Source organism: Flexivirga caeni (assembly GCF_003724155.1).
GTDB lineage: Bacteria > Actinomycetota > Actinomycetes > Actinomycetales > Dermatophilaceae > Flexivirga > Flexivirga caeni.
On the sequence record NZ_RJJQ01000001.1, the window covers coordinates 113,595 to 227,271 of the forward strand.

111 protein-coding genes and 3 tRNA genes (2 of these 114 only partly in view) are annotated in these 113,677 nt (G+C 68.5%); 49 read left to right on the forward strand and 65 right to left on the reverse strand.

What is annotated here, in order from left to right; genetic code table 11:
* The 7 genes from EFY87_RS00560 to EFY87_RS00590 form a co-directional block, all read right to left on the reverse strand.
* Window positions 1-726: the 5' portion of an acetoin utilization protein AcuC gene (locus tag EFY87_RS00560; RefSeq protein ID WP_123269810.1), read on the reverse strand. Its footprint begins 408 nt before the window's first position; the window shows 726 of its 1,134 coding nt (coding positions 1-726); the start codon lies at window positions 724-726; its stop codon lies beyond the left edge, outside the window.
* Window positions 727-819: 93 nt separating this feature from the next.
* The gene (locus tag EFY87_RS00565; protein WP_123269364.1) at window positions 820-1,347 is read right to left on the reverse strand and encodes a GNAT family N-acetyltransferase; all 528 of its coding nucleotides are present in this window, start codon (window positions 1,345-1,347) and stop codon (window positions 820-822) included.
* An 81-nt stretch (window positions 1,348-1,428) separates the two neighbouring features.
* Window positions 1,429-2,247 carry a pyrroline-5-carboxylate reductase gene (proC, locus tag EFY87_RS00570; protein WP_123269365.1) on the reverse strand — a complete coding sequence of 273 codons (819 nt, stop codon included), beginning with the start codon at window positions 2,245-2,247 and terminating at the stop codon, window positions 1,429-1,431.
* A gap of 5 nt (window positions 2,248-2,252) precedes the next feature.
* Complete coding sequence (locus EFY87_RS00575; protein ID WP_123269366.1) at window positions 2,253-3,206, reverse strand: proline dehydrogenase family protein; 954 nt, start codon at window positions 3,204-3,206, stop codon at window positions 2,253-2,255.
* A gap of 180 nt (window positions 3,207-3,386) precedes the next feature.
* Window positions 3,387-4,253, reverse strand: a complete 867-nt coding sequence (locus EFY87_RS00580) for an ABC transporter transmembrane domain-containing protein (RefSeq protein ID WP_158607445.1) — start codon at window positions 4,251-4,253, stop codon at window positions 3,387-3,389.
* 35 nt (window positions 4,254-4,288) lie between these two features.
* Window positions 4,289-5,101 carry a sugar phosphate isomerase/epimerase family protein gene (locus EFY87_RS00585; protein WP_123269368.1) on the reverse strand — a complete coding sequence of 271 codons (813 nt, stop codon included), beginning with the start codon at window positions 5,099-5,101 and terminating at the stop codon, window positions 4,289-4,291.
* Window positions 5,101-6,027 (reverse strand): Ppx/GppA family phosphatase, encoded by a 927-nt coding sequence (locus EFY87_RS00590; protein WP_123269369.1) that lies wholly within the window; start codon window positions 6,025-6,027, stop codon window positions 5,101-5,103. Before EFY87_RS00590 ends, EFY87_RS00585 begins: the two co-directional genes overlap by 1 nt.
* A 74-nt stretch (window positions 6,028-6,101) precedes the next feature.
* Here EFY87_RS00590 and EFY87_RS00595 point away from each other — a divergent pair, with 74 nt between their 5' ends.
* The 8 genes from EFY87_RS00595 (at window position 6,102) to EFY87_RS00630 (ending at window position 13,809) form a co-directional block, all read left to right on the forward strand.
* Window positions 6,102-6,920: a DUF3109 family protein gene (locus EFY87_RS00595; RefSeq protein WP_425459337.1), complete on the forward strand. Its 819-nt coding sequence runs from the start codon at window positions 6,102-6,104 to the stop codon at window positions 6,918-6,920.
* Window positions 6,921-7,059: 139 nt separating this feature from the next.
* Entirely contained in the window at window positions 7,060-8,445 is a 1,386-nt protein-coding gene (gene radA / locus EFY87_RS00600) for a DNA repair protein RadA (protein WP_123269370.1), read from the forward strand.
* 78 nt (window positions 8,446-8,523) lie between these two features.
* Window positions 8,524-9,600, forward strand: a complete 1,077-nt coding sequence (disA, locus tag EFY87_RS00605; protein ID WP_123269371.1) for a DNA integrity scanning diadenylate cyclase DisA — start codon at window positions 8,524-8,526, stop codon at window positions 9,598-9,600.
* 8 nt (window positions 9,601-9,608) lie between these two features.
* Window positions 9,609-10,529: an HhH-GPD family protein gene (locus EFY87_RS00610; protein WP_123269372.1), complete on the forward strand. Its 921-nt coding sequence runs from the start codon at window positions 9,609-9,611 to the stop codon at window positions 10,527-10,529.
* A gap of 41 nt (window positions 10,530-10,570) precedes the next feature.
* Window positions 10,571-11,095: a gluconokinase gene (locus tag EFY87_RS00615; protein WP_123269373.1), complete on the forward strand. Its 525-nt coding sequence runs from the start codon at window positions 10,571-10,573 to the stop codon at window positions 11,093-11,095.
* A gap of 95 nt (window positions 11,096-11,190) precedes the next feature.
* Window positions 11,191-12,000, forward strand: a complete 810-nt coding sequence (locus EFY87_RS00620) for an ABC transporter permease (RefSeq protein ID WP_245988268.1) — start codon at window positions 11,191-11,193, stop codon at window positions 11,998-12,000.
* Window positions 12,001-12,080: 80 nt separating this feature from the next.
* Window positions 12,081-12,839, forward strand: a complete 759-nt coding sequence (locus tag EFY87_RS00625) for an ABC transporter permease (RefSeq protein ID WP_245988270.1) — start codon at window positions 12,081-12,083, stop codon at window positions 12,837-12,839.
* Window position 12,840: 1 nt separating this feature from the next.
* On the forward strand, window positions 12,841-13,809 hold the full coding sequence (locus EFY87_RS00630) for an ABC transporter ATP-binding protein (RefSeq protein ID WP_123269375.1): 969 nt from the start codon (window positions 12,841-12,843) through the stop codon (window positions 13,807-13,809).
* 77 nt (window positions 13,810-13,886) lie between these two features.
* On the opposite strand, the gene EFY87_RS00635 is transcribed toward EFY87_RS00630, so the two are convergent.
* A complete protein-coding gene (locus EFY87_RS00635; protein ID WP_158607446.1) occupies window positions 13,887-15,506 on the reverse strand; it encodes a glycosyltransferase family 39 protein in 1,620 nt (539 codons plus the stop codon).
* A 125-nt stretch (window positions 15,507-15,631) separates the two neighbouring features.
* On the opposite strand from EFY87_RS00635, the gene EFY87_RS00640 reads away from it, so the two are divergent.
* Window positions 15,632-16,099, forward strand: coding sequence for a GNAT family N-acetyltransferase (locus EFY87_RS00640; RefSeq protein ID WP_123269377.1), 468 nt, complete (start codon window positions 15,632-15,634; stop codon window positions 16,097-16,099).
* On the opposite strand, the gene EFY87_RS00645 is transcribed toward EFY87_RS00640, so the two are convergent.
* Both EFY87_RS00645 and EFY87_RS00650 read right to left on the reverse strand, forming a co-directional pair.
* Window positions 16,096-16,608: an amino-acid N-acetyltransferase gene (locus EFY87_RS00645; RefSeq protein WP_123269378.1), complete on the reverse strand. Its 513-nt coding sequence runs from the start codon at window positions 16,606-16,608 to the stop codon at window positions 16,096-16,098. The two genes, EFY87_RS00640 and EFY87_RS00645, sit on opposite strands and share 4 nt — an antisense overlap.
* 400 nt (window positions 16,609-17,008) lie before the next feature.
* Window positions 17,009-19,543: an ATP-dependent Clp protease ATP-binding subunit gene (locus EFY87_RS00650; RefSeq protein ID WP_123269379.1), complete on the reverse strand. Its 2,535-nt coding sequence runs from the start codon at window positions 19,541-19,543 to the stop codon at window positions 17,009-17,011.
* Between the two features lie 211 nt (window positions 19,544-19,754).
* Between EFY87_RS00650 and EFY87_RS00655 the strand changes: the two genes are divergently transcribed.
* On the forward strand, window positions 19,755-20,867 hold the full coding sequence (locus EFY87_RS00655; protein ID WP_148043193.1) for a hypothetical protein: 1,113 nt from the start codon (window positions 19,755-19,757) through the stop codon (window positions 20,865-20,867).
* A gap of 7 nt (window positions 20,868-20,874) precedes the next feature.
* Here EFY87_RS00655 and EFY87_RS00660 read toward each other — a convergent pair whose 3' ends face one another.
* Window positions 20,875-21,399, reverse strand: coding sequence for an arsenate reductase/protein-tyrosine-phosphatase family protein (locus EFY87_RS00660; protein ID WP_158607447.1), 525 nt, complete (start codon window positions 21,397-21,399; stop codon window positions 20,875-20,877).
* Between the two features lie 191 nt (window positions 21,400-21,590).
* Between EFY87_RS00660 and EFY87_RS00665 the strand changes: the two genes are divergently transcribed.
* Complete coding sequence (locus EFY87_RS00665; protein WP_123269382.1) at window positions 21,591-23,135, forward strand: tyrosine-protein kinase domain-containing protein; 1,545 nt, start codon at window positions 21,591-21,593, stop codon at window positions 23,133-23,135.
* 303 nt (window positions 23,136-23,438) lie between these two features.
* On the opposite strand, the gene ku is transcribed toward EFY87_RS00665, so the two are convergent.
* Entirely contained in the window at window positions 23,439-24,392 is a 954-nt protein-coding gene (gene ku / locus EFY87_RS00670; RefSeq protein WP_123269383.1) for a non-homologous end joining protein Ku, read from the reverse strand.
* A gap of 46 nt (window positions 24,393-24,438) precedes the next feature.
* On the opposite strand from ku, the gene ligD (EFY87_RS00675) reads away from it, so the two are divergent.
* Entirely contained in the window at window positions 24,439-25,401 is a 963-nt protein-coding gene (gene ligD, locus EFY87_RS00675; RefSeq protein WP_123269384.1) for a non-homologous end-joining DNA ligase, read from the forward strand.
* Window positions 25,394-26,299, forward strand: a complete 906-nt coding sequence (gene ligD / locus EFY87_RS00680; protein WP_123269385.1) for a non-homologous end-joining DNA ligase — start codon at window positions 25,394-25,396, stop codon at window positions 26,297-26,299. Before ligD (EFY87_RS00675) ends, ligD (EFY87_RS00680) begins: the two co-directional genes overlap by 8 nt.
* A gap of 130 nt (window positions 26,300-26,429) precedes the next feature.
* Here ligD (EFY87_RS00680) and EFY87_RS00685 read toward each other — a convergent pair whose 3' ends face one another.
* The 8 genes from EFY87_RS00685 to EFY87_RS00720 all read right to left on the reverse strand — a co-directional run bounded on the left by EFY87_RS00685 (window position 26,430) and on the right by EFY87_RS00720 (window position 33,825).
* Entirely contained in the window at window positions 26,430-26,759 is a 330-nt protein-coding gene (locus EFY87_RS00685; RefSeq protein ID WP_123269386.1) for a histone-like nucleoid-structuring protein Lsr2, read from the reverse strand.
* 126 nt (window positions 26,760-26,885) lie between these two features.
* Entirely contained in the window at window positions 26,886-27,068 is a 183-nt protein-coding gene (locus EFY87_RS00690) for a hypothetical protein (protein WP_123269387.1), read from the reverse strand.
* Window positions 27,069-27,144: 76 nt separating this feature from the next.
* A complete protein-coding gene (locus EFY87_RS00695; protein WP_123269388.1) occupies window positions 27,145-28,464 on the reverse strand; it encodes a glycosyltransferase family 2 protein in 1,320 nt (439 codons plus the stop codon).
* The gene (wecB, locus tag EFY87_RS00700; protein ID WP_123269389.1) at window positions 28,461-29,819 is read right to left on the reverse strand and encodes a non-hydrolyzing UDP-N-acetylglucosamine 2-epimerase; all 1,359 of its coding nucleotides are present in this window, start codon (window positions 29,817-29,819) and stop codon (window positions 28,461-28,463) included. The genes EFY87_RS00695 and wecB overlap by 4 nt, the downstream gene beginning before the upstream one ends.
* A gap of 133 nt (window positions 29,820-29,952) precedes the next feature.
* The gene (locus tag EFY87_RS00705) at window positions 29,953-30,486 is read right to left on the reverse strand and encodes a methylated-DNA--[protein]-cysteine S-methyltransferase (protein ID WP_123269390.1); all 534 of its coding nucleotides are present in this window, start codon (window positions 30,484-30,486) and stop codon (window positions 29,953-29,955) included.
* Window positions 30,486-32,000 carry an AlkA N-terminal domain-containing protein gene (locus EFY87_RS00710; RefSeq protein ID WP_123269391.1) on the reverse strand — a complete coding sequence of 505 codons (1,515 nt, stop codon included), beginning with the start codon at window positions 31,998-32,000 and terminating at the stop codon, window positions 30,486-30,488. Before EFY87_RS00710 ends, EFY87_RS00705 begins: the two co-directional genes overlap by 1 nt.
* A gap of 77 nt (window positions 32,001-32,077) precedes the next feature.
* Window positions 32,078-32,938, reverse strand: a complete 861-nt coding sequence (gene panC, locus EFY87_RS00715; protein WP_123269392.1) for a pantoate--beta-alanine ligase — start codon at window positions 32,936-32,938, stop codon at window positions 32,078-32,080.
* Window positions 32,935-33,825: a Rossmann-like and DUF2520 domain-containing protein gene (locus EFY87_RS00720; protein ID WP_123269393.1), complete on the reverse strand. Its 891-nt coding sequence runs from the start codon at window positions 33,823-33,825 to the stop codon at window positions 32,935-32,937. The genes panC and EFY87_RS00720 overlap by 4 nt, the downstream gene beginning before the upstream one ends.
* A 125-nt stretch (window positions 33,826-33,950) precedes the next feature.
* Between EFY87_RS00720 and EFY87_RS00725 the strand changes: the two genes are divergently transcribed.
* Window positions 33,951-34,892, forward strand: a complete 942-nt coding sequence (locus EFY87_RS00725; protein WP_123269394.1) for an SAM-dependent methyltransferase — start codon at window positions 33,951-33,953, stop codon at window positions 34,890-34,892.
* Window positions 34,893-34,950: 58 nt separating this feature from the next.
* Here EFY87_RS00725 and EFY87_RS00730 read toward each other — a convergent pair whose 3' ends face one another.
* The 3 genes from EFY87_RS00730 to EFY87_RS00740 all read right to left on the reverse strand — a co-directional run bounded on the left by EFY87_RS00730 (window position 34,951) and on the right by EFY87_RS00740 (window position 37,782).
* Window positions 34,951-36,174 (reverse strand): DUF8017 domain-containing protein, encoded by a 1,224-nt coding sequence (locus tag EFY87_RS00730; protein WP_148043194.1) that lies wholly within the window; start codon window positions 36,172-36,174, stop codon window positions 34,951-34,953.
* Window positions 36,175-36,238: 64 nt separating this feature from the next.
* Entirely contained in the window at window positions 36,239-37,240 is a 1,002-nt protein-coding gene (locus tag EFY87_RS00735; protein ID WP_123269396.1) for a DUF8017 domain-containing protein, read from the reverse strand.
* The gene (locus EFY87_RS00740) at window positions 37,237-37,782 is read right to left on the reverse strand and encodes a CGNR zinc finger domain-containing protein (RefSeq protein ID WP_425459338.1); all 546 of its coding nucleotides are present in this window, start codon (window positions 37,780-37,782) and stop codon (window positions 37,237-37,239) included. Before EFY87_RS00740 ends, EFY87_RS00735 begins: the two co-directional genes overlap by 4 nt.
* A 123-nt stretch (window positions 37,783-37,905) precedes the next feature.
* On the opposite strand from EFY87_RS00740, the gene EFY87_RS00745 reads away from it, so the two are divergent.
* Complete coding sequence (locus tag EFY87_RS00745; protein ID WP_123269398.1) at window positions 37,906-38,883, forward strand: EamA family transporter; 978 nt, start codon at window positions 37,906-37,908, stop codon at window positions 38,881-38,883.
* A gap of 104 nt (window positions 38,884-38,987) precedes the next feature.
* Window positions 38,988-40,154, forward strand: coding sequence for an NADH-quinone oxidoreductase subunit D (locus tag EFY87_RS00750; protein ID WP_123269399.1), 1,167 nt, complete (start codon window positions 38,988-38,990; stop codon window positions 40,152-40,154).
* 133 nt (window positions 40,155-40,287) lie between these two features.
* Here EFY87_RS00750 and EFY87_RS00755 read toward each other — a convergent pair whose 3' ends face one another.
* Entirely contained in the window at window positions 40,288-41,034 is a 747-nt protein-coding gene (locus EFY87_RS00755; RefSeq protein ID WP_123269400.1) for a sugar isomerase domain-containing protein, read from the reverse strand.
* Window positions 41,035-41,264: 230 nt separating this feature from the next.
* On the opposite strand from EFY87_RS00755, the gene EFY87_RS00760 reads away from it, so the two are divergent.
* Window positions 41,265-42,440, forward strand: a complete 1,176-nt coding sequence (locus EFY87_RS00760; RefSeq protein WP_245988272.1) for an acyl-CoA dehydrogenase family protein — start codon at window positions 41,265-41,267, stop codon at window positions 42,438-42,440.
* Window positions 42,441-42,446: 6 nt separating this feature from the next.
* Here the strand turns inward: EFY87_RS00760 and EFY87_RS00765 are convergent, their stop codons facing one another.
* The 20 genes from EFY87_RS00765 to EFY87_RS00860 form a co-directional block, all read right to left on the reverse strand.
* Window positions 42,447-43,820: a D-arabinono-1,4-lactone oxidase gene (locus EFY87_RS00765; RefSeq protein WP_220093448.1), complete on the reverse strand. Its 1,374-nt coding sequence runs from the start codon at window positions 43,818-43,820 to the stop codon at window positions 42,447-42,449.
* Complete coding sequence (locus tag EFY87_RS00770) at window positions 43,741-44,919, reverse strand: alanine racemase (protein WP_245988276.1); 1,179 nt, start codon at window positions 44,917-44,919, stop codon at window positions 43,741-43,743. The genes EFY87_RS00765 and EFY87_RS00770 overlap by 80 nt, the downstream gene beginning before the upstream one ends.
* On the reverse strand, window positions 44,916-45,518 hold the full coding sequence (locus EFY87_RS00775; RefSeq protein ID WP_123269403.1) for a TetR/AcrR family transcriptional regulator: 603 nt from the start codon (window positions 45,516-45,518) through the stop codon (window positions 44,916-44,918). Before EFY87_RS00775 ends, EFY87_RS00770 begins: the two co-directional genes overlap by 4 nt.
* A 63-nt stretch (window positions 45,519-45,581) precedes the next feature.
* A complete protein-coding gene (locus EFY87_RS00780; protein WP_123269819.1) occupies window positions 45,582-46,568 on the reverse strand; it encodes a polyprenyl synthetase family protein in 987 nt (328 codons plus the stop codon).
* A gap of 79 nt (window positions 46,569-46,647) precedes the next feature.
* The gene (nuoN, locus tag EFY87_RS00785) at window positions 46,648-48,186 is read right to left on the reverse strand and encodes an NADH-quinone oxidoreductase subunit NuoN (RefSeq protein WP_123269404.1); all 1,539 of its coding nucleotides are present in this window, start codon (window positions 48,184-48,186) and stop codon (window positions 46,648-46,650) included.
* Entirely contained in the window at window positions 48,183-49,850 is a 1,668-nt protein-coding gene (locus tag EFY87_RS00790) for an NADH-quinone oxidoreductase subunit M (protein WP_123269823.1), read from the reverse strand. Before EFY87_RS00790 ends, nuoN begins: the two co-directional genes overlap by 4 nt.
* Window positions 49,850-51,706 carry an NADH-quinone oxidoreductase subunit L gene (gene nuoL, locus EFY87_RS00795; protein WP_123269821.1) on the reverse strand — a complete coding sequence of 619 codons (1,857 nt, stop codon included), beginning with the start codon at window positions 51,704-51,706 and terminating at the stop codon, window positions 49,850-49,852. The genes EFY87_RS00790 and nuoL overlap by 1 nt, the downstream gene beginning before the upstream one ends.
* Window positions 51,707-51,765: 59 nt before the next feature.
* The gene (nuoK, locus tag EFY87_RS00800; RefSeq protein WP_123269405.1) at window positions 51,766-52,065 is read right to left on the reverse strand and encodes an NADH-quinone oxidoreductase subunit NuoK; all 300 of its coding nucleotides are present in this window, start codon (window positions 52,063-52,065) and stop codon (window positions 51,766-51,768) included.
* Window positions 52,062-52,865, reverse strand: coding sequence for an NADH-quinone oxidoreductase subunit J (locus EFY87_RS00805; RefSeq protein ID WP_123269406.1), 804 nt, complete (start codon window positions 52,863-52,865; stop codon window positions 52,062-52,064). Before EFY87_RS00805 ends, nuoK begins: the two co-directional genes overlap by 4 nt.
* Window positions 52,862-53,476, reverse strand: coding sequence for an NADH-quinone oxidoreductase subunit NuoI (gene nuoI / locus EFY87_RS00810; protein ID WP_123269407.1), 615 nt, complete (start codon window positions 53,474-53,476; stop codon window positions 52,862-52,864). Before nuoI ends, EFY87_RS00805 begins: the two co-directional genes overlap by 4 nt.
* Window positions 53,469-54,848 carry an NADH-quinone oxidoreductase subunit NuoH gene (nuoH, locus tag EFY87_RS00815; protein ID WP_220093449.1) on the reverse strand — a complete coding sequence of 460 codons (1,380 nt, stop codon included), beginning with the start codon at window positions 54,846-54,848 and terminating at the stop codon, window positions 53,469-53,471. The genes nuoI and nuoH overlap by 8 nt, the downstream gene beginning before the upstream one ends.
* Window positions 54,845-57,343 carry an NADH-quinone oxidoreductase subunit G gene (locus tag EFY87_RS00820; protein WP_123269408.1) on the reverse strand — a complete coding sequence of 833 codons (2,499 nt, stop codon included), beginning with the start codon at window positions 57,341-57,343 and terminating at the stop codon, window positions 54,845-54,847. Before EFY87_RS00820 ends, nuoH begins: the two co-directional genes overlap by 4 nt.
* Window positions 57,340-58,662 (reverse strand): NADH-quinone oxidoreductase subunit NuoF, encoded by a 1,323-nt coding sequence (nuoF, locus tag EFY87_RS00825; protein WP_123269409.1) that lies wholly within the window; start codon window positions 58,660-58,662, stop codon window positions 57,340-57,342. The genes EFY87_RS00820 and nuoF overlap by 4 nt, the downstream gene beginning before the upstream one ends.
* Before the next feature lies 1 nt (window position 58,663).
* Complete coding sequence (gene nuoE, locus EFY87_RS00830) at window positions 58,664-59,464, reverse strand: NADH-quinone oxidoreductase subunit NuoE (protein ID WP_425459341.1); 801 nt, start codon at window positions 59,462-59,464, stop codon at window positions 58,664-58,666.
* 119 nt (window positions 59,465-59,583) lie between these two features.
* The gene (locus tag EFY87_RS00835; RefSeq protein ID WP_245988321.1) at window positions 59,584-60,867 is read right to left on the reverse strand and encodes an NADH-quinone oxidoreductase subunit D; all 1,284 of its coding nucleotides are present in this window, start codon (window positions 60,865-60,867) and stop codon (window positions 59,584-59,586) included.
* A gap of 131 nt (window positions 60,868-60,998) precedes the next feature.
* Entirely contained in the window at window positions 60,999-61,739 is a 741-nt protein-coding gene (locus EFY87_RS00840) for an NADH-quinone oxidoreductase subunit C (protein WP_220093450.1), read from the reverse strand.
* Window positions 61,736-62,290, reverse strand: a complete 555-nt coding sequence (locus EFY87_RS00845) for a NuoB/complex I 20 kDa subunit family protein (RefSeq protein ID WP_123269411.1) — start codon at window positions 62,288-62,290, stop codon at window positions 61,736-61,738. Before EFY87_RS00845 ends, EFY87_RS00840 begins: the two co-directional genes overlap by 4 nt.
* 7 nt (window positions 62,291-62,297) lie before the next feature.
* Window positions 62,298-62,663 carry an NADH-quinone oxidoreductase subunit A gene (locus EFY87_RS00850; protein ID WP_123269412.1) on the reverse strand — a complete coding sequence of 122 codons (366 nt, stop codon included), beginning with the start codon at window positions 62,661-62,663 and terminating at the stop codon, window positions 62,298-62,300.
* 88 nt (window positions 62,664-62,751) lie between these two features.
* Window positions 62,752-64,050 carry a geranylgeranyl reductase family protein gene (locus EFY87_RS00855; protein WP_123269413.1) on the reverse strand — a complete coding sequence of 433 codons (1,299 nt, stop codon included), beginning with the start codon at window positions 64,048-64,050 and terminating at the stop codon, window positions 62,752-62,754.
* A 126-nt stretch (window positions 64,051-64,176) separates the two neighbouring features.
* Window positions 64,177-64,899 carry a demethylmenaquinone methyltransferase gene (locus EFY87_RS00860; protein WP_123269414.1) on the reverse strand — a complete coding sequence of 241 codons (723 nt, stop codon included), beginning with the start codon at window positions 64,897-64,899 and terminating at the stop codon, window positions 64,177-64,179.
* Between the two features lie 89 nt (window positions 64,900-64,988).
* Between EFY87_RS00860 and EFY87_RS00865 the strand changes: the two genes are divergently transcribed.
* The 3 genes from EFY87_RS00865 (at window position 64,989) to EFY87_RS00870 (ending at window position 68,442) form a co-directional block, all read left to right on the forward strand.
* On the forward strand, window positions 64,989-66,272 hold the full coding sequence (locus EFY87_RS00865) for an isochorismate synthase (protein ID WP_123269415.1): 1,284 nt from the start codon (window positions 64,989-64,991) through the stop codon (window positions 66,270-66,272).
* 414 nt (window positions 66,273-66,686) lie between these two features.
* Window positions 66,687-67,196 (forward strand): hypothetical protein, encoded by a 510-nt coding sequence (locus EFY87_RS19950; protein ID WP_148043195.1) that lies wholly within the window; start codon window positions 66,687-66,689, stop codon window positions 67,194-67,196.
* The gene (locus tag EFY87_RS00870; protein ID WP_148043196.1) at window positions 67,177-68,442 is read left to right on the forward strand and encodes an HNH endonuclease signature motif containing protein; all 1,266 of its coding nucleotides are present in this window, start codon (window positions 67,177-67,179) and stop codon (window positions 68,440-68,442) included. The genes EFY87_RS19950 and EFY87_RS00870 overlap by 20 nt, the downstream gene beginning before the upstream one ends.
* Window positions 68,443-68,515: 73 nt before the next feature.
* On the opposite strand, the gene EFY87_RS00875 is transcribed toward EFY87_RS00870, so the two are convergent.
* The 5 genes from EFY87_RS00875 to EFY87_RS00895 all read right to left on the reverse strand — a co-directional run bounded on the left by EFY87_RS00875 (window position 68,516) and on the right by EFY87_RS00895 (window position 72,982).
* A complete protein-coding gene (locus tag EFY87_RS00875) occupies window positions 68,516-69,283 on the reverse strand; it encodes an alpha/beta hydrolase (protein WP_123269417.1) in 768 nt (255 codons plus the stop codon).
* A 12-nt stretch (window positions 69,284-69,295) separates the two neighbouring features.
* Entirely contained in the window at window positions 69,296-70,000 is a 705-nt protein-coding gene (locus EFY87_RS00880) for a hypothetical protein (RefSeq protein ID WP_123269418.1), read from the reverse strand.
* Between the two features lie 113 nt (window positions 70,001-70,113).
* Complete coding sequence (locus tag EFY87_RS00885) at window positions 70,114-70,416, reverse strand: DUF1330 domain-containing protein (protein WP_123269419.1); 303 nt, start codon at window positions 70,414-70,416, stop codon at window positions 70,114-70,116.
* 31 nt (window positions 70,417-70,447) lie between these two features.
* Window positions 70,448-71,329 carry a diacylglycerol/lipid kinase family protein gene (locus EFY87_RS00890; protein ID WP_220093451.1) on the reverse strand — a complete coding sequence of 294 codons (882 nt, stop codon included), beginning with the start codon at window positions 71,327-71,329 and terminating at the stop codon, window positions 70,448-70,450.
* A 78-nt stretch (window positions 71,330-71,407) separates the two neighbouring features.
* Window positions 71,408-72,982 carry an FAD-binding oxidoreductase gene (locus EFY87_RS00895; RefSeq protein WP_123269421.1) on the reverse strand — a complete coding sequence of 525 codons (1,575 nt, stop codon included), beginning with the start codon at window positions 72,980-72,982 and terminating at the stop codon, window positions 71,408-71,410.
* Window positions 72,983-73,046: 64 nt separating this feature from the next.
* On the opposite strand from EFY87_RS00895, the gene EFY87_RS00900 reads away from it, so the two are divergent.
* Both EFY87_RS00900 and EFY87_RS00905 read left to right on the forward strand, forming a co-directional pair.
* Window positions 73,047-73,631 carry a TetR/AcrR family transcriptional regulator gene (locus EFY87_RS00900; RefSeq protein WP_123269422.1) on the forward strand — a complete coding sequence of 195 codons (585 nt, stop codon included), beginning with the start codon at window positions 73,047-73,049 and terminating at the stop codon, window positions 73,629-73,631.
* Entirely contained in the window at window positions 73,628-75,172 is a 1,545-nt protein-coding gene (locus EFY87_RS00905; protein ID WP_123269423.1) for a glycerol-3-phosphate dehydrogenase/oxidase, read from the forward strand. Before EFY87_RS00900 ends, EFY87_RS00905 begins: the two co-directional genes overlap by 4 nt.
* Before the next feature lie 22 nt (window positions 75,173-75,194).
* Here the strand turns inward: EFY87_RS00905 and EFY87_RS00910 are convergent, their stop codons facing one another.
* A complete protein-coding gene (locus tag EFY87_RS00910; RefSeq protein WP_123269424.1) occupies window positions 75,195-76,439 on the reverse strand; it encodes a polysaccharide deacetylase family protein in 1,245 nt (414 codons plus the stop codon).
* 250 nt (window positions 76,440-76,689) lie between these two features.
* Here EFY87_RS00910 and EFY87_RS00915 point away from each other — a divergent pair, with 250 nt between their 5' ends.
* The 3 genes from EFY87_RS00915 to EFY87_RS00925 are packed head-to-tail and all read left to right on the forward strand — an operon-like array spanning window position 76,690 to window position 79,528.
* Entirely contained in the window at window positions 76,690-77,958 is a 1,269-nt protein-coding gene (locus EFY87_RS00915; protein WP_158607448.1) for an MFS transporter, read from the forward strand.
* Window positions 77,959-78,005: 47 nt separating this feature from the next.
* Window positions 78,006-78,569, forward strand: a complete 564-nt coding sequence (locus tag EFY87_RS00920; protein WP_123269425.1) for a hypothetical protein — start codon at window positions 78,006-78,008, stop codon at window positions 78,567-78,569.
* Window positions 78,566-79,528 carry a threo-3-hydroxy-L-aspartate ammonia-lyase gene (locus tag EFY87_RS00925; protein WP_123269426.1) on the forward strand — a complete coding sequence of 321 codons (963 nt, stop codon included), beginning with the start codon at window positions 78,566-78,568 and terminating at the stop codon, window positions 79,526-79,528. Before EFY87_RS00920 ends, EFY87_RS00925 begins: the two co-directional genes overlap by 4 nt.
* Before the next feature lie 51 nt (window positions 79,529-79,579).
* On the opposite strand, the gene EFY87_RS00930 is transcribed toward EFY87_RS00925, so the two are convergent.
* Window positions 79,580-80,047, reverse strand: coding sequence for a hypothetical protein (locus EFY87_RS00930; RefSeq protein ID WP_123269427.1), 468 nt, complete (start codon window positions 80,045-80,047; stop codon window positions 79,580-79,582).
* Between the two features lie 251 nt (window positions 80,048-80,298).
* Here EFY87_RS00930 and EFY87_RS00935 point away from each other — a divergent pair, with 251 nt between their 5' ends.
* The 5 genes from EFY87_RS00935 to EFY87_RS00955 all read left to right on the forward strand — a co-directional run bounded on the left by EFY87_RS00935 (window position 80,299) and on the right by EFY87_RS00955 (window position 82,360).
* Entirely contained in the window at window positions 80,299-81,345 is a 1,047-nt protein-coding gene (locus EFY87_RS00935) for a PHP domain-containing protein (RefSeq protein WP_123269428.1), read from the forward strand.
* A gap of 99 nt (window positions 81,346-81,444) precedes the next feature.
* Window positions 81,445-81,517 (forward strand) — tRNA-Glu (locus tag EFY87_RS00940).
* A gap of 42 nt (window positions 81,518-81,559) precedes the next feature.
* Window positions 81,560-81,633: transfer RNA gene (locus tag EFY87_RS00945), tRNA-Asp, on the forward strand.
* 17 nt (window positions 81,634-81,650) lie between these two features.
* Window positions 81,651-81,726: transfer RNA gene (locus EFY87_RS00950), tRNA-Phe, on the forward strand.
* An 88-nt stretch (window positions 81,727-81,814) separates the two neighbouring features.
* Window positions 81,815-82,360: a hypothetical protein gene (locus tag EFY87_RS00955; RefSeq protein WP_123269429.1), complete on the forward strand. Its 546-nt coding sequence runs from the start codon at window positions 81,815-81,817 to the stop codon at window positions 82,358-82,360.
* 14 nt (window positions 82,361-82,374) lie between these two features.
* Here EFY87_RS00955 and EFY87_RS00960 read toward each other — a convergent pair whose 3' ends face one another.
* Window positions 82,375-82,728 (reverse strand): hypothetical protein, encoded by a 354-nt coding sequence (locus EFY87_RS00960; RefSeq protein ID WP_123269430.1) that lies wholly within the window; start codon window positions 82,726-82,728, stop codon window positions 82,375-82,377.
* A 380-nt stretch (window positions 82,729-83,108) separates the two neighbouring features.
* Here EFY87_RS00960 and EFY87_RS00965 point away from each other — a divergent pair, with 380 nt between their 5' ends.
* Together EFY87_RS00965 and EFY87_RS00970 are read left to right on the forward strand one after the other, a co-directional pair.
* Window positions 83,109-83,435 carry a hypothetical protein gene (locus EFY87_RS00965; protein WP_123269431.1) on the forward strand — a complete coding sequence of 109 codons (327 nt, stop codon included), beginning with the start codon at window positions 83,109-83,111 and terminating at the stop codon, window positions 83,433-83,435.
* Between the two features lie 153 nt (window positions 83,436-83,588).
* Complete coding sequence (locus tag EFY87_RS00970; RefSeq protein ID WP_123269432.1) at window positions 83,589-83,783, forward strand: DUF3073 domain-containing protein; 195 nt, start codon at window positions 83,589-83,591, stop codon at window positions 83,781-83,783.
* Between the two features lie 37 nt (window positions 83,784-83,820).
* Here the strand turns inward: EFY87_RS00970 and purM are convergent, their stop codons facing one another.
* The 3 genes from purM to EFY87_RS00985 are packed head-to-tail and all read right to left on the reverse strand — an operon-like array spanning window position 83,821 to window position 86,868.
* On the reverse strand, window positions 83,821-84,930 hold the full coding sequence (gene purM / locus EFY87_RS00975; protein WP_123269433.1) for a phosphoribosylformylglycinamidine cyclo-ligase: 1,110 nt from the start codon (window positions 84,928-84,930) through the stop codon (window positions 83,821-83,823).
* A gap of 31 nt (window positions 84,931-84,961) precedes the next feature.
* Entirely contained in the window at window positions 84,962-86,551 is a 1,590-nt protein-coding gene (gene purF, locus EFY87_RS00980; RefSeq protein WP_123269434.1) for an amidophosphoribosyltransferase, read from the reverse strand.
* Between the two features lie 35 nt (window positions 86,552-86,586).
* A complete protein-coding gene (locus EFY87_RS00985; protein WP_148043197.1) occupies window positions 86,587-86,868 on the reverse strand; it encodes a hypothetical protein in 282 nt (93 codons plus the stop codon).
* Window positions 86,869-86,954: 86 nt separating this feature from the next.
* On the opposite strand from EFY87_RS00985, the gene EFY87_RS20170 reads away from it, so the two are divergent.
* Together EFY87_RS20170 and EFY87_RS00995 are read left to right on the forward strand one after the other, a co-directional pair.
* The gene (locus EFY87_RS20170; protein WP_158607449.1) at window positions 86,955-87,908 is read left to right on the forward strand and encodes a hypothetical protein; all 954 of its coding nucleotides are present in this window, start codon (window positions 86,955-86,957) and stop codon (window positions 87,906-87,908) included.
* Between the two features lie 90 nt (window positions 87,909-87,998).
* Window positions 87,999-88,778: a glycoside hydrolase family 10-like protein gene (locus EFY87_RS00995; protein WP_123269437.1), complete on the forward strand. Its 780-nt coding sequence runs from the start codon at window positions 87,999-88,001 to the stop codon at window positions 88,776-88,778.
* Here the strand turns inward: EFY87_RS00995 and EFY87_RS01000 are convergent.
* Genes EFY87_RS01000 through EFY87_RS01010 form a run of 3 tightly spaced genes read right to left on the reverse strand, consistent with a single transcriptional unit; the run spans window position 88,681 to window position 91,019 of the window.
* Window positions 88,681-89,556, reverse strand: a complete 876-nt coding sequence (locus tag EFY87_RS01000; protein ID WP_123269438.1) for an LLM class flavin-dependent oxidoreductase — start codon at window positions 89,554-89,556, stop codon at window positions 88,681-88,683. The genes EFY87_RS00995 and EFY87_RS01000 overlap by 98 nt on opposite strands.
* Window positions 89,557-89,565: 9 nt before the next feature.
* The gene (locus tag EFY87_RS01005) at window positions 89,566-90,024 is read right to left on the reverse strand and encodes a sterol carrier family protein (protein WP_342769087.1); all 459 of its coding nucleotides are present in this window, start codon (window positions 90,022-90,024) and stop codon (window positions 89,566-89,568) included.
* A complete protein-coding gene (locus tag EFY87_RS01010) occupies window positions 90,021-91,019 on the reverse strand; it encodes an LLM class flavin-dependent oxidoreductase (protein ID WP_123269439.1) in 999 nt (332 codons plus the stop codon). The genes EFY87_RS01005 and EFY87_RS01010 overlap by 4 nt, the downstream gene beginning before the upstream one ends.
* A gap of 103 nt (window positions 91,020-91,122) precedes the next feature.
* On the opposite strand from EFY87_RS01010, the gene EFY87_RS01015 reads away from it, so the two are divergent.
* The 9 genes from EFY87_RS01015 (at window position 91,123) to purL (ending at window position 100,450) form a co-directional block, all read left to right on the forward strand.
* Window positions 91,123-92,484: an HNH endonuclease gene (locus EFY87_RS01015; RefSeq protein WP_123269440.1), complete on the forward strand. Its 1,362-nt coding sequence runs from the start codon at window positions 91,123-91,125 to the stop codon at window positions 92,482-92,484.
* Window positions 92,485-92,513: 29 nt separating this feature from the next.
* The gene (locus EFY87_RS01020; RefSeq protein WP_123269441.1) at window positions 92,514-93,182 is read left to right on the forward strand and encodes a phosphotransferase family protein; all 669 of its coding nucleotides are present in this window, start codon (window positions 92,514-92,516) and stop codon (window positions 93,180-93,182) included.
* Window positions 93,179-93,355 (forward strand): VOC family protein, encoded by a 177-nt coding sequence (locus tag EFY87_RS20770; RefSeq protein ID WP_245988278.1) that lies wholly within the window; start codon window positions 93,179-93,181, stop codon window positions 93,353-93,355. Before EFY87_RS01020 ends, EFY87_RS20770 begins: the two co-directional genes overlap by 4 nt.
* Window positions 93,356-93,662: 307 nt before the next feature.
* On the forward strand, window positions 93,663-94,463 hold the full coding sequence (locus tag EFY87_RS01030; protein WP_245988280.1) for a spermidine synthase: 801 nt from the start codon (window positions 93,663-93,665) through the stop codon (window positions 94,461-94,463).
* Window positions 94,464-94,492: 29 nt separating this feature from the next.
* Complete coding sequence (locus EFY87_RS01035; RefSeq protein ID WP_123269443.1) at window positions 94,493-95,329, forward strand: Fpg/Nei family DNA glycosylase; 837 nt, start codon at window positions 94,493-94,495, stop codon at window positions 95,327-95,329.
* Between the two features lie 52 nt (window positions 95,330-95,381).
* Window positions 95,382-95,588, forward strand: coding sequence for a DUF2191 domain-containing protein (locus EFY87_RS01040; RefSeq protein WP_123269444.1), 207 nt, complete (start codon window positions 95,382-95,384; stop codon window positions 95,586-95,588).
* Window positions 95,579-96,004, forward strand: coding sequence for a PIN domain-containing protein (locus EFY87_RS01045; RefSeq protein ID WP_123269445.1), 426 nt, complete (start codon window positions 95,579-95,581; stop codon window positions 96,002-96,004). Before EFY87_RS01040 ends, EFY87_RS01045 begins: the two co-directional genes overlap by 10 nt.
* Before the next feature lie 14 nt (window positions 96,005-96,018).
* The gene (locus tag EFY87_RS01050; protein WP_123269446.1) at window positions 96,019-96,438 is read left to right on the forward strand and encodes a PPOX class F420-dependent oxidoreductase; all 420 of its coding nucleotides are present in this window, start codon (window positions 96,019-96,021) and stop codon (window positions 96,436-96,438) included.
* A gap of 88 nt (window positions 96,439-96,526) precedes the next feature.
* Complete coding sequence (gene purL, locus EFY87_RS01055; protein ID WP_123269447.1) at window positions 96,527-100,450, forward strand: phosphoribosylformylglycinamidine synthase; 3,924 nt, start codon at window positions 96,527-96,529, stop codon at window positions 100,448-100,450.
* Here the strand turns inward: purL and EFY87_RS01060 are convergent.
* The gene (locus tag EFY87_RS01060; RefSeq protein WP_123269448.1) at window positions 100,447-101,346 is read right to left on the reverse strand and encodes a phosphoribosylaminoimidazolesuccinocarboxamide synthase; all 900 of its coding nucleotides are present in this window, start codon (window positions 101,344-101,346) and stop codon (window positions 100,447-100,449) included. The genes purL and EFY87_RS01060 overlap by 4 nt on opposite strands.
* Window positions 101,347-101,451: 105 nt before the next feature.
* Between EFY87_RS01060 and EFY87_RS01065 the strand changes: the two genes are divergently transcribed.
* On the forward strand, window positions 101,452-101,658 hold the full coding sequence (locus tag EFY87_RS01065) for a CsbD family protein (RefSeq protein WP_123269449.1): 207 nt from the start codon (window positions 101,452-101,454) through the stop codon (window positions 101,656-101,658).
* A gap of 1 nt (window position 101,659) precedes the next feature.
* On the opposite strand, the gene purD is transcribed toward EFY87_RS01065, so the two are convergent.
* Window positions 101,660-102,919, reverse strand: coding sequence for a phosphoribosylamine--glycine ligase (gene purD / locus EFY87_RS01070; RefSeq protein WP_123269450.1), 1,260 nt, complete (start codon window positions 102,917-102,919; stop codon window positions 101,660-101,662).
* Between the two features lie 306 nt (window positions 102,920-103,225).
* Here purD and EFY87_RS01075 point away from each other — a divergent pair, with 306 nt between their 5' ends.
* The 3 genes from EFY87_RS01075 to EFY87_RS01085 are packed head-to-tail and all read left to right on the forward strand — an operon-like array spanning window position 103,226 to window position 106,862.
* Window positions 103,226-104,242, forward strand: coding sequence for a helix-turn-helix transcriptional regulator (locus EFY87_RS01075; RefSeq protein WP_158607451.1), 1,017 nt, complete (start codon window positions 103,226-103,228; stop codon window positions 104,240-104,242).
* 29 nt (window positions 104,243-104,271) lie between these two features.
* The gene (locus EFY87_RS01080; protein ID WP_123269452.1) at window positions 104,272-106,548 is read left to right on the forward strand and encodes a HelD family protein; all 2,277 of its coding nucleotides are present in this window, start codon (window positions 104,272-104,274) and stop codon (window positions 106,546-106,548) included.
* Window positions 106,545-106,862: a chorismate mutase gene (locus tag EFY87_RS01085; RefSeq protein WP_123269453.1), complete on the forward strand. Its 318-nt coding sequence runs from the start codon at window positions 106,545-106,547 to the stop codon at window positions 106,860-106,862. Before EFY87_RS01080 ends, EFY87_RS01085 begins: the two co-directional genes overlap by 4 nt.
* A 54-nt stretch (window positions 106,863-106,916) precedes the next feature.
* Here the strand turns inward: EFY87_RS01085 and EFY87_RS01090 are convergent, their stop codons facing one another.
* The gene (locus tag EFY87_RS01090; RefSeq protein ID WP_123269454.1) at window positions 106,917-107,267 is read right to left on the reverse strand and encodes an ArsR/SmtB family transcription factor; all 351 of its coding nucleotides are present in this window, start codon (window positions 107,265-107,267) and stop codon (window positions 106,917-106,919) included.
* Between the two features lie 51 nt (window positions 107,268-107,318).
* Between EFY87_RS01090 and EFY87_RS01095 the strand changes: the two genes are divergently transcribed.
* Both EFY87_RS01095 and EFY87_RS01100 read left to right on the forward strand, forming a co-directional pair.
* The gene (locus EFY87_RS01095; protein ID WP_245988286.1) at window positions 107,319-108,335 is read left to right on the forward strand and encodes a cation diffusion facilitator family transporter; all 1,017 of its coding nucleotides are present in this window, start codon (window positions 107,319-107,321) and stop codon (window positions 108,333-108,335) included.
* A gap of 227 nt (window positions 108,336-108,562) precedes the next feature.
* Window positions 108,563-109,114, forward strand: a complete 552-nt coding sequence (locus EFY87_RS01100) for a GNAT family N-acetyltransferase (protein ID WP_123269835.1) — start codon at window positions 108,563-108,565, stop codon at window positions 109,112-109,114.
* A gap of 3 nt (window positions 109,115-109,117) precedes the next feature.
* Here EFY87_RS01100 and lysS read toward each other — a convergent pair whose 3' ends face one another.
* The 4 genes in view from lysS to ptsP are tightly spaced (at most 48 nt apart) and all read right to left on the reverse strand, a layout consistent with a single transcriptional unit that may run on beyond the window.
* Window positions 109,118-110,860, reverse strand: coding sequence for a lysine--tRNA ligase (lysS, locus tag EFY87_RS01105; protein ID WP_123269456.1), 1,743 nt, complete (start codon window positions 110,858-110,860; stop codon window positions 109,118-109,120).
* A gap of 48 nt (window positions 110,861-110,908) precedes the next feature.
* Window positions 110,909-111,178 (reverse strand): hypothetical protein, encoded by a 270-nt coding sequence (locus EFY87_RS01110; protein WP_123269457.1) that lies wholly within the window; start codon window positions 111,176-111,178, stop codon window positions 110,909-110,911.
* A 1-nt stretch (window position 111,179) separates the two neighbouring features.
* A complete protein-coding gene (locus tag EFY87_RS01115; RefSeq protein WP_123269458.1) occupies window positions 111,180-112,484 on the reverse strand; it encodes an adenylosuccinate synthase in 1,305 nt (434 codons plus the stop codon).
* A gap of 43 nt (window positions 112,485-112,527) precedes the next feature.
* Window positions 112,528-113,677, reverse strand: partial view of a phosphoenolpyruvate--protein phosphotransferase gene (ptsP, locus tag EFY87_RS01120; protein ID WP_123269459.1) — the 3' end only. The gene runs 1,307 nt beyond the window's last position; only the last 1,150 of its 2,457 coding nucleotides appear in the window; its start codon lies beyond the right edge, outside the window; its stop codon occupies window positions 112,528-112,530.

Below are 113,677 nucleotides of genomic sequence, written 5' to 3' on the forward strand. Positions count from 1 at the left end.
GGCGTAGTGGGAGTCGCACCCCTGCTGGGTCACCAGCACCTGCGGCTTGAATTCGCGCACCAGCACCGGCACGACGGCATGCAGCGCGCGCAGCCAGGGACCGTCCCTGGTGCCGGGCGGCAGTGCGATGTTGACCGCGGATCCCTCGGCGTCCGGGCCGCCGACGTCACCGGGAAAACCGGTGCCGGGGAACAGAACTCGCCCGGTTTCGTGGATGGAGATGGTCAGCACGCGGGGGTCGTTCCAGAAGATGTGCTCGACGCCATCTCCGTGGTGCACGTCGACGTCGACGTAGACGACGCGTTCGGCGCCGTTGTCGAGCAGCCATTGGATGCCGAGGGCCGCGTCGTTGTAGATGCAGAAACCGGACGCGCTGCCCGGCATGGCGTGATGCAGGCCGCCGCAGAAGTTGACCCCGTGGTCGATCTCGTCCCGCCAGAGTGCCTTGGCGAGTTCCACGGTGGAGCCGGCGATCAGCGCAGATGCCTCGTGCATGCCGGGGAACGCGGGGTCGTCCTCCGTCCCGAGCCCGTATGACGAGTCGGCTGCCTCCGGGTCCGCGGACGCGGCGCGGACGGCGTCGACATACTCCGGGGTGTGCACCCAGAGGAGGAATTCGTCGCTGCCGCCAGGCATCGACGGTGGCACGACTTCGACGCCCGGAGTCTCGAAAACGCCCAGGGCATCACACAATCGGGCGGTCAGGTCGAGCCTGATCGGGTTCATCGGGTGCTGCGGACCGAAGTCGTAGGCAGTCAGCTCGTCATTCCAGACGACACGCACCCGCGGCGCCTCTGTTGCCACGACCGACGCCCGGTCTCAGAGCACCGAGCTGGGCACCGCGCCAGGGTCGTCGCCCAGCGGGTAGACCATCGCCATCTCGTCCTCGTCGTCGTCCGAGGACTGCATCGGCCGTCGGCCGTCGGTCGGGCGGAAGCCGTAACTGGACGCGAACGCCACCGCACGGCCGTTGTCCGTGCCGACCCAGTAGAGGACGAAGTTGTAGTTGTCGTCGCGGGCCTGACGGACTCCGGCGTCGACGAGCTTCCACGCGACGCCCTTGCCGCGCAGTTCCGGATTCACCCAGAGACCGAAGAGCTCGCTGACCTTTTCGCTCTCTTCGCCGACCCGGCCGACCGACACGACGCCGACGACCCGTTCACCGTCTTCGGCGACCAGACGCCGGGATCGCTTGATCCGTGCCTGCCAGAGGTCGTCGTCGAAACCTTCTTCATGCGAGGCGGACGCGGCGAACGCGTCCGGAGACTCCTTCAGGGCCGCCAGTCGAACGTCGCGGTAGACCTGCCATTCCTCATCCCCGAGGGCGCGCACCGTGATGTCAGTCATGGGAACAACTCTCGCACGGAACCCTGGTCGATGGTCAGCTGGTGTGCTGAACTCGTGGCCACACGCCAGCGAAGATGGGGTTCAGCCCTGTTCGGAAGCCAATTCGGCGGATCGGTGCGCTGCCGCTTCCAGCGCGCTGAGGAACGCGGCACGGACGCCGTGCTCGTCCAATTGCCGCAGCGCCGCAATCGTGGTGCCGGCCGGGCTGGACACGCGTTCGCGCAGCAGCACCGGGTGTTCGCCGGTCCGGCTGAGCATGGTGGCGGCGCCATACAGCGTCTGCACGGCGAGCTCGGTCGCGACGTCGCGGGGCAGGCCGAGCAGCACGCCGGCCTCGATCATCGCGTCGGCGACGTAGAAGACGTATGCCGGGCCGCTTCCGCTGACCGCTGTCACCGCGTCCAGCTGACTCTCGGGCACTACGACGGTGCGACCGCCGGTCCCCAGTAGTTCCTGCGCGGTGTCCAGGTGCTCGTCGGTTGCGTGTGCTCCGGCGCAGACCGCCGTCATACCCTCGCCGACCAGTGCGGGGGTGTTGGGCATGGCTCGCACGACGGGGGTGCCGTCCGGCAGCCGCTCCTCCAGGTATGCCGTGGTGAGCCCAGCGGCGATGGACAGGACCAGCGCGCCGGACGACAGCCGCGGGCCGATCTCGGCGAGCAGACCCGCCATGCCCTGCGGTTTGACGGCGAGCAGCACGACGTCGGCGTCGGCAACGGCATCCGCCGCAGCGAGCCCGGCGACGCCGTGCTCGTCGGCAACCTCGGCCTGCCGGGCGGCACTGCGGTCAGAGACGCTGATCCGGGCCGGCCGGTCGGACTGCAGCAGTCCGGTGAGGAGCGCGGTGCCCATGGCACCGACTCCGAGGACGGCGATGCGGGGGGTATCGGGCTCGGACATGTCGGCTATCCCTTCGGGGTTTCTGGGCGGGCGTGCGGCCGTGCGGCGGCGGGATGCTCGGCGACGCGGCGCATGACGTAGGGATACCACTGATCGCCATACGGGACGAGGATGCGCAGCCGGTGTCCGGCTTCGATGTGCCTGCGCTGCACCTCCGGGTCGCCCCCGAGTGGCAGTTCGAATTCGAACGAGTCGGGGGTGCGCAGTTCCTTGTCGGCCAGCGCGTGCGCGATCTCGATCAGCTGTAGGTCGTCGGTTGCGATCACCGGGTGGGCCGGGCTTTCGATGAGCAACTTCAAGCAGCGGATGTATGACCGATCGATCTGGTGATTCCCTTGCCACGAAACGCTTTTCGGCTCGAAATACCCGATGCGGCTGAGGCGCACCCGGCCGGCGCTCGCGGCCTGGTTGCGGCAGTCGGCCTCGGTGCGCAGCAGCTGCGCGTGCAGGCCGACCCCGACCGACGGGAAGTCGGCTCGCAGGTCGCGGGCGGCGGCCAGGGTCGCATCGGCAGTCGTGTGGTCGCCGGCTTCGAGGGTGATCGTGGCACCGGTCCCGGCAGCCGCTGCGGCGATCTGCAAGGCGCTGTCGAAGGCGAACTTCGGTCCGTCGTCGCCGAGCGCCCAGCCGAGGTCCTCCAGGCGGAGCAGGACGTCGGTGCGGCCCCCCGCGGTCAGTCCCGCTTCCGTCAGCGCCCGCAGCGCGGTGAGATGGGTGTCGCGAATGCGCACCGCCTCGGCGGTATCCTGCGGCTCGTCGGCCAGCAACGTCACGGTCGCGAACCGGCCGGCCCCGACCCGTTCGGCCACCACGGGCACACAATCGGCGATGGTGTCCCCCGCCACGAAGCGGTGCGCCACCGACCGGCCCACCTGCGCCCGCTCGAACGTTCGGCGTACGACGCCGCGACGCCCGATCCCCAGCAGTCCCTGGCGCAGCGTGGCACTCGGGTCGATCACGGGTCTGCTCCTCCAAATGGTGCGAACACGTCCAGCGTCGAGCGTATGGCGAGGCGCGTTGCCGCAGCTACGTGGGCTGGCCTTCACCCGAGTATGGATTCACCCGTGAGCCAGCGAATCCCGTTCTGCGCCTTGCCGATCGACCAGTCCGATATCGTCTACGAATACGGTCCGGACTCCTCACCTCGAGCAGAAGTACCGCAAGGTCATACGACGCACTTCGCCATGGACGACTCGCACGCCTACCCGGGCACGACACGCAACGTGTGGGTTCATGCCCCGGCAGGCGCGGCCCGCGACGACCTGCCGTGCATGGTCTTCCAGGACGGTGCCGGCTACTTGGATCCGGAGGACGACGATCTCCTTGCCCCCGAGGGCGGCGAGGACCCCGAGGCCACCGAAGACATCACTGAGGCGTGCGGTCAGGTCTGCTTCCACCTCCCGATAGCGGCCCTGGGACGCGTGCAACCGGCGCAGTAGCGGGCCGATGACCAACAGCAACAACGGAACACCGAGCAGCACGACGAGCGCCAGCAAGATCGAGATGCGAAGCAGCAGTGTGGCGACAACGCCGTAGGCGACCAATCCGCCGATGCCAGGACCGGTCATGGTGAGCGTCTGGCCGAGCACACCGACGTCACCGACCCCGATCGTCACGACCTCGTGCGACGACGCCTTGCGCGACAGCGTCGACCCCAGCCTTATCGACTGTCGGGTGACCACCTGGATCGTCCGGTACACGGCGTCCAACCGCACCCAGGTCATGGTCCGGTGCCGCATGATCGAACACCACGCGGTGAATACACCCACCGCGAACAAGGCACCCGTCCACAGCATGAGCGCCGGGAAGTCGTTCCGTTGCAGGCCCTGATCCACGGCTTCTGACAACAGCTGTGGCGGCAGCACCAGTCCGATCATCCACAGAATGCCGAACACGGCGCCGCGGATGACACGCCGCCGCTGCGCGGCGATCAACCACCGCAGAAACCGCGACGGGCTGTCATGAGGCGGTTCGCCGGGCTCGCCATACGCGTCGAACCAGGCCATTCCGGCACCGCGCATCGAGCCAGCCACGTGAAGCCTCAGCCCCCGGTCGCCGGTGCCGCGAAGTGCAGACGGGCAAAGGCGAGCGCTTCGGCCAGGTCGAGTTCGCGTTGCTCGCGCGACAGCTTGCGCGTGCCGACCTCCAACACGACATCGCCCGAATATCCAGCAGCTGCAAGGGATTCGAGCACCTGAGCGCACGGCTGCGTGCCGCGGCCGGGCACGAGGTGTTCGTCCTTGAAGGATCCCGACCCGTCGGCGAGGTGCACGTGGCTGAGCCGGTCGCCGAGGGCCTCGACCATCTCGAGCGCGTCGGAGCCCGCGGTCGCCGTGTGGGACAGGTCGAGCGTCACATGGGCGTAGTCCATGCCGACGGGGTCCCAGCCGGGCAGGTAGGCCTGCATCTCGCGACCGCGGGCTCGCCAGGGAAACATGTTCTCGACCGCGATCCGGACGTCGGTCTCCGCGTCCCGCTGCGCAATGCCCTGCACGAAGTCGGCGGCATACTCCCGCTGCCAGCGGAACGGCGGGTGGACGACGACGGTGTCGGCACCGACCTCTTCGGCCAGCCTGACCGAGTTGTCGACCTTCGGCCACGGCTCAGGTCCCCAAATGCGTTGGGTGAGAAGCAAAGTCGGCGCATGGATGGAGACGATCGGAATGCCGTAGTGGTCGACCAGTTTGCGCAGTGCGCCGGCCTCCTGGCTGACCGGGTCGGTCCACACCATGACCTCGACGCCGTCATACCCCAGCCGTTCGGCCATCACGAACCCGTCGACGACCCCGAGCGGGTAGACGGACGAGGTCGACAATGCGATGCGGCCGGCCGGCAGGGTGAGGCGCGGGGACATCAGGTGTCCAGCCAGTCCAGGCGCCGCAGGATGACGCCTTCACGCAGCGCCCACGGGCACAAGTCGAGGCGGTCCACGCCGAGCAACTCCATGGCGCCCTCGACCACCATGGCACCCGCGAGCAGCTGGCGAGCGCGGCTCGCGGAAACCCCTGGCAATGCTGCGCGTTCGGCAATGGTCATCGCGGCCAGCCGCAGCACCAGGCTGGCGAGCGCTTCGCGTTCCAGGACGCGTTCGACGCGCGGTCCATCGCCGCTGGGTGCCGCACCGAGCACCCGGGCGAGCGAGCGGATCGTCTTGCTGGTGCCCACGACCCGGTCGGGCTCGCCGACCTTGTGCAACTGCCGGATGACCCGGGCGATGTCCGAACGGATCTGCTTGCGCAGCACCAGCAGATCCGCGGCCGCCGGCGGATCGCCGGCGAGATCGCGCGACAGCCGGCCCGCCCCCAACGGGAGGCTGAGGGCCACGTCGGGCTCCTCGTCGATCCCGGCCGCGAACTCCAGCGAACCCCCGCCGATATCGACGACCAGCAACCGGCCCGCCGACCAGCCGAACCAGCGCCGCACCGCCAGGAAGGTCAGCCGCGACTCGTCCGCGCCTTCCAGCACCTGCAACTCGACTCCGGTCGTGTCGCGCACCTGGTCGAGCACCGCCTCGCCGTTGGGCGCCTCGCGGATCGCGCTGGTCGCGAAGGCGAGCAGGTCCTCGCACCCCTGGTCGTCGGCGATCGTGAGGCACTCGCGCACGAACGCGACCAGCGCGCCAGCGCCCTCGGCGGAGATCGCTCCGCCAGGCTCGGTGTGCTCGGAGAGACGCAGTTCCCGCTTGTGCGACGTCGCAGGCAGCGGATGCGCGCCCCGATGGGCATCGACGACGAGGAGATGCACCGTGTTGGATCCCACGTCGATCACGCCGAGCCGCATGGGTTCACGCTATCCGACCGAGCTGCGCGGCCCCGAGCCCAGCGCGGCCGGACGTCGCGGCCCCGAACACTACGATGTGGCGCGTGGTCGAGACAGCACTGGAGACACCGCGGACCTGGGTGGAATTCGACAACCCGGACGACACCCAGGAGCGCTTCCGCTGCGACCTGACCTGGCTGACCTCGTCGTGGACCTGCATCTTCGGCGCCGGCTGCGAAGGCATCTACGCGGATGCACCCGACGTGGGGTGCTGCACCCTCGGCGCGCACTTCTCCGACAAGGATGACCTCAAGAATATCCGCGCCGTCGTGCGCGAACTCGGCCCGGACGAATGGCAGTTCTACGACGAGGGCCACGGCACGGACGGCTGGCGGGAGAAGGAGGACGGCGACTGGAAGACCCGGGTCGTCGACGGCGCGTGCATCTTCCACAACCGGCCGGGCTTTCCCGCCGGCGCGGGGTGCGCCCTGCATCAGCACGCCATACTCACCGGCGTCGCGCCGCACACCGTCAAACCGGACGTGTGCTGGCAGCTGCCGATCCGCCGCACCTACCGCACGGTCGAGCTGCCGGACGACACGTCATACCTGGAGATCTCGATCGGCGAGTACGACCGACGCGGCTGGGGCCCGGGCGGGCACGACCTCGACTGGTACTGCTCGGGCAATCCGCAGGCGCACGTGGGCAGTTCGCCGGTATACCGCTCCAATGAGGGCGAGCTGCGTCACCTGATGGGCGACAACGCGTATGACGAGCTGGCGCAGCGCTGCGAAGCCCACCTGCTGCAGGTGACGGCATTGCGCGAAGCCGGACCGGCCGGTCGCCGGCTGCTGCCGCTCTTCGTACACCCGGCGACCCTGCTGGCCGAGGAGAATGCGCGCACATCCGGCTGACTCACCGCGATCGAGAGGACCCCATATGCATTGAGCGGACCCAAGAGCGGGACATCTATTGGGGTCCACTCAATACGGATTGGGTCCTCTCGATCAAGTGGGGGGCGCGGTGTCGGCCCGGCCGTCTATCGTCCGTCGTATGGCGACCAGCACACGCAAGAAGGCACCAGCGCCGGCCTACCGCTGCACCGAGTGTGGGTGGCAGGCCATCAAGTGGGTCGGCCGATGCGGCGAGTGCCAGGCCTGGGGCACGGTGACCGAGGTCGGTCAGCAGCAAGTGCGCACCCCGCCCGCCGCGACCATCGAGCGGCCGGCGAGGCCGATCGGCGAGGTCGACGCCACCCGCGCGCAGGCGCGGCCGACCGGGGTCGGCGAGTTCGACCGGGTGCTCGGCGGCGGTCTGGTCACCGGCGGCGTCGTGCTGGTGGCGGGCGAGCCCGGCATCGGCAAGTCGACCCTGTTACTCGACGTCGCCGCCCGCTCAGCACGCGACGGCCGCACCGTGCTCTACGTCAGCGGCGAGGAGTCGGCAGCCCAGGTGCGGCTGCGCGGCGAGCGCATCGAGGCGCTCGCCCGCGACCTCTACCTCGCCAGCGAGACCGACCTCGGCACCGTCCTCGCCCAGATCGACCGGCTGCACCCCGACCTGTTGATCATCGACTCGGTCCAGACGATCGCATCCGCCGAGGTCGACGGCGCACCGGGCAATGTCAGCCAGGTGCGCGAGGTCGCGGCGGCGATCATCCAGGTCGCCAAGCGCGACGGCATCGGCACTCTCCTGGTCGGTCACGTCACCAAGGACGGGTCGATCGCCGGGCCGCGGGTGCTGGAGCACCTGGTCGACGTGGTGGTGCAGTTCGAGGGCGAACGCCACTCCCGGCTGCGGCTGGTGCGCGCGATCAAGAACCGCTACGGCCCCACCGACGAGGTGGGCTGCTTCGACCTGACCGAGCTGGGCATCACCGGGCTACCCGACCCGAGCGGTCTCTTCCTGTCCCGCATGGACGAGCCGGTGCCCGGCACCTGTGTGACGGTCACCCTGGAGGGCCGCCGTCCGCTGGTCACCGAAGTGCAGGCGCTGCTCGTGCCGGGCAATGGCGGCTCGGCCCGGCGCACCACCAACGGCGTCGACAGTTCACGCACGGCGATGATCCTCGCGGTCCTCGACCGCCGCGCTGGGGTGCGGCTGCGCGACGACGACTGCTATGTCTCGACGGTCGGCGGCGCGAAGCTCTCCGAGCCCGCCGCCGATCTCGCGATCGCCCTGGCGCTCGCCTCCGCCAAGGACGGTTGCCCGGTGCCGGCGGGCTTGCTCGCCGTCGGCGAGGTCGGGCTGGCGGGTGACGTGCGCGGTGTCGGCGGCGTTCCCCGGCGGCTCGCCGAAGCGGCCCGCATCGGCTTCCGGCGCGCCATCGTGCCGGCGGGCTCGATGGGCACCGAGCTGCCGCCGGACGGCATGCGCGTGCTCGAAGTCCGCGACGTGCACGCGGCCACCCGCGTCATCGCGATGCCTGCGGCGCGCTGAGCGAGCGTCGATAGGCCTGCCGCCATACCGTCGGCACGGTGCAGTCGGTGAGGGGCCACCCGCACCTACACTGGGCCGGTGACCCGCACCCCGGAAGTGATCCTCCGCGAGACCCTCGCCGCCGTTGCGCCGGGCACCGATCTGCGCGACGCGCTCGAGCGGATCCTGCGCGGGCGCACGGGCGCACTCATCGTCATCGGTCATGACGCCGTGGTCGAGGCGATGTCGTCCGGCGGCTTCCCGATCGACATCGACTTCACCGCGACGCGGCTGCGCGAACTGGCCAAGATGGACGGCGCGATCGTCGTCAGCAGCGACGTCACCCGCATCCTGCGCGCGGCCACCCAGCTGGTGCCCGACCCGAGCATCGAGACCAAGGAGTCCGGCACCCGGCACCGCACCGCCGAGCGCGTCGCCAAGCAGACCGGCTTCCCGGTCGTGTCGGTCAGCCAGTCCATGCACATCATCGCCTTGTATGTCGGTGGCGTGCGGCACGTGATCGAGGGCTCCACGGCGCTGATGTCGCGTGCCAACCAGGCGCTGCAGACGCTCGAACGCTACAAGGCCCGGCTCGACGAGGTGACCGGCACGCTGTCGGCGCTGGAGATCGAGGACCTGGTGACGGTGCGTGATGTCGCGGCGGTGCTGCAGCGGCTGGAGATGGTGCGCCGGATCAGCGAGGAGATCAGCGAATACGTCATCGAGCTCGGCACCGACGGCCGGCTGATCTCGCTGCAGCTGGACGAACTCGTCGGTGGCCTGACCGACGACCGGGAGCTGGTGGTCCGCGACTACGTCGAGTCGGCGCGCTCCGAGATGACCGTCGAGGACGCGCTCACCCGCCTCGGCAACGTCAGCTCCACCGAGCTGCTCGACCTGTCCGCCGGCGCCCGTGCCGCTGGCTTCTCGGCCGTCGGCGACCTGCTCGACCTGTCGGTCAGCCCGCGCGGCTACCGGCTGCTGACGAAGGTGCCCCGGCTGCCGGGAGCCATCGTCGAGCGACTCGTCGAGCACTTCGGCACCTTGCAGAAGCTGCTCGCCGCAGACTTCGACGACCTGATGGCCGTCGAAGGCGTTGGCGAGAGCCGCGCACGCGCAGTCCGCGAGGGGCTGTCGCGTCTGGCCGAGAGCAGCATTCTCGAGCGCTACGTCTAGGCCCGCGCATGACACACCGACCGCCGATCGGCGAGGTCGAGGCACTGCACGACACGATCCTCGACTGGTATGACGCGAACGCTCGCGACCTCCCCTGGCGCATCCCGGCAGCCGACTGGCCTTGGCCGCAGGTGGACCGGCCGTGGGCGGTGCTCGTCTCGGAGGTGATGCTGCAGCAGACACCGGTCGCCCGGGTCGAGCCGATGTGGCACCGCTGGATGCAGTTGTGGCCGACCCCGGCACACCTGGCCGCTGCCGCCCCCGGTGACGCCGTGCGCGAGTGGGGACGGCTCGGCTACCCGCGCCGGGCACTGCGCCTGCATGCGGCGGCGGTCGCGATCCGTGATGAGCACGGGGGCGTCATACCGGCCGATCTGCAGCAGCTGCAAGCACTTCCGGGGATCGGTGGTTACACGGCTGCGGCCGTCGGAGCGTTCGCGTTCGGCATCCGGTCGGCTGTCGTGGACGTCAACGTCCGGCGGGCGGAGGCCCGGCTGGTGACCGGCGCGGCATACCCGGCGCCGAGTCTGAGCGCGGCGGAAACCGCCCTCGCGCGGGCTCTGCTCCCGCTCGACGAGCCGGCCGCCGCGCGCTGGAACGCGGCTGTCATGGAGCTCGGCGCGGTCGTCTGCAAGGCCGCGCGCCCGTTGTGCGCGCGGTGCCCGGCACATGCGCAGTGCGCGTGGATCCGTGCCGGGAGCCCGGCGCACGACGGCCCACGACGGGCAGCGCAGCGCTGGCACGGGACCGACCGCCAGGTGCGCGGCAAGCTGCTGCAGGTCCTGCGCGACGCCCCGGCCGCGGTGCCCCGTTCCGCGCTCGACCTGGTCTGGCCGGATGCCGGGCAACGCGACCGGTGTCTCGCCTCGCTGGTCGAGGACGGGCTGGTCGAACCGCTGCCCCGCGAACGCTTCCGGCTGCCCGGCTGAGCCGTCACCTGGTGGCAACCTGACGTCACTACGATGACCGCATGGCCACCCCAACTCAGCCCCAATTCCTCATCGTGATGGGGGTTTCCGGCTCTGGGAAGACCACCATCGGTGAGGACATCGCCGAGCGCCTCGGCTGGCTGTATGCCGAAGGCGACGACTTCCACTCGCAAGCGAACGTCAGCAAGATGGCCGCCGGCATTCCACTCACCGACGAGGACCGCTGGCCGTGGCTGCATTCCATCGGCACCTGGATCGACGAGCACGAACGAGACGGGCGTAGCGCGGTGATCACCTGCTCGGCGCTGCGGCGCAGCTACCGGGACCTGCTGCGCGACGGGCGCGCCAACGTGCGCTTCGTCTACCTGAACATCCCCGAAGACGTGCTGCGCGACCGGCTGGCGCACCGCACCGGTCACTACATGCCGCCGTCGCTGCTGCCCTCACAATTGGCGACGCTCGAGCCGCTGCAACCGGACGAGCCGGGCGTGGTGGTGCATCAGCACGACGACCCACAGCAGGCGGTGACCGAGGCGCTCGACGAGCTCGGACTCACTCCGCACTGACCGAGCGAGGGGTTGTCACGACACTGCGTCCCTGGTAAGTTCTCGCGTTTGTGCGCGTTGCCGGTCTCGACTCTCCCAGGTGGCCGCGTCGCACGGTGTCACACGGCACGCTGCCGGTCTACTGGCGCCTGTTCGTCGCGGGCTTCCAGCAGCAGACCGCCTACCCACTGGCGATGTTCGGCGGGCTGGTCGCCAACCTGACCTTCGGCTTCCTGAAGGTCGCGATGCTCTTTGCCACCGTGCGTGCTGCCGGCGCCTCGGTGCAGGGTTACACCGTCGGCACCATGAGCGCCTACATCTGGCTCTCCCAGGGCATGCTCGGCTCGATCAACCTGAACGGGCGGATCGACCTCGCCGACCGCATCAAGACCGGTGACGTCGCCGTCGACTTCCTTCGCCCGGTCAACGTCCAACTCGCCACGGTTGCCACCGAAGCCGGCAAAGCCGTGTTCGCGCTCATCCCCCGCGCGGTGCCGAGTGTGGCGATCGGTTCACTCGCCGTCGGTATGACGATGCCGCGCACGCCCGCGCCATACCTGCTCGGCGCCGTCAGCCTGCTGGCCGGCATCGTCATCTCGTTCTCCACCGTCTACCTGGTGGCCGTGGTGGGGTTCTGGCTGATCGAGACACGCGGCATCCAGATCTTCTACATGGTGGTCTCCGGCTTCTTCGCCGGCCTCTTCGTGCCGATCTCGCTCTTCCCTAGCTGGCTGCTCGCCATCGCGCAGGCCACACCGTTCCCGTCGATGATGATGTATCCCGTCGACGTCCTCACCGCACGCACCACAGGGGCCGCGGCATACGGGCTGGTCGGTGTGCAGTTCGCCTGGCTCGGCGCCACCCTCCTCGTCGGCCACCTGCTCACTGTCGTCGGACGGCGCAAGCTGGAGGTGCAGGGCGGATAATGGGAACTCCAGTCCACTTCACCGAAATCGGCGTAGCACCAGGGCGATTCGCTGGTTACCGGGCCGTCCTGGCGTCTCGGATGCGCTCTCAGCGCAGCTACCGGAGCAACTTCATCACCGACCTCTCCAGCTCGGCGGTCGTCGGCCTGATCGAGCTCGCGGAGGTATGGCTGCTCTTCCACCAGGTCACCGTGCTGGGCGGGCTGACCTTCCGGCAGGTGCTGCTCGTCTTCGGCGTCGCCGATCTGTGCTTCTCCATCGCCGACCTCTTCGTCGGCCACTGCGACAACCTGCCGACGTACATCCGGGCGGGCACGCTCGACGTCTTCTACCTGCGGCCGCAACCGTTGCTGCTGCAGCTGATGACCAGCGACATCTCGCTGCGGCGGCTGACACGAGCCGGCATCGGCCTCGCGTCGTTGGTTATCGGCTTGTCGATCAACGAGATTCACTGGTCGACGAGCACGGTCCTGCTGCTCGCGCTCACCCTTGTGTGCGCCACAGCGATCTTCGCGGCCATGTTCGTCTGGGCCGCGGGGGTGCAGTTCTTCCTGATCCAGGGCGCGGAGTTCACCAACGCCTTCGTGTATGGCGGCCGGTATGCCGCCACCCAGACCGCTGCCGTCTGGTCGACTCCGCTGAAGGTGCTCTTCGGTTTCGTCTTCCCGATGGCGCTCACGGCATACCTGCCGGCGTTGCGCCTGCTGGGCCTGCCGGGTCCGGCCGGGCTGCCGAACTGGCTCGCCTGGTGCACGCCACTGGCGGTGCTGTGGATCTGGGCATTCGCGCTGGGCATGTGGCGGCTCGGCGTCCGGCACTATCAAGGAGGGGGCGGCTGAGATGAGCGATGCAGTCATCGAAACCGATTGTTTGACACGGAAGTTCGCTGTTCGCGGCAAAGGCCGCAAGGTTGTGACCCGGACGACGATGTGTGCCGTCGACAACTTGCAACTGCGTGTCTCGCCCGGTGAGTCGGTGGGCTATATCGGCGCCAATGGTGCCGGCAAATCGACCACGATCAAGATGCTCGTCGGCATCCTGGTGCCGACGAGCGGCACCGTGCGCACCTGCGGCCTGGACCCCCATCGGCAGCGTCGGCAGCTGGCGGCGCGCGTCGGCGTGGTCTTCGGTCAGCGTTCGCAACTGTGGTGGGACCTGCCGGTGCGCGAGTCGTTCGAGATCCTCGCGGCGATCCATCGGCTGCCCGCCGCAGATGCATCGGCCCGCACCGCCGAGCTGACCGAACAGCTCGAGCTCGGCGACTTCGTGGCCACGCCAGTCCGACAGCTGTCCCTCGGGCAGCGGATGCGCGCCGAGGTCGCGGCCGCGTTGCTGCACCGGCCACGCCTGGTCATCCTGGACGAGCCGACCATCGGCCTGGACGTGCTTTCCAAACAGCGGCTGCGCGAATTCCTTGTCACTGAACGCCTTTCGCACGGAACCACGCTGCTGCTCACCACACATGACATGGGTGACATCGAGCGACTGTGCGAGCGTGTGCTGGTGGTCGACCACGGCAGCACGGTGTATGACGGCAGCCTCAACGGACTTGCACAGACCGCGGGGTCGGACCGCATCCTGGTGCTGGATTTCGTCGAGGCAACGACGGACCTGACCGGCATACCGCACACGAAGCATCTCGGCAGCGAGGTCGGCGGCGCCCGGCAGCGTCTCAGCTTCGACTCCGAGAACACCACGGCTGCAATGGTTTTGGCAGCTGTCGGCGAGCGAGCCGAGTTGCGGGACCTGACCATCGAAGAGCCGGACATCGAGGATGTGGTCCGCCGGATCTATCAGGCACGCCGGTAGCGGCCGCCGCCGGTGAGGCACCGAAACCGTCCCCACCGCGCGACCGTCGCGACTCCGGGACACCCTCCAGCCCGATTTCACCGTCCGTCCTCGCGGTGCAGCAGCTGCTGGCCGCCGCAGGCCAGGATCGGCCGGTAGTTGAGGGCGAGTTCGGCAGCCTCGGCCGGGGTCGGCACTCCGGGACCGGGAGCATCGCGGAAGGTAAGCCCGGCGGGGCCGATCCGCGCACCGCTGACCCAGACGTACGCGAAGGTGCCGTCGCGCAGGTATTGCAGCTGTGTCGCCGCCGCGGGTGTCGTGTAAACCCATGACAAGTCAGCGAATTCGAACCGGTGCGGTGGCACCGTATGCGTCCGGTACAGGGCGCGGGCGGCGAAGAGGCTGTTGACCGAAAGAATCGGCCCGCCTTTCGCGGAGTCGACGAATGCGGCGGCTGTGCTCGGCGCCGTGAAATGCCGGTGGGAGGAGTGGACGACGCACCGGATCGGCAACGATGCCCGGCCGAGCCCGTAGTCGGGGCCGCTCTGCTGCATCGACGGTATGACGCCGGCGAATGCCAGCACCGCGACCACTGCCGTGACCGCGGTCGCCTGCCCAGGGCGCCGCAGGGTTGCAGCCGCCATCGGCAACGCGACGGCGACGAAACAAAGCGGCACGAGAACGTTGTTCGGATGCCGCACCCCGACAACCGCTGCCCACATCGACAAGGGCATCGCGACAGCGAAAACCGCTGCCGCCGCGCGCGTTTCGGCCTGAAGCCGGGTCCAGGCGAGAGAGCAGAGCAGGAAGGTCAGCAGCGCGAGGCAGAGCGTGACGACGACGATCGGGTTGCCGGTGAACAGCTCTGCGGCATACCTGCCCTCGAGCGCGAACTCGTTGTTGCGTCGGGGCGCTTGCAGTTTTGCGACAAAATAGGCCTGCAGCAAGCTCCGCATCCCACCGGCGTATGGCGCGAGCGTCACGACAGTGGTGATCGCGCACCCGGCGAGGCCCGCCAGCACGATCCGCCCGAGTTCCCGCATCGGCAGTGCGCGATGGCCGTCACGGCCGACGACCAGCAGGGCGATCAGCATTGCGGCCCAGGGGGCGATGACCTGGTACTTCGCCCAGAAGAGCGCGCCGAACACCACCCCGTCGAGCACCCACCACCGGGTCGCGACGGGCTCGCCGTCGAGCGCACGCAGCACCAGCCAGAGCATCAGCAGCACACCGGGCACGGCCAGTTCCTCGCAGGTGAACGACGTCGAGACACCAAGGACCGCGAGATAGATCAGCGCACCCGACGACAGGGCCGACAGCACCGCGCCGACCGGCCCGAGGATGCGGAGCGCGATGCGGTGGGCGAGCCACAGCGCCGCGAAGGCGCACACGGCCAGCATCGCCAGCGGGGGTCCGACCGACCAGGCTCGTAGCCGTGCGAAGCCGCCGAAGAGCAGGTAGAAGAACGGTCCCTTGACGTCATACACGTCGCGATAGGGCAGTTGCCCGTGCGCCCACGCGTTGCCCACGACCTGGTAGACGTAGAAGTCGGAGTTGATGTCGTTGCGCTGGGGGTAGAGCGGCGAGAGGCGGAAGCGGAAGAGCGCGATGCCGGCGGCGAGGGCGAGGAGGAGCAGCACACCCGTGCGGCCCGCCGCCGTGTCGGGCAGCCGGTGCCGCGTCGTCGGTTGGTGCGGCCGGGTCCGCTGAATCGCCACCACTCCCTCGATGCGGGGCGCTCGCTCCGCGGTGGGAGATTAGGCGACCCGGGTGGCGATCAGGTGAACCGCGGCCACCCTGCGGGCAAAGCCGGTGCGGCGGGCGGCCACCGTACAGTGCGCGTATGACGATCGAAGTTCGCCGGGCACGCGACGGCGACGAGGATGCGCTTGTCGACCTGCGGGCGGAGATGTTTCGCGCCATGGGGATGACGAACGACGCAAATGGCTGGCAAGAGACCGCCCGGTCCTGGTTCGCGGCCCGGCTGGGCGATCCGCATCTCGGCATTTTCGTGGTCACTCAGGACGGATCGGTGGTCGCATGCGCGATGGGGATGGTGCGGGATGCCGGCCCGTCGCCGACGGCGCCGGAGGGCCGCGACATCCTGATCAGCAATGTCTGCACCGCACCCGACCAGCGCCGGCGCGGTTACGGTCAAGCCGCGTTCGACGCAGTGCTGGACTGGTGCCGCGCCCAGGGCGTCAGCCGCCTGGAGCTGATGGCAACCGACGCCGGGCGGCCGATGTACGAGCGCGCCGGCTTCGAGACGCGCCCCCGGCTGATGCGTGCAACCCTCTCAGGGGTCTCCTAGAGGGTCAGCAGCATCCGGTGGTTGCCGAGGGTGTTGGGCTTCACGCGGTCAAGATCCAGGAACTCGGCGACGCCCTCGTCATACGACTGCAGCATCTCGGCGTAGACATCGGCGGCGACCGGCTCACCCTCGATCTCCGAAAACCCATGCCGGGCAAAGAAACCCACCTCAAAGGTAAGACAGAAGACCCGCTTGACCGCGAGGGTGCGCGCCCGCTGCAGCAACTCGGTCAACAGCGTGCTGCCGATGCCCTGCCCCTTCTCCATCGGGTCGACCGCGAGGGTGCGCACCTCGGCGACGTCCTCCCACATCACGTGCAGCGCGCCGCAGCCGACCAGCCGATCACCGCGTTCGACGAGCAGGAACTCCTGCACGCCCTCGTAGTAGGCGACCGCCGGCTTCGGGACGATCGCGCGGGCGTCGACATACGACTTCACGAGCGCGCGGATGCGGCGGACGTCCGTCGCCAGCGCCGGACGAATCACGAGCTCGGGATCGTGCAGGGTCATGCGTCGCATCCTTCCGCACCGCGTCCGTATGGCGCGCCCGGCCCCTCGCAACCGGCGACCGTTGCCAGTTCCGCGGTGTTTCGGTCCCTAACCCTCGACGGTCGCGCCTTCGGGACGGGATCCCGCGGTGTTTCTGTCCCTAACCCTCGACGGTCGCGCCTTCGGGACGGGAACCCGCGGTGATTCGGTCCCTAACTCTCGACGGTCGCGCCTTCGGGACGGGAACCCGCGGTGATTCTGTCCCAAACTCTCGACGGTCGCGCCTTCGGGACGAGAACCCCAGGTGCCGGTTCCTCACGACAGCCACTGCGCACGCGCGACCGAAAAGGCGCCCGGGCACACCGAAGGGCCGGACGGATACCCGTCCGGCCCTTCGGCGTTCGGTCAGTGACGCGAAATGTCAGTCCTTGCCGAGGTCGACGCCGCCGCCACTGCCGGCGGTCTCGACCGAGAGCGAGTCGGGCGCCTGGGGCTTCGGGCTGCCCGCGAAGGTGAAGGTGGCGTTCTTGCCCTCACCTTCGACGTCGACCAGCACGATCTCCCCGGCGCCGAGCTCGCCGTAGAGGATCTTCTCGGACAGCACGTCCTCGATCTCCCGCTGGATCGCGCGGCGCAGCGGACGCGCGCCGAGGGCTGGGTCGTAACCCTTCTCGGCAAGCAACTGCTTGGCTCCGGCGGTGAGCTCGATCGCCATGTCCTTGTCCTTGAGCCGGTTGTCCAGGTCGGCGATGCGCAGATCGACGATCTGCACGATCTCATCCTGGGTCAGCTGCGGGAAGACGATGGTGTCGTCGACGCGGTTGAGGAACTCGGGCCGGAAGTGTTGCTTGAGCTCGTCCTGGACCTTGGCCTTCATCTTCTCGTAGCCCGTCGTGCTGTCGTTGCCCGACGCGAACCCGAGCGAGACGCCCTTGGCGATGTCGCGCGTGCCAAGGTTGGTGGTCATGATGATCACCGTGTTCTTGAAGTCGACCACGCGGCCCTGACTGTCGGTCAGCCGACCGTCCTCCAGGATCTGCAACAGCGAGTTGAAGATGTCCGCGTGCGCCTTCTCGACCTCGTCGAACAGCACCACCGAGAACGGCTTGCGGCGCACCTTCTCGGTCAGCTGCCCGCCCTCTTCATAGCCGACATATCCCGGAGGCGAACCGAAAAGCCTTGACACCGTGTGCTTCTCGGAGAACTCCGACATGTCCAGCGTGATCAGCGAGTCATCGTCGCCGAAGAGGAACTCCGCGAGCGACTTGGCCAGCTCCGTCTTGCCGACGCCGGTCGGGCCGGCGAAGATGAACGAACCACCGGGACGCCGCGGGTCCTTCAGGCCGGCGCGGGTGCGCCGGATCGCCTGGGACAGCGCCCGGATCGCGTCGTCGTTGCCGACGACCCGCTTGTGCAGCTCGTCCTCCATCCGCAGCAAGCGGCTGGACTCCTCCTCGGTCAGCTTGAAGACCGGGATGCCGGTGGAGGCGGCGAGGACTTCGGCGATGAGTTCCTCGTCGACCTCGGCGACGACGTCGATGTCGCCGGCCTTCCATTCCTTCTCGCGGTGCTCCTTGGCCTGGATAAGCTTCTTCTCGTCGTCGCGCAGCGCGGCGGCCTTCTCGAAGTCCTGCCCGTCGATCGCCGATTCCTTCTCGCGGCGGACGTGCGCGATCTTCTCGTCGAATTCGCGCAGGTCCGGCGGAGCGGTCATCCGGCGGATCCGCAGCCGGGCACCGGCCTCGTCGATCAGGTCGATCGCCTTGTCCGGCAGGTGCCGGTCGTTGATGTAGCGGTCGGCCATGTTGACCGCGCCCACCAGGGCCGCGTCGGTGATCGTCACCCGGTGATGTGCCTCGTAGCGGTCACGCAGGCCCTTGAGGATCTCGATCGCGTGCGGGATCGTCGGCTCCTGCACCTGGATCGGCTGGAAGCGTCGCTCCAGTGCGGCGTCCTTCTCGATGTACTTACGGTATTCGTCCAGCGTCGTGGCGCCGATGGTCTGCAGCTCACCGCGAGCGAGCATCGGCTTCAGGATCGACGCAGCGTCGATCGCGCCCTCGGCGGCACCCGCACCCACCAGGGTGTGGATTTCGTCGATGAACAGGATGATGTCGCCGCGAGTGCGAATCTCCTTGAGAACCTTGCGAAGTCGCTCCTCGAAGTCACCGCGGTAACGGCTGCCCGCGACCAGCGACCCGAGGTCGAGGGTATAGAGCTGCTTGTCCTTCAGCGTCTCGGGCACCTCGCCGCGCACGACGTCCTGCGCCAGCCCCTCGACGACAGCGGTCTTGCCGACCCCCGGCTCGCCGATGAGAACGGGGTTGTTCTTGGTACGCCGCGACAGCACCTGCATGACGCGCTCGATTTCCTTGTCACGTCCGATGACCGGGTCGAGCTTGCCCTCGCGCGCTGCCTGGGTCAGGTTGCGGCCGAACTGGTCGAGCACCAGCGATCCGGCCGGCGTGCCGCTCTCCTGGCTACCTTGGCCAACGCCGGCGCCTTGGGGCTCTTTTCCCTGGTAGCCGGACACCACCTGGATGACGACCTGGCGCACCCGGGACAGGTCGGCACCCATCTTGACCAGCACCTGCGCGGCGACGCCCTCACCTTCCCGGATCAGGCCGAGCAGAATGTGCTCGGTGCCGATGTAGCTGTGGCCGAGCTGCAGGCCCTCACGCAGCGACAGCTCCAGCACCTTCTTGGCACGCGGGGTGAACGGGATGTGCCCGGACTGGGTCTGCTGGCTCGGGCCGATGATCTCCTGGACCTGCTCGCGGACCGCGTCCAGCGAGATGCCCATGCTCTCCAGCGCCTTGGCCGCGACACCCTCGCCCTCGTGGATCAGGCCGAGCAGAATGTGTTCGGTGCCGATGTAGTTGTGGTTGAGCATGCGCGCCTCTTCCTGAGCGAGCACAACAACTCGCCGGGCGCGGTCGGTGAACCGTTCGAACATCTTTGAACTCCTCGGGGTAGCACTCGCCACCATTGATGCTAGCTGCCGCAACTGGGACCAGCACCGCTGACCTTCGCGGCACGGCGCCCCTGGTGGCGCAGCATGTCTTGACGCAGACAACGCCGGCGAGGCATCGCGTGTTCCACCGCCCGGACGCCCGGATGTCATGTTCGCGCACAGCGGAACCCGGAGCCTTGGCTACTATCCGCACATGCCGCCCGAACACATCAGCGTGCTGGGTTCCGTCATCGCGGTCGATCTCCCGGAGGACGACCGCGACCGGGTCCGCGCCCAATGGGACCGCTGTATGGCGCCCTCGGACAGCACTGCGCTTTCCTCGGTGACCTACAGCACCGACGACGACGCCGACCGACGCGACTACTCACTGGCCAGTTCGCTGACGCTGGCCGGCATACAGCACGCGGCCGGGACTCGGCTGATGCTGCACGCTGCGGGCGCCGCCGATCCGGAGACCGGCCGGGTGGCGGTGCTGGTCGCGGCGTCCGGCACCGGCAAGACCACGGCGGCCCATCGACTGTGCCGTGCCGGGTTCGGCTACGTCACCGACGAGACGGTCTCGATCGGCGAGGACGACGGCATACTCCCCTACCCCAAGCCACTATCCGTGGTGATCGACGGCGATGCCCCGCACCACAAGTCCCAGCACGGCCCAGCGGAACTCGGGCTCGCGCCGTGCCCGCCCGACCCCCGCGCCGCCCTGTATGTCGTGCTCGACCGCGACCGAGACGGCACCGGCGGCAGCGAGCCGACACTGGAGCGACTGCCGCTCATGGACGGGCTGATCGCCCTGATCCCGCAGACGTCAGCACTCCCGTCGATGCGTCGGCCGCTGCAGGCCCTGGCGGGGTCGGTACACCGCGCCGGTGGAGTATGGCGGCTGGCCTACCAGGAGATCGCCGACACGATCCCGCTGCTGCGCGACGCGCTGCGCAGTCACGATCCCGACCCGACCGACCTGGTCGGGGTGGCGCCGCCCGAACCTGGATGCGAGCCCGGCCTGCCCGCTGTCCCGGTCACGGCACTCGATGAACCCGAACCGCTCGACGCGAACACCCTCGTGGTGCGCGCGCCATACCTCGACGCAGTGGCGATCGATGACGAACTGCTCGTCCTCGTCGACTGCCGGCCGGCCCGGCTCTCCGGTCTCGGCGCGACCATCTGGCCGGCGGCCGGCGAGCCGGTGTCCCTGGCGGAGCTGACCCGGCTGTGCGTCGCCGCCCACGGCGATCACCCCGAGGCCGACCGCCTCGTGCACGAAGCGGCGGAGGAACTCTTCCGCCACCAGGTGCTGCAACGGGCGTGACGCAGCTTCACCCCAGGCGCGGCACGAGTTCGTCGAGAAGCCCGGCGATCGACCCGGCCACCTCGTGCGCGATCTCCGGCCCCCGGCGGTAGGGGTCGGGTATGTCGTCCTCGTCGCGCGCCCGGTGCCGGAACGCGCCAATGGCGGCCAGCAGCTCCGGGCCGTGCTCCTCCTGCGGGTGATCGCGCGCGATGCGAGCCAGCTGTCCCAATGTGAAGGTGCGCCGAACCAGACCGGGATGATCATCGAGCACGTACCCGCGGTGGAAGGTCTCCATCGCGATGATCAGGTCCGCGGATGTGATGATCTCGCGATCGAGAGCCCGCGCCCGGAACCCGATCGGGTCCCCGCCGAGCAGCGTCAGCTCATGCGCCATGTCCTTGTCCATCGAGGCCCCGACGAGGGCACCCGCCCCGGCGCTGGAGAAGTCCCAGCCGGCCAGGCCGCACCGCTCGCCGGCGAGTCGCGCGTAACGTTCGGCGAACGGCGACCGGCATACGTTGCCGGTGCAGATGAACAACAGATGTGGCATGGCGCCGGCGACTCCCTCGAGCGGTGACAATTTCTCGGTATTTTGGCATGGTCGTGCCCATGCTGAATTGACCGATATACTCGCGCCGATTGTGAAGAACTTCGGGGGTCGGCTGGTCTCTCGAAAGCCGAACGCCGCGTCAGGGGACACCTCGGCGTCGTGCGGCATCTATTTGGTCATGGAGACAGACGTTGACACTGGAAGATCTGTGGAAGCTCACACGCCGTTACTGGTTGATGCTGGTCGCATGCGCTGCGATCGGGTTGGCTTTGGCTGCGGCATACACCTGGACCAGGACCAAGGAATATACCGCGACCGCGCAGGCGCTGGTCGCGTCGCCGACGGCCTCGGGTCGTAACAACGCTCAGAACAGTAGCGCCGCGTACAGCAACGGGTTGGTCGCGCAGCAACGCGCGACCGTCTGGGCCAATCTGGCCACGTCGCAGCAAGTCACCAGCCAGGTGATCCGCAACGAGCACCTGAACGAGACACCCGGTCAGCTGGCCGGCAACATCAGCGCCACGGTCCCGCAGACCTCCCCGATCATCACCGTGCACGCGACCTCGACCGACCCCGCCAAGGCCAAGGCGATCGCCAACTCGGTGGTCGACGTGCTGACCAGCTACGTGCAAAAGGCCGACCCCGACACCGGTGTCGCGATCAAGAACACCTCCAGCGCGGTCCTCCCCTCCACGCCGTCGTATCCCAAGCCCGCGAAACTGCTACCCATCGGTTTGCTCGCCGGGCTGATCATCGGCTATCTGCTGGCCCTGATCCAGCACCGCCGCGACACCCGGGTGCGGTCCACCGACGACGTCGAAGAGAACCTTGGCGCCGCCGTACTGGGTGTCATCCCCGCCACCCGCGGCCTGGCCGCCGCGGACCGGTCCCTGCACGGCAAACAAGACTTCTCCACCCGGGAAGCGCTGCGCCAGCTACGCACCAACCTGCGCTTCGTCGACGTCGACCACGACCCCCGCAGCATCGTGATCACCAGCGCCCGGATGGGCGAAGGCAAATCCACCGTCGCCGCCTCCCTGGCCTGGGTGATCGCCGACTCCGGCGACAAGGTCGTCCTCGTCGACGCCGACCTGCGCCGGCCCGCCGTGGCCGGCATCTACGATCTCGACTCCTCCGTCGGCTTGACCCAGGTCCTGGCCGGCACCGCGACCATCGAGGACGCCATCCAGCCCACCGACAAGCACGGCCTGTACGTGCTGACCGCCGGGCAGATCCCGCCCAACCCCAGCGAACTGCTCGGATCCGGGCGGATGAAACAACTCCTGGAAACCCTTGCCGTGGACTACCGCGTCATCCTGGACGCACCACCGCTGCTGCCGGTCACCGACGCGGCCCTGCTATCAGCCAGCGCAGACGGCGCCGTCGTCGTCGTGGCCGCCTCCGATACCCGCGTCGAACATGTCCAACGCGCCGCCCACAACCTGCAAGCAGTCGGCGGACGCGTCCTGGGCGGTGTCCTCAACCGCGTCAACACCCGCCGCATCAACCGCATCATGTACGGCGACACCCAATACGGCCACGGTGCCTACGGCACCTACGCCGGCGAAAAATACTACGGCGACAACCAGCCCACCGACACCCCCGTCGGCACCCTCCCGCCAGAGACCGACGACGACGTCACGCAGGTCGGTGTCACCGTGCGGGCTCCGAACGACACCGAACCTGCTGCCAACCTCACCAGCCGCAAGCTGCTCCGGAAAGAGCGCGCCAAGTAGGTCGCGGCGCGCGGCCGGGTGGCCGGGGCTGCCTCGTCCCGAAGGCGCGACGGTCGAGAGTTAGGGACGCAAAACCGGCGGCGTGGCGTCCCGAAAGCTCGACCGTCGAGAGTTAGGGACGCAAAACCGGGGGAAACCCGTCCCGAAGGCGCGACGGTCGCGAGTGCGGGACGGCTGCGGGACCGGCATTGCCCCGAGTGGGCGGTTACTCGTGAGTAAGCCGCTGTACTCGCCAGTAACTGTGCACTCGGGCCGAAATGTGCGATGCGGGTCGACGCGCGACCGTTGCCGCTTCCGCGCGGCTCAGCCGGCCTTCTTCGCCGACTGCTTCCTGGGTGCCGCCTTCGTAGTGCTCGTCTTCTTCGTGGGCGCCTTCGTGGCGCTCTTCTTCGCGGGCGCCTTCTTCGTGGCGCTCGTCTTCTTCGTGGGCGCCTTCTTTGCTGCCGGCTTGCCAGCCGAAGCCTCCTCGACCGGCTCCCCGCGGGCGGACTTGGCACGGTTGACGCTCTGCTGCAGCGCGGCCAGCAGGTCGAGCACTTCGCCGCCTTCGTCCTCCGGCTCCGGCGGCGGCTGCACCTCGTGACCATCGAGCTTCGCCTGCACCACGGACTTGACGGCCTGCTCGTAGTCGTCGGTGTAATCGCCCGGTTCGTAGTCACCCGAGAGCGATTCGACCAGCATCCCGGCCATCGCCAGCTCGGCGGGGCTGGTCTCGATCGCCTCGTCGAGCACGCCGAAGTCGGCGGCCCGGATCTCGTCCGGCCACAGCAGGGTCTGTAACACGATCACCTCATCGTGCACCCGCAGCACCGCGACGGTCGAACGGGTGCGCAACGACACTGTCACCAGCGCGACCCGGTCGGTTGTCTGCAGTGCCTCGCGCAACAACGTGTAGGGCTTGACCGCACCCTTGTCGGGCTCGAGGTAGTAGCTCTTGTCCAGCAACATCGGGTCGATCTGGTCGATCGGCACGAACTTGTCGACCGCGATCTCCTTGCTGGTGCTGATCGGCAGCTCAGCGAGGTCCTCGTCGGTCAGCACAACCAGTTGGCCGTCGTCGGTCTCGTAGCCCTTGGCGATGTCGTCATACGACACCTGCTCTCCGTCGATGGCGCACACCCGCTGGTATTTGATGCGGCCACCGTCCTCACGATGCACTTGCCGGAACTGCACGTCGTGGTTCTCGGTGGCCGAATAGAGCCGCACCGGCACATTGACCAGACCGAAGGAGACCGCGCCCTTCCACATCGCCCGCATCGAACGATTATCCGCACCGATCCGACCACAGGGCAAGATTGTCGGCATGCGCCCCATGCTCGCCACCCCGGCGGACACCGTCCCGTCAGGAGAGGACTGGATCCACGAGGTCAAGTGGGACGGCATGCGAGTGCTGGCGCAGGTGGCAGGAGATAAGGTCCGTCTCTCCTCCCGCTCGGAGCGCGATGTCTCGGTCGCCTTCCCCGAACTGCTGGGGCCGGCCTCCGGCCTGCAGGGGTATGACGACCTGGTGCTCGACGGTGAAGTGGTCGTCATGTCCGGTGGAGTTCCGTCCTTCGCGGCACTGGCCGAGCGGTTCAACGTGTCCGATCCGGCGATGGCAGCCCGGCTGGCCGGCACGGCTGCGGTCACCTACCTGGTGTTCGACGTGCTGCAGGCAATGGGTCGGCCGACCCTGGCCATGCCGTTGCGGCAGCGGCGGCAGCTGCTGGACGGACTGCCATTGCAATCGCCGGTCGTGCACGTCCCGGCGTGGTTCACCGACGGCGCCGAGCTGGCCGCGGCGACGGCCGCGCAAGGTCTGGAGGGTGTCGTCTCCAAGCGACTGGCCTCGCCATACCGGCCCGGGCGGCGTACACCCGACTGGCGCAAGATCGTGCACCGGCGCACCGACTCGTTCGTGGTGTGCGGCTGGCTGCCGGAACGAGACAACCCGGGCGCGCTCGGGTCGGTCTATCTGGCGACACCGACTCCGGACGGCCCAATGATCTTCCGGGGCCGGGTAGGGTCCGGCCTGGCGGGAGGCCGCGGCGCCGAGTTGCTCGACCGGCTGCGCGAAATCCCTTCACCCGACTCACCGTTGACCGAAGAGCCGGTGTGGGAAGCGGACCGCGGTGCGATCCAGTGGGTGCGGCCCGAGTTGATCGCGGACGTGGAATTCCTGGGCATTTCCGACGGCGGCCAGCTCCGGCAGCCGACCTGGCACGGCCTGCGGCACGACCTGACCGCGGCAGATCTGATCGGGACGGAGACGGCGGCCGATGACTGACCAGATCATCACCGAAGTCGACGGGCGCCGACTGAAGCTGAGCAACCTCGACAAGATCCTCTATCCCGGCACGGAGACGACCAAGGGTGAGGTCCTGCACTACTACACCCAGGTGGCGCCGGTTCTGCTGGAGGTCGTCGCCGGGCGCCCAGCGACCCGCATCCGCTGGCCGCACGGCGTCGCCGACCTGTCGTTCTTCGAGAAGAACCTGCCGGCGGGCGCCCCGGCCTGGTTGCCGCGCATCACCCTCGCCTCCTCCGATTCCCGGGGGTCCGGCGATGACGTGACTTATCCGGTGATCGGTTCACTGGCCGATCTGGTCTATCTGGTCAATCTGGCATCACTGGAATTCCATGTGCCGCAATGGAGACTGGAGAACGACACGCCGGCCAATCCCGATCGATTGGTGATCGACCTCGATCCGGGAGCCCCCGCCGGCCTGACCGAATGTGCGCAATTGGCGCTCATCGTCCGCGATCGACTGGCCAGCATCGGACTCGAACACTGTGTGCCGGTGACGTCGGGCAGCAAAGGAATGCAGGTGTATGCCGCGCTTAACGGTCGCGAATCCAGCGCTGCCGTGCGCGATGCCGCCCGGGAATTGGCGCAGCAACTGACCCGAGAACATCCGGACCTGGTTGTCTGGAAGATGACGAAGTCGAAGCGGCCGGGAAAGGTGCTGCTCGACTGGTCGCAGAACACGGCCGCAAAAACGACCATCGCACCCTATTCGATGCGCGGCAGGGAACAGCCGACAGTGGCCGCGCCACGGACCTGGGCGGAGATCGCGCATGGTGCAACGCATTCCGGGACGCTGCGGCAACTCCTCGTCGAGGAGGTCCTGGCCCGGCTGGAGGAGCAGGGCGATCTCTTCCACTCCGGTTTGCTGGGCCGGTGACCGCTGTGGCTGCTGCCGTCGGCCCGGAACAGCAGAACACCCCCGAACCGCACCTGTTCTGCGGTCATGACCGGGGGTGTTCGGCTATACCGCGGCGGCAGGAATTCTGGTCGCGGTCATCTCGTAGGTCTCAGGAATTTGCGCGTGCGTAAGCTTCCTGGACCTCCGCGGAGACGCGGCCGCGGTCGCTGACCTTGTAGCCGTTCTTCCGGCCCCATTCGCGCACCTTGTTCAGGTCGGTGCGACCGGATGCCTGGCGAACCGGCATTGCGCCACGTGCCCGTCCGCGAACCGGGCGGGCATGACCGATCCATTTCGCGAGGTCGTCCCGCAACTGCGCAGAGTTGGCAGCCGAAAGGTCGATCTCGTAAACCTTGCCGTCAAGGCCGAAGTTCACCGTCTCGCTGGCCTCGGACCCGTCGAGGTCGTCCTCGAGCAGAATCTGGACGCGCTGAGCCATTGCACATTCTCCTACCGTGGTTTGACGTGCTGGAACACCCACGCTAACACAACTTGCCAGGCCTAATTCAAGACGCAACGAATGCATCTTCGAAGACGAAATATACCTGCGGAGCAAATCCCTGCTTCAGCGGTCGTCGGCGGCAGACTTTTGCTCCGCGGCGATGCGGTCCTGCTCGAGTTCCCACTGCGCGTGCGCAATCCGCTCGCGCCGGTCACCCTCCATCATGTGCTTGAGAATGATGTAGAGCAGATAGAGCAACCCGATCGACGGAATCAGAGTCTCGATGTACGGCCACACACCTGCCATGGTATGCCCGTTGTCCGGGAGCGCCGAACCTCGGGCGCTGCGGGCGAAGGACGGGCAACCCAGACTTGGGAGACGCTCACTCCTCCACTGTCGCCTGTATCTGGTGCTCGATTGGCTCCCGTGCCGTTTTCGCCCAGGTCGAACGGCCGAGCAGCATACGCAGCAACCCCCGCAACAGCACCGGGAACACCAACCACGAATAGACCGTGTACGGCAACACACACAGCACCGCCGAGAGTGCTCCCCGCATGCCGCGCCCCCGCGTCAGCAGCCCGAGCAGTCCCGGCCCGAAAGACAACAGCAGGTAGAAGGCCAGTATCGGCCACGCCCCGCGCCAGAACGACAGATCGTCGAACGCCGCCAGCAACACGGCAGCGACCAGCGCGGAGCCGGTGAGTAGTTGGAGGATCGGCATGATCAGGTAATAGGCCATGTCCAGCCGGGCGACCACAGGCACGTTCGCCCGCCTCGTGCCACCGATGAGGCCGACCGACTCCCATGCGCCTTGGGCCCATCGGGTCCGCTGGCGGTACAGCCGCCGCAACGATGACACGCCCTGCTGCTCCACCGTGGCGTCCATCTCTTGCGCCCCACGCCAGCCGGCCTGCAGGAGTCGCACCCCGATGTCCTGATCCTCGGTGAGCCGATGACGCCACGGTCCGTCATCGACAGCCACCTCGTCCAGCGCGGCCAACCGGTTCGCCTGACCGTTTCCGCCCATATTCGCAGTGCCCCATGCCGTCCGGCCGAGTTGATAGACGCCCCCGAATACCGCGAATTCGACATCCTGCGCCCAGGTCAGCCACCCGCGCCTGTTATAGATGCGCACCAGGGATTGGACTCCCGCGACTCGCTCCTGGACGAAATGCCGCGCGAAATGCCGCGGCGCATCCTGCGACAACCTCCCGTCGGCATCCACCACGACCACCACCACGCGATCAGTGGTCCAGGCTCCTGCAGCCTGGTCCAGCACGACATCGTGGGTATGCCGCCACGCGGCGTTCAATGCCGCTGCCTTGCCCCGACGCGCATCCGGAAGATCTCGCCGCAGCACGCTCAGGTCTGAGCCGGCGAATCGCTCCAGCACTGCGGGGGTTCCGTCGTCCGATCCGTCGTCAATCACCAGAATGACCTTGTGTGTCGCCTGCACCGCCCGCAGCCGCGCGACGCTGTCGGCAATCGTCACCTCTTCGTTGAGCGCCGGCACCATGAAAACCCACAGAAAGTCTGCCTCATCCGCGTCTGGCATCGAACGCCGCCGAACCCTGCTGGCATTGACCCGCAGTATCACGACTGAAAGCAACGACGTAGCCGTCACCGCCAGCACGCACCAAAAGAGAATGTCGACGTCCGTGGGCAGCCCGGCATACGGGTCGTACCACGCGGCAGATGTCACCGAAGGGCCACTTCTTCGATCGGGGTTTGCTCGACCGGCTCGGCGATCCCGCGTCCAGGGGCCGGGCGAGTGATCGCCGACGGGTCATGCTCCCAGCCGGCTGCACGCAGCACTTCAATCCGGTTGAAACCGCTCAGATACGAATCCGGCGGGCGCTTCCCGAAAGCGATGTGAATCATCGCGCGGACAATCCGCGCCGCGGTGTGGCCGTCACCGTAGGGGTTCTCGGCCGCCGTCATCCGAAGCCGGGCCTGCGGATCGTCCAGCAGTTCGCACGCAGCGGCCACGATGCGCTCGGTATCCGTGCCCACCAACCTCAGCGTGCCAGCGTCTACTCCTTCCTGCCGCTCGGTGGATTCCCGCACGACAAGCACGGGTGTGCCGAGCGAAGGCGCCTCCTCCTGCACACCCCCGGAATCGCTGATCGCCAGACACGCCCGCCCGAGCAGCCGAGCGAAACCGAGGTAATTCATCGGCTGCACCAGCGACACGTTGGGCTTGCCTTCCAGCATCGGTCGCAACGTCTGCGCCACCCGCGGGTTCGGGTGCAGTGGTAACACGAACCTGACGTGCGGATACCGGTCGGCCAACAGCACGATGGCCGCCGCGATCCGCCGCAGGCCATCTCCCCAATTCTCCCGCCGGTGCGTCGTCACCACCACCACAGGGGTCGACTCGTCATCCTCCAGGTCGGCAAGCTCAGGAGCGCCGTAGGGCGCCTTCCGCTCCGCCGCCCACTGCAACGCGTCGATCGCGGTGTTGCCACACACGAAAATCAGACCCGTCGGGATGCCCTCCCGGATCAGCCGCTCCTTGTTACTGTGCGTCGGCGCAGCGTGAAACGTCGCAATGCGCGAAATTACCTGCCGATTGAGCTCCTCCGGGAACGGCGACAGTGTGTTGGAAGTCCGCAGCCCGGCCTCGACATGGATCACCGGGATCTGCAGGTGAAACGCCGACAGCGCCGCAGCAGCCGCAGTGCTGGTATCACCATGCACCACACACGCCGCAGGGTAGGCGTTGTAGTCCCGATCCCCCACCTTCTTGTCGGCCGGCCCGAACCGTTCGATGCAGAAGTCCTGCAATCCGATCAGCACCCGGGAGAACAGCGCGTTGAGGGTGATTCCCGGCTCGCCGACGCCCAGGTTGGCATGTGGTGCGAGGGAATCCAGCGCCAGGACGGACTCCACAACCCCCGGATGCTGGCCAGTCGCGATCACGAATGGCTCAAGGAGACGATTGTCGGTCATCTCCCGAATCAACGGCAGCAGCTTGATCGCCTCCGGTCGCGTGCCGACAACGACCAGCACCTTTCGCTTGACGAACGGATCAGTTGCCGTCGTGTCGATGCTCATGAAATAACCCTATGACCACGCCGCCCCAGGAGGGATGCCCCGGCCGTGCGGTAATGCCGAAATCTCACCTGGCCTTCGTGAGCCGCAGTGAGCCGGGAATCACCGCATCAGCGCTCCGGACCAGAACGGGCATTCAGAAGAGCGACTGCTGACCCGTGCCCGCGCTACCGGCCTCGTGCGCGAGCAGCCATTGCTTGCGCTCGATGCCTCCGCCATAGCCCGTCATGCTGCCGTCGGCGCCGATCACCCGATGACAGGGAATGACGATCGAGATCGGGTTGCGGCCGTTGGCCAGCCCGACCGCCCGGCTGGCGCTCGGTGCTCCGATGTGCGCGGCGAGTTCGCCGTAGCTCCAGGTGCGCCCATAGGGAATGTCGCACAGCGCACGCCATACGCGTTGCTGAAATTCAGTGCCGCCCGGCCGCAGCGGCAGGTCGAACTCGGTGCGGTCGCCGGCGAAGTATTCCCGCAGTTGCCGGCTCGCCTCGGCGAGCAGCGGGTCGTCCGCCACGCGCGAGCCGAATTCGTCGCTGCCTGGGGCGTGCCGGTGGCTCTGCAGGTAGACGGCGACCAGCTGGCCACCGTCCGCCACGAGGGTCAGGTCCCCGATGGGTGTCTGCTCCAGCACGGTATGGCGCTTCGCCGCGCGGCTGTCATCCGTGGTCATCACACGTCGCTCCTTGCTGTGCCGGGCGAGTCCTCGCCGGGCAGTCGATTGATTTCGTGCGAGCCGCTGGCCCACAAGTGCTGCACGGCATATGCGCGCCAGGGTCGCCACGCGAGGCTTGCCTGCGTCTGGGACGCTCCACGATCGGGAAGTCCCAGCGCCGCCATCGCCTGCCGCACCCCGAGGTCGCTCCCCACGAACGCGTCCGGGTCGCCGAGTGCCCGCATCGCCACCCCCTCGGCCGTCCACGGTCCGATGCCGGGCAGCGCGAGGAGCGCCGCCCGGGTGCGGCCCCAGTCGGCGCTGGGTGACACGTCGACCTCGCCGTCCGCGAGCGCGGCGGCCAGGGTGCGCAGCGTCGTCCGCCGGCTCTGCGGCATCGCCAGCGTGTCGTCGGTCGCGCCGGCGATCGTCCCCGGCTCAGGGAAGGTGGCCGTCAGTGCTCCTGCCGGATCCGCTACCCGGCTGCCGTATGCCGCCACCAGCCGCGCCGCATGGGTGCGCGCCGCCCGGGTGGAGATCTGCTGGCCGATGACCAGCCGCAGCGCGAGCTCCGCACCGTCCACTGTTCGCGGGACTCGCCGCCCCGGAGCCGCTGCGACCATCGGTGCCAATCGGTCGTCGCCGGAGAGATGCGTGTCGACCGCTTCGGGATCGGCGTCGAGGTCGAGCAGCCAGCGGCACCGGCTGATGGCGACCGGGAGGTCGCCGAGATCGCGCAGCCAGAGACGCGCCCCGACATACCCGTCGTCGGGATGCAGCGCGACGATCGCCGGGCCGTGGGGCAGCGTCACGGTCCGCCGGTATGCCCCGTCCCGCCATTCCTCGACGCCGGGCACGGCGGTCGCGGCCAGGTGACCGAAGAGATTGTCGACGCGCAGTGGCCGGCGGAACGGCAGCCGGACCTGCAGGTAGTGCCACGCGCGACCCGGACCACCCGAAACGGACGCGGAAACCGTTGACCTCGCACGCATTTCACGTGGCGTCATCGCGAAGACCTCGCGCACTGTGTCGTTGAAGGACCGGATGCTCCCGAAACCCGACGCGTGGGCGACCTCGGTCAGCGGGAGCGTCGTGGTCTCGATGAGCACTCGCGCGGTCTGTGCACGCTGGGCTCGCGCGAGCGAGAGCGGTGAAGCGCCGAGCTCGGCACGCACCTGGCGCTCGATCTGACGGGTGCTGTAGCCGAGCCGGCGGCTGAGGCCGGCCACCCCTTCGCGATCGACCACCCCGTCGCCGATCAGCCGCATCGCGCGGGCGACCAGGTCGGCGCGAACGTTCCATTCCGGTGACCCAGGACTGGCGTCGGGGCGGCAGCGCTTGCAGGCCCGGTAACCGCCCGCCTGGGCCGCGGCCGCGCTGGGGAAGAAGGTGATGTTGCGTGGTTTCGGCGGAGTTGCCGGGCAGCTCGGGCGGCAGTAGATCCCCGTCGTGCGCACGGCCGTGACGAACCAGCCGTCGAAGCGCGCGTCGCGAGCGCGGACGGCCGTCATACAGGCCTGGGAATCGAGCATGCGTCCAGTCTGCACTCGCCACACCGACACTGACTAGCAGAAAAACGACATGTCGGTTTTCTGCCAATTTGCGGCGATCAGCTCGGCGCAGGGCCGATCTCGAGTGGCAGATTGTCGATCAGCCGGGTCGTGCCGACCTTCGCTGCGACGGCGAGCAGCGCGGGACCGCGATACCACTCCGGCACCTGCTCCAGCGAGTCCGGATGCACCAGCACCAGATAGTCGACGAGCGCGAGCGGTTCGCGAACCAGCACGTCGCGCGCGGCCCGTCGCACCGCCGCGGGACCGGCCGCGGCCTGGCTCTCCCCCGCCCGGAGCGCTCGCGACAGCGCGAGCGCGACCTCGCGGTCCGCCGGGCTGAGGTAGGTATTGCGGCTGCTGAGGGCGAGGTCGTCGTCCTCCCGGACGGTCGGCACCGCGATGATCTCCACCTGGAAGTCGAGATCGCGCACCATCCGGCGGATCAGCAGCAGCTGTTGGGCGTCCTTCTGCCCGAAGAACGCGAAGTCCGGCTGCACCAGGTGCAGCAGCTTGGCGACCACGGTGAGCACCCCGTCGAAGTGCCCTGCGCGGGAGGCGCCTTCGAGCACCTCGCCCAACGCGCCCGCTGAGACGCGCACCCCGGGCTCACCCTGCGGATAGACGACGTCAGGTGTCGGCGCGAAGACTACGGAGGCTCCCTCGCGGGCGCAGATCTCCAGGTCGGCGTCGAACGTCTGCGGGTAGCGCGACAGGTCCTCGCCGACGGCGAACTGGAGCGGGTTGAGGAAGATCGTGACGACCACATGATCAGCGGATCTCTTTGCGGTGCGGATCAATTCGGCGTGGCCCTCGTGCAGCGCACCCATCGTCATGACCACGGCCACATTCCCCTGCAACGCGCCGCGGGCAGCGAAGAGGTCTTCGCGGGTGTGCGCAACCACCGGCTGACTGGTCATGGCTTCTCCTTCGGGGCGAGCAGGTCGAGCATCGGCTGGACGCTCTCTGCGGGCATGGCGTGGCGGGCTGCGGTGCGCTGCGTCGTGGCGAGCGCAAGTGCGCGGTATGCGGACACGATGTCCTCGGGCCGGCCGGCGAGCGCGTCCAGGTGCGCAGCAATCGTGCCGACGTCACCGCGGGCTATCGGACCGGTCAGGGCTCGATCGCCGCGTTGCAAGGCGTTCTCCAGCGCCGCGTCGAGCAGCGGCCGCAGCAGCAGATCGGAGGCGTCCACGCCGATCTCGCGCAGCAGCTGCGCCGCTTGGGCGACGATCGTGGTCAGGTGGTTGGCGGCGTGCGAGAGCGCCGCGTGATAGAGCGCGCGGTCCTCGTCGGCCAGCCGGAACGGTTCTCCCCCGAGGTCGAGCGCGAGCGCGTCGGCGACCAGGTCCGCACCCATCGACGCCGTCACCGCGATCGGCGCGCCGGTGATGCGGCCGACGTCCTCCGCGGACCCGGTGAACGTCATCACCGGGTGCAGCACCACTGCGTCGCCGCCTGCGTCGAGCACGGGCTGCAACACGTCGAGACCACGAAAACCGCTGGTGTGTATGGCGAGCCGGCCTCCCTCCCACGCGCCCTGTGCCGCGAGGCCGGAGACGAGCGGACCGATCGCGTCGTCGGGAACGGTGAGCAGCACGACATCCGCGGACGCGACGACCTGGTCGACGTCCCGCACCGGCACACCGGGCAGCAGGGTTTCCGCACGCTCCAGCGACTCCGCACTGACAGCACTCACCGCGACGATCTCGTGTCCGGCCTGCCGCAGTGCGGCGCCGAGCACGGATCCGACGCGACCGGCGCCGACGACGCCGACCCGCAGCGTCGGCCGGGCGAACTGCGTCATCGCAGCCCACCCGCGAATCCGGAAAAGGTCACCGCCCGACGCTATCGGACTCCGTCCGGCCCGCGCGCGGCATACCCGCATGGGCGCACGCTCCCGCGACGCTACCGCCGCCTACGCTCGGGTCCGTGGAGTGGCGAACCTGGCAGGACGCATGGCAGGAGGCGCTCTATGGCCCGGCCGGTTTCTACCGCCGGCTCGAAGGGCCGGCGGGCCATTTCGCGACCTCTGCACAGGGCATCCCCGGCGCCGGCGCGACGCTGGCGCAGGCAATCGTCGCGCTAGCGGCCGGGGCGGGCTGCACCCGCGTCGTCGACGTCGGTGCCGGACGCGGCGAACTATTGGCCGGGATCGCCGCCGTCGCACCGGAGCTGGAGCTGACCGGGGTGGACGTGGTCGAGCGCCCGGCGGGGCTCCCCGACACCGCCGGCTGGCTGATCTCCTCCGGCGGCCGCGACCTGCCCGCCGGGCTGACCGGGTTGGAGCACGCGCTGGTGCTCGCCCACGAATGGCTCGACGTCGTGCCCTGCCCGGTCGTCGAGTTCGACGGGGTCGGATGGCGACACGTCGAGGTCGACGACGAAGGCCGCGAGCGCGCCGTGGCTCCCGTGAATGCGGCGGAACTGCAGTGGCTGCAACGGAATTGGACTGCGAAACCACCCGTCCGCGCCGAGGTCGGACTGCCACGCGACGCCGCCTTTCGGGCGCTGCGGGACCGCATCGTCAGCGGGCTCGTCGTCGTGGTCGACTACGGGCATCTCGCCGCAGCCCGGCCGGGTGACGGGACGCTGACCGGATATCGCGACGGCAGGCAATGTCCGCCTCGTCCCGACGGGACCACCGACATCACCGCGCACGTCGCGATGGACACGCTGGGTGCGGATCGGCTGGTATCGCAGCGCGACCTCTTCGCACAGCTGCGGCTGCGACCACCGGATCCGCCGATCGACCTCGCGCGCGAGGACCCTGCGGCATACCTCAGCGGGCTTGCGGCCCGCAGCGCCTACGCGCAGCTCGTCGCGCCGGGTGGCCTCGGCGATTTCTGGTGGGCGCTCACGGCGGTCGGGTGAGGGTCGCCGGGTCGGCCGGCCAGCGCCTCAGTTGCTCGGCCGAAGGACGGCCACAGACTCAGTTGCTGGGCCGGAAGGTCGTGAAGATCTCGTCCAGCAGACTCGCCGAGAGTTCCTTGCCGGCCGGCGCGCCGAGCAGGCGCACGGAGACCAGCTGGTAGGACTTGCCGCCCGCCGAGAACGTGACGGTTCGGACCTCGTATTGCTTGCCCTTCTCACACGCGTTGGGCGTGCCGACAGCAGTCGTGATGGTGTATTCCAGCGCCGGGATGGTGCCCTGGTCGACCTTGATCTGCTTGGCGGGCGACATCGGGCTTTCCTTCGCCTTCGACCCGTTGTTCTTCAGGGCGATGGCGTCGGCAGTGCGCTGCGCGACGTCCGGGCCGGCGTCGGACGGATCCCGCTTGCCGACGTTGACCAGGCCGAGCCAGGCGGTCTGGTCGGTCTTGGCCGACGGGCAGAAGCCGACGGCGAACTGTGCCGGCGCCTTGGTGACGACCAGCGGATTTCCCTTGTTGTCGTCGTAGCCGAAGAGCGTGTCGCTCGCGCTGAGCGTCCACTCGCTGTTCTTCGGCACATCGAAGATGCCCCGGTTGTCATCGGCCTGCTGTGCTTGCCAGCCCGGCTTCAGCGCTCGCTGGCCCGCCGCGACGGTCGGGTTCACCCAGGTGGTCGCCGTCACCGGAGGCAGACTGCTCGTCGACGGCGTCGCAGCCGCCTTCTTCGGCGAATTGTCACCTCGCGTCAGCGCGAAGATCGCCACCGCGGCAATGACCACCACCAGAGCCGCAGCGGCTCCGATCAGCACCTTGCCGCGGCCACCTCCGCCACCACCGCCCTTCGATGGCACGACCACACCTTCACCGGATGCCGCCGAGAACTGGTCGTAGTAGGAACTCTGCGGATTGCCCATCGTCGGACCGACATTCGGCCCCGTCTCACCCGTCGACCACGACGGCGGCTGCGGCTCCTGCCCCCCGGTCGTCCATGGCTGTGGCTGGCCACCTGTCCACGGCTGCTCGCCGCCGGACCAGGTCTGCTGACCGCCGGGGTTGTTCCACTGCTCGCCGGCGTTGCCGGCCGGCGCCGAACCGCCGGGCTGCTGCGCCTGCGGCGCTGGTTGCTGCTGCGGCGGGCCGGGCTGTTGCTGCGGCGCACCCTGCCCGGGCAGCTGGTGACCACCAGGCCGTCCGGGCAGCGGCTGGGCGCCCGGGTTACCCGGCGGCCCCTGCTCCGGCCGCTCGTCGGGCCCCGGCCCCTGGCCATCACCTTGATTGCTCACGTCGGACAGGCTACCCAGTCGCACTGAGCGCGGTCATCGACCACGATCACCCCTTATGCGGGAGTCAGTTCGGTCGGAAGGTCGAGATGATTTCGTCCAGTTCCTTGTCCGACAGCTCCGGTTTCACACCGAGCAGCCGGATTGCCACCAACTGGTACGACTGCTTGTCAGCCGAGAAGGTGACCGTCCGGATCTCGTAGGTCTTTCCCTTCTCGCACGCGTTCGGCGCACCGGAGGTCGCCGTGATGGTGTATTCCAGCGCCGGAATGGAGCCCTGGTCCACCGTGATCTGCTTCCCTGCGGACAATGTGCCTTGCTTACCGGTCACCTTGGTGGCGTCCGCGTTGAGCGTTAAGACCTTGGCGAACTGTTCAGCGACGGCCGGTCCGGCCTGGGCCGGGTCCCGGTTACCGATCTTGGAGAGACCGAGGACAGCCGTCCGGTCCTTCTTGTCGGACGGGCAATAGCCGTCACCGAACTCGGCCGGCCCGTTGATCACCGCAAGGGTGGTGACGCTCTCGGCAGATCCCCACGAGGCTGTCCAGCCACTCGGATCGACCTTCCAGTCCTTGGAGATCGGCACGTCATACACGCCAGGCGCGTTCCCCGATGCCGTCTGCGCCTTCCAGCCGGCCTGCAGTGCCCTGGCCCCGGCAGCCATCGTGGGGTTGACCCAGGTGGTCGGGGTGACCGGGGGCAGGCTGCTCGTCGCCGCGGGCGTCGCAGCCGCCTTCTTGGGCGAGCTGCCACCCCTCGTCAGCGCGAAGATCGCCACCGCCGCGATGACGACCACCAGAGCGGCGGCCACCCCGATCAGCACCTTGCCGCGACCTCCACCGCCACCGCCCTCCGGCGGTATGACGACACCCTCGCCGGACGCCGCCGAGAACTGGTCGTAGTAGGAACTCTGCGGATTGCTCATCGTCGGACCGGCGTTCGGCCTGGTCTCACCCGTCGACCACGACGGCGGCTGCGACTGCTGGCCCCCGGTCCAGGGCTGCTGGCCACCCGACCACTGGCCGTTGTTCTCCTCCGGCGACCGTCCGCCGCCCCCTGACTCGCTCACAGCACACTGCCTCTCGCGTTGTCGGTGTCGTTCGAGGTTAGCCGGGCACGGTATGCCGCGGCGTTGAGTCGATTGCCGCATCCCAGGTCGCAATAGCGCTTCGAGCGGTTGCGAGACAGGTCGACCAGCACGCCGTCGCAGTCGTCCGCGGCACACGTGCGCAGCCGCCCGAGCTCGCCGAGGCGCACCACGTCGACCAGCGCCATCGCGACCTCGACCAGCCAGCGAGAAGCGAGTGGCGCGTCCGGCCGCGTCGCGTGCAGGTGCCAGTCCCAGCCGTCGTGCCGCACCAGTTGCGGCAGTGCGGACTCCCTGCGCAGCAGTGCATTGACCCGCTCGACGATGTCTGCCTCATCGCCGGACCACAGCGCCCGGATCTCAGGGCGGATGGCGCGAACCGCCCGGCGCTCGGCCGCATCACCACTGACCGGGCCGGTCCACTCCCAGCCGTGCACGAAGCGCAGATAACTGGACCGGTCGAGCAACGGGTCCGGATCCTCGGACGCGGTGTTGACCAGGCTGGCCGCACTGGTCAACGCCACTGCTGTGTCATGGGCAAATACCACTTTGACTCCTGTCTGAGGCGACCCTACGATCTTCCTTGCGTCATGAGTAAACTTCCTTTTCACTCCTGACGCATCTTTCGAGCCGCAAGGAGTCCATCCATGACCACCGACGCCCTGACCGCCTCCGGCGTTCCCGTCGACCTGCCCACGCAGGCCGATGCGCGCCCGGCGGGTCCCGGCGTCGCCACCATCGGGCTCGCCCTCGCGTCGGCCGCGGCCTTCGGCATGTCCGGCAGTCTCGCCACCGCGCTGCTGCGCAGCGGCTGGTCGCCCGCAGCTGCGGTGACGGCGCGCATCGGCCTGGCCGCGCTCGTCCTGGCCGGACCGACCGTCTGGTCGCTGCGCGGGCGATGGCACCTCCTCCGCCGCAAGGCGCTCGCCATACTCGTCTACGGCCTGACCGGGGTCGCCGGCTGCCAGCTCGCCTACTTCAACGCGGTCCAGCACCTGTCGGTGGGCGTCGCGCTGATGCTCGAATACCTCTCGCCGGTGCTGCTCGTGCTCGGGTTCTGGGCGTGGACGCGCCGCCGCCCGGCAACGCACACCATCGCCGGCACACTGGTCTGCATCGGCGGGCTGGCGCTCGTGCTCGACGTCTTCGGCGGCGCCCGCCTGTCAGTCGTCGGCGTCCTGTGGGGCCTGGGTGCCGCAGCGTGCTCCGCGGCATACTTCGTCATCGCGGGCCGGGCGGACGACGACCTGCCGCCGCTCGCCCTCGCCGGTGTCGGTATGGCGGTGGGCGCCGTCGCGCTGTGCCTGCTCGGCGTGGCCGGTGTGCTGCCGATGCACGCGACGACCGCCGACACGACGTTCGCGGGGCAGCACGTGCCGTTCTGGCTGCCCCTCGTGGCGCTGGCGGTGATCTCGACCGCCTTCGCCTACTTCACCGGCGTCATCGCCGCCCGCGGGCTCGGCCGGACCATCGCGTCGTTCGTCGCGCTGGCCGAGGTGCTCTTCTCCGTGGTGTTCGCGTGGCTGCTGCTCGGGCAGCTGCCGCTCGCCATCCAGCTGCTGGGCGGTCTGCTGATCGTCGGCGGCGTCGTGCTGGTCCGCCTCGGCGAGCTGCGCTCCCTCTGATCGAGAGGACCCCAAACCGCACGAGCGGACCCCAAGATCCGCCCTATTTCGGGTCCCCTCGGCACGTTATGGGTCCTCTCGATCGGGATGGCAGACTGGCCCCCATGCCCACGCCGGATCGCGAACTCACCGTCGGAGTCGGCGCCGGGGGGCTGGCGACGGCGGACATGGTGCTCAACATCGGGCCGCAGCACCCGGCCACCCACGGCGTCCTGCGCCTACGCATCACCCTGGACGGCGAGCGCATCAAGTCGGCCGAGCCGATCGTCGGCTACATGCACCGTGGTGCCGAGAAGCTCTTCGAGGTGCGCGACTACCGGCAGATCATGGTGCTGGCCAACCGGCACGACTGGCTGTCCGCGTTCAGCAACGAGATCGGCGTCGCGCTGGTGGTCGAACGCATGCTGGGTATGGACGTGCCCGAACGCGCGACCTGGGCGCGCACCCTGCTCGCCGAGCTCAACCGGGTGCTCAATCACCTGATGTTCCTCGGCTCCTACCCACTGGAGCTGGGCGCGATCACCCCGATCTTCTACTCGTTCCGCGAGCGCGAGGAGCTGCAGGCTGTCATGGAGGAGATCTCCGGCGGCCGGATGCACTACATGTTCGGCCGGGTCGGCGGGCTGCGCGACGACATCCCGGTCGGCTGGATCGGCCGCGTCAGTGCGGCAATCGCCGCCGTACGACGCCGCCTGCCCGATCTGGAGAGCCTGCTGGTCGGCAACGAGATCCTGCGGGCACGCACCCATGGCATCGGGGTCGTCGACGCGAAAACTGTTGCGGCATACGGCATCTCGGGGCCGATCGCACGCGCCTCCGGCGTCGACGTCGACCTGCGCCGCGACCAGCCCTACCTCGCGTATGACGAGCTCTTCGCCCCCGGCGGGCCTGGCCGGGTCGTCACGCGCACCGACGGAGACTGCCTCGCCCGCCTCGAAGTGCTGCTGGAGCAGGTGCACGTGTCGCTCGACATCGCGCAGGCCTGCGTCGACCGGCTCGCGGCCCTGCCCGTCGGCCCGGTGAACGTCAAACTGCCCAAGGTGCTGAAAGTGCCGGAGGGCATCGACTACTTCGCGACCGAGAACCCGCTCGGGTTCAACGGCTACTACCTGGTCTCGCGCGGCGACAAGACGCCGTGGCGGCTGAAGCTGCGTTCGGCGTCGTTCAACAACATCCAGGTCCTCGGCGAACTGTTGCCGGGGAACCTGCTGGCCGACATGGTGGCGATCCTGGGGTCGATGTTCTTCGTCGTCGGTGATATCGACAAGTAGTGGGGGCGGGGCGGCATACCCGAGCCCGACGCTCACGAGTGACGGCCGAACCCGCCATTGACGCCGCTGCTGCACCGTCAGCGACCGGCTCGACCGTCAGCGGCAGTTTCGACCGTCAGCGACCGCGGTCGGGTCAGGCTCCGCGGATGAGGCGGTCGCCGTAGACGTCCTCGAGTTTCTGGTTGCGCTCGTGACCGCCGGGCACGTTCGCCGAGATGTAGACCGGCGGCTCCCCGGACTGCTGCAGCCGCGCGATCGTCCCAATGGTGAGCAGCTGCGCAATGAAGGCCGCCGTCAGTGACGACACCGCACCGCAGCCGACGCCGTCGACCTCCAGGGTCGTGTCACCGTATGGCGCGAGGTTGTCGATGACCACGTCGGCGATCTCCGAAAGCCGTTTGCCGCTGGGGTGTTTCGGCTCGACGGCCGCAGTGTGCTCGAGACTGGTGACGGCGATGACCGGGTAACCGTGCCGCTTCGCCTCCAGCGCGAACCCGACGATCGACCCGTTGACGCCGGAGTTGGAGGCGATGACGATCACGTCGCCGGGAGTCGCCGGCACGAGCGCCCACAGCTTCTCGGCGATCTGCGGATCGCGCTCCAGCAGGCTGCTGCCGAGCATCGAGCGGTCCGCGTCACCGCGCAGCACCAGGTCGCGCAGCGCAATCTTGTTGGTCGGGATGAGCCCACCGGCCCGACCGGCGATCTCCATCGCGAAGGCCTCGGAGTGGCCGGTGCCGAAGACGTGCACGATGCCGCCGTCGCCGATCGAATCGGCGAGCAGGTCGATCGCCGGGTCGAGGCCGCCGGACTCGGCGAGCGCTTCGAGGCGCTGCAACCGGGACGTCGTCTGGGCGAGGAAATCTGCTGTGTGGCTCATCTGCTGGCTCCCGGAGTGACTGGTGACATTGCGGTTTCGATCCTATGGCGGCGCCCCGCGTCCCGCACTCGCGACCGTCGCGCCATCGGGACAGGATCTGCGCCATACCGCGTCCCGCACTCGCGACCGTCGCGCCTTCGGGACGGGCGGGACGGGCGGGACCGGAAGGACACACTGGACACACCGGGCACACTGGACACCGAAGAACCCACACCGATCGGAGCAATCCCGTGCCGGAGACCACTGCTTTCACCGAGTCACCCGAACGGCAGGCGCTGCGCGCCTCGGTGGCGGACTTCGCCGCCGGGTTCGGCGAGGACTACTGGCTGGCCTGCGCGCGCGACGGGCGCAAGACCGACGAGTTGTGGGCGGCCGCGGGACGGCAGGGCTATCTGGGCGTCGCCGTCCCCGAGGAGTATGGCGGGGGCGGTGGCGGCATCGGCGATCTCGCTGCGGTGGCCGAGGAGTTGCAGACGGCCGGCTGCCCGCTGCTGCTCATCGTGGTGTCGCCCGCGATCTGCGGGTCCATCATCGGCCGCTTCAGGACGCCCGCGCAGAAGCAGCGCTGGCTGCCCGGATTCGCCGACGGCACCCGCAAGATGGGGTTCGCGATCACCGAGCCGGACGCCGGGTCCAACTCGCACAACATCCGCACCACCGCGGAGCGCGACGACGCGACCGGCGACTGGATCCTGCGTGGTGACAAGGTCTTCATCTCCGGGGTCGACGAGGTCCAGGACGTGATGGTCGTCGCCCGCACGACCCACAACAGGCCGGGGAAGCTGCGACCGGCTCTGTTCGTCATACCCACCGACGCGCCGGGCTTGCACTACTCCCCCATCGACCTTGGGATCCTCGCTCCCGAAAAGCAATTCGCCGTGCAGCTCGACGACGTGCGACTGCCCGCGGACGCACTCGTCGGCGACGCCGACGCGGGCATCGAGCAGCTCTTCGCCGGGCTCAACCCGGAGCGGATCATGGCCGCCGCCACCGCGACCGGCATGGCCCGGCTCGCGCTGCGCAAGGCGGTCGCCTACACCAGCACCCGCGAGGTGTGGGGCGCGCCGATCGCGACACACCAGGCGATCTCGCACCCGCTCGCGCAGTCGCACGTCGAGACCGAACTCGCCCGGCTGATGACCCAGCGTGCCGCAGCCCTGTGCGATGCGGGCGACTTCGCGGGCGCCGGCGAGGCGGCGAACATGGCGAAGTTTGCCGCCGCCGAGGCCGCCTGCACCGCGGTCGACCGGGCGGTCCAGGCGCACGGCGGCAACGGCCTGGCGGAGGAGTACGGGCTGGTCCACCTGATCGGCAACTCCCGGATGATCCGCATCGTGCCGGTCAGCCGCGAGATGCTGCTCAACTTCGTCGCGCAGACCGGTCTCGGGCTGCCGCGGTCGTACTGACCGGACCTACCGACCCAGCACCCGGTCGAGATAGGGGTTGGTGAAGACCCGCTGCGGGTCGAGCCGATCCCGCAGCGCGGTGAAGTCGTCGAATCTCGGGTACCGCGAACGGAGTTCGGCCGCATCGAGCTCGTGCATCTTGCCCCAGTGCGGCCGGGCTCCGAGACCGTCCAGCATCGCCCAGAACGCCTCGAAGTAGCGGCGGTGGTCGCGGGCGACATACTGGTGGATCGCGATGTAGCCGGTCTCCCGCTCGTATGCCGTGGACAGCCACAGCTCGTCGGGGGCGGCGAAGCGCACCTCCACCGGGAAGGCCACGACCTCGACCCGGCGCTGCAGCCAGGAGCGCAACTCGCGCAGCACTCCGGGCAGCGCCGACCGGGGCACCGCGATCTCGCTTTCCCGGAAGACCACCTCCCGCTGGGAGGCGAACACGCGGTAGGACCAGTCGGTGAACTCCCGGCGCGAGAGCGCCCGCGCCGACACCTGGTTCATCGCCGGGATGATCCGGGGCGCCCGCGTCGCGGCCTTGTTGAGCACCCCGAAGAGCTTGTTGGACAGCAGGTCGTCGTCGACCCGGCTGCGCCAGGCGGGCAGCGGGGCGCGCCGGCTCTCGCCGGACACCCGGGTGTTGCGCTTGGTCAGCACCCGGTCGGTGTGCGGAAACCAGTAGAACTCGAAATGGTCTGTGCCGTCTACGCGTTCGTCGATGCCGTCGAGCGTCTCGTCGAACGATGCGGGCGCCTCGACGGCGTGCAGCAGGAAGCTCGGCACGCACTGGATCTGCAGCGCGGTCACGATGCCCAGCGCGCCCAGGCTCAGCGCGACGGCCGGCAGCAGGTCGGCGTGCTCGGTGTCGGTGACCCGCAGCACCGAACCGTCGGCCACGACCAGTTCCACTCCCGTCAGCTGACCCGCGATGCCGGTGAAGGCGGCTCCCGTGCCATGCGTCCCGGTGGACACCGCGCCGGCGATCGTCTGCCGGTCGATGTCGCCGAGGTTGGTCATCGCCAGGCCGCGCCGCTGCAGTTCGGGACCGAGCACGTGCAGCGGAGTGCCCGCGTGCACCCACACCCGGCCGCTCGCTTCGTCGACCGATCGGATGCCCGACAAGCGGTCCATCCGCACCAGCACGTCGGTCGGCTCGGCGATGCCGGTGAACGAGTGCCCGGCGCCGACAGCCTTCACCCGGCGACCGGAGAGCGCGCTCTCCTCGCACAGCAGCTGCAGGTGCGGCACGTCGTGGGCCATCACCACCTCGCGCGGACGGCTGGAGACGGTCCGTGCCCAATTGCTCCACTCAGCCAAAGTTCTGCCCTTCGCCACGGTAGGTCGCCAGCCGGTCGGTGATCGCACCGTCGCGCACCAGCAGAATCTCATTGAAGCGTTCGCACATCTCGCCGGCCTTCGCGTGCCGGAACCACACCAGGTCACCGACGGCCAGCTGCCGGGCGGCCCCGCCGCGCAGCGGTGTCTGCACTTCGCCGGCGCCCTCGGTGCGCAGCAGGTGCAGCCCTTCGGGATGCACCGGCCGCGGCGTCCGGGACGGCCCGGCGACGCCGGACGCCGAGTAACCGCCACTGAAGGTGACGGCGATGTCGGACCGTGGTTTGCGCACCACGGGCGAGGCGAAATAGGCGGCCGGACGGAGGTCGGTGCCGTCATACCCGTCGAACAGCGTGGGGGTGAAAAGCCCTGAGCCTGCAGCGAGTTCGGTGACCGAGTAGTCCCAGTCGGCGTGCAGGCTGCCCGTGCCGCCGGCGTTGACGAGCTCCAGCTCGGCATACTGCTCCACCGCGGCACGCACCTCGCGCCGTCGCACCCGCAGGTCCTCGGCGGACTTGCGCTTCACCAGCCGGATGGCGGGGCCGGTATCCTGCATGCCGGCGATCTGCGCGTCGTAGAACATCAGGCCGACCAGCCGGACCCCCGCGAATCCCTGTGCCACCCGGGCAAATTCAGCGGCTTCCCGCGGCGTGTGCACACTGGAGCGGTGCACGCCGAGATGGGCAGGGCCGAGGTCCAGCGAGCTGTCGACGTCGAGGCACACCCGCACCACATGCTCGCCGGCAGCGCGCTGCAGGATGCGCAGATGGTCGGGCAGGTCGGCCATGAACGTCACGCGCTCGCGCAACTCGGCATCCGCGGCCACTTCGGCGACCACTGCCGCATCCACGGTGGGATAGGCGACCAGCACGTCGTCGGCGCCGTGCTGCGCGAGCCAGCCCGCTTCGGCCGCGGAGTAGGCGAGCACGCCCTGGTATCCCGGCTCGCGCAGCACCTGCTCGATCAGCCCGCGCACGCGAATCGACTTGGAGGCCAACCGGATCGGCAGGCCGGCGGCCCGGGCACGCATCTCCTGGAGGTTGTGTTCGTATGCCGCCAGGTCGAGCACCGCCACCGGTGCGCCCACCGGACCGACCGCACCCCAGAGCGAGGGATCCGGCCTCCCACCACGATCACCGCGCGGCCTGTTCACGCCTGCTCCCCGGTCGCGTCCAGCGCGCCGGCGAGCAACTGCGCGAAGAGGTCCATCACCTGCTGCGCCTGCGCGTCGTCGCTGGTGACGATCCAGGACAGGCTGACACCGTCGGCGACCGCGATCACCAGCCGGGCGAGCACTCCGGCGTCGACCGGCAGGGAGCGCCCCAGGTCGGCGGCGTACCGCTCCAGCGCGGAGAGCACCGCGCCATACGTGTGATCGATCAGCTGCAGCGCGATCCGGCGCTCGTCCTCGTCGCCGCGCGCCAGGTGCGTCAGCAGCTCGTAGATCAGCAGCTGTCGCCGCCGGTCGCTGCCGATCTGCTGCCAGTAGGCGCGGAAGGCGGCGAGCAGCGCTTCGTGCGTCGGCAGTTGTTCCAGGTGGCCGACATCAATGACCGGTGGCTTAATGCTGTCCGCCACTGCGCCGATCAGCGCGGCCTTCGAGCCGAAGCAGTAGTGCACCGTGCCCAGCGGCACCCCGGCTTCCTTGGCGATGCGGCGGACGGTCGCCGCATCGAGGCCTTCGGCGACGGCGACGCGAACCGTCGCGTCCACGAGCTCGACGCGCCGGTCTTGTGCGGACAGGCGAGGCATACGCCGAGTCTAGTCGCGGAGTTGAACAACCGTCCATGAAAATGGGCGAAGAGAAACCCCACCTCACGCGGTGCGGGATGCCACCTGCCCGGGCAGGTCGCGCAAAACCAGCACTGCGTCCCCGTCGCCCAGCGGGTCGAGCAACCGCACCGCTTGCTCCGCGACCGCGTCGGTATGACGACGAGCCTGCTCCAGCGCGGGGTGAGCGCGCAACAGCGCCAACGCTTCCGCGTGCTCCGCATCATCGGTCAACGGGTGCGACAGCAGCGACTTGAGCCGCTCGTCGGCGCGATCCTGCGAAGCGCGGACGTAGAGCACCGGGAGCGTGGTCACACCTTCGCGCAGGTCGGTGCCGGGCGTCTTGCCGGACTCATCCGAGACGATGTCGAGCACGTCGTCCGACAACTGGAAGACCATGCCGACGAGTTCGCCATACTGGCGCATGATCTCGACCGTCTCGGGCGGGCAGCCGCCGAACATCGCGCCGTAGCGGGCCGCGGTGGCGATCAGCGAACCCGTCTTGTCGGCGAGCACGCCGAGATAGTGCTCCATCGGGTCAGCGCCGGCCGGAGCCTGCCGGTCGTCACGTATCTGCCCCGCGCACAGCCGCACGAAGGTCTGCGCCTGGATGCGGGCCGCCTCGCTCCCGAGTCCGGCCACGATCTCCGACGCGCGGCCGAAGAGCAGGTCGCCGACGATGATCGCGGTGATGTTGTCGTATGCCGCATTGACGCTCGACTTGCCGTGCCGGCGCTCCGCCGCGTCCATGACGTCGTCGTGGTAGAGCGAGGCGATGTGCGTCAACTCGACGCCGACCGCCGCGTCCACGACCGCGTCGTTGACGCCGGCCCCGAGCTCCGAGGCGAGCAGCGTCAGCAGCGGGCGGAACCGCTTGCCGCCCGCCAGCAGGTGCTGTGACGCACCTGCGATGAACTCGTCCTCGTGCTGCACGACCTCGGTCAGCCGGGCGTCGACCGCGGCCAAGCCGTCGGTCAGCCGGTCGCTGAGCGCCTGGCTGGCCGACGGCATCAGCGTGGCCGGCCGACTCATGACAGCCATCCGGGCCCCGCACACGTGGCCCCGATACGGCCCGCCCCAGGGGGCTCGCCTACTCGACCGACGTGACTGCTCATCGGATGAACAGGGCAGAGTGCTGCGCCAGGTTGAGCAGCGGCGCCGGGGCAACACCGAGGATCAGCGTCGCGAGCGCGCCCACGGTCACCGCGATGCCGGTCAGCGCCGACGGCATCAGCACGTGCGTGTCACCGTTCGGCTCGGAGAAGTACATCAGCACGATGACCCGGACGTAGACGAAAGCCGTGATGGCGCTCATCAGCATCGCGACGACCACCAGCCAGGTGGCACCGTGCCCGACCGCTCCGGAGAAGAGCGCGAACTTCGCGGTGAAGCCCGACGTCAGCGGGATGCCGGCGAAGCCGAGCAGCAGGAACGAGAAGACCGCAGCCAGCACCGGGCTGGTCTTGCCCAGACCCGCCCACTGCGACAGGTGCGTCGCCTCCGAGCCCGCCGAGCGGACCAGCGGGATCATGCCGAACGCAGCAAGCGTGGTGAAGCTATAGGCGACGAGGTAGAACATCGTGCCGGACAGCCCGGTCTTGTTCAGCGCCACGACACCGACCAGCAGGAAGCCGGCGTGCGAGATGGAGCTGTAGGCCAGCAGCCGCTTCATGTCGGTCTGGGTGACGGCGAAGATCGCACCGACCGCCATCGTGAGCACCGCGACGACCGCGAGCACCGGCTGCCAGTTCCAGGCCAGGCCATCCAGCGCGACGTAGAACATGCGCAGCATGGCGCCGAAGGCGGCGACCTTGACGGTCGTGGACATGAAGCCGGAGACCGGGGTCGGCGCGCCCTGGTAGACGTCCGGCGTCCAGGTGTGGAACGGCACGGCGCCCACCTTGAACAGCAGCCCGACCGCGATCAGGAAGGCCCCGGGGATCAGGATGTCGTCCTTGCCGGTGACCGTGCCGATGGAGCTGGCGAGGTCGCCGAACTTGATGATGCCGGTCGCGCCATACACCAGCGCGGAGCCGAAGAGGAAGAACGCGGAGGAGAACGCGCCGAGCAGGAAGTATTTCAGCGACGCTTCCTGCGACAGCAGCCGCCGGCGGCGGGCCAGCCCGGTGAGGATGTAGAGCGGCAGCGAGAGCACCTCGAGCGCGATGAACATCACCAGCAGGTCGCCGGCCGACACGAAGAGCATCATGCCGCCGATCGAGAAGAGCACCAGCGGGAAGACCTCGGTGGTGGTCGCACCCAGCTTGACGGCGTTGGTCTCCATCGGCGAGCCGGGCACCGACGCGCCCGACTGGGTGAACGCGTCGGGCGCCGACAGGTCGAACCGCTCGGCCATCAGCAGCACCGCGAGGAACGAGATCACCAGCACGGTGCCCTGCAGCATCAGCGCCGGTCCGTCGATGACGACCGCGGCGCCGGCCGTCACGCCCTTATGGTTGCGCGCGCTCAGCACCAGCGTCAGGAAGCTCGCGACGATGCCCACCAGGGTGATGGCCAGCTGCGCCCAGTAGCGACGGGACCGAGGCAGGAACGCCTCGACGAGGACACCCACCAGCGCCGCGCCGAAGACGACGAGCATCGGCACGACTGCGGCATACGTGATGTGTGCCTGGGTGAAGGCGGAGGTCACTTGCTGCTCCCCTCGGTGGTGACGCCGGCATGCGGTGCCGGGTCGTGGACGTGAACGTGCTGCAGGGTGGCGTCGACGGCCGGCCGCAGCAGGTCGAGCGCCGGCTTCGGGAAGAAGCCGAGCACCAGCATGAACGCGATCAGCAGACCGGCGACGAGCCGCTCACGCAGGTTCAGGTCCTGTATGGCGGAACCACGCACCCGGGCTTCCGGCGGCACGTCGTCCTTGGCGATCTCGGGCTCGTCGAACAGCGTCGTGGTGATGCCGGTCCGGGGACGCGTGCCGTCCTCGCCCAGCGCGAGCGTGCCGTCGGGTGCGGCCACCAGCTCCTGCTTGGGTCCGGTGAAGACGTTCTTGTACATCAGCAGGATGTAGAGCGCCGCCAGCACGACCGCGGTCACCGCGAAGCCGGCCGCAACCGGGTATCGCTGGAAGGTGCCGATCAGCACGAGGAACTCCGACACGAACGAGTTCAGCCCGGGCAGCGACAGCGCCGACAGCCCTGCGACGAGGAACACGCCGGCGAGGATCGGAGTGGTCCGCTGCCAGCCGCCGTAGTCGGTGATGTTCTTGCTCTTGCCGCGGGCGATTAGGAAGCCGACGAAGAGGAACAGCGCAGCCGTGGTGATGCCGTGGTTGATCATGTACAGCTGCGAGCCGATGACCGAGGTCTGCGTGAGGGCGAAGATGCCCAGCACGATCAGCCCGAAGTGGCTCACCGAGGTGTAGGCGATCAGCCGCATCATGTCGTTCTGGCCGACGGCCGCGATCGCGGCGTAGACGATCGAGATGATCGCCAGGATGATCACGACCGGGGTCGCCCACCGGCTGGCCTCGGGAAAGAGCTGCAGGCAGAAGCGGATCATCCCGAAGGTGCCGACCTTGTCGAGCACACCCACCAGCAGCACGGCCACTGCGGGCTTGGACTCCGAGGCGGCGTCCGGCAGCCAGGTATGCACCGGCCACATCGGCGCCTTGATCGCGAACGCGATGAAGAAGCCGACGAACAGCAGCCGCTCGGTCGTGGTCGACATGTGCAGACCGGTCAGCGTGGTGACCAGGAAGCCGTGGTCGCCGCCGGGACCCTGCTGGTAGAGCGCGATGACCGCGACCAGCATGATCAGGCCGCCGAACAGCGAGAACAGCAGGAACTTCACCGCGGCATACTGCCGGCGCGGGCCGCCATACAGCCCGATCAGGAAGTAGACCGGGATCAGCATCGCCTCGAAGAAGACGTAGAAGAGGAACACATCGGTCGCCGCGAAGACGCCGATCATGAACGTCTCCAGCACCAGCAGCAGCGCGAAGTAGGTCTGCTCGCGACGGCCGCCCTCGGGAACGTCGTTCCATGCGGCGAGCAGCGAGATCGGCACCAGCACGAGGCTCATCAGGATGAGCGTCAGCGCCATACCGTCGACGCCCAGCGCATAGGACACCCCGAACTGCGGGATCCACGAGTGCGTCTCGGTCAGCTGGAACTGGCCGTGACCGCCGCCGGTCTTGAACTGGGTGGCCGCGACGATGCCGACCACCAGGGTGATGAGCGAGAAGACGAGCGCGACCACGCGGGAGCCTCGTGCCGAGGCCTTGGGCAACGCCCACACGACGCCCGCACCCACGAGGGGTATGACGCCGATCGTCGTCAGCCAGGGAAAGTTCGACATCACTGCACCACCCACCAGGCGCCGAGGATTACGACGACACCGAGCAGCATCGTCAGGGAGTAAGTACGCACGTATCCGTTCTGCATCTTCTTCAGTCGGGCGGAGCTGCCGCCGATGCCGGCTGCCGAGCCGTTGCCGACACCGTCGACGACCTTGTTGTCGAAGAACACGAGCGACCGGGTCAGGTGCAGACCGGGGCGGCGCACGAAGCTCTCGTTGAAGTCGTCCTGGCCGAGGTCGCGCCGCGCGGCCTGAGTGAGCGGCGAGCCGACGGGCGGCGTGATCGGCACCGGGTCGCGCCAGTACATCTTCCAGGCGAGCGCGATGCCGATGACCATCAGCACGAAGGTGCTGCCCATGAGCGGTGCCCCTCCGAGGACGTGCTGGCTGTCCTCGTGCTTGCCGACGACCGGCTCCAGCCAGTCGGTGATGATGCCGGTCGGGCCGAGGATCAAGCCGAGGAAGGCCGAGCCGATCGCCAGCACCATCATCGGGATGGTCATCGTCAGCGGCGACTCGTGGGGGTGCACATCTTCGGTCCAGCGGCGCTTGCCCATGAAGGTCATGAAGAACAGCCGGGACATGTAGAACGCGGTGATGCCCGCGGCGAGCAGGGCGGTGAGCCCGAAGACCCACGGCTTCCAGCCGGTGCCCTCGAAGGCGGCCTCGATGATCTTGTCCTTCGACCAGAAGCCGGAGAACCCCGGGAAGCCGATGATCGCCAGGAAGCCGAGCCCGAAGGTCACCCAGGTGATCTTCATGACCAGCCACAACCCGCCGAACCGGCGCATGTTGACCTGGTCGTTCATGCCGTGCATGACCGACCCGGCGCCGAGGAACATGCCGGCCTTGAAGAAGCCGTGCGTCACCAGGTGGAAGATCGCGAAGGCGTAGCCCACCGGGCCGAGCCCGGCGGCCAGCACCATGTAGCCGATCTGCGACATGGTGGATGCGGCGAGCGCCTTCTTCAGGTCGTCCTTGGCGCAGCCGATGATCGCCCCGCCGGCCAGCGTGATCGCGCCGACGATGCAGACGGCGAGCCGGGCGTTCTCGGAGGCGGTGAAGATGACGTGACTGCGCACGATCAGGTAGACACCGGCGGTCACCATGGTGGCCGCGTGGATCAGCGCCGAGACCGGTGTCGGGCCGGCCATGGCGTCGCCCAGCCACGACTGCAGCGGGAACTGCGCCGACTTACCACAGGCGGCGACCAGCAGGCACAGGCCGACCGCGAGCAGGGTGCCCTTGCCGGTGCCGGCGACAGCTGCGTTCACGCCGGAGAAGCTGACCGTGTGCCACGCCCAGAACATGATGAACATCGCCAGCAGCATGCCCATGTCACCGATGCGGTTGAGGAAGAACGCCTTGTTGGCCGCGGTGGCGTACTCGGGGTTCCAGTTCCAGAAGCCGATCAGCAGGTATGACGCGAGGCCCACGCCCTCCCAGCCGACGAACAGCAACACATAGGAGTCGGCCAGCACCAGCAACAGCATGCTGGCGACGAAGAGGTTGAGGTAGGCGAAGAACCGGCGCTTGTCCGGGTCGTGCTGCATGTAGCCCAGCGAGTAGACCAGGATCAGCGACCCGACGAAGGTGATCAGCATCACGAACGTCAGCGAGAGCTGGTCCATCAGCATCCCGGCGGACAAGTTGAGCTGCCCGGCAGGGATCCAGGAGTAGAGGTGCAGGTGCATCGCCCGGTCGTCGGCGGGCTTGCCGCGCAGCTGCAGCAGGATCAGCAGCCCGATGACGAACGATGCCCAGGAGAGCAGCACCGCGACATACGGGCCGGCCTTGTCCAGCTTCTTCCCGCCGAGCAGCAGCAGGGCTGCACCCAGTGCGGGCAGGCCGATCATCAGCCAGCCGATCGATGCCACACCAGTGGCGTCATGGATCGTCACGAATACTCCCTAACTCACAGCTTCAGCAGGTTGGCGTCGTCGACCGACACGGACCTGCGGGCGCGGAAGATGGCCATGATGATCGCGAGGCCCACCACGACCTCGGCGGCGGCGACCACCATCACGAACAGCGCGATGACCTGCCCGTCGAGCGTCCCCCACATGCGGGCGAACGTCACGAAGGCCAGGTTGGCGGAGTTGAGCATCAACTCGATGCCCATGAAGACGATGATCGCGTTGCGGCGCAGCAGCACCACAGCGCTGCCGATCGCGAAGAGGATCACCGACAGGTAGACGTATGACGTGAGCGTCACGACAGATCACCTCGCTGGTCGCCGATTTCCTTGCTGGTCATGTCTCCGGCCTCACCCTCGATCTCGATCGCGGCCGCGATGTTCGGGCCGGGAGGTGCGACCTGGCCGCGCGCCCGGAGCACCCGTGACACGGACGCCTCGGCGATGCTGCCGTCGGGCAGCAGCGCGGGCAGGTCCGCTGCGTTGCTGCGGGCGTAGACACCCGGCACCGGCAGACCGGCAACGTATTCGTTGCCACGCACCCGGGCCATCGACCACTCCGCCTGCGACGCCTTCGGGCGCAACCGCTCGCGGTGGGCCAGCAGCATCGCGCCCAGCGCGGCGGTGATCAGCAGTGCCGAGGTGACTTCGAACGCCCACACGTACGGGCCGAAGATCAGGTTGGCCAGGCCGCTGACGTTGCCGGTGGTCCTGTTGATCGAGTCGAGCCCCTTGGCGGCGCCGAAGCTGATCTTCGCGACGCTGACCAGCAGGCTGAGCATGACCGCGAGTGCAAGCAGCAGACCCGCGACGCGCTGGCCGCGGATGGTCTCCACCAGCGAGTCGGACGAGTCGACGCCGACCAGCATGATCACGAAGAGGAAGAGCATCATGACCGCGCCGGAGTAGACGAAGATCTGGATGATGCCCAGGAACTCGGCCTGCTCGGCGATGTAGAAAATGCCGAGGATGATCATCGTCATCGCCATACCCATGGCGGCGTGGACCGCCTTGCGGGCGAACAGCAGAGCCAGCGCACCGGCGACTGCGAGCGGGGCCCCGAAGAAGAACAGGGTTGCCTCCGCGCCTCCGAGCCTCATGCCGACTGTCCTTCCTGATCAGCGCTGGCATGGTGCTCGCGCACCCACTCCTCCTGCGCCGGGGTCGCGCCGGTGACCGCGCCCTTGTAGTAGTCCTTCTCGTCCATGCCCGCAACCATCGGGTGCGGCGCGGGCGCCATGCCGGACTGCAGCGGAGCCAGCAACTGGTCCTTGGTGAAGATCAGGTCGGCCCGGTTGTCGTCGGCGAGCTCGTATTCGTTGGTCATCGTCAGGGCCCGGGTCGGGCACGCCTCGATGCACAGCCCGCAGAAGATGCAGCGCAGGTAGTTGATCTGGTAGACGCGGCCGTAGCGCTCGCCGGGCGAGAACCGCTGACCGTCGGCGTCGTTGTTGTCCGCACCTTCGACGAGGATCGCGTCGGCCGGGCAGGCCCACGCGCACAGCTCGCAGCCGACACACTTCTCCAGCCCGTCCGGATGCCGGTTGAGCTGGTGGCGACCGTGGAAGCGCAACTGCGTCGGGCGCTTCTCCTCTGGGTATTCCTCGGTCGTCACCGTGCGGAACATCGTCGCGAAGGTGACGCCGAAACCGGCCACCGGCGCAAAGAGTTCCTCCAGGAAGCCTTGCTGCTTGTCGTTCTTGTCAGCCACGACTCTCCTCCTGCTCGGAATCGGTCTCGCTGGTCTGGTATGCCGCCGGCGCTGCGAGCGCGGGCGCAGGCTCACGCAGGGTCTGGCCGGGCAGCGGCGGCACCGGGTAACCGCCCGCGAACGGATCGATCTCGGTCGGCGTCTCGGGTGCCGCCTTCTCCGCGGCAGACGCCTTGTAGTCGTAGATCCAGGCCGCGGCCAGCACCAGCAGCACGATGATCACGATGACGATCAGGGTGGCCAGGTGCATCCGGCCGCCGAAGACCTGCCGGTGCCCCAGGAAGCCCTCGTTCGAGGCACGCAGGAAGGCCACCGCGACGACCCACACCAGGGTGGACGGGATGAGGATCTTCCAGCCCAGCCGCATGAACTGGTCGTAGCGGACACGCGGCAGCGAACCACGCAGCCACACGAAGAAGAACATGAACAGCCACAGCTTGATCACGAACCACAGGACGCCCCACCATCCGTGGTTGAACAGGCCGCCGTCGATGGCGGCGATGCCCGGAGGTGCCTGCCAGCCGCCCAGGAACAAGGTGGTGGCCAGCGCGGAGACGGTGAACATGTTGACGTACTCGCCGAGGAAGAACATCGCGAACTTCAGCGAGGAGTATTCGGTGTGGAAGCCACCGGTCAGCTCGCCCTCACCCTCGGCGAGGTCGAACGGCAACCGGTTGGTTTCCCCGACCATGGTGATGATGTAGACCCCGAAGGAGAAGAAGGCGGGGATGCAGTACCACAGGCTCTTCTGCGCCAGCACGATCTGACTGGTCGACATCGAACCGGCATACAGGAACACCGCGACGAGGGCGAGACCCATGGCGATCTCGTAGGAGATGACCTGCGCGCTGGAGCGCAGGCCGCCCAGCAGCGGGTAGGTCGAACCCGACGACCAGCCGGCCAGCACGATGCCGTAGACACCGACACCCGCGACGGCGAGCACCAGCAGCACCGCGACCGGCGCGTCGGTCAGCTGCAGCGGCGTGTAGTGGCCGAACATCCACACATTGCCGGACAGCGGGATGATCGCGAACGACACGAACGCCATCGCACCCGCGATGATCGGCGCCAGAACGAACATCAGCTTGTCCGCCTTGCGCGGCATGATGTCTTCCTTCAGCGCCAGCTTGACGCCGTCGGCGAGGGTCTGCAGCAAGCCGAACGGGCCGGTGCGGTTGGGGCCGGGACGCTCCTGCATCCGGCCGATCACCCGTCGCTCGAACCAGATCACGATCAGCGTGTTGACGAGCAGGAAGACGAACAGGAACAGGGCCTTGATCAGCGACAGCCACCAGGGGGTGTCGCTGAAGTTGGCGGCCGGGTTGTCGGTGCTGGTGGCCAGCGCCGGCCCGGCGAGCGCGAGAAGGTTCACTGCGCGGTCCCCTCGGTCTCGGACGGTGCGGCGCCGGTCGGCGTCGCAGGTGCCGTGGCGAGCGTGACGATCGCTCCCCCGTCGGCGCCCAGCGTGCTGCGGACGGCGCTGCCGGTCGAATTGGTCGGCAGCCACACGACGTGGTCGGGCATCCGGGTGATGACCACCGGCAGCGTGATCGCGCCGTTCTTGGTGGACACCTCCAGCCGGTCGCCTTCGGCGACGCCGACCCCCGCTGCCGTGTCGGCGGAGAGCCGGGCGACGGATGGTTGTGCGGTGCCGGCCAGGTAGGGCTCGCCGTCCTGCAGCACACCCTTGTCGAGCAGGTGTGCCCAGGTCGCCAGCACGGCCTCGCCGATGAGCGGCCGGGGCACGCCACGCGACCGCACCCGGGGACGGGCCGGACGCGTGCCGGTCCATGCTCCGAGTTCGGCCAGCTCGTCGCGGATCTGCTGCACGGTGCGGGTGCCGAGGAATTCGCCCAGTTCGGCAGCCAGCAGGTCCAGCGCCCGGAAGTCGGGGATGTCGGTGCTGTCGATCGCCTTCTCGAAGGGCCGCACGCGGCCCTCCCAGTTGACGTAGGAACCGGCCTTCTCCTGCTGCGCGGCAACCGGCAGGATGACGTCGGCGTATGGCGCAACCGGACTCTCGCGCAGCTCCAGCGAGACCACGAAGGCCTTCTCCAAGCCGGCCTCGGCCGTCTCCTGGGCGGACAGGTCGCGTGGGTCGAGACCACCGACGACCAGGCCGGCAAGCTCGCCCGTCGCGGCCGCCGCGAGGATCGCGTCGGTGTCACGGCCCGGCTCTGCGGGCAGCGCGCTCTCGCCCCAGACGCCACCGACCTCGTCGCGTGCCGTAGCGTCGCAGACCGGCCGGCCACCGGGCAGCAGCGTGCCGATGGCACCGGCTTCGAGCGCACCGCGCTCGCCCGCCCGCCGCGGCACCCAGGCCACGCGCGCGTCCTTGGCCTGCGCGAGTGCGAGCACCGCGGAGAGCGCGCCGGGGACGGTCGCCATACGTTCGCCGACCAGGATGATCGTGTCGGAGCCCAGCTGCCCGGCAACCTGCTCCAGGTCGCCGCCGGCGTTGCCGATGGCGTCGAGCACCTCGGCCTCGGTGCCGGGGGCTGCGGCGATCAGCGTGCCGCCCATCTTGTCCAGGCCGCGGGTCACGAAGGGCGCGACCGAGAAGACCTTCGTGCCGTGCTTGCGGTAGCCCTTGCGCAGCCGCAGGAAGATGCTCGGCGACTCCTCCTCGGGTTCCAGACCGACCAACAGCACGGTGGGTGCGTGCTCCAGCTCGGTGAAGGTGACCGCGCGCTCGTCGTCGGGCCCGGTCGTCACGACCGCGCTCGCCAGGAAGTCGGCCTCCTCTGCCGACAGCGGCCGGGAGCGGAAGTCGATGTCGTTGGTGCCGAGCACCAGGCGCGCGAATTTGCTGTAGGCGTAGGCGTCCTCGGTACTGATCCGGCCGCCGGTCAGCACGCCGACACCACCGGCCGCCTTCGCCGCAGTCAGCCCCTTGGCAGCGACGGCGAGGGCCTCCGGCCAGGCAGCGACCTGCAGGTCACCGTTGGCGTCGCGGACCAGCGGCGTCTGCAGCCGGTCGATGGTGGCGTACTTGAACGCCCACCGGCCCTTGTCGCAGTTCCACTCCTCGTTGACCGCCGGGTCCTCCAGCGCCATCCGCCGCAGCACGACGCCGCGGCGGTGGTCGGTGCGGATCGCGCAACCGCTCGCGCAGTGCTCACACACCGACGGGGTCGACACCAGGTCGAACGGCCGGGACCGGAAGCGGTATGCCGCACCCGTCAGCGCGCCGACCGGGCAGATCTGCACGGTGTTGCCGGAGAAGTAGGACTGGAACGGCTTCTCCTCGTAGATGCCGACCTGCTGCAACGCACCACGCTCGATCAGCGCGATGAACGGGTCGCCGGCGATCTGGTCGGAGAAGCGGGTGCACCGGGCGCACAGGATGCACCGGTCACGGTCGAGCAGCACCTGGCTGGAGATGTTGATCGGCTTGGGGTAGGTGCGCTTGACGTCCTCGAAGCGGCTCCGGGTGCGGCCGTTCGACATCGCCTGGTTCTGCAGCGGGCACTCGCCGCCCTTGTCACAGACCGGGCAGTCCAGCGGGTGGTTGATCAGCAGGAACTCCATCTGACCGTGCTGCGCCTTGTCGGCGACCGCGGAGGTCAGCTGGGTCTCGACCTTCATGCCCTCGGCGACGGCCAGGGTGCAGGAGGCCTGCGGCTTCGGCATACCGCGGCCGTTGCCCGCGTCGGGCACCTCGACCAGGCACTGGCGGCAGGCGCCGACCGGGTCGAGCAGCGGGTGGTCGCAGAAGCGCGGGATCTGGATGCCGACCTGCTCGGCGGCGCGGATCACCAGGGTGCCCTTGGGCACGGTGACGGGCACGCCGTCGATCGTCAGCGAGACCGAGTCCTCCGGCGGCGGGGCGGCGGCGCTGGATGCGGGTGAGGTGACGGTCGTCATACGGACGCAGCCTCCTTCTGGGTGACCGGGAAGAGTGCGGAGTTCGCCGGCGGGAACGCCTCCCACCACGGGGTGTGGGTGCCGAGTTCGAACTCCTCGCGGAAGTGCTCGATGCCGGAGGTGACCGGCGCGGTCGCGGCGTCACCGAGAGCGCAGAACGAGCGGCCGAAGATGTTGTCGCAGACGTCGAGCAGGGTGTCGATGTCCTCGGCGGTGCCCTTGCCATGCTCGAGCCGGGTCATGATCTGCTTCATCCAGTAGGTGCCCTCACGGCACGGCGTGCACTTGCCGCACGACTCGTGCGCGTAGAAGTCGATCCACCGGGCGACCGCATGCACCACCGATGTCGTCTCGTCGAACATCTGCAGCGCACGCGTGCCGAGCATCGAACCGGCAGCGGCGACGGAGTCGAAGTCGAGCGGGACATCCAGGTGCTCGGACGTGAAGATCGGCGTCGACGAGCCGCCCGGGGTCCAGAACTTCAGCTCGTGACCGTCGCGTATGCCGCCGGCCATGTCCAGCAGCTCACGCAGTGTGATGCCGAGCGGTGCTTCGTACTGGCCCGGCCGGGTGACGTGACCGGAGAGGCTGAAGATGCCGTAGCCCTTCGACTTCTCGGTGCCCATGCTGGAGAACCAGTCGGCGCCCTGGGCGATGATGCTGGGAACCGACGCGATCGACTCGACGTTGTTGACAACAGTGGGGCGCGCGTAGAGGCCCTCGACCGCCGGGAACGGCGGCTTCAGCCGGGGCTGCCCGCGGCGTCCTTCCAGCGAGTCGAGCAGCGCGGTCTCTTCGCCGCACTCGTAGGCGCCGGCGCCGGCGTGCACCGTGATGTCCAGGTCGAAGCCGGTGCCCTGGATGTCCTTGCCGAGCAGGCCCGCGTCATACGCCTCCTGGACGGCGTTCATCAGCCGGCGGTAGACGTGCACCACCTCGCCGCGCAGGTAGATGAAGGCGTGGTGGCAGCCGATGGCGTATGACGTGATCGCCACGCCCTCCACGAGGGTGTGCGGCGCCGCCATCATCAGCGGGATGTCCTTGCAGGTGCCCGGCTCGGACTCGTCGGCGTTGACCACGAGGTAGCGCGGTCCGCCGTCCGGCTTGGGCAGGAAGGACCACTTCATGCCGGTCGGGAAGCCCGCGCCGCCACGACCGCGCAGACCGGAGTTCTTGACCTCCTCGATGAGCGCCGCGGGGTCACTGCCGAGCGCCTTCGCGAGCGCCTGGTAGCCACCGCCACGGCGGTAGGTCTCCAGCGTCCAGCTACGCGGGTCGTCCCACTGCTTGGTGAGCACCGGGGTCAGGGTCGTCGACATCTCAGTCCTCCTGCCGTTCGGCCGAACTGTGCGGGTGCCCGGGCAGTGGGCCGCCGGTTTCGTCGGTGGTCGCGGTGTTCTGGTGGGCTTCTTCGGAGAGCGGGCCGCCCTCGTCGCCCGGTGCGCGCCAGTCGTTCTGGTGCGCCAGGCGCAAGCCTTCCAGGGACTGCTCGCCCGCGCCCACACCTTCGTCGGCGCGGCCGTCCGGGAAACCGGCCAGCACGCGCTCGATGTGCTTGAACGTGCAGACCTTCGCGGCGCCACGGGTCGGCGCCACGTCCTTGCCGGCCCGCAGGTCGTCGGCCAGCTGCACCGTCGACTCCGGGGTCTGCTGGTCGAAGAACTCCCAGTTGGCCATCACCACGGGCGCGTAATCGCACGCCGCGTTGCACTCGACCCGCTCGAGGGTGATCTTGCCGTCCTCGGTGGTCTCGTCATGGCCGATGCCCAAGTGCTCGGACAGCCGCTCGAAGATCAGGTCGCCGCCCATCACCGCACAGAGCGTGTTGGTGCAGACGCCGATGGTGTAGTCGCCGTTCGGGTGACGCTTGTACTGGGTGTAGAACGTCGCGACGCCGGAGACCTCGGCGTCGGTCAGCTCCAGGCGCTCGGCGCACAGCCGCACGCCCCGTCCGGTGACATAACCGTCGACGCTCTGGATCAGGTGCAGCATCGGCAGCAGCGCCGAACGTTTCACCGGGTAGCGCGCGATGATCGCGTCGATGTCGGCATTCAGCTGCGTCAGCTGCTCGGCCGTGTAGGGCTCGGCGGTCGCCTGCAGCGGCGCTTGCGGATGCAGGATCGCGTTGGACGCGTGCGCGCGGTCCTCTGCCTGCACGTGATTTCCACCCCACGAAGTTCTCGCTCGTGCCTCGCTCGATACTTCGCGGGGACCCCGGATCGCCATGTCGGAGTTCTCTGTCATCGGTCAACGCCTCCTATGACGGGGTCGATGCTCGCGACGGCCACGATGACGTCGGCGACCGACCCGCCCTCGGACAGCGCGGCAACTGCCTGCAAATTGTTGAAGGAGGGCTCGCGGAAGTGCACACGGTAGGGCCGGGTACCTCCGTCGGAGACCGCATGGCAGCCCAACTCGCCCTTCGGGCTTTCCACGGCGGCATAGGCCTGCCCGGGCGGGACCCGGAAGCCCTCGGTCACCAGCTTGAAGTGATGGATGAGTGACTCCATCGATTCGCCCATGATCTCGCGGATGTGGTCCAGGCTGTTGCCCTGGCCGTCCGAGCCGACGGCCAGCTGGGCCGGCCAGGCGATCTTCTTGTCCGCGACCATCACCGGGCCGGGGTTCTCGTCGAGCTCCTGGACGACCTGCTCCACGATGCGCAGCGACTGATACATCTCATCGATGCGCACCCGCAGCCGCCCGTAGGCGTCGCACGTGTCCCAGGTCGGGACGTCGAAGTCGTATTTCTCGTAACCACAGTAAGGTTCGGCCTTACGCAGATCGTGCGGCAGGCCGGCCGCCCGCAACATCGGACCGGTGATACCCAGCGCCATACACCCGGTGAGATCGAGGTAGCCGACGTCGACGGTGCGTCCCTTGAGGATCGGGTTCTCGTTGAGCAACGCCTCCAGCTCGCCGATGCCCTTGCGGATCAACGGCAGGTTCTCCCGGATCTGGTCGATGGTGCCCGCCGGAAGATCCGCGGCCACACCACCCGGCCGGATGTAGGCGTTGTTCATCCGCAGCCCGCTGACCGCTTCGAAGATCCGCAGGATGCGCTCGCGCTCGCGGAAGCCGATGGTCATCACCGTCGTCGCGCCCATCTCCATGCCACCGGTCCCGAGGCAAATCAGGTGCGAGGCAATCCGGTTGAGCTCCATCATCAGCACCCGGATCGCCTGGGCGCGCTCCGGGATCTGGTCGGTGATGCCGAGCAGCTTCTCCACGGACAGGCAGTAGGACGCCTCGTTGAACAGGGGGGTCACGTAGTCCATGCGCGTGCAGAACGTCACACCCTGCACCCAGGTGCGGAACTCCATGTTTTTCTCGATGCCGGTGTGCAGGTAGCCGATGCCCGCGCGGGCTTCGGTGACCGTCTCACCGTCGAGTTCCAGGATCAGCCGGAGCACGCCGTGCGTCGACGGGTGCTGCGGGCCCATGTTGACGACGATGCGCTCCTCGTGCAGCGCAGCCGCCTCATCGACCAGGTCGTCCCAGTCACCGCCGACGGCGTTGAGCACCGGGGTGTCATCGTCAACGTCGTGGGTCGTCGCGCCATACGCGTCGTGTGCTGCAGTCGTCACGTTCTCTGTCGTGCCTCTGCCCTCGTCTCCGGGCCTCACTGCGTTCGTGTCCTCAACTCGGTCGGCACTCACTTGTACGACCTCCTGTCGTCCGCCGGCGGCACGGTCGCGCCCTTGTATTCCACGGGTATGCCGCCGAGCGGGTAGTCCTTGCGTTGCGGGTGCCCCGGCCAGTCGTCGGGCATCAGGATCCGGGTCAGCGCCGGGTGACCGTCGAAGACGATCCCGAACATGTCCCACGTCTCGCGCTCGTGCCAGTCCACTCCGGGGTAGGTCGCCACGATCGACGGGATGTGCGCGTCGCCCTCCGGCACGGTGACCTCGACGCGAACTCGCTTGCTGCCGTTGGTGATCGAGATGAAGTGGTAGACGGCATGCAGTTCGCGGCCGGTCTCCTGCGGGTAATGCACCCCGCTGACGCCCAGGCACTGCTCGAAGCGCAGCGACGGCTCGTCGCGCAGCACCTGCGCGACGAGCGGCAGGTGCTCCCGGGCCACGAAAAGGGTTAGCTCGCCACGGTCGACGACGACCCGCTCGACGGCGCTGTCGACGTCGCCGCCATTGCGCCGCAGCGCGATCTCCAGGCTGCCTGTGAGCTGGTCGAAGTAGCCGCCGTAGGGCTTGCTCGCCGCACCCGGGAAGAGCACCGGCCGGTCGAGCTCGCCATACCCGGTGGTGTCGTTGCCGAGCGACGAACCGAACATGCCCTTGCGCTCGGCCACCTGCACCGGCTTGCCGGGCGTCGCAACCTCGGCGAGCTCGCCGGAGGTGACGGCGTCGGTCGTCGTCTCCTGGTCTTCGGGGCTCACGCGAGCAATCCCTTCATCTGGTGCGTCGGCGTCGCCGCCATCGCGGCCTGCTCGGCGGCACGCGCGGCCTCGACCCGGTTCACGCCGAACTTCATCTGCTGGATCTGCTGGTGCAGCTCGAGAATCGCGTGCAGCAGCATCTCTGGGCGGGGCGGACAACCGGGCAGGTAGATGTCGACGGGTATGACGTGGTCGACGCCCTGCACGATCGCGTAGTTGTTGAACATGCCGCCCGAGCTGGCGCACACACCCATCGAGATGACCCACTTGGGTTCGGGCATCTGGTCGTAGACCTGGCGCACGACCGGCGCCATCTTCTGGCTCACCCGGCCCGCGACGATCATCAGGTCGGCCTGGCGCGGCGTGGCGCTGAAACGCTCCATGCCGAAGCGGGCGATGTCGTAGTCGGGCGTGCCGACCGCCATCATCTCGATCGCGCAACAGGCCAGGCCGAAGGTGGCCGGCCAGACCGAGCTCTTGCGCATGTAGCCGGCAACCTGCTCGACCGTGGTCAGCAGGAAGCCTGCGGGCAGCTTCTCTTCGATTCCCATGTCAGCCTCAATCCCACTCGAGTCCGCCGCGACGCCATACGAAGGCGTAGGCGATGAACACCGTCAGTACGAAGAGCACCATCTCGACCAGTGCGAACAGGCCCATCCGGTCGAAGGACACCGCGAACGGGTAAAGGAACACCGACTCGATGTCGAAGATGATGAACAGCATCGCGGTCAGGTAGTACTTGATCGGCACGCGGCCGCCGCCATCGGCGTGCGGGCTCGGCTGAATGCCGCATTCGTAGGCGTCGGCCTTGGCGCGGTTGTAGCGCTTCGGCCCGGCCAGCGAACTCGCCCCCAGCACCGAGAAGATCGCGAAGGCGGCACCGATGCCTGCGAAGAACAACAGCGGTGCGTATGAGTAGTTCATGCTTGCGAGTCCTTCCGAACGTTGCCGTTCCTGACCGTGTTGCTGTCCCGCATCATGCGCTGCGCACGGGAGCCATTGTGTCGCTCTCTCACGCCGCGGGCACCACCCGGGACAACATCGACATCACCCGATCGTCGAGTTTGCCGCCGTGCTCGTCGCCCAAGTTGGCCATGATCTTCAACAAGAGTTGCATCATCGTCTTGCGCGGGAGGCCGTAACGGACGGCAAATCGCATGATTTCCGGGTGCCCGATCAGCTGCGCGAAGTAGCGGCCGATCGTGAAGTAGCCGCCGAGCGCGTCCTTCATCACCTGCGGGTAGGACTGCAGCACCCGCTCGCGGCCGGCGTCGTCGGCCCGGCCGAACGCCTGCGCGATCACCTCGGCGGCGAGCCGGCCGGACTCCATGGCATAGGCGATGCCCTCGCCGTTGAACGGGTTGACCATGCCCCCGGCGTCGCCGACCAGCAGCAGGCCGTCGGCGTAGTGCGGCTGGCGATTGAAGCCCATCGGGAGTGCGGCGCCGCGGATCGGGCCGGTGATGGTCTCCTCGTTGTAGGTCCACTCCTCCGGCATCGTGGCGACCCAGCGACGCATGACGTCTTTGTAGTCGGTCTTGCCGAATGCACTGGAGGTGTTGAGGATTCCGAGGCCGACGTTGCTGGTGCCGTCGCCGACGCCGAAGATCCAGCCGTAGCCGGGCAGCAGGACGCGCTTGCCGTTCTTGTCGGTCGACCACAACTCGAGCCACGACTCGAGGTAGTCGTCGTCGTGCCGCGGGCTGGTGTAGTAGGCGCGGACTGCGACGCCCATCGGCCGGTCGTCGCGCTTGTCGCGGCCCATCGACAGTGACAGCCGGGAGGAGTTGCCGTCGGCGGCAATCACCAGCGGCGCGCGGAAGGTCAGCACCTTGCCGGTCGGCCGGTTGTCGGCGCCCATCTCCTTGGCCTCCACCCCGACGATCGCGCCGGTGGCGTCGTCCTTGACCGGGGCGCTGACGTTCATGCCCTCGCGCAGCCGGGCGCCGTGCTTGACGGCGTGCTTGGCGAGGATGTCGTCGAAGTCCTGGCGCGTGCGCACCAGGCCGTATGGCGGGAAGCTCGCGACGTCGGGCCAGTCCAGCTGCAGCCGCATGCCGCCGCCGATGATCCGCAGGCCCTTGTTCTTGATCCAGCCGTCGGCCTCGGGAGTCGGGACACCGAGAGTGATCAGCTCGCGCACCGCGCGGGGTGTGAGCCCGTCGCCGCAGACCTTCTCGCGCGGGAAGTGCGTCTTCTCCAGCAGGAGGACGTCGAGGCCGGACATCGCAAGGTATGCGGCTGTGGCGGATCCACCAGGGCCGGCGCCGACGACGATGACGTCGGCGCTCTCGTCCGGGGCAGGGGTCATGCCGGGGTGGCTCACTAGGGCGAATCTTTCTAGCTTGTGAACGTCTTCACTAACCCATGCACTGTATTCCCAGCTGAATCGTCATACCTACTTAGGCGCACCTAACCGCAAGTGCCGCTGCGGGTGTCAGAACCGGGCCGGCTTGGTGGCCCGGTGCAGCGCGACGATGCCGCCGGTGAGGTTGCGCCACTCGACACCGGCCCAGCCCGCGTCCTGCAGTTGCGACGCGATGCCCGCCTGGTCCGGCCACGCCTGGATCGACTCGGCGAGGTAGACATAGGACTCGGCGTTCGAGCCGACACGGCGGGCGACCCGCGGCAGTGCCGACATGAGGTATTCGCTGTAGACCTTGCGGAAGGCCGGGTTGGTCGGCGTGGAGAACTCGCAGATCAGCAACCTGCCGCCCGGCTTGGTCACCCGCCGGAATTCGCGCAGCGCTTCCTGGGTCGACTGCACGTTGCGGAAGCCGAATGACATTGTCACGGCGTCGAAGGAGTTGTCCGCGAAGGGCAGCTGCATCGCGTCGGCGGCCGCGAACGCCATACCGGGTCGCAGTTGTTTGCCCTTGCGCAGCATGCCCAGCGAGAAGTCGGCGGCCACGACGCGTGCGCCCATCCGCTCGAACGGGACACTGCTGGTGCCGGTGCCCGCCGCGATGTCGAGGACCACGTCACCATGCTGGACGTGCAGCGACTCCACCACGGCCTTGCGCCAGCGCCGGTTCTGCCCCATCGCCATCACGTCGTTGGTCAGGTCGTAGCGAGCCGCGACCTGGTCGAACATCCGCGCGACATCTCGGGGCTGCTTGTCGAGGCTGGCGCGATTGGCTGCCGTGGGCTGCTCGGTCATGGTCACTCGCTCATCCGGTCATTCATGCGGTCATTGTCCCGTATGCCGAAACGCGTCGCCCAGTGCCGGTCGGCGTAAGGTGGCCGCTCGTGACCCTGCCGTTGCCGCAATCGCATCCCGCGCTGGTGGTGCGCTCCACACGCATCCAGGACCCGGGAGATCTCGTCTCGCTGATCCCGCCCGGTGCCGAGGCACCGATCAGCTGGTTGCGCGACGGCGACGGGTTTGTCGGGTGGGGAACCGCTGCCGCCATACAGACGCAGGGGACGGCGCGCTTCGAGGACGCCGAGCTGTGGTGGAGCGAGGTGGTGCGCGACGCCGTGGTGCGTTCCGAGGTGGATCTGCCGGGCTCGGGACTGATCGCGGTCGGGTCGTTCGCCTTCGCGGCAACTTCAGCGGCCGGCGGTGTCCTGCACGTGCCCGCCACCGTGGTGGGGCGGCACCACGACGTCTGCTGGCTCACGACCGTGGGCACGGCGGCCCAGCTGCCGGCCACTCCCGCGCTGACGGCCGGGGCGGCCCCGGCTCCCCCGGTGGTCGCCGACGCGTATGACGGCGCGCTCACCGGCGAGCAGTGGGCCGGCGCGGTGGCGACTGCGGTCGGCCGGATCCAGTCCGGGGCGCTGGACAAGGTCGTGATGGCCCGTGACGTCGTCGTGCGGTCGAGCACCCCGATTGACCCGCGGCACCTGCTGCGCAACCTGTCCGCTTCCTACCCCAACACCTGGACCTACAGCGTGGACGGGCTGATCGGTGCGACACCGGAGTTGCTGGTACGCCGCCAGAAGGGCCTGGTCACCTCGCGGGTGCTGGCCGGGACGATCCGGCGCACGGGTGACGATGAGCACGACCTCGCGCTGGCCGCCTCGCTGGCCCGGTCGAGCAAGGACCTGGAGGAGCACGAGTATGCCGTGCGCTCCGTCGCCGACGCGCTGTCCCCGCACTGTTCGTCGATGAACGTGCCGGAGTCGCCGTTCGTCCTGCACCTGCCCAATGTGATGCACCTGGCGACCGATGTTGCCGGCGTCCTGCACGAGGACGTCTCGTCGCTGACGCTCGCGGCGTCGCTGCATCCGTCGGCCGCGGTGTGCGGCACGCCGACGCTCGCCGCGCGAGACCTGATCGCCGAGCTGGAGCAGATGGATCGGGGCCGGTATGCCGGGCCGGTCGGCTGGCTCGACGCCGACGGCGACGGCGAGTGGGGCATCGCATTACGCTGCGGCGCGCTCGAATCCCCTTCGCAGATCAGACTTTTCGCCGGCTGCGGGATCGTGGCCGGGTCACATCCCTCCGCCGAGCTCAGTGAGTCCGAAGCGAAGCTGGTGCCAATGCTGCAGGCGCTGGGGTGTGGAGCGGAGGGCGGGCGCTCGTAGGCCCCGCCGCGTCCAAGTGGTGCCCTGAGTAGCGGAGGAGCGAAGCGGGGAGCGTATCGAAGGGCGCAGCGGAGGAGGGCGTACCGAGGCCCGTGCCTGCTCACCGAGCGGGGTACTTCGGCGCCGAGCGGGGTAGAAGCGGGGGCTGTGGAGCCCCTTGGTTCTACCCCGGTCGATGAGGTTGTACCCCGCTCGGCGAAGTAGCGAAGCCGAGGCGGCCTCCTCCCGGGGTGGCCGAGTAGCCCAGGGGAGCGAAGCGGAGAAAGGCGTATCGAGGTCGATGGCAACGTAACGAAAAGTAGTCGCGTGCGTGCGGTGCCTCGACGGCATCGGTGCCGCGAAAATACCCGAAAATAGTGCGCATTCGTGGCCAATTCTCTCGACACATGATTCGAGCACCTGTAGCATTAAGCCATGGAGGACACCCCGGCAGACCGCACACCCGGTGAGGGTGCGCCCGGGTCTGCCGGCGCGAGAATCCAGGCCGCGTTCGCCCTGTTGACCTCGGCGTTCCAGGATGCCCGCACCGACTCGGCAGGGTTGTCGAAGACGGAACTGCTGGACCAGGCGGTGACTGCGCAACGGGTGCTGGATGCGGCGTGGGCGGTGCAATCGGCGCGGCTGGCGCAAGCCGCCGCGATCGAAGACGTCGTGACACCGGACGCCACCAGCCCTGAGGGGGTCCGGGTGCGTGAGATCCACCACCGGATCGGTGCGTACCAGGAAGAATTCATCGGGTGTGAGGTCGGGCCGTTGCTGGGATGGACCAGCCGGCAAGCCCTGGACCGGGTCAGTGAAGCGTCCGAGGCGATCAGGCGCACCCCGCGCTTGTTCACCCGGGGTCGGGTCCGGGGAGTTGGAGCCGGCCAAGCTGCGGTCGGTCCATCGGGCGCTCGGGCAAGTCGTGCAAGACACCGCCGCTGACGGTAGTCGCCGCGTTCATGATCCGGCGGCTGCGGTCGAGAACGCACTGCTTGGCGACCCGGACGAACATGACGGCGATGCAACACAGTTCGCGGCAGTCGAGCAAGCCAACCTGGAGTTGCTGGCGAAGCAGTCCGCGACCCTGGCCGGGCGGCGGGTGCACCGCATCCTGACCCGCATCGACCCGGTCGCCGCCGACCGTGCCACCACCCGGCGGCGGCGTGAGCGGATCGCCGTGTTCGTGCACCCGGACGACGAACCCGGCCTGTCGCATCTGCACGCAATCCTCCCGACGGCCACTGCTGCCCAGCTGATGGCCGCCGTCGACGAGCACGCCCGCCAGTTGCATGCGGACACCACCACCGACAAGACACTGGCCGAGTGCCGCGCCGATGCCCTCACCGACCTGGTGCTGGACCACGCCACGATCACCACCAACCTGGTGATCCAGGTCCCCGTGCACCGCGAAACCGGGTTCACCAGTTCGGGCACCAGTGCTGGGAGCGGGACAGTCGCCGAGTCACTTACCGCGCCAGCCGCGGGTGGTTGCAGCGAGTGGCCGGCCGCGTTCGCCCACCCCATCACCGGGATCGCCACCACGGCTGGGCTTCGGGAAGCAGCCCAGCCGGCCGGCGCCGGGGTTACCGCCGTGCTCGACGAGGAAGTCATCGAACGAGAATTCAACGAACTCCTCAAACGCCTCTACCCGCCCGACCCCGACGACCCGGAACTCGACGCCACGGAATTCGACGACGACACCGGCTGCTCCCCGCCCGACCCGCTGCCACCCGATCGACTTCTAGACGCTCCCGACCACACTGACTTCGCACGACTGGGTGATGCGACCATCCCCGGGATCGGCACCGTCCCCGCGTGCGTGATCGAAGCCATGTCCCGGTCGTTCGGGATGACGATCACCCGTGCCCTGATCGACGCCGACACCGGAGTCACCGTCGAGACCTGCCAAACCCGGTACCGGCCGGGCGCGAAACTTGCCGCGTTCGTGCGCGCTCGGGATTCGCATTGCCGGTTCCCCGGCTGCACCCGCCCCGCGGCCCGGTGCGACCTCGACCACGTGGTCGGCTGGCCGTTCGGGCCTACCGCCGCATGGAACCTGCACTGCCTCTGCCGGCACCACCACCGCACCAAACAAGCCCACGGCTGGACCGTCACCATGACACCCCTCGGGGTGTGCACGTGGACCAGCCCATACGGCCGCACCTACATCACCACCCCCAGCGAATAGGCGGCGCCGGAAACCGTTGCCATTGCATGAGACCGAAGCGGGGTGGCCGCGCCGCCTTTGGAGGTTTCTGACCTCATCGAAGATCGGCGAGAAACCTCGCCGTCGCGTCGATAACAGCAGTGAAGTTGTCCCCATTCGACGTGCCCGGGTAGTGAAAAGCATGACGAGCGCTTTCATATTCGAGCAATTCGCATCGGTTGCCCACGGCGATCATCGCGTCGCGAAACCGGCGCACCCACGCGATCGGCTCCACCTCGTCCGCAGTTCCGTGCTGGATCAACACCGCAGGTCCACCTGAGCGCACCCGCTCCATGAGCGAATACCGCAAGAGCGACCCTGGCCCGGTTCCGATGCGTGCCTCGAGCGATCGTTGGGTCGCCTGGTCGTGCGCGGCCAGATCCAGCCCAGCTGGATTGAGCGCGATCACCGCGTTCATACGGTGTCGAGCGCTCAGCTCGCCGCGGCCCTGCTGTGGCATCGCCGACACCAGGGCCAAGTGCGCGCCTGCGGAACTGCCGCCGATGGCCAGCCGATCCGTCGGCAACCCGTGCGCAGCCGCCATTGCCATGAACCTGGCGATGGCAGCATTCACGTCGCTGAGGCAGTCATCAATGCTCTGCGCTCCCTGGCCCAGCAAGCGGTACGCAGCCGATGCAGCAAAGATTCCGCGTTCTGCCAGCGCTTCGCAATGCGGGGCCATATCTTGCGGTGTTCCTGCGCTCAACGCCCCACCGTGCAGCAGAAGTACGCCGGACCCTGGCTCGATGCAGCGGACCGGCTCGTACAGCAGCATGTGCAATTCCGGGCCGCCGACATACGCGGGGTAACGATCGACGAGCACGCGACTTTCCTATCAGGTCGTCGGTCGTTTCTCGTGACTGTCGGCCCGCACACCGAACTGCCGACCGAGCCGGTCGATGATCCGCTCGGCTGAACACGCACCGTCGACAGTCATGATCGGCAGACCGAGATCGTGCGCTTGCTCGGTGACCTCGGCATCCCAGAGGGCGTCGCGCTCCAACCGGGTCCGGATGACATCGGCCGGGTCCAGGTCACCCCAGTTGGCTCGTGCCCTGCGCGGGTCGGCGTACCGCCGTCGCAGCGCTGCGCGACGGAACTGGGGGGTGGGGACCAGAAAAACCGCCTGCTCCGGACGCTCCAGAAGCGGGGCCAGATCCCGCGGGAGTATGCCGAAGTAGTCGACGACAACGGGCCGTTCGGCGGGCCGGGCGAGCAGGTCCTCGACGAGGAACCCGACGGTCTCGCCGCTGCGTCCGGGCATCGCCTCGAACGCCTGTTTCCCGGTGCGGCCGCGCCAGTTGTCACCCGGACGCTGGTCTCGGAGCGCGAAGAACCTCGGCTGCCGGTGCGGGACGGCACGGGCGATCCACTGCTGTTCCGCACGGTCACCCGAATACAGCTCGACCCCGAACTCACGCACCAAACCGGCAGCCACCGTCGACTTTCCGGATGCGGTGCCACCGGCGATCCAGCGCACATGGCGCAGCCGATGCGTGAGCGATGTGCCGCTCTCCTGTGCAGGATGTGTCGTCGCCATACGCTCAATGATCCTGAGCCACGCCACCAAATTGCAGCCTTGTCTTCGCTCGGCCGCAGCCGCATGCTGGGAGAAGAGGGCGACCGCAGAACGCCCGGGGTCATCGGGGGCAGTTATCCAGCCACCTCGGCACCCTCGACCACGACGACCTCGCCGTCGGCAGCCTGCTGCCGTATGGCGCGGGCCGCTTGATACTCGGCGCTGCGATAACAGTCCATCGCCGCCTGGTAACTCGGGAACTCAATCACCACGTTGCGCGGCCGCGTCTCGCCCTCGCTGATCTCGAACCGGCCGCCGCGCACCAGCGGTGTACCACCAAACGCCGTGTAGACCGGATTGGCCGCCGCGACATACCTCGCGTATCCGTCGGCGTCGTGCACCGTGATGCGCGCGATCCAATAACCCTTGGCAGTCATGGCAATTCCCTCTCCGGCGAGACGATTGTGCTCAGCCATTCAACAGCAGTCGCAGCGCACCGGGCAGCACCTGGGCGGTGACCGGCGTGGGTGCGAGCGGCTCCCCATCGGCATACGCCTCGACGCCGTCGGCCGCGATGCGCACCACCGCCCCCCGGGCGACGGTGACCTCCGGATTCTGCAGGTGCGTCCCGCGGTAGAGCTGCGGCAGGGCGCGCACGAATTTCAGCCGGTTGCCGACACCGACCATCACCACGTCCAGCAGCCCGTCGTGCACCTCGGCCTCGGGCGCAATGTGCATGCCCTTGCCGTAGAAGCCGGAATTGGCTGCGATCGCGGTGAATCCGCGATATTCGAAGACCTGCCCGTCCACCTCCACCCGGTAGTCGCGCGGGGTGAACCGCAACAGCCCGCGCAGCGACGCGAGCTGATATTGCAGGCCCGACGGCAACCGGCTGGAGCGGGCATTGACCAGTTCGGAGACCAGCGAGTCGACCCCGGCATACACGCTGCCGACCACGACCCGGCCGGCAACCTCGATCGCGTCGACCGGGGTTTCGACTCCACCGAGCGCCAACCGCGTTGCGTCATGGATGTTTTCGGGTATGGCGAGCTGCCGCGCAAAGTCGTTGCCACGCCCGCTGGGCACGATCGCCGCCGTCACGTCATACCGGTGCAGCGGCCCTGCCATGGTGCTGACCATCCCGTCGCCGCCCACCACCACACAGGTCTCGCCGGCCGCCGCGGTGTCCTTCACCAGGCCGTCCGCGGCGTCGATGCCGGGCGAGAACGTGATCCGCACCGCCGCACCCGCGTCACCCAGGTCGGCGGCCACGTCGCACGCGACGTGCACGGCCCGGCCGCCACCGGACAGCGGATTGGCGATCACGTGGAACGACTGCGTATTACTCATCAAGACTCCGGAAATCAGAGGATCGAGGCCCCCACGAAGTATCGGAGGAGCGCAGCGGGGGAGAACTTCGTGGGGTGATCATGGGATAAGCACTCCCGGGTTGAGGATGCCCTCAGGATCCAGCGCCTGCTTGACCGCGCGCAAGGCCGCCACGCCGGGCGCACCGATCTCGTCGGCGAGCCACGGCTTGTGGTCGCGCCCGACGGCGTGGTGGTGGGTGATCGTGCCGCCGGACGCCTCGATCGCGTCGCTCGCCGCCCGCTTGATCGGCGCCCACTGCGCGGCACCGTCGTCCGCCTCGCGCATCGCCACGGTGAAGTAGAGCGACGCGCCCGCCCGGTAGACGTGCGAGATGTGGCACAGGATCACCGGGTCGAACCCTTGCTCCCCCGCGGCAGCACCGATAGCCGCCTTCACCTCGGTGTAGAGATGCTGCAGGTTGCTCCAACCCGTCGCTGTCTCAAGGGTTTCCACCAGCACGCCTTCGTCCAGCAACGCGTCGCGGAGGTATGGCGCAGCGAAGCGCCCCTCGGCCCACGCGGCGCCGCGCTGCTCGCCCGCTCGCTCGCCGCCCAGCTCCCCAAGCGCTTCGTGCACCTCGGCGCGCAGCCGCGCGACCCGTGCAGCCGTCCCCTCGAAGCCGCACACCATCTGCACCCCGCCCGCGTCGGAGAGCCCGATGGCGGCCGGGTCGCTGAGATTGATCGCGGTCTCCGTCTCGTCCGACAACCGCAGCACCGTCGGGTTGAGGTCGTCCTGCACCAGCCGGCGCATTGCCGTCGCCCCGTCCGCGAACGACGCCCAGCGCCACGTCTCATAGACCTTCTCCGCAGGCGCCGGGCGCACCATCACGGTCACGTCGGTGATGACGCCGAACGTGCCCTCCGAGCCCAGCACCAGCTGCCGCAGGTCGGGTCCTGCCGCCGTGGCCGGTGCCCGCCCGAGCGTCCACAGGCCTCGCGCCGTTGCCACGGTCAGCGAGATCACCAGCGAGTCGAATCTGCCATATCCCGAGGAGGATTGACCACTGGACCGAGTCGCGGCGAAGCCGCCGATGCTGGCGAACTCGAACGACTGCGGGAAGTGCCCCAGCGTGTAACCGCGCTCACCCAGCAGGGCTTCCGCCGCCGGGCCGAGCAGCCCAGCCTGCAGGGTCGCGGTCAGCGATTCCTCGTCCAGCGCAACCATCCGGTCCAGCCGGCGCAGGTCAAGGCTGACCACACCGCGCAGGTCACCGCGATCCGCGACGAGACCGCCGACGACCGAGGTCCCACCGCCATAGGGCACCACGGCGATCGCATGCTCGGCGCACACCCGCAACACCGCAACGACCTCATCGGCACTGCCCGGTCGCACCACCACGTCCGGGGCGTCGGAGAAGTCACCGGCGCGGGCCGCGAGCAGGTCGGGAGTCGACTTTCCGCGCGTGTGGTGGATGCGATCCGCGTCGTCACCGCCGACGTGCGCGGCGCCCACCACGGCGCGCAGCGCGGCCACGTGCTCCGTGGCAAGGCCCGCCACCGGCACCCGCACGTCCCTGAGGTCCACCGCGGGCTGCGGCTGAATCTCCCCGAACGCCAACGTCATTAGCTCGGCCGCGCTGTCCGGCAACGTCGTCGTATGGCGGGGGTCTCCCCATCGTGACCAGTGCATTGCGTGCTCCCAGATCGCTCCGCGACACTCGTCGCCGCGGACTCAAGATGTTACAGTGTTACAGATGAACGCACTTCGTAACAAGACTGCGATCGAGGACGACCGCCTGCTGACCGCTGCGCGCGACTGCCTCCTCGCGGTCGGCTGGCGGCGCACGACGATGACCGATGTCGCCCGCCGCGCCGGAGTGTCGCGCATGTCGGTCTACCGGCGCTGGCCGGACATGTCGGCGCTCATCGGCGACCTGATGACCCGCGAGTGGTCGACTCTCGGCACCCGCCTGGCGCAGGATCACATCGGCCTCGACGCCGCTGGCATCGCGCACGCGGTGGGCGCGGTCGCCGCCGAGATCCGCCGTGGCGAGCTCTTCGGCAAGATCGTCGACGTCGATCCGGAGCTGCTGATCCCCTACCTGCTGGTGCGGCGTGGCCGCACCCAGGACGCCATGTTGGAGTCGATCGTCGCTGCGATCCGTGCGGGGCAGGACGCCGGCACGGTGCGAACCGGCAACGCCGTGCTGCTCGCCCGGTCGGTGCTGCTGCTGGCGATCGGTTTCGTCTTCTCCACACCGACGATGGTCGATGAATCCATCGACGACTCAGCACTTTTCAGCGAACTTGTGACAGCGGTCGAAAGGTACCTGTCGTGACCGGATCCGCCTCCCTCAACGCCGCCCGCCGCCGCCGTGAGCTCGACGACGTCGCCTCCGGGCAGGTCGCCGATCTGCTCGTCATCGGCCTGGGCGCCACGGGTGCGGGAGCCGCACTGGATGCAGCCACCCGCGGCCTCGACGTCGTGGCGATCGACGCACACGACCTGGCGTTCGGCACCTCCCGCTGGAGTTCGAAGCTTGCGCACGGTGGGTTGCGCTACCTCGCGTCCGGCAAGGTCGGCATCGCCCACGAGAGCGCGGTCGAACGGGGCATCCTGATGACCCGCACCGCACCCCACCTCACCCGGACGACACCGTGGCTGGTGCCCCACTTCGGCCGCGGTGGTCGTCGCGAAAACGCCGTCACCATGGCCGGATTCGTCGCGGGCGACCTGTTGCGGCGTGCTACTCGCACACCTACTTCCGTGCTGCCCCGTCCCCGACGCTTGCGGCCCGCCGAAGCCCTGACACTCGCTCCCGGCATCCGCGAGGACGGCCTGATCGGCGCCAGTCTCGGCTGGGACGGCCAGCTGGCCGACGATGCGCGGCTCGTGGTGGCGATCGCCCGGACTGCGGCGCTGCACGGCGCCGCGGTGCTGACCCGCCTCCGGGCGCTCGAGGTCACCGCGGACGGCGCACGAGCCCGCGACGAACTGACCGGCGACGTGATCGAGATCAAGGCCCGCGCTGTGCTCAATGCGACTGGCGTCTGGGCAGATCGGCTGGCTCCCGACATCCGGCTGCGACCTTCCCGTGGGACACATCTGGTAGTGCGGTCGGCATCGCTCGGCACGCCGAACTGCGTGGTGAACGCTCCGGTCCCGGGCCACTTCGGCCGCTTCGTGTTCACCCTGCCGCAGCTGGACGGCACGACCTACCTCGGCCTGACCGACGAGCCGGTCGAGGGCGAACCGCCGGACGTTCCGCTCCCCGGCGACGGCGAGGCCGAGTTCCTGCTGGACACCATCAACCCGGTCCTGCGCACGGCGCTGACTCCGGCCGACGTGATCGGTTCGTTCGCCGGCCTGCGGCCGCTGCTGGACACCGGTGACGACGACAGGGGTGGCACGTCGCGGGGTGACACTGCCGACCTGTCCCGCCGGCACGCGGTGCTGACGGCCCCGGACGGACTGATCACCGTCGTCGGCGGGAAGCTCACGACCTACCGGCGCATGGCGCAGGACGCGGTCGACGCCGTATGCCGGGAGCGCCGCCTCACCGCCGGCCCCTGCGTGAGCGCCCGGACTCCGTTGATCGGCGCGGCTTCTCGGGAACGGCTGGCCGCACTACCCGCTCCGGACCGGCTGGTGCGGCGCTATGGCACCGAGGCGACCGCCGTGCTCTCCGCGGACCCGTCCCGGAACGAGCCGATCGGCAACGAAATCCACACGACACCAGCGGAGTTCGACTTCGCACTCCGTCACGAAGGTGCACTCGACATCGGCGACCTGCTCGACCGCCGCACCCGCATCGGACTCGTGCCGGCCGACCGTGACCTTGCGGAAAACGTTGCGGCAGAGGCACTTTCGCTCATCTGACGAAAAGCGTCCCGAAGCAGCATCAGGCGAGGAATTTGCTCCACCCGCCGGGCGGCTTCGCGCCATACGGCACGGTGCGCAGCTTGGCCAGCACCGCCGGGTCCTGCGCCTCGATCCAGTCGACCAGTTGCCGGAACGACACCATCCGCGTGTCCGGGTAGGTGGCCAGTTTGCGCATCACGCGCTCGACGGCCGTCATGTAGATGCCGCCGTTCCAGCCCTCGAAGTGGTTGCCGATGATCAGCGGTGCGCGGTTGGAGTCATAGACCCGCCGGAATCCCGCCAGATAGGTGTCGACCGCCTGCTGCTGCCACATCGGCCGCTTGGACGGAGCTCCCTGTGTGGTGCCGCCGGTCTGGTTGTACATGATGTTGTAGTCCATCGAGATCACCTGGCCGGTGTGCCCGGCGAACGGGATCGACTGCATCGACAGATCCCACAGGTTGCGGTCCTTGGACGGCCACATCTGGATGGCGGTCTTGCTGCTGTCATAGCGCCAACCGAGCTGGGACGCCGCAGTGCGCAGGTTGTCCGCACCCTCCAGACACGGGGTGCGCCCGCCGACCAGCTCCTTCTCGTAGTCGAACGGGAACGGCGGCAGATCGGTGAAACCTGTTGTGGTGCGCCAGTTCTCGACGAAGAACTTTGCTTGTTTGATCTCACTGCGCCAGTCCGCGGGCGACCATTGCTGCACACCGGTCGGCCCGCAGAAGTGCCCGTTGAAATGCGTGCCGATCTCGTGACCCTCCAGCCACGCCTTGCCGATGTTGTCGATCGTCGCGTGGATGTCGTGGTCGGTCAGGTAACCGATGTCGGAGGCGCCGATCGGGTGCCGCGGCGGCCGGTAAAGGTGCTTCTTGCCTTCGGGCAGCAGGAACAACCCGGACAGGAAGAGTGTCATCGAGGCACCGACTTCCTTGGCCACCTCGCGGTAGTGCGACAGGAGATTCAGGCCGGTGACCTCACCGGCGCCGTCCCAGGAGATGACCACGAACTGCGGCGGTGCTTCGCCCGGCTGCAGTTTGCGCGGGGTCGGCTGATGCGGCTGCGGGCCGGTGTCCGACGTCGAGCCGTCACCGATCAGCCGCACCTTCTTCTTCGGCGCCGTTGTGCCGGTCGGTGCGTTCGTCCGGTCCTGCGCGGTGGTGGTCCCCACCGCACTCGGCGCACCCTGTGAGTCCTGCCTGCCGAGCCCGCACCCGCTCAGCGCCGCCGCCGCGCTCGCAGCGGCGCCACCCAGCACCACCTGTCGCCTGCTCACACTCATCCGCGTCCACTTCCCCTCATCCGTTCCTTCCGGCGTGCCCCGCCCGGGTATGCCGGGCCCGCCCCCACCACAGTGACGCATCCGCGGCGCGAACCCAAGTCCACACGCGGTGACCTAAGCCACTTCGCAATGCGCCGGACCGCCGCGCGGGCGGCGGTAGACTGGGTGCCGAACAGCACAGGGACCGGGCGCGACTGGTGGTGGGAAGCCGCGCGCTAGCGAGCCGTGCGCTCGAAAGGCGTTCCACCCCGTGTCACCTACTGCGTCATACCGGCACCTCTTCGGCCTGACCGGACGTACCTACATCCTCGTCGCGTTCCTCGCGCGACTGCCGCTTGCCATGAGCCAAATGGGCACTCTGCTGCTCGTTGCCCATGCGACCGGCAGCTTCGGCGCGGGCGGCGTCTGTGCCGGAGCACTGGCACTGGCCAACGCGGTCGGCGCGCCCCTGCTCGGCGGCGCATCCGACCGATTCGGGCAGCGCCGCGTCGTGCTCCTGCAGTCCTGGGCGAGTGCGCTCGGCCTCGTCGCGATCGTCGCCGCCGCCGAGAGCGGCGTTTCCTGGGCGTGGGCGGCCGTCGCGTCCGCGGTCGCCGGCTGTTGTATGCCGCAGACCGGCCCACTCGCCCGGGTGCGATGGCGTCCGATCATCAGCACCCGCAGCCGCGCCGGCACCGCACTGCGTCTGCTCGACACCGCGTTCTCCTACGAAGGAGCGGCCGACGAGGCGTCCTTCGTGCTCGGCCCGGCACTGGTCGGCTCCATCGCCGCCGTGGCCGACCCGGGTGTCGGAATCTGTGCTGCCGCAGTGCTGCTTGCGGTTTTCGGCACCTGGTTCGCCATACACCCCACGGCTCGGCTGCTGACGGCGCGCAGTGGCGCCGCCGTCGCCGGGACGCTGCTGACCACGGCATTGGCGATGCTGCTCGTGGCGCAGTTCATCATCGGCCTCGTCTTCGGCTCGGTGCAGACCGGCACCACCGCGGTCGCGACCGCCGCCGGTTACGAGGGAATCGCCGGGCTGGTGCAGGCCTTGCTCGGCGTCGGAAGCGTCGCCGCGGGCCTGAGCATGGCGACGCTGCCGGCCCGGATCGGCTATGTCACCCGCTGGCGGGTCAGCGCGGCCGGTCTGTTCGTGCTGACGACGCCGCTCCTGCTGGTCGGCTCGCTGGCCACGTTGTGCCCGGTGCTCATCGTGCTGGGCTGCTGCGTGGCGCCATACATGATCACCACGTTCAGCCTCGGCGAACAGCTCACGCCACCGTCGCGCACCGGCGCGGCGATGACGCTGCTCGCCGCCGCCACCGGGCTCGGGTATGCCGTAGGCGCTGCCGTCGCCGGGCGTCTCGCCGACCTGTCCGGTGCGACCGCGGCCTTCACGGTCACGGTCGCGGCCGGCGCACTGGCGTGCTTGCTCGCCGTCGTCGCCGGGCCGTTGTTGCGCCGGTCGCAGGCCACCGCCACCTCCCGGACCGACGCCGTCAGCCCCGCCCAGTCCACCGCCGACACCGCCGCCTGACCGCCCGACCCGGCGCGGCACCCCGCTCGGCGTCTAGGGTCGTCATCATGGCAACCAAGCACTCCCCGCTCCTCAACCTCGCCTCGGCCTCGGTGGCCGGCGTGGTCACCCTGATCCGGCCCACCCGGTTCCCGCGGTGGGCACGCCGCAGTCTGAGTCTCGCGAACACGGCCGGCACCGCCGGCACGGTCTTGCTCGCGATCCGTGGCGAAGACGAACTGCCGGAGGATCACCCGCTGCACCGTGCGGTCGCCATCAGCGACCTCACGGCAGCCTCGACCGGCGGGCTGATGCTGCTCACCTCCGGTCTCGGCCTGAAGGCGGACGCGAAGGTGGAGCGGATCCTCGTCCGGCGCGGCGTGCGGCACCCGCGGCTGGTGATGGCGGCCGGGGTCGTCATCGTGCTCTTCGCCGTCAAGACGGTGCAGGACGCCGCGAGCAGGCGCACCTCCGGCGCCGCGGAAGCCGCGACGTCCACCGAGAGCAAGCCGTCGATCAGCACCAAGCCGGCCAACCAGAGCCTGCCCAGTGTGAGCGGCGGCTCAGCACCAGCCCAGCAGGACGTGACGACGGCCGCGGCCGAGGAGTCGCCGAACGAAGCGCAACAGTGACGGCCTTCGGCCTAGCGGACGTCCAGGACGCGGCTGCCCGCCTGTCCGGAGTGGCGCACCGGACACCGGTCGTCACCTCCACCCGGCTGAACGACGAGTTCGGGATCTCTGTGCACCTGAAGTGCGAAAACCTTCAGCGCATGGGCGCTTTCAAGTTTCGTGGCGCCTACAACGCCCTCAGCCGGCTCGACGCACCAGCGCGAGCCGCCGGGGTGGTCGCCTTCTCGTCGGGCAATCACGCACAGGCCGTGGCGCTCGCGGCGCAACTGCTCGGCATCCCGGCCACCATCGTGATGCCGTCTGACGCCCCAGTGATCAAGCTCACCGCAACCCGCGGGTATGGCGCAACGGTCGTCACCTACGACCGGCTCTCCGAAGGCCGCGAGGCGATCGCACAGGAGCTGGCCGACCGTGAGGGACGCATCGTCATACCCCCGTTCGACCACGCGCAGATCGCCGCCGGGCAGGGCACTGCCGCGCTGGAGTTGATGGACGAGGTGCCCGACCTCGACGTCGTCATCGCACCACTCGGCGGCGGTGGGTTGCTGAGCGGTACGGCGGTCGCGGCTCGCGGAATCCGCTCATCCACAAGGATTTTCGGTGCAGAGCCAGCTGCGGGTGATGACGGGAAGCAGTCGTTCGACACCGGCTCGATCGTCACCATCCCGGTGCCGCAGACGCTCGCCGATGGGGCACAGACGACGGCCCTCGGCCGGCTCACTTTCCCGATTATCCGCGAACTCGTCGAGGACATCGTCCGGGTCAGCGACGCGCAGCTCGTGTCGGCCATGCGCGCGCTGGCGAGCACCTGCAAGCTGATCGTGGAGCCCACCGGCGCCCTCGGCTTCGCGGCCGCTGCCTCGCTCGCGCCATCCATGCCCGGCGCCAAGGTCGGGGTGATCCTCTCCGGCGGCAACGTCGATCTCGACCGCTTCGCGCGGTTGATCAGCGCGCCCTGACCTGCGCGCGCACCCAACCGGCGACCGTTGCCACTTACGCACGCAGATGACTCACCGCACGTGGTGCCAGGCGAGGACCGTCAGTGCCGCCAGGAAGATGAGCGACCCGACGAACGCGAACGGTTGCCCGGCAGCGGCGATCGCGTCGGCGACTGCCGGTCGAGCCCCCAGTTCAACCATTCGCTGCTGGGGCGAGCGGCGCAGCTTCCCGATGCGCAGCCGCACGGGCGCGAGTTGCGTCGCGAGCGGAACGTATCCGCCAATGACCAGCACCGCCAACGGAATCCGGGCCCAGAAAAGCCGGTGCACCTCCTCCGCCCAGATCGCGACAGCGAGTATGCCGACCGCAGCGATCGCGAGCACCAGGCCGCTCGCGACGGTGACGGCCCGTGCCCGCCCGACGGTGTCCCGGGAGTGCCGGATCAGCCAGGACAGCTGCCGCACCTGCCAGCGCCGCCGCGCCCACCATGCCCAGGCGACACCGGCCACCAGGAAGGGCAACTCGATCCAGATCCGCACCCGGTGGAGCCTACGGGCAGCCACTCGTCCCGTTCTCGCGACCGTCGCGACTTCGGGACACCCCCGGCCCGGTTTCCCGTCCCTAACCCTCGACCGTCGCGACTTCGGGACACCCCCAGCCCGGTTTCCCGTCCCCAACCCTCGACCGTCGCGACTTCGGGACACCCCCAGCCCGGATTCCCGTCCCCAACCCTCGACCGTCGCGACTTCGGGACACCCCAGCCCCTCCGAGATCGGGCAAGCTTGACGGTATGCCGGAGGATCAGCCCATCGAACCGCTCGACGCGCTACGCCGGATCGCCTTCCTGCTGGAGCGATCCCGGGCCGGCACCTACCGGGTCAAGGCGTTCCGCCAAGCGGCCGACACCGTGGTGAGCACGCCACGAGACGAGCTGGAACACCGCGCGCAGACGGGCACGCTGCAGGACCTGCCGGGCATCGGGAAGGCAACCGAGGCCGTGATCCGCGAGGCACTGGCGGGCGAGCGGCCGGCATACCTCGCGAGCCTTGAGGAGAAGTCTCCCGAGCGGCTGGCCGAGGGCGGCGAGCGCTACCGCGCGGCACTCCGCGGCGACTGCCATTGCCACTCCGACTGGAGCGATGGCGGGTCACCTATCCCCGAAATGGTCGCGACCGCAATGGAACTCGGCCACGAATACCTTGTCCTCACGGACCACTCGCCATCGCTGCGGGTCGCCAATGGCCTCAGCGTCGAGCGCCTTACCAAACAGCTGAAGCTCATCGACCGGATCAACGAGAACACTGGCAGCTTCACCCTGCTCAAGGGCATCGAGGTCGACATCCTCGATGACGGCTCGCTCGACCAGCGGCCCGATCTGCTGGCCCGGCTCGACGTCCGAGTGGCTTCGGTCCACTCGAAGCTGAAGATGGCGCGCGCGCCGATGACACAGCGGATGATCGGCGCGGTCCGCGACCCGCACACCAACATCCTCGGCCACTGCACCGGCCGGATGGTCGACGGCGAGCGTCGCGGGAAGGCACTGCGTCGCGATCAATCGGCGTTCGACGCCGAGGCTGTCTTCGCCGAGTGCGCCGCCCACGACGTGGCCGTGGAGATCAATTCCCGCCCGGAACGCCAGGATCCGCCGGACGAACTCATCGCGCTCGCCGTCGCTGCGGGCTGCCTCTTCTCCATCGACAGCGACGCCCACGCACCGGGTCAGCTGGACTTCGTCGAGTACGGCTGCGAGCGCGCCGAACGCCTTGCCGTTCCGCTCGATCGCATCGTCAACACGTGGCCGAAAGAGCGGCTGCTGGAGTGGGCCGATAAGCGCTAGCGCCTCGTTTTGGTGGATCGCTCGATAGTCCCCTATAGTCATCTAGTCCTCGACGCCAGCCGAGGTGCGCTGGCGCGGAGGACTGGTCGTCGAAGGTGAGTCCCCATCGTCTAGCGGCCTAGGACCCCGCCCTTTCACGGCGGTAGCACGGGTTCGAATCCCGTTGGGGATACGCATCGCTCATGCGATGATGCAGGTTGTACGAAGGCCGCAAGGCCCCGTAGCGCAGTTGGTTAGCGCGCCGCCCTGTCACGGCGGAGGTCGCGGGTTCGAGTCCCGTCGGGGTCGCAACACCCTTTCCCAAGGGCCAGATAGCTCAGTTGGTAGAGCGAGCGACTGAAAATCGCTAGGTCGGCGGTTCGACCCCGTCTCTGGCCACCACGGTCGCACCGGCGGACCCGTCCTCGGACGGGTCCGTTTGTCGTATGACGGCCCGGATCCGCCCAGCCGCGGCTGATATCCACGCTGCATGGATATCCGGATCGAGACCGCCTCGGAGCTGCCTCAGGAGATTGCGACGGCCGCCGAGCTGCGGCGCTTGCTGAGGGCGTATGACCTGCGCGGCCTCGAATGGACCGACCGGGTGATCGTCCGGACCGGGCAGCCGTCTCATTCGCATCCGGTGGTCACCCTCAACACGCGCCGAACCGGCGATTCGCTCCTGGCGACCTACCTGCACGAGCAGCTGCACTGGTGGCTCATCGACCACGATCAGGCGGCGGCAGCTATCGACGCCACCGGTGCGACCTGGCCGTCGACGCCGAGCGCGTCGGATGGCGGGGCCCGCAGCGACCACTCGACACGGCTGCATCTGTTCGTCTGCTTCCTGGAGCACCGCGCAATGCAACTCCTCACCGGCCCCGACCGAGCCTCCGACGTCCTCACCACGCAGATCGACGCTGGACTCTATCCCTGGGTTCGGCGCGAACTACGTGAGCAGCAGACCGCACTCAGCACCCTCTGCGACCGCTACGAGCTGTGGCCGCCCAGGCTGCGCGAGATACGGGCCGAGTGAAGCGAAGCAGTGGGCTACCGGCTCCAGCGACGACGAATCTCCAGGTCAATGCGGGTGTCCTCGCGGAACACAAGGGTCGCGCCATCTAGGTGATGCAACGCCGAACCCCACTCGGCGAAGCGGCCGGCAGCGAAAGCGAACACGAGCACCGGCTCGATCGAGCCACCTGACGAGACGACCAACGCAGTTCCGCCGTCCCGCACCTTGCTCAGTGCGCGATGCCAGTGCTGCCAATGCGCCGCGACAACTTCCCGCAGTGCAGCACTTACTTCGAGCAGCCGGGCGTAGTGCTCGTACGGGAGGTTCCATCGCCATTGATCGTGATGCTCGACGACGCCCGGCACATAGCCAGATGGCCAGTCGACCATCTCATCGACGGCGAACCCATGACTACCGCGGTTTCGACGTACCGGGGATCCGGCCCTGTCAGCACGTACTGCACATCTGTCAGCCGCTCGCCTACGTCCCGCGCGAGCCGCACCCCGTCCGTGGAGAGCAGCGAACCGCACTCCCGGCTCGGGCCCTTCTTGGTCAAGGAGTGCCGCCGTACCTCCAGTCTTTTCACACCAAGACTCTATGAAGCGACGCGGACCAGTAGCGTCCCGGTCGCTACGAGGCACCCGCCGCTCTGCCGCACTGCCCGTTGTGTGACGGCAACCCGTCATACGGCCTGAGCGACCGACCAAAGAGACCCGGGCGAAGGCTTGCACCGACGGAAGACGGGCACGCATGAGCAATAATCGGGCTCATGCGTGCCCGCTTCGGCCTCCTGGTCCTTCCCGTGCTGCTGACGGTCCTGCTCGGCGGCGCGCGCCCCGCGACGGCAGCCCCACAGGCCGGCCCCACGGCCATCACCACCACGAGCACCACTGCCGGCCTGCGCATCGGCACCGGCACGAACACCGACGACGGCACGTCATGGGCCACCTCGGTCCCGAGCTTCCAGCAGCCGACCAACAAGACCAACAACGAACCGTTGCTGATCATCGCAGGCGTCGTGCTCGCGATCCTCGTAATCGGCGGCATTACCGCCCTCGTGCGGCTGCGAGCGCGGGGCGACGACGCCGATCTGTAGCGCGTCTGCCGGTCGATGCTGGGAATGTCCGACCGCTGCGGTACCGTTGACCCCACGACATAGACCGAGGATCCCGGGGTCCGAGGGTGGTTTTCGTGCGTGCACGTTCACCGCTCGATCGCGTCCCGGCAAAACACATGAGGGGGTCTCGCCATGGGGCGCGGCCGGGCCAAGGCAAAACAGACCAAGGTTGCCCGGGAGTTGAAGTACTTCTCTCCCGACACCGATCTGAATGCACTCGAGCGGGAGCTTCGCTCGAAGGCGCACGACGCGGCGAACGACGCCGACGACGTGCGCGACGATGACGACTACGGCGACTACGCCGACTGGGCGTCACACGGACACTGACCGACCACCTCTGCGGCGCGGCACAGTGCGCCCACCATCAGCCTCGGTGCACACCGATCAGTTGCGCACCACCTGACTGCGCACCTTTCGCGCCGCTGACGATCGGTGCGCGGGTGCCGTCCACCTCATCGGTTGCGCGCACGACTCCCATCACCCAGCTGGGCAGGCCGCGCGCTGCGAGTATGGCGAGAGCCTGATCCACTGCGGCCTCGGGCAGCACGGCCGCGAAGCCCACCCCCTGGTTGAGCGTGCGCTCCCGGTCCTCCTGCGGGACGTTGCCGAGGTCGCCGATCACCGAGAAGACGGCCGGCGGTGTCCAGCTGTCCCTGTCCACAACCGCGGTCAGCCCGGCCGGCAGCACCCGGGCCAGGTTGGCCGCCAGCCCGCCGCCGGTGACGTGCGACAGCGCATGCACGGGGACAGCCTGGATCAGGCCGAGCAGGTCGGCGGCATACACGCGGGTCGGCGTGAGCAGCTCCTCGCCAAGCGTCCGGCCGAACTCCGGGACCTCGCGGTCGAGCGACCAGCCCGCCGCCGCAATCACGCTCCGCACCAGCGAGAAGCCGTTGGAATGCAGTCCGCTGGACGGTATGCCGACCACCACGTCACCGGCCTGCACCAGCTCGGGGGTGAGCAGCTTCGCCCGCTCGGCGACACCGGTCGCGGCGCCGGCGACGTCATACTCGCCCGGCTCCAGCAGTCCGGGGTGCTCGGCTGTCTCACCGCCGACGAGGGCGACGTTCGCCTGCTCACAGGCCAGCGCGATGCCACGCACGATGGCCGCGATGCGTTCCGGGACGACCTTGCCGGTCGCGATGTAGTCGGTCATGAAGAGCGGCTCTGCGCCGCAGACCACGATGTCGTCGACGACCATGCCGACAAGGTCGAAGCCGATCGTGTCATGCACATCCATGGCCTGGGCGATGGCCACCTTGGTGCCGACGCCGTCGGTCGATGTCGCGAGCACCGGCTGCGTCATACGGGCAAGCGCGGACGCGTCGAAGAGGCCTGCGAAGCCGCCCAGTCCGCCGATCACCTCGGGCCGGGTCGCGCGCCGCGCCGATTCCTTCATCAGCTCGACGGCCTTGTCACCCGCCTCGACGTCGACGCCGGCTGCGGCATACGTGATCTGCGGGGAGTCGGGCATCGTGGTGTCCTTCGGAGTATGGCGGTGCCGGTCAGGGGTGCAGCAGGGAGTTCTCGGCGCCGCCGGCCACCCCGACCGGCACACCTTCGGCATCCTGGCGCAGATCCTGCGCGGCTACCTCGACGGCGGTGTCGTGGCCGGTGCGGACATCGATCGGCAGCGTCTCCAGGAGGTGTTTGCCGATGCGGCCGTCCTCGGGCAGCGCGATCGGGTAGTCACCGGTGAAGCACGCGCTGCACAGAGCCGCCTTGGGCTGCCCCGTCGCGGCGATCATGCCGTCCTCCGAGATGTAGCCGAGCGAGTCGGCACCGATCGACGCGCGGATCTCCTCGACGCCCAAACCGTTCGCAATCAGCTCCGCACGGGTCGCGAAGTCGATGCCATAGAAGCACGGCCATTTCACCGGCGGTGACGAGATGCGCACGTGCACCTCGGCGGCGCCGGCCTCGCGCAGCATCCGGATCTGCGCCCGCTGGGTGTTGCCGCGCACGACGGAGTCGTCCACGACGATCAGCCGCTTGCCCTTGACCGCGTGCTCGAGCGCGTTCAGTTTCAGCCGGATCCCGAGCTGGCGCAGCGTCTGGCTGGGCTGGATGAAGGTGCGGCCGACGTAGGAGTTCTTCACGAACCCCTGCCCGAACGGTATGCCGGACTCCTGCGCGTAGCCCGTCGCTGCCGGAACGCCGGACTCGGGCACGCCGATGACCAGATCGGCGTCGACCGGGTGCTCACGCGCCAGCGCACGACCCATCTCGACGCGCGCCTCGTGCACGACACGACCGTTGATGACGGCGTCGGGCCTGGCCAGGTAGACGTATTCGAAGACGCAGCCTTTCGGAGTCGGCTCGGCGAACGTGTGGCTGCGCAGGCCGTATTCGTCGATTGCGACGAGTTCGCCGGGCTCGATCTCCCGCACGACGCTTGCGCCGATGGTCTGCAGCGCTGCGGTCTCCGAGGCCACCACCCAGCCCCGTTCGAGGCGGCCGAGGGCGAGGGGGCGCACGCCATACGGGTCGCGGGCGGCATACAGGGTGTGCTCGTCCATGAAGACGAAGCAGAACGCGCCGCGCAGCATGGGCAGCACCTCGAGCGCAGTCTCTTCGAGCGGCTTGTCCGGGTTCTCCGACAGCAGCGCGGTCACCAGTGCCGTGTCGGAGGTGTTGCCGCGGGCGAGTTCGCCGCGCGCCGCCCTGCCGTCGAGGCGCTCGTCGACCAGCTCGCGCAGCTCCGCCGTGTTGATCAAGTTGCCGTTGTGCGCCAGGGCGACGGTGCCGCGGTCGCTCCCGCCGAGGGTCGGCTGGGCGTTCTCCCAGGTGCTACCGCCGGTGGTGGAGTAGCGCGTGTGCCCGATCGCCAGGTGCCCACGCAGGGAGCTCAGGCTCGACTCGTCGAAGACCTGCGACACCAGGCCCATGTCCTTGTAGACCAGGATGCTGTGACCGTCGCTGGTCGCGATGCCGGCCGACTCCTGCCCCCGGTGTTGCAGGGCGTAGAGCCCGAAGTAGGTGAGTTTCGCGACTTCCTCGCCGGGAGCCCAGACACCGAAGACACCGCATTCGTCCTGAGGTGTCTTCTCACCGGGGAGGAGATCGTGCGTCAGCCGTCCGTCACCGCGCGCCACGACTCCAGTGTGTCATGTCCGACGGGGTGCTTCGTTCACTGCCGGTTGAGGATGCGTTCCAGCAGCAAGGCGACGATCGCCGCCAGCAAAGCGCCGACGGCAGCCAGGATGCCCCCGATCAGCGCGACGCCCGTGCGGGCGGAGTAGCCGTCGGCGTCCGCCCCCGACGAGGCGATGATCGCGCCGACAATGAAACCGATGACCGCACCGGTGATGATGAAGCGCAGAAAATTCGGCGTGCGTCGCACGGGAATGCGCACGACGCGCCTTTCGGGTGGCACGTCCCGCTCGTGGTCGGGTTCGCCCTGGTCAGTCACGCCCAGCACGGTAGCCCGGCCGGTATGACGGCTGTTGACTAGGGTATGGCGCAGTTGCGTAGTCGTCCCGTTCGAAGGTGTTGGACATGGTGTGGCTGATCCTGATCGTGTGCGCCGCGGTGCTTGCCGTGGTGCTGTGGCTTCTGCTGCGGGACCCGCAGCGCGGCGGCTCCGTCGGTATTCATGGGGTGACGGGCGCCCAGAAGCTCAGTATTGCCGACGAGGAGGCGATCGAGCAGGAGGCGGCACAGCCCGGCGGACGCACCGCCGAGTCGGTTGCGGCAGGTGCGGTGGCGGGCGGCGCGGTCGCCGGGTCCGTCGCTGTTGCCGAGAAAACTGCTGCTGAGAAGCCTGAGCCTGAGGCGACTGGGCCCGCTGCGGTTGCGGCCGAAGCCGCGCCTGCCGCCGATGACTGGGACGCACCGCCCCCGCCCGTCGCGACGGAACCGGCTGCGCCAGCCGCCGACGACTGGGACGCGCCACCGCCCGCAATCGCCGGCGAAGCGTCTGCTCCAGCTCCTGCTTCAGATGACTGGGACGCACCACCGCCCCCCATTGCAACTGAACCGGCCGCGCCTGCTGCGGATGACTGGGACGCACCACCTCCCCCACTGGACGACACACCCGCACCGGCCGCCCAACCCGCCGCGGCCCCAACGTCATCCGGCGACGACTGGGACGCCCCACCGCCACCGCTCGATGACACACCCGCATCGGCAGCCGCACCGCCCACACCTGAGCCCACGCCGGCATCTGCCGCGTCTACCTCGGGCGACGACTGGGACACCCCACCACCCGCGCTCGACGCCGAGCCTGCGCCAGCACCCGAACCTGCCGCAGTCCCAACGTCATCCGGCGACGACTGGGACGCCCCACCACCTCCGCTGGACGACGCAGCACCCGCCGAGCCCGTGCCGGCCACGCCTGCTCCGGCCCCCGCACCCGCGGCCAAGACGCCCGCGCCGGCCACGTCGTCCGCCGATGACTGGGACACGCCGCCCCTGCCGCTGGACGAGTTCCTCGACAACCCCGACCGGTAGAAATTCTCTCGAAATCCATCGTCGCGTAAAGAACACAGCGCACGCGCTGGGTGGAAGAGTCGGCATACCCCAAAGGGCCGAGGAGCCGATATGTCGTCCGCACGCACGCCGCACACCCCCGCACGCCGCAGTGTCCTGCTCGGCATCGCGGCCGCACCACTCGTCGGTGCCGCCGCCACGGCGACCGCGAGCGCAGCTCCCTGTCACGGCAACTACGTTGTGCCGCAACCGTATCCAGGCCAGTATCCGACAAATCCGAAGACGCCCAAGCATGAACTGCGCGCCATGTGGATCTCGGTTGTCACCAACATCGACTGGCCGTCGAAGGAGGGCCTGAGCGCCGAGGAACAACAGGCCGAACTCATTGCTTGGCTCGACCTGGCGGTCGCCGAGCGCCACAACGCCGTCGTGCTCCAGGTCCGCCCGACGGCCGACGCGCTCTGGCCTTCACCGTTCGAACCGTGGTCGGCCTGGCTGACCGGCGAGCAGGGCAAAGACCCCGGTTACGACCCGCTCGGCTTCGCCGTCACCGAGGCGCACAAGCGCAACCTCGAACTGCACGCCTGGTTCAACCCGTTCCGTGTCGCGATGACGGAGGACCTGGGCACCCTCATCCCGACCCATCCCGCACGGGGTTCGCACAGTGGACCGACCCGGAGCCGGTCGCAGGTCGGTCTGCTACGTGGTGTCTGCGATCGACCGCGCAGGCAACGAGAGCTGGGGCGTGGCCACCTCACCGACGCGATAGGGCAGGCAGGCATCCCAGACTGCTCTACTGCTGCTGCACTTTCGGAAGCACCTGCGCGGCAACGGTTTCCAGCACATCGACCGTTGCTGCGTAGGGCCTGTCCGGTCGGGGCCAGTGGGTGATCAGGTCAGTGAATCCGAGCTCCCCCGCACGGCCAGCCGCATCCTCGAAGCGGTCGACGCTCTCATAGACCGAACCGAGTGCGCCGTCGGGACTCAGGTGCCTTTCGAACGACCCCGGCGCGCGGCCAGCTGCGGCGAACACCTCGGTCGTGCGCTCGCTCAGCTCGCGCACGCCCGCCCACCAATCTTCTTCGGTGTCAGCCTGTTTGCCGTAGGTGACCCAGCCCTGCCCCAGCTCAGCGGCGAGCCGGATGCCCTTCGGCGCGTTGGCAGCGACGATGAACGGCGCGCGCGGTTGCTGGACGCAGCCGGGCGCGTTGCGGGCGTCGCGAGCGGTGAAGAACGTGCCGTCATACGTGACGTGGTTTTCGGTCAGCACTCGATCGAGCAGTCGGGTGAACTCCGCGAATCGGCCGGTGCGTTCGGCGACGGTAGGGGCTTCGCCGAGCAGTGCGGAGTCGAGGTCACCGCCGCGCCCGATGCCGCAGATGAACCGGCCGCCGGAGATGTCGTCGAGCGCGAGGACGTCCCTTGCAAAGGCGACCGGGTGGCGAAAGTTGGGTGACGTGACAAAGGTGCCGAGGCGGATCTTCGACGTCACCATGGCCGCGGCGGTGAGCGTCGGCGTGGTGCCGAACCACGGGGCGTCCGGCAGACCCGCCCACACCAGGTGGTCGTAGGTCCAGGCGTGGTCGAATCCGAGTTGCTCGGCCGCTCGCCACTTCGGAGCCGCCTCTGGCCAGCGGTGTTCGGGAAGGATCGTGATGCCGACGCGCATGTGGTCACTCTACGGGCGGCGCAACAACGGCAGGTATGCCGACAGGTCGGCCCGCGACCCCGACGCGGACACCTGCCCCGTCTCCTCGGCTTCGGCCCAGGTGAGATCGCCGACGACCAGCTGCAACCACGAATCCGGTGCCAGCTCAACGACGTTCGGCGGAGTGCCGCGCCGGTGCGTCGGCCCCTCGATCACCTGCACCGCACCGTATGGCGGCACCCTCACCTCAACACTGCGCCCGGGCGCCTGAAGTTCGAGTTCCTGGAGGGTGAAGCGCACCGCCGTCGCCCTGACCGAGCGCCCGACGCCAGGATCCGCACACCACGCGAGCACCGCCGCACGGCCCTGCTCCGGGTCGATCTTGCGCGCCGCCATCAGCCAGCTCCCTTCGGTCCATGCGTGTTCCAGCCGGGGTTGTTCCGGCAGTGCATCTTCCTGCAGCCGATCGGCACGGTAGCCGCCGGTCACCTGGGCAGTGCCCGTGCAATGCTGCCCGCCGTTTCCAGCTGGGCATACGCGATCTCCAGGTCGTCAGCTGGGAAGAAGCTGATGCCGCTTGCACCGGCGTCGGTCATCGCGCCGACATACTCAAAGGCGTCCTCGAGGTTGCCAATCGCGCCGATCCGCGTCCACCAGTCATTGGGTGCCTGGTCAGCCCAGTCAGCGCCATACCGCCCGGTGAGCTCTTTCAGGTCGTCATGGAAGGGCAATGCCACCAGCCCGGCATGACCGTGGCGCACCATCTCGGCCAGGACCGGCGCCACGGCGCGTCGAGCCTGCTGCCGATCCGGCAGCACGCACAGCATCGCGAAACAGCGGTAGTCGAATCCGTCGCCGGCCCGACCACAGATCGATGTGGCCTGAAGCAGGTAGTCAATCGGGCACGGCGAGTCGAGCAGTACCCCGTCGGCGCTACGACCGGCAACCGCGAGAGATTTCGGTCCGCGGACTCCGGCAACGACGGGCGGCACGATGTCCGGTCGATGCTCCAGCCTGACGCTCCTCGCTGTGACGTATTCGCCTGTCAGATCGAGGGTTTCACCAGCAAGTAACCTTCGCACGGCCGTGAGCACCTCATCGAGCGCGGTCACCGGCGATGCGGGCCGTACGCCCATCTGGGCCATCCACGGCTGCACCCCATGCCCAATGCCGCCGATGACGCGGCCAGGCGCCATGCTTGCCAGCGTCGCGATCTCCATCGCAGTCAGCGCAGCCGTCCGGACCACAGCCGGCACGATGCCGAGACCTACCCGTAGAGATCGCGTGCTCGCGAGAGCCGCCGCCGCGAGCGGCGGTGCGGTGGTGAAGAAGCAGTCCTCGATCAGCCACAGCTCCTGCAGACCGGCGGCCTCCGCCCGCTGTGCGTAGTCGGAGACTTCCGACGCCGGGAACGTGCGGTCGAAACAGATGCCGATGGCCGGTGTGTCGTTCATACGAGCGAGGTTACGAGCCAGCACCGACATACCTGCCGACCCTGTGCACAAAATCGTTCACGAGGGGGATGTGGACAACATCGATCGGTGAACATGCTTGCTATACAACACTTTTCGTGTCATACTCGAATGTATGATCGATCATGCGCAAGGTGCTGGCGAGGGCCCTGCAGCGGTTCTCGATGCGCGTGCGATCCGTGCCTTCCACGACCGGCTGGACGATCCTCTCCCCAATGACGACCCTGAGAGCACCGACGCACTGCTGCATGAGCTGCGCGTCCTGGATGAGTTGTCCAACGCGACCGCAGCGCGCAAGATGCGGCTTGCCGCCGAGGTTCACCGCCGGCAAGCTGCGGCAGACAAGCCGCGCGGCATCGACCCGGCTGATACCGCGCGACTGGTCGGCTCGCAGCTCGGTTTCGCCCGCCGCTGCTCCGGACGACAGGGGTCGGCCCTCCTTAAGGTCGCGCATGCACTGCTCGATGATCTGCCGCGCACCTTCGAGGCGCTGGCCGCCGGCGTCATCCCGGAGGCCGACGCCGCTCGCCTGGCCCGGGAAACCGCCGGGCTCTCGGCACCTGACCGGGCCGAGGTGGACGCTGCCATCGCCCCGATGCTGGGCACCACGGCATCTCCCCGGCTGGCCGACGCCGCGCAGGAGCAAGCCTTCCGGCTTGACCCCGACGCGGTCCGCGCGCGGAGGGCGCATGCGGAGTCGGAGCGCCGGGTGAGCGTGCGTCCGGCACCGGACTGCATGGCCTGGCTGACTGCGCTGCTGCCAGTCAAGGACGCCCTCGCCTGTCAGGCATCACTCGCCGAGGCGGCCGCCGCCGGCCCGGACACGCCGGTCGGACAGCGGATGGCAGACACCCTGGTCGAGCGGCTCACCGGACGCACCAAGGCACAGGACGGCCTCAACGTCTGCGTCAACCTCCTCATGCCGACCGACACCCTGCTGGCCGACGAGCCGGCGCGAGTCCCCGGCTACGGCCCGGTGCCCGCTGACCTGGTCCGCGAATGGATCGGCAGCGGCGACCCAACCGGGCCGCAACTGCGTCGGCTGTTCACCCACCCCGGCACCGGCGACATCATCGGCATGGACTCCCGTGCCCGCCGCTACCCGGGATTGCTGGCCCGGCTCATCATGTTCCGCGACCAGACCTGCCGCACCCCGTGGTGCGGCGCGCCGATCCGGCATACCGACCACATCAAGCCCTACGCGGAGGGCGGTCGCACCTCCGAACGCGACGGCCAGGGGCAGTGCGAGCGCTGCAACTACGTCAAGGAGCACCCCGACTACGCCGTCAACGGCGATGCCAGTGAAACCACCATCTCGACAGGCGGATTCACCGTCACCAGCCACCCGCCCAGACCACCTGGGCTGCCACCTCCGACCAGATCACATACCGAGCGCGTCCTGATGGATGTCGTCTGGGCACACAATGTCGCCGAGTGCGACCGGCGCAAGCAGCACGACGATCACGACGACAGTTGATACTCCCTCAGCCTCGCTGAGTCGATGAGATGCTCGGACATGTGAAACGCGGCTACACCAACCGCACCGCTTACCACGACGGAGTCGTCCGGAAGACGTATGACGGTCCGGACGCGCGCGCCCGGCAGACCAGCGAACTTCGAGCGCTCGAAGCGCTGCATGACCGGTTGCCCGTGCCGGCAGTCACCGCAACAGGCACCGGCTGGATCGAGACCGAGTTCGTCACCGGCAACCACGGGCAGGACCTGATCGACGCAGGCCGTGCTCCTTCGGTGCTGGCGGAGTGCGGCCGCGTGCTTCGCCGGCTGCACCGACTCGATCCGCGGCTACTCGAGCCAGCCGTAGCTAGCGACCTCGTCATCCAGCACGGAGATTTCGGGCCCAACAACCTGCTGTTCGACCTCAACGACGGGCACGCAGTGGCCGTGCTCGACTGGGAGTTCAGCAGCATCGGGCAGCCCATCACGGACATCGCATGGTGCGAGTGGATCGTCCGGATGCACCACCCCGACTCCGTCTCCGCCCTACCCGCCTTCTTCGAGTCGTATGGCGAGTGCCCGCCATCGCAGCAACGCAAGGAGGAGATGATGCGCCGGTGCCGGTGGCTGGAACGCTTTGCAACTCGATGGGAGCCGACCGGTCCGGCTGGCCCACTCTGGCGACAGCGAGCGGAGACGGTCCAAGGCTGGACAGAGTGAGTGCACCGCCCGCCCGGCAACCGATGGCGTGTCCCGCCATGCCGAACCCCGTGCACCACATCGAACTCTGGACGACGGATCTCGTTGCCACCGCACCGTCGTTCCACTGGCTGCTGACGTCGCTCGGCTGGCGAGCGGAGTCGGACCCGTCCTGGCCGCAGGGACGCACCTGACACCACGACTGCGGCGTCTACCTCGTGCTCGAGGAGTCGCCCGCGGTGACCGGCGACCACGAGCGCACCCGGGCCGGCCTCAACCACCTCGCACTGCGCGTCGAGGGCCGCGACCAGCTCGACACGCTGCGCGCGCAGTGCCCAGAGCATGGCTGGATCGAACTCTTCGCCGACCGCTACCCCCACGCCGGAGGCGCCGAGCACACAGCGCTGTTCCTAGAGAACACAGCAGGTTTCGAGGTCGAACTCGTCGCCGACTATGGCGCTGCTCTCCATGACCGGGAGCCATCCGCCATACGCTGGCACCGTGACCGACGCACCGCACTTCGACTTCCAGGCCGACGAACGCGGCGGCGTCACCGTCCTGCGCGACGGCCACCCCCAGTCCCACGTCGACCTGCATGACCCGGAGCTGCTGGTCTTCGAATACGTCGCTCAACTCGCGATCGGCATCGACCTGCTCCCGCCCGGACCCATCGCCGTCACCCACATAGGCGGCGCTGGCCTGACCCTGGCCCGCTACGTCCAGCACACCCGGCCGGGATCTGCGCAGATCGTGCTCGAACCCGACGCCGCACTCACCGAAGCCGTACGACGCGAGCTGCCGCTACCCCGCGGCCACCGCATCCGGGTCCGCCCGCTGGATGGCGCCACCGGCGTCCGCGCCTTGCGCGACTTCTCCGCCGACGCCATCGCCGTCGATGCGTATGACGCGGGCCGCGTCCCCGCCGACCTGCTCACCCCGGCAACGGTCGCGCAGTACCGCCGCGTGCTCAGACCGGCCGGTCTCCTGCTCCTCAACCTGGCCGACGAACCGAACAGGCGCCACCTGGCGCGCGTATTGGCAACTGTCGCAGCCGAATTTCCCCATGCAGTGGTGCTCGCACTCACCGACGTGATGAAGGGACGCCGATTCGGTAACTACGTCGTGCTGGCGTCCGGAACTGCACTCGCCATTGACGAAATTCGCCGCAGGGCAACGCGATTGACAGCCACGACCACCGTCCGCCCGGCCGCAGCCCTGCAAGGGACCGCGAAACCGTTCACCGACGAAGACGCCGAGCCGTCACCAACTCCTCCCGAGCTCGGCTCCTGGCGCGTGCGCTGAGCGCCAGCCTGCGCCGATACGCTCGGCTCATGCCGGAAGGACACGTCACCCACCGCATCGCCGGCGAACTCAACCGCGAGTTCGGTGGCCGTGAGGTCCGATCCACTTCTCCGCAGGGCAAATTCGTCGGGGCCGAGGTCGTTGATGGCAGGGTCTTCGAGACTGCCGAAGCGTTCGGCAAGCATCTCTATGTCGGCTTCGAGGACCTGCCCGAGCGAGTGCACATCCACCTCGGCCTGATCGGCAAGTTCTTCTTCTTTCCCGACGCCGACCCGGCTACCGAAAACGCTCGGTGGCGACTGACCGCGTTCGGCCCGGACGTGACGATGGAGCTGCGCGGACCGAACCTCTGCGAACTCAGCACGCCGGAGCAACTGGCCGCCACCGTCGCCAAACTCGGCCCGGACCCGTTGCGTGCCGACGCCGACCCGGAGATGGCTCGCGCACGGATCCGCAAGTCCGCCAAGCCGATCGGCGTGCTGATGATGGATCAACAGATCTTCGCCGGGGTCGGCAACATCTATCGCGCGGAGACCCTCTACCGGCATCACCTCGACCCGTTCATGGCCGGCAAGTTCTTGCGTCGGACGGAGTTCGACGCACTCTGGGACGACCTGGTCGAGCTGATGCCACTCGGCGTCCGCGACGGTCGCATCGACACGGTCTACCCGGAGCACACCCCGGAGGCGATGGGCCGAGATCCACGCGTCGACAAGCACGGCGGCGAGGTCTACGTCTACCGCCGCGCCGGACAACCCTGCCTGGTGTGTGGCACCCCGGTGAGCACCGAGGTGCTCGCCGGCCGGAATCTGTTCTGGTGCAAGAAGTGTCAGCCGCGCTCGCGCCGCCGAATAGTCCGGGACTGACCCCACAATCGATGTATATACTGGTCGGTATCCGAGTATATGGAGTGGCCGTATGACGAAGCGCCTGATCGAATTGGACGACGACCTGCTCGCTGCCGCACAGCAAGAACTTGGCACGTCCGGGGTGTCGGACACCGTGCGTTGCGCGTTACGCCAAGCCGCGGATACTTCCGCCCGCGCTCGGCAGATCGACTGGCTACGCAGTGGCGCCCTCGAGCCCATGGCTGAGCCCGATGCCAGGGCCGACGTGTGGCGCTGATTGCCCGCTTCCTGATCGATACGAGTGCAGCCGCGCGCATGCGACAGCCGGTCGTCCACACGCGGCTGTCACCGTTGATCGAGGCAGCGCTCGTGGCGACGTGCGCGACCTTGGACGCAGAAGCTCTCTACAGCGCCCGCGGCCCTGCTGACTACGAGCGACTCCGCGCGGACCGCCGACGCGCCTACGAATACCTGCCGACCGAGGATCGTCACTGGCAGCATGCCTTCGACGCACAGCGCTCGCTCGCGCGCACGGGTCGCCATCGCGCTGTGGGGATGGCTGACCTGCTCAGCGCAGTGCTGGCTGGCGAACACTCGCTCACTCTTGTCCATTACGACGCCGACTTCGACATCGCCGCTGAAGTGATCGACTTCGAGAACCAATGGGTGGCACCCCGCGGCAGCCTCCCCTAGACCAAGGAGCACCCATGACCGACGACCTGCGCGATCTCATCGCCGACAACCATCTCGCCACCCTCGCGACCATCCGGCGCGACGGCCGGCCACAGCTGTCCAACGTCAGCTACGCCTATGACCCGACACGCGACCTCATCCGCATCTCGGTCACCGACGGCCGGGCGAAAACCGCCAATCTACGAAGGGATCCGCGTGCGACGGTCCTGGTGAACGGCAACTCCGGGTGGTCGTATGCCGTTGCCGACGTGACGGCAATCCTGTCGCCCGTGGCCACCCGGCCGGACGACGACAGCGTGGAGGAACTGATCTCCATCTATCGCGCGATCGGTGGCGAACACCCCGACTGGGACGACTATCGCCGGGCGATGGTCGCGGAGCGCCGGCTACCGCTGCACCTGCACATCGAGCGCGTCTACGGGCTGGTGCGCTAGGACGTTACGCCGCACCCAACGGGCGGAAGTGGACCCAGATATCCTGGGCGCATCACCCAGCCTGCCTCGCCGAGGAGCCGCACATCCCATGACCCCGACCGACGGCCCGGTGCTCACCACCTTCGACGGAGGCGCTGCACTGTCGCCGTTCCGCCGGGCGGCACTGCTCGCCCGACTCCAGCAGGCGGCACCCCAGATCAGCGCGGTTTCGGCACGCTACGTGCACGTGGTCGCGACCGAGTCGGATCCGGACGGCGCCACGCGTCGGCGCGTCCGGGAGTTGCTCACCTACGGACCGGCATACCAGCCGCCCGGAGAGCCGGCGACGACGATCGTCGTCGCCCCACGCCTGGGCACCATCTCACCGTGGGCGTCCAAGGCGACGGACATCGCCCACAGCTGCGGGCTGGACCTGCAACGCGTCGAGCGGGTGACCGAGTTCGTGCTCGTCACAGGCGAACTGACCGACGATGAGCGGCTCGCAGCCGTGCGGTTGCTGCACGACCCGATGACGCAGACCGTGCTGGATTCCCGGGACGGCGTCGCCGCGCTCTTCCGGGAGCCAGAGAGCGAGCCGTTGCAGCGGATCGACGTGCTCAGCGAGGGCCGTGCTGCGATCGAGACGGCCAATATCGAGCTTGGCCTCGCCCTCTCCGTCGACGAGGTCGACTACCTCGTCGACTCGTTCACCAGCCTGCGCCGCAACCCGTCCGACGTCGAGCTGATGATGTTCGCCCAGGCCAACTCCGAGCATTGCCGCCACAAGATCTTCAACGCCGACTTCGTCCTCGACGACGAGCCACAGTCGACCTCGTTGTTCGGCATGATCCGGCACACCGAGCGTGTCGCCGGCGAAGGCACGATCGTCGCCTACAAGGACAACGCCTCGATCATGCAGGGTGGGGCCGTCACCCGCTGGCTTCCCGAATCACCCGACGTCCCAAGCAGTTACGTCGAACGACCGGACGAAGTGCACGTGCTGATGAAGGTCGAGACGCACAATCACCCGACCGCGATCTCGCCCTTTGCCGGAGCCGCGACCGGGGCGGGGGGCGAGATCCGCGACGAAGGCGCGACCGGCAGGGGCTCGCAGCCCAAGGCCGGGCTGACCGGGTTCATCGTCTCCAACCTGCAACTGCCGGGCACCGACGAGACCTGGGAGCGGGAGCCGTATGGCGCCCCGGCGCATCTCGCCACTCCGCTGGACATCATGCTCGACGGCCCGATCGGTGCGGCGGCCTTCAACAACGAGTTCGGGCGTCCCGGCCTCGGCGGCTTCTTCCGCGTCTACGAGCAGACTGTCGACGGTGTCCGCCGCGGCTACCACAAGCCGATCATGAGCGCCGGCGGCCTCGGTGCGATCAGTGCCGACCAGACCGAAAAGGTCCGGTTCCCAGCGGGTTCCCTGCTGATCCAGCTCGGCGGTCCGGGGATGCGCATCGGCATGGGCGGTGGTGCCGCATCGTCCATGACATCGGGCGAGAACGCCGCCGAGCTCGACTTCGACTCGGTGCAGCGCGGCAATCCGGAAATCGAGCGACGCGCGCAGGAGGTCATCAACCACTGCTGGTCGCTCGGCGCAGGCAACCCGATCCTGGCAATCCACGACGTCGGCGCCGGCGGGCTCTCCAACGCCTTCCCCGAACTCGTCGACGACGCCGGCCTCGGTGCGCGCTTCGACCTGGGCGCAGTGCCGCTGGAGGAGCACGGGCTGTCGCCGAAGGAAATCTGGTGCAACGAGTCGCAGGAGCGCTACGTGCTTGCCATTGCCCCGGATTCCCTCGATCAGTTCGCGCAGCTGGCGGAGCGGGAACGCTGCCCGTTCGCCGTCGTCGGCACCGCCACCGACGACGGGCTTCTCGTTGTCGAGGACACTGCCACCACCGCTGGTCGAGTGCCGGAGGAGCGCAGCGGGGGAGGTCTATCGAGACCAAGTGCCCCCATCGACATACCCATGGAGGTGCTGCTCGGCAAGCCGCCGCGGATGACGCGCGACGCAACCCGCATCGACCGGACCTCGACCGACCTTGACCTGTCCGCGGTCAACGTGCGCGAGCTGGCCTACGCCGTGCTCCGCCACCCGAGCGCGGCCAGCAAGCGCTTCCTGATCACCATCGGCGACCGCACGGTGGGCGGCCTGACGCACCGCGACCAGCTGGTCGGGCCATGGCAGCTGCCCGTCGCGGACGTCGCCGTAACCCTCTCCGACCTGGTCGGTTTCGCGGGTCAGGCGATGAGTTCTGGGGAGCGCACCCCGATCGCCGCCGTCGACGCTCCGGCGTCGGGACGGATGGCGGTCGGTGAGGCCGTCACCAACATTATCGCCGCACCCGTTGGCTCGCTCGCCGGGGTGAAGCTGTCCTGCAACTGGATGGCGGCATGCGGCCGGCCCGGCGAGGACGCGGCGCTCTTCGACACCGTCCACGCCGTCGCCATGGAGCTGTGCCCGGCGCTCGGCGTGAGTGTGCCGGTCGGCAAGGACTCGTTGTCGATGAGCACCCGATGGACCGACGACGGCGACGAGCGCGAGGTTCGCTCCCCTGTGTCGCTCGTGGTGACCGCGTTCGCCTCGCTGCCTGACGTGCGCAGCACGCTCACTCCGCAGCTGCACCCGGACACCGGCACCGAGCTGCTGCTGCTGGATCTCGGTGGCGGGCGGGACCGGCTCGGCGGTTCCATCGCCGCGCAAGTCGTTGGCGAATTTGGCGGTCCCGCAGCCGATCTCGACGATCCGCAGCATCTGCTGGCGCTCGTCGACCTGATGTCGCGGCTGCGTCGTGACGGACTGGTCACGGCATACCACGACCGTTCCGACGGTGGTCTGCTCGCGACCGTCGCGGAGATGAGTTTCGCCGGCAACTGCGGCGCACAGCTCGACGTGCCGTCGGTCGCAGCGCTCTTCACCGAGGAACTCGGCGCGGTGCTGGAGGTGCCCGCGGCGCGCCGGGCCGACGTCGAGACCGCACTCCAGGAGACCGGCGCGGCCGGTCTGGCGCGCTTCATCGGCCGGCCGACCGTCGAGCCGACCTTGCAGGTGACGGCCGGCGACCAACTCCTGCTGCGCGAGCCAACCCGCGACCTGGCGCAGGCCTGGGACGAGGTCTCGTGGCGGATCAGCGCGCTGCGGGACAACCCTGAGTGCGCGGACGAGGAGCACGCGACCGTCGGCTCGGGCGCCACCGGATTGGTCGTCGCGCCCTCCTTCGACCCGGCGGACGACATCGCCGCGCCATACCTCCTGCGCGGTGCGAAGCCACGCGTCGCGGTCTTGCGCGAGCAGGGCGTCAACTCGCACGTCGAGACCGCGTTCGCCTTCCACCGTGCGGGTTTCGAGGCTCTTGACGTGCACATGACCGATCTGCAGACCGGTCGCAGCGACCTCACCGACGTCGTCGGACTGGTCGCCTGCGGCGGCTTCTCGTATGGCGACACGCTTGGCGCCGGCGAGGGCTGGGCACGCTCTGTGCTGTTCAACGATCGGCTGCGCGATCTCTTCGCCGCGTTCTTCGGCCGCCCCGACACCTTCGGCCTCGGCATCTGCAACGGCTGCCAGATGTTCGCCGCGCTCGCCGACCTCATCCCCGGCGCGGAAGCCTGGCCGCGCTTCACCCGCAACCTGTCCGAGCAGTACGAAGCCCGCCTCTCCCAGGTCGAGGTGCTCGACTCGCCATCCCTCTTCTTCGCCGGTATGGCGGGCAGCCGCCTCCCGATCGCGGTCGCCCACGGGGAGGGCCGGGCTGACTTCTCGAGCCGTGGAAGCCTCGAAACCGTCGAGCGCGCAATGCGTTTCGTCGATCACACGGGGGCCGCAGCGCTCAGTTACCCGGCGAACCCCAACGGCTCCCCGGACGGTCTGACCGCAGTGACTACCCCGGACGGCCGGTTCACCGCGATGATGCCGCACCCCGAGCGGGTGCAGCGCAACGTGCAACTGTCCTGGACCGACGGCCCGCTGGACGAGCCGAGCCCCTGGCTGCGGATGTTCCGCAACGCCCGCGTAGCAGTGGGCTAGCCAAACGCGCGGCCGGTCAGCGCCTCATACGCCTCGACATACTTCGCGCGCGTCTGCTCCACGACCGCGTCCGGCAGGGCGGGTGGCTCCTCGCCGGACGCACGATCCCAGCCGCTCTCGGCCGATGTGAGCCAATCGCGCACGAACTGCTTGTCGTATGACGCCTGACGCTTCCCGGGCGCCCAGTCCGCCGCCGGCCAGAAGCGTGACGAGTCCGGGGTGAGCACTTCATCGGCCAGCACCAGCTGCCCGTCCGGCCGCACACCGAACTCCACCTTGGTGTCGGCGATCAAGATTCCCCGCGAGGCAGCAATCTCATGACCCCGCTCCAGGATCCGCACGGTCAGCTCGCGCAGCTGCCCAGCGCGCTCCGCGCCGACCTCCGCCACGACGTCGGCATACGGCATCGGCTGGTCGTGCTCACCGAATGGCGCCTTCGTCGACGGGGTGAAGAGCGGCTCGGCAAACTGCGAGCCGTCCACCAGGCCAGGCGGCAGCTGAAGGCCAGAAACCGTTCCAGTTGCTTCATATTCAGCAAGTCCGCCGCCGGTCAGGTAGGCGCGCGCAACACACTCGACCGGCACCATGTCGAGTCGTTCGACCAGCACCGCGCGCCCGGAAACCGCGTCCGGCACGTCCGTGGACACTACGTGGTTCGGCAGTAGTGACTCCAACTGCTCGAACCACCACAAGGACAGCTGAGTCAGCACTGCGCCCTTGTCCGGGATGGGTGTCGACAGGATGTAGTCGAACGCCGAGATCCGGTCCGATGCGACCAGCAGCACCCGATCGTCCCGCGGCGACCCCGCGTCATCGAGCGGCGCATACAGGTCACGGACCTTGCCGGAGTAGACGTGCGCATAGCCGGGCAGTTCCATCGGGCCAGTCGAGGTCATGTGTGCAGTGTTCCAGCAGATGGGATGGTTCGCTCGATCGGGTGACGATCGGGCGAGCCCATCCGTTGGGCAGGTCGTACGCCAACCAACGAAAGGGAGTTCGTCATGGGTCTGAAGGACAACTTGAGCAACCTCGGCGAAGAGGCCAAGGGCAAGGCGCAGGAGGCCGTCGGCAAGCTCACCGGCGACAAGGACAAGGAAGCCGAAGGCGAGGCCACTCAGGCATCTGCCAACGTCAAGCAGGCTGGCGAGAACCTCAAGGACGGTGACCTGAAGGGCGCCGCCGGAAACGTCAAGGACGCCCTGAGCTGAGTCAGTCCCCCGCCGCGGTCCGCGCGATGTCGGTGCGGTGGTGTGAATCGGCCAGCGAGATGCCGTCGACGATCCGGTATGCCGCCGCGCGTGCCGCGGCGAGATCCGGGCCGATGCCCACGCACGACAGCACTCGCCCACCGGACGACACCAGCGCACCGGCGTCGTCGCGGGCCGTACCTGCGTGCAGGACGTATGCCGTGTCGTCGCCTTCCGGCAGCCCGCCGAGCACGTCTCCGGTGCGCGGGGTCCCCGGGTAGCCCTCGCTGGCGACGACCACGGTGACCGCGGCCTCCTCGCGCCATACCAGCGGCGGCTGCTGGTCGAGCGCGCCGACCGCGGCGGCATGCAGCAGCACCCCCAGCGGGTTGCGCAGCCTGGCCAGCACCACCTGGGTCTCCGGGTCACCGAACCGCGCATTGAACTCGATCACGCGCGGCCCCGCCGGAGTGAGCGCCAGCCCGACGTACAGGACTCCGGCGAACGGAGTGCCACGCCGGCGCATCTCGTCGATTGTCGGTTGGGCCACACGCGACACCACCTCGTCGACCAGGCCGTCAGGCGCCCATGGAAGCGGGGAATACGCGCCCATACCACCGGTATTCGGTCCCTCGTCGCCGTCACCGACCCGCTTGAAATCCTGGGCCGGTGCGAGCGGCACGACCGTGAAGCCGTCCGTGATGCAGAAGAGCGAGACTTCCGGTCCAGAGAGGAACTCCTCGACCACCACCGACCCGCCGGCAGCGAAACACCCCTGCGCGTGGTCCATCGCCTCGTCCACCGAGTCGGTCACCACGACACCCTTGCCGGCGGCCAGGCCATCGTCCTTCACGACGTATGGCGCGCCGGTCGCCTCGAGGGCCGCGGCCACCTGGCCGCTTTCGCTGCACACGTAACAGCGGGCGGTCGGCACATCGGCCGCAGCCATGACTTCTTTCGCGAACGCCTTACTGCCCTCAAGTTGCGCAGCCTGTGCGGACGGCCCGAAAACGGCGAAACCGGCATCCCGCAAGGCGTCCGCGACCCCAGCCACCAGGGGCACCTCGGGACCAATCACCACCAGGTCGGGGCCGAGTTGTCGCGCAAGTTGCACGACCGCATCGGAGTCGGCGACTCCACCGTCGAGCCCGTGACACGTGGCCACTTCGGCAATGCCCGGATTGCCCGGCGCCGCATCGACCGCCGCGACCTCGGGGTCAGTCTGCAGGGCGCGGACGATGGCGTGTTCTCTGGCACCTGAGCCGATGACGAGGACCTTCACGGGACCCGAGCCTAACGTCCGGCACGAGGGGAAGGTTGGGGCGGTGGGGCCCTCCCGAAAGTCAGGGGGGAGGTCTCTCGGGAGGGACCCACCGACGAGACACAGGGTCAGCCGGAGGGGGACTCGGCGACGCTTCCGCGCTCGTCACGACACGAGGTCGTTGCACCCACTATGGCACGAGTCGAGCGATCTTGTTAATCGGCGACTGTCGGAACTTCGTCAATGTCGGCAATCCGCCATATGCTGTCCACGACCACGCGCCGGTGCCAACACCCTGCCGACCGCCCGACGATCGAGGAGGACCCCGTGGCGAGGACACGGACCAAGCCCAGTCCGACGGCGCCCAGTCCCCCCGAGCCACTCGACGACGAGATCGCGGCGCTTTACCTGGCGATGCTGCAAATCCCGGACCCGACTCGTGATTCGCTGCGCGCGCAGGGCATTTCAGCAGGCGAACTCGACCGGTTCCTGCCCGTGCTCGAACAGCGGCGGATGATCCAACAGGTCACCGCCGATTCGTGGAACGTCGTGCCGCCCGACGTGTCGATGCCCGCCTACGCTGCGGAACTCGAGGCCCGTGCCCGCATGCTGCGCACGACATCACAGGCCTTGTCCCGGGTCTATCTGCACAGCAGATCGGAGCGCCGCACCGAGGCCACCTCCGGTGCGGTCCTGCTCGAGTCGGTCGCCGATGTCTCCCAGGCACTGCACCAGGTCACCTCCGGGGCACAGGAATGGGTGCTGTCCAGCCGCTGCGACTCACCGCTCGCACGCTATCTGCTGGAGGCGCCGCGCACCGTCTCGACGACACCGTTCCTCACCAGTCGCGGCGCCTCTTTGCAGGTGCGCCTGATCATCGACTCCTTGCTGCTGCCGAGTGTCGACGTGCTGGAGATCATGCAGGCCAGGACCGACGCCGGAGATGATGTGCGGCTGACCGTAGGGGTGCCGTTCACCGCTGCAGTCAACGATCAGGGCCTGGCGATGATCGATCTCGGTGCCGATGGAGGGTCGCCGGTCGGCATCCTCCTCGACACCGAAGCCGGTAGCGGCAGGGTGCGGGCCGTGCTCGAATTCGCCTGGCAACTGGGCACTCCGTGGCGACCGGGCACCGTGCCCGCGTCCCGCGCGGACCGGCTCGAGCCGCGCGACCGCACCATCCTGCGGCTGATGGCGGGCGGCGTGTCCGACGCCGCGATCGCTCGGCAGCTCAGCCTCTCGTCGCGCACGGTGGAGCGCCGGGTCCGCGTCTTGCTCGACCGGCTCAACGCAACGACACGCTTCCAGGCGGGTGTGCTGGCTGCCCGGCAAGGACTCATCTGAAGCGCTGACTAGACTTGGTCGTTCGCTGCATGCGCAGTGTCCGACCCGCAGCATCGTCTCATTCATCCGTTCATAGGGGACTCGTGAGCGCAGACCGAACCGAAGGCACCAAGGACCCCGGCGTGCCTGCACTCGTTGCCGCGGAGATCGCTGCCGAGCAGGCACATGTCGACCAGGTCTACACGGAGCTGACCAAGGCAGGCGAGCGAGCAGCGCTCGTCGAGGCGGAGGGGCTCGCCCGCGGCCGCACCGATCGCACCGGAGAGGCGCGCGAGGAGGAAGTCACCGGCCTCTTCGAGCGCGATGCGCTGGTCTTCAACGCCGGCCGCCGCCGCCAGAGTCTCGAAACCCAATATGAGGGACTGGTTTTCGGGCGGCTTGATCTTGAACACCCGAAGCCGGACGAGCACGGAGAGACGCGCGAAGTGCGCTACATCGGTCGCCTCGGCGTGCGTGACGACCACTACGAGCCGCTGGTCATCGACTGGCGCGCCCCGGCTGCCGCGCCGTTCTACCGCGCGACACCGGTCGACCCGCAGGGTGTCATCCGGCGCCGCGTGCTGCGCTGCCGCGACTCCCGGGTGCTCGGCGTGGAGGATGACCTGATGGTCGCCGAAGCGCCCGACGGCATGGTGATCGTCGGCGACGGCGCACTCCTCGCAGCACTGACCCGATCCCGCGGCTCGCGGATGCGCGACATCGTGGCGACCATCCAGCGCCACCAGGACGAAGCGATCCGGGCCGACAGTTCCGGGGTCACCGAGATCACCGGCGGACCCGGCACGGGCAAGACCGTCGTCGCGCTGCACCGGGCGGCATACCTGCTCTATTCGCAACGCCGCAAGTTCGAGGCGGGCGGCATCCTGGTGGTCGGGCCGTCTGCGGCATACACCGCCTACATCGAACGGGTCCTGCCCTCGCTCGGCGAGGACAGCGTCACGCTCCGTTCGCTCGGAGACCTGCTCGACGGTATGACGGCGACCCGCCTCGACTCTCCGGCCGCCGCGGAAGTGAAGGGCTCCACCACGATCCGCCAGGTCCTCTCCCGCGCCGCGCGCGACCTCGCGCCTGGGGCAGCGAGGCAGTTTCGGGCAATGGTCGGCGGGCACCCGATCCGCATCGACGCGCCCGAACTGACGCGGATCCGCCGGCAGGTGCTGCGGCACCACCAGCACAACGCAGCAGCCGAGGCAGCGACCGCCGCGCTCGCCGAAGCCGCCTGGCGACAGGTCAGCACCGGCGAAAAGCCGGACTTCATCGACCGATTCGTCGATCACCGCGAAGTCGAGGCGTTTGTCCGCGACTGGTGGCGGCCGATCGACCCGCGCGAAGTGCTGCTCTGGCTCGCCGACGACGCGCGCACGGTCCGCTACACCCACGGCATTCTGAGCACCGAGCAGTCGGTCCTGTTGCGTGATTCCATGCGCACCGCCCTCGACACCGGCACCTGGTCGGTCGCGGACGTCGCCCTGGTCGATGACCTGCTGTCCCGGCTCGGCACTGTCGCCGAAGCCCCGCGGGAAGAACGCGGCTTCTACGAGATCGAGGAACTCGACACTCTCGGGGTCGCCGAACTCGGTGCGCAGCAACGCATTCCGAGCGCCGATGTCTCCTACCACGTGACCCCGGCCGATCCTCGCGAGCGGCTCCTTGCCAGCTCGGTGACCCGCTCGGACGACTACGCACACGTGCTGGTCGACGAGGCGCAGGACCTCTCGCCCATGCAGTGGCGCATGCTCGGCCGCCGGGGCCGCTACGCATCCTGGACGGTCGTCGGTGACGCGGCGCAGAGTTCGTGGCCGCTGCCGCAGGAAGCCATCGCCGCGCGGGACGAGGCGTTCGGCAGCAAGCAGCGCCGCCGCTTCCACATGAGCACCAACTACCGCAACGCCCGGGAGATCTTCGACTACGCGGCACGGCAGATCCTGCCAGTGGTCCCGGACGCCGACATCCCCCAGGCCGTGCGGGAGACGGGTGTCGACCCGGTCGTGGCGCACGCGACGCGCAACACCCTGGTTGACAGTGTGCGCGGCGCGGCCAAGAGCCTGCTGGAAGAGGTCGAGGGCAGCATCGCCGTCATTGCACCCGAGCGGCACCGCCACCTGCTGGACAGCATCGCCGCGGAAGCGCCCGATCGCGTCATACTGGCCGATCCGATGTCCACCAAGGGACTCGAACACGACGCGACCGTCGTCGTCGACCCCGCGGAGATCATCGCCGAATCACCAGGCGGCGCCCGGGTGCTGTATGTCGCACTCACCCGCGCCGCACACCGCATGACAGTCGTGGAGGTGCAGGAGTCATGACGGACGCATCCGCGCCGCAGCCCGAGAACACACTGGCGGCATACCGTCGCTCGATCGACAACTTCGACGCCGCGCTGATCCACATCTTGGCGGAGCGATTCCGCATCACGCAGGCGGTCGGCGAATACAAGGCGACGCATCAGCTGCCGCCTGCTGACCCGTCCCGCGAAGAGCAGCAGATCGCCCGATTGCGTGCACTGGCAAGCGAATCCGGCCTGGACCCGGAGTTCAGCGAGAAATTCCTGCGCTTCGTCATCGACGAGGTCATCCACCACCACGAACGCATCCGCGAAGCCGGCGCCGCCGCCGACTGACGCAGGTGCCACCCACTGACGCAGGCGCAACTGCGTCAGTCGGCGCGTGCTGCGTCAGTCGCTGACCTGGTGGTCGGCGTGGAAGAGCGCCTCGGTCAGCAACGGCCGCATGTGCGCGCCACGCAACCGGTAGACGACCCGCCGCCCGTCCCGCTCACCCGTCACCAGGCCGGCGAGGCGCAGCTTGGCCAGGTGCTGGCTGGCGACCGTGGGCCGGCAGCCGGCGGCTTCGGCAAGGGTCGCCACGTCGAGTTCGGCATCACGCAACGCCCAGAGCATGCGCACGCGGGTCGCGTCGGCGAGCAGGCCGAACGCGACCACGGCGGCGTCCACCTGTTCGGCGGTCAGCTCGTCACCGTGCGCGTCCGCATCGGCTGCCGTGCGCGCGGGCTTGGAGATCGCCATACCCGTGACTATGGTTGATCACATACCTTCGCAATTGCGCAGGTATAGATAATGACAACGAACATCGATCGCGATAAGGGCGCCGCAATGACCGACCATGCACCACTGTGCGGGGGCCAATCCTCGCGCTTGGGCGGCGACCGGCACGACCACGGCTCAGGCCACGCCGGGCACTCCCACGGAGTCCGCGCCGATGCGGACCGGCGCTACCTGATCGGCGCGCTCGTGCTGCTCGCCGCATTCATGGTCGGCGAGGTCATCGTCGCCTTCGCCTCCGGCTCGCTGGCGCTGCTCTCGGATGCCGGCCACATGCTCAGCGATGTGGGCGCGATCGCCGGAGCACTGTGGGCGATGCACCTGGCCGCCCAGCCCGCTCGTGGCCGGTGGACCTTCGGCTGGAAACGCGCCGAGATCCTCTCCGCAGCAGGCAACGGCATCACGCTGCTCGTCGTGTCGGGCATCGTGGCATTCGAAGCGATTCGGCGGCTGATCCACCCGCCGAAGGTCGAAGGCGGTGCGCTGCTGGTCGTCGCACTCGTCGGCGTCGCCGTCAACATCGCCGCCGCCTGGCTGCTCGCGCGTGCCAACCGCAGCAGCCTCAACGTCGAAGGCGCCTACCAGCACATCCTCACCGACCTCTACGGCTTCATCGGCACCCTCGCCGCCGGCGTCCTCATCCTCCTGACCGGCTGGACCCGAGCCGACCCGATCGCCTCACTGATCGTCGTGGGTCTCATGCTGTATGCCGCCTGGGGCCTGCTGCGCGACAGCGGTCGCGTGCTGCTCGAAGGTGCGCCCAGCGAAGTCGATATCGACGACCTACGCTCGCATCTGCTGGAAACGGAGCACGTTCGCGCCGTCCACGACCTGCACGTGTGGACGGTCACCTCCGACCTCCCGGCGGTCTCGGCACACGTCGTCGTCGAAGACGAGTGTTTCGGGGACGGGCACACCCCGCAGCTGCTCGACGAATTGCAGTCCTGCCTGCACGGCCACTTCGACGTCGAACACTCCACGTTCCAGCTCGAACCCGCCAGTCACGTCGCCCACGAGTCCGGCACGCACTGAGTCCTCTGTCTTCGCTCCTCGCGGGAGGGGTCGCGCGAATCGTCACTTCGTTCCTCCCCCGCGCCACCCCACCCGGTCGTCGCTCCACCGCCGCCCGCCTGTCGCACGGTTGCCTTGCTCTCGGCTGTCACCTGAGTTCTTCGTCTTCGCTCCTTGCGGGAGGGGTGGCCGGCACCACCGTGGAAAACTGGTCGCGCTGCGTCGCCACCCGTGCTCGACTGACACCCATGCATATTCGCCGTGAGCACCCGGACGACTTCGACGCCATCCACGAAGTGGTCACGGCGGCCTTCGGCCGGTCCGGCCGGCAGCCCGACCACGGACCGCAGGTCGCGGCCCTGGTCCGCACTATCCGGGCCGACGACTGTTACCGACCGGCCATGGCATTCGTCGCGATGGACGGACCCGAGATCGTCGGGCACACGATGGTCGACGGCTGCTGGGTCCGCAGCGCCTCGGGGGACCGATCGATCGTCATGCTGTCCCCGCTCGCGGTCAAGCCCAGCCACCAGGGACGCGGCATCGGCACCGCGCTCGTCGCTGCAGCCGTCGCGGCAGCCGACCTAGGGGGCGAGCCACTCGTCGTGCTCGAAGGCAGCCCGAAGTATTACGGCGCAAGAGGTTTCGAGCCCGCCGGCGCACACGGCCTGACTCTGCCACTGCCTGGCTGGGCACCTGTCGAAGCTGCCCAGGTCAGACTGCTCGCGACATACGACCGGGCCGATGCGAGGTTGCGCGGTGAGGTGATCTACCCGGCACCGTTCGCGGACCTCGACTGATCGTCAGTCGCCGAGCAGCATCCGCACCCGGTCGGCGCCGATCGCGAGCAGCAGCGTCGGCAGCCGTGGGCCGGTGTCCTTGTCGACCAGCAGGTTGTAGAGGAGCTTGAAGAACTCCCGCTGCGCCGCGCCGAGCTCCTTGTCACCTTTCACGATCTGGTCCGCCGCCAGCCCGCGCTGCACCTTCGGCACGCCGTAGACCTGGTGCGTCAGCCCGTCGAGCGACCAAGCGCCTTCGAGCGCCGGAAGCTGGCCGTCCTTGCCGTTCAGCAGGATCGCGAGCGCGTCGTGCTCTGCGTCCGTGAGCGACTCGAGGCGCGCGGCATCCGGTGCCGTCCGCACGACGGTGCGGTCTTCGTCGGCCATCTGGGTCGTGACCCAGTGTTCGACGCACGTCAGCCGCGGGCGCAACTCGTCCAGCGACGTCACCGGGTCCTCGGCGTCAAGCGCACCGACGATGCGCAGCGTCTGCTCAGCATCCCCGGTGGTGATGTCGACGATCGATGCCAGCGTCCGGTAGGACACCGGCCGCGGCGTGACCGCCAGCACACCGACCGCGGTCGACGTGGCGCGTGTGTATGCCGCGAGATCGCCCGGCTGTCCCTTGCCCGACGCGACCTTCGCGCCCAGTGAGTCCCACTCGTCATACATCCGCTCGACCTCGGCGTCGAAGGCGACGCTGAACGACGCAGCCGGCTTGCGACGCGCGTAGAGCCAGCGCAGCAGCTGTGGCTCCATGATCTGCAGCGCGTCGGCCGGCGTCGGCACCCCGCCCTTGGACGAGGACATCTTGGCCATTCCCTTGATGCCGACGAAGGCATACATCGGGCCGACCGGCCGCTCCCAGCCGAACATCGGCGCAAGCTCCTTGCCGACGACGTATGACGACCCGGGCGACTGGTGATCCACCCCGGACGGCTCGAAGGTGACCTTCTCGTAGGCCCAGCGCATCGGCCAGTCCACCTTCCAGACCAGCTTGCCGCGCCGGAAGGTGCGCAGGTCGACCGTCTCGGTGAACCCGCACCGGCAGGTGTAGGTCATCGCGGTGGTCGCGTCGTCATAGGCGGTGACGGTGGTGAAGTCGGTGCCGCACTCGCTGCAGTAGGGCCTGTAGGGGTAATAGCCGCTCTCGCCGCGGCCGTCGTCCTCGGCTGCGGCACCGGACCCGGCCTCCGCCTCGGCTGCTGCGGCAGCCTCCTCTTCGGAGAGCTTCGGCGCCTTCTTCGCCTTCTTCGGACCCAGCGTGCGGTATTGATCGAGCACCTTGTCGATCTCGCTGCGCTGCGACATGGCGAAGAGGATCTGCTCGGTGTAGGCGCCGGAAAGGTACTGCCCGGTCTGGCTGATGCCGCGGTAGGTGATGCCGAGTTCGCCAAGGCTGCGTTCCAGCTGGTCACGGAAGTGCTCGGCCCAACTCGTGGCGGCCGACCCTGCCGGCGGCGGCACGTCGGTCAGCGGCTTGCCGATGTGCTGCTCCCAGGACTCGTCGACGCCGGGCACGTTCGGCACCTTCCGGAAGCGATCGAAGTCGTCCCAGCTGATCAGGTGCTCGACCTCGACCCCGCGGCGGCGCACCTCGTCGGCGACCAGGTGCGGCGTCATGACCTCGCGCAGGTTGCCGAGGTGGATCGGCCCCGAAGGTGAGATGCCCGAGGCGCACACGACCGTGGTCCCCTTGGCCTCCGCGTCAGCGATGGCTTCGTCGGCAAGTCGGGACACCCAGTCGTCACGTTGCTGATCGGTCACAACCCGCTAGTTTACGGGCCGGGCTGTAGTGCTCTCGCCAGAGCCGGGTCAGCTGACCTGGATCGCCCAGTCGAGCAGGAAGAGACCGAAGAGCAGCAGCGGTATGGCGCCGGCCATCAGACAGCCCGCCTGCGTCGAGCGTCCGCCGCGCTCATCACCCTCCGGCAGCGCGGCAGCCTTGCGCCGCATGCGGAACCAGCCGACGACGCCGACGACCGCACCGCCGAGGAATGCCACCACGAGGATCCACAGGGTGATCCGGAAGGCGAGCGGCGGCGTCTTGCCGCTCAGCGTGCGCGCTGCGAGCTCGGTCAGCACCTCAGCCCTCGAGCAGATCGTGCCGGACGATGACTTCCGAACGCCCCGGGCCGACGCCGATCACCGAGATGCGGGCGCCGATGCGCTGCTCGACGAACTCCACGTAGGCGCGGCAGTTCTCGGGCAGTTCCTCATAACGCCGGCACGCGGAGATGTCCTCGAACCAGCCGGGCAGTTCCTCGTAGATCGGGGTCGCGTGGTGGAAGGCGCTCTGGTCGGCGGGCATTTCGTCGTGCCGGACCCCGTCGACGTCATACGCGACACAGACCGGCACCTGCTCCAGACCGGAGAGCACGTCGAGCTTGGTGAGCACGAAATCGGTGATGCCGTTGATGCGGTGTGCGTAACGGCCGATGACTGTGTCGATCCAGCCGCACCGCCTCGGGCGGCCGGTCGTGACGCCGAACTCCGCACCGGTCTTGCGCAAGTATTCGCCTGAGTCGTCGAGCAATTCGGTCGGGAACGGCCCCTCGCCGACACGGGTTGTGTAGGCCTTGAAGATGCCGATCACCGAGGTAATCCGGGTGGGCGGGATCCCGGCGCCGGTGCAGGCGCCGCCTGCTGTCGCGTTGGACGACGTGACATAGGGGTAGGTGCCGTGATCGACGTCCAGCAGTGTCGCCTGCCCAGCCTCGCACAGGACGATCTTCCCAGCGTCCAGTGCGTCGCTGACCTCCAGCGAGGTGTCGGCGACCATCGGGCGCAGTCGCTCGGCATACTGCAGCAGCTCGCTGGTGACCTCGTCGACACTCATCTCGCGCCGGTTGTAGAGCTTGACCAGGATCTGGTTCTTGACCTCCAGCGCCGCTTCGACCTTCTGCCGCAGGATCGACTCGTCGAAGATGTCCTGGATCCGGATGCCGGTGCGGTTCATCTTGTCGGCATACGTCGGCCCGATGCCCCGGCCGGTGGTGCCGATCTTCTTGGAGCCAAGGAAGCGTTCGACGGTCTTGTCGAGCACCCGGTTGTATGCCGGGATGACGTGCGCGTTGCCGCTCACTCGCAGGGCCGAGGTGTCGATGCCGCGCGCCTGCAGCCCGTCCAGTTCCTCGAAGAGCACGCCGAGGTCGACCACCACCCCGTTGCCGATCACCGGCGTCACGCCGGGCGACAGGATGCCGCTGGGCAGCAGGTGCAGGGCGTACTTCTCGCGACTGCCGTCCGGCTGCTCGATGACGACTGTGTGACCGGCGTTGTTGCCGCCGTTGAACTTCACGACGTAGTCGATGCGGTCTCCGAGGAGATCGGTCGCCTTGCCCTTGCCTTCATCGCCCCATTGGGCACCGACGAGCACGATCGCTGGCATGTTGCTGCCTTACGTTCTGTATGTGACCTGACGGTGCCTCACGTTACCGGGCGGGGCGCAGCAGCTCCCGAACGGCCGCCGCCGACGGGGCGGCGAGCGCCTGCTCGGCCAGCGCCCGGGCGGCCGCGAGCGAGGTATGACGGACCGCCTGCTTCACCCCTGGCACCACCGGTCCGACCGCGCTGAGTTCGTGCACCCCGAGCCCGAGCAGCAACGACACCGCCTCGACCCGGCTGGCCAGATCACCGCACACGGCGACCGCGACCCCATCCGGGACATGATCGGCGACGTGTCGAATCAGTTGCAGCACAGCGGGATCCAGTCCGTCGGCGAGCTGACTGACACCGTCGTTGCCCCGGTCGGCGGCGAGCGTGTACTGCGTCAGGTCGTTGGTCCCGATGCTGACGAAATCGAGCCCTCGCGCCAGTTCGGCGATGCGGATGGCGGCAGCCGGCACCTCCACCATGATGCCGACCGGGATCGGATCGGCGCCGAGCTCCGCCCTGACTGCCGCCAGTCGTTCCAGCGCCCAGTCGACCTCGTCGCGCGTCGTGACCATCGGGAACATCACTCGCACCGGTGTCTGCTCCGCCGCGCCGCAAATGGCCCGCAACTGGTCGTCGAAGAGGTCGGGCACCTGTCGCATCAGCCGCAGACCGCGCACACCGAGCATCGGGTTCGCCTCGTCCGGACCGGGCAGGAACGCCAGCGGCTTGTCGCCACCCACATCCCAGGTGCGAATGGTGATCTGCTGCCACTGCAGCCCGCTCGCAATGGCCAGGAACTCCGCTGCCTGCCTACCCAGCGAGGGTGCAGCGCTCTCGGCGCCGAAGACGATCTCGGTCCGCACCAGCCCCGAGCCTTCGGCTCCGGTCGTTCCAGCACCGATCGCGTCCCTCGCGCTGGTGATGTTGGCAGCGACGCGCACGCGGACTCCGTCCGCAGTGACGGCCGGCTCGTGCGCTTGACCTTGTGCCTCGTCCGCCTCCGACTGCCGGGACTCGAGCAGGGCCCGGAGCCGACTGGTCTCGTCGGCGTTCGGGCGAACCACGAGAAGCCTGCTGGCAGCGTCGAATCCGACGATGTCGCTGTCCGCGATCCCGGCTGCGGTGGCACCGCCGCCGGTGAAGATCGGGATACCCCGCGACCGTGCCACAATCACACCATGTCCGGTGCTGCCGCCACGGACTGTG

Coding starts and splice junctions, on each gene's coding strand:
- EFY87_RS00935 (WP_123269428.1), top strand. CDS start 80,299: ATGCCGGAGGATCAGCCCATCGAACCGCTCGACGCGCTACGCCGGATC.
- EFY87_RS00995 (WP_123269437.1), top strand. CDS start 87,999: ATGTCGTCCGCACGCACGCCGCACACCCCCGCACGCCGCAGTGTCCTG.
- EFY87_RS00855 (WP_123269413.1), bottom strand. CDS start 64,050: ATGACCCCTGCCCCGGACGAGAGCGCCGACGTCATCGTCGTCGGCGCC.
- EFY87_RS01015 (WP_123269440.1), top strand. CDS start 91,123: ATGATCGATCATGCGCAAGGTGCTGGCGAGGGCCCTGCAGCGGTTCTC.
- EFY87_RS00710 (WP_123269391.1), bottom strand. CDS start 32,000: ATGCTCGATTCCCAGGCCTGTATGACGGCCGTCCGCGCTCGCGACGCG.
- ligD (WP_123269385.1), top strand. CDS start 25,394: ATGACTGACCAGATCATCACCGAAGTCGACGGGCGCCGACTGAAGCTG.
- EFY87_RS00790 (WP_123269823.1), bottom strand. CDS start 49,850: ATGTCGAACTTTCCCTGGCTGACGACGATCGGCGTCATACCCCTCGTG.
- EFY87_RS00820 (WP_123269408.1), bottom strand. CDS start 57,343: ATGACGACCGTCACCTCACCCGCATCCAGCGCCGCCGCCCCGCCGCCG.
- EFY87_RS00565 (WP_123269364.1), bottom strand. CDS start 1,347: ATGACTGACATCACGGTGCGCGCCCTCGGGGATGAGGAATGGCAGGTC.
- EFY87_RS01100 (WP_123269835.1), top strand. CDS start 108,563: ATGCATATTCGCCGTGAGCACCCGGACGACTTCGACGCCATCCACGAA.
- EFY87_RS00720 (WP_123269393.1), bottom strand. CDS start 33,825: ATGACGCAGTTCGCCCGGCCGACGCTGCGGGTCGGCGTCGTCGGCGCC.
- EFY87_RS01020 (WP_123269441.1), top strand. CDS start 92,514: ATGCTCGGACATGTGAAACGCGGCTACACCAACCGCACCGCTTACCAC.
- EFY87_RS00885 (WP_123269419.1), bottom strand. CDS start 70,416: ATGACTGCCAAGGGTTATTGGATCGCGCGCATCACGGTGCACGACGCC.
- EFY87_RS00755 (WP_123269400.1), bottom strand. CDS start 41,034: ATGAGCCACACAGCAGATTTCCTCGCCCAGACGACGTCCCGGTTGCAG.
- EFY87_RS01010 (WP_123269439.1), bottom strand. CDS start 91,019: ATGTCGGTGCTGGCTCGTAACCTCGCTCGTATGAACGACACACCGGCC.
- EFY87_RS00900 (WP_123269422.1), top strand. CDS start 73,047: ATGAACGCACTTCGTAACAAGACTGCGATCGAGGACGACCGCCTGCTG.
- nuoF (WP_123269409.1), bottom strand. CDS start 58,662: ATGTCGACGACCCTGACCCCGGTGCTCACCAAGCAGTGGGACGACCCG.
- ligD (WP_123269384.1), top strand. CDS start 24,439: ATGCGCCCCATGCTCGCCACCCCGGCGGACACCGTCCCGTCAGGAGAG.
- purM (WP_123269433.1), bottom strand. CDS start 84,930: ATGCCCGACTCCCCGCAGATCACGTATGCCGCAGCCGGCGTCGACGTC.
- EFY87_RS20170 (WP_158607449.1), top strand. CDS start 86,955: ATGGTGTGGCTGATCCTGATCGTGTGCGCCGCGGTGCTTGCCGTGGTG.
- EFY87_RS00895 (WP_123269421.1), bottom strand. CDS start 72,982: ATGCACTGGTCACGATGGGGAGACCCCCGCCATACGACGACGTTGCCG.
- EFY87_RS00805 (WP_123269406.1), bottom strand. CDS start 52,865: ATGAGGCTCGGAGGCGCGGAGGCAACCCTGTTCTTCTTCGGGGCCCCG.
- EFY87_RS00780 (WP_123269819.1), bottom strand. CDS start 46,568: ATGAGTCGGCCGGCCACGCTGATGCCGTCGGCCAGCCAGGCGCTCAGC.
- nuoL (WP_123269821.1), bottom strand. CDS start 51,706: ATGATCGGCCTGCCCGCACTGGGTGCAGCCCTGCTGCTGCTCGGCGGG.
- EFY87_RS00640 (WP_123269377.1), top strand. CDS start 15,632: ATGACGATCGAAGTTCGCCGGGCACGCGACGGCGACGAGGATGCGCTT.
- EFY87_RS00590 (WP_123269369.1), bottom strand. CDS start 6,027: ATGCGGCTCGGCGTGATCGACGTGGGATCCAACACGGTGCATCTCCTC.
- EFY87_RS00880 (WP_123269418.1), bottom strand. CDS start 70,000: ATGGCGACGACACATCCTGCACAGGAGAGCGGCACATCGCTCACGCAT.
- EFY87_RS00585 (WP_123269368.1), bottom strand. CDS start 5,101: ATGTCCCCGCGCCTCACCCTGCCGGCCGGCCGCATCGCATTGTCGACC.
- ku (WP_123269383.1), bottom strand. CDS start 24,392: ATGCGGGCGATGTGGAAGGGCGCGGTCTCCTTCGGTCTGGTCAATGTG.
- EFY87_RS01095 (WP_245988286.1), top strand. CDS start 107,319: ATGACAACGAACATCGATCGCGATAAGGGCGCCGCAATGACCGACCAT.
- EFY87_RS00965 (WP_123269431.1), top strand. CDS start 83,109: ATGCGTGCCCGCTTCGGCCTCCTGGTCCTTCCCGTGCTGCTGACGGTC.
- EFY87_RS00845 (WP_123269411.1), bottom strand. CDS start 62,290: ATGGGAATCGAAGAGAAGCTGCCCGCAGGCTTCCTGCTGACCACGGTC.
- EFY87_RS01035 (WP_123269443.1), top strand. CDS start 94,493: ATGCCGGAAGGACACGTCACCCACCGCATCGCCGGCGAACTCAACCGC.
- proC (WP_123269365.1), bottom strand. CDS start 2,247: ATGTCCGAGCCCGATACCCCCCGCATCGCCGTCCTCGGAGTCGGTGCC.
- EFY87_RS00960 (WP_123269430.1), bottom strand. CDS start 82,728: ATGGTCGACTGGCCATCTGGCTATGTGCCGGGCGTCGTCGAGCATCAC.
- EFY87_RS00630 (WP_123269375.1), top strand. CDS start 12,841: ATGAGCGATGCAGTCATCGAAACCGATTGTTTGACACGGAAGTTCGCT.
- EFY87_RS01080 (WP_123269452.1), top strand. CDS start 104,272: ATGCGCAGTGTCCGACCCGCAGCATCGTCTCATTCATCCGTTCATAGG.
- EFY87_RS01065 (WP_123269449.1), top strand. CDS start 101,452: ATGGGTCTGAAGGACAACTTGAGCAACCTCGGCGAAGAGGCCAAGGGC.
- EFY87_RS00890 (WP_220093451.1), bottom strand. CDS start 71,329: ATGAGTAATACGCAGTCGTTCCACGTGATCGCCAATCCGCTGTCCGGT.
- EFY87_RS00910 (WP_123269424.1), bottom strand. CDS start 76,439: ATGAGTGTGAGCAGGCGACAGGTGGTGCTGGGTGGCGCCGCTGCGAGC.
- EFY87_RS00745 (WP_123269398.1), top strand. CDS start 37,906: ATGACCACCGACGCCCTGACCGCCTCCGGCGTTCCCGTCGACCTGCCC.
- EFY87_RS00850 (WP_123269412.1), bottom strand. CDS start 62,663: ATGAACTACTCATACGCACCGCTGTTGTTCTTCGCAGGCATCGGTGCC.
- EFY87_RS00750 (WP_123269399.1), top strand. CDS start 38,988: ATGCCCACGCCGGATCGCGAACTCACCGTCGGAGTCGGCGCCGGGGGG.
- EFY87_RS00615 (WP_123269373.1), top strand. CDS start 10,571: ATGGCCACCCCAACTCAGCCCCAATTCCTCATCGTGATGGGGGTTTCC.
- EFY87_RS00580 (WP_158607445.1), bottom strand. CDS start 4,253: ATGGCCTGGTTCGACGCGTATGGCGAGCCCGGCGAACCGCCTCATGAC.
- EFY87_RS00765 (WP_220093448.1), bottom strand. CDS start 43,820: ATGAGATTCTGCTGGTGCGCGACGGTGCGATCACCGACCGGCTGGCGA.
- EFY87_RS00650 (WP_123269379.1), bottom strand. CDS start 19,543: ATGTTCGAACGGTTCACCGACCGCGCCCGGCGAGTTGTTGTGCTCGCT.
- EFY87_RS00645 (WP_123269378.1), bottom strand. CDS start 16,608: ATGACCCTGCACGATCCCGAGCTCGTGATTCGTCCGGCGCTGGCGACG.
- EFY87_RS00920 (WP_123269425.1), top strand. CDS start 78,006: ATGGCAACCAAGCACTCCCCGCTCCTCAACCTCGCCTCGGCCTCGGTG.
- EFY87_RS01050 (WP_123269446.1), top strand. CDS start 96,019: ATGACCGACGACCTGCGCGATCTCATCGCCGACAACCATCTCGCCACC.
- purL (WP_123269447.1), top strand. CDS start 96,527: ATGACCCCGACCGACGGCCCGGTGCTCACCACCTTCGACGGAGGCGCT.
- EFY87_RS00860 (WP_123269414.1), bottom strand. CDS start 64,899: ATGACCGAGCAGCCCACGGCAGCCAATCGCGCCAGCCTCGACAAGCAG.
- radA (WP_123269370.1), top strand. CDS start 7,060: ATGGCGACCAGCACACGCAAGAAGGCACCAGCGCCGGCCTACCGCTGC.
- EFY87_RS01085 (WP_123269453.1), top strand. CDS start 106,545: ATGACGGACGCATCCGCGCCGCAGCCCGAGAACACACTGGCGGCATAC.
- EFY87_RS01060 (WP_123269448.1), bottom strand. CDS start 101,346: ATGACCTCGACTGGCCCGATGGAACTGCCCGGCTATGCGCACGTCTAC.
- EFY87_RS19950 (WP_148043195.1), top strand. CDS start 66,687: ATGGAGGACACCCCGGCAGACCGCACACCCGGTGAGGGTGCGCCCGGG.
- EFY87_RS00955 (WP_123269429.1), top strand. CDS start 81,815: ATGGATATCCGGATCGAGACCGCCTCGGAGCTGCCTCAGGAGATTGCG.
- EFY87_RS00660 (WP_158607447.1), bottom strand. CDS start 21,399: ATGCCACATCTGTTGTTCATCTGCACCGGCAACGTATGCCGGTCGCCG.
- EFY87_RS00775 (WP_123269403.1), bottom strand. CDS start 45,518: ATGCCTCGCCTGTCCGCACAAGACCGGCGCGTCGAGCTCGTGGACGCG.
- EFY87_RS00705 (WP_123269390.1), bottom strand. CDS start 30,486: ATGACCACGGATGACAGCCGCGCGGCGAAGCGCCATACCGTGCTGGAG.
- EFY87_RS01040 (WP_123269444.1), top strand. CDS start 95,382: ATGACGAAGCGCCTGATCGAATTGGACGACGACCTGCTCGCTGCCGCA.
- EFY87_RS00655 (WP_148043193.1), top strand. CDS start 19,755: ATGCCGCCCGAACACATCAGCGTGCTGGGTTCCGTCATCGCGGTCGAT.
- EFY87_RS01115 (WP_123269458.1), bottom strand. CDS start 112,484: ATGCCAGCGATCGTGCTCGTCGGTGCCCAATGGGGCGATGAAGGCAAG.
- EFY87_RS01090 (WP_123269454.1), bottom strand. CDS start 107,267: ATGGCGATCTCCAAGCCCGCGCGCACGGCAGCCGATGCGGACGCGCAC.
- EFY87_RS00690 (WP_123269387.1), bottom strand. CDS start 27,068: ATGGCAGGTGTGTGGCCGTACATCGAGACTCTGATTCCGTCGATCGGG.
- EFY87_RS01000 (WP_123269438.1), bottom strand. CDS start 89,556: ATGCGCGTCGGCATCACGATCCTTCCCGAACACCGCTGGCCAGAGGCG.
- EFY87_RS00685 (WP_123269386.1), bottom strand. CDS start 26,759: ATGGCTCAGCGCGTCCAGATTCTGCTCGAGGACGACCTCGACGGGTCC.
- EFY87_RS00970 (WP_123269432.1), top strand. CDS start 83,589: ATGGGGCGCGGCCGGGCCAAGGCAAAACAGACCAAGGTTGCCCGGGAG.
- wecB (WP_123269389.1), bottom strand. CDS start 29,819: ATGAGCATCGACACGACGGCAACTGATCCGTTCGTCAAGCGAAAGGTG.
- EFY87_RS00595 (WP_425459337.1), top strand. CDS start 6,102: ATGTGGCGCGTGGTCGAGACAGCACTGGAGACACCGCGGACCTGGGTG.
- panC (WP_123269392.1), bottom strand. CDS start 32,938: ATGACCAGTCAGCCGGTGGTTGCGCACACCCGCGAAGACCTCTTCGCT.
- EFY87_RS00610 (WP_123269372.1), top strand. CDS start 9,609: ATGACACACCGACCGCCGATCGGCGAGGTCGAGGCACTGCACGACACG.
- EFY87_RS00625 (WP_245988270.1), top strand. CDS start 12,081: ATGCGCTCTCAGCGCAGCTACCGGAGCAACTTCATCACCGACCTCTCC.